This is a genomic window from Chromohalobacter canadensis, assembly GCF_034479555.1.
Lineage (GTDB): Bacteria > Pseudomonadota > Gammaproteobacteria > Pseudomonadales > Halomonadaceae > Chromohalobacter > Chromohalobacter canadensis.
This window is the reverse complement of record NZ_CP140151.1, coordinates 1642254-1757207: the sequence shown is the minus strand read 5'-3', so window position 1 is coordinate 1757207 and position 114954 is coordinate 1642254. Positions and strand designations below refer to the sequence as shown.

The 114954-nt window shown below is 62.6% G+C and carries 106 protein-coding genes and 1 tRNA gene (2 of these 107 running past the window's edge); 61 read left to right on the top strand and 46 right to left on the bottom strand.

Translation table 11 applies throughout. The annotated features are described in order from the left end of the window. The 13 genes from SR908_RS08385 to hemB form a co-directional block, all read left to right on the top strand. Positions 1-58, top strand: the end of a protein-coding gene (locus SR908_RS08385; protein WP_246923261.1) for an ATP synthase subunit I. 341 nt of this gene lie to the left of the window's left edge; the window shows 58 of its 399 coding nt (coding positions 342-399); its start codon lies beyond the left edge, outside the window; its stop codon occupies positions 56-58. A gap of 17 nt (positions 59-75) precedes the next feature. Then, positions 76-939: a F0F1 ATP synthase subunit A gene (gene atpB / locus SR908_RS08380; RefSeq protein ID WP_097021494.1), complete on the top strand. Its 864-nt coding sequence runs from the start codon at positions 76-78 to the stop codon at positions 937-939. A gap of 52 nt (positions 940-991) precedes the next feature. After that, the gene (gene atpE, locus SR908_RS08375) at positions 992-1240 is read left to right on the top strand and encodes a F0F1 ATP synthase subunit C (RefSeq protein ID WP_011508579.1); all 249 of its coding nucleotides are present in this window, start codon (positions 992-994) and stop codon (positions 1238-1240) included. A gap of 66 nt (positions 1241-1306) precedes the next feature. After that, positions 1307-1777, top strand: a complete 471-nt coding sequence (locus SR908_RS08370; RefSeq protein WP_040240267.1) for a F0F1 ATP synthase subunit B — start codon at positions 1307-1309, stop codon at positions 1775-1777. Positions 1778-1788: 11 nt separating this feature from the next. Then, the gene (locus tag SR908_RS08365) at positions 1789-2325 is read left to right on the top strand and encodes a F0F1 ATP synthase subunit delta (protein WP_040240270.1); all 537 of its coding nucleotides are present in this window, start codon (positions 1789-1791) and stop codon (positions 2323-2325) included. Positions 2326-2341: 16 nt separating this feature from the next. Further along, complete coding sequence (atpA, locus tag SR908_RS08360; RefSeq protein ID WP_040240271.1) at positions 2342-3886, top strand: F0F1 ATP synthase subunit alpha; 1545 nt, start codon at positions 2342-2344, stop codon at positions 3884-3886. 65 nt (positions 3887-3951) lie between these two features. Next, positions 3952-4830 carry a F0F1 ATP synthase subunit gamma gene (gene atpG / locus SR908_RS08355; RefSeq protein ID WP_040240273.1) on the top strand — a complete coding sequence of 293 codons (879 nt, stop codon included), beginning with the start codon at positions 3952-3954 and terminating at the stop codon, positions 4828-4830. A gap of 87 nt (positions 4831-4917) precedes the next feature. Then, positions 4918-6294, top strand: a complete 1377-nt coding sequence (gene atpD, locus SR908_RS08350; RefSeq protein ID WP_246923264.1) for a F0F1 ATP synthase subunit beta — start codon at positions 4918-4920, stop codon at positions 6292-6294. 78 nt (positions 6295-6372) lie between these two features. After that, complete coding sequence (locus SR908_RS08345; RefSeq protein WP_040240278.1) at positions 6373-6798, top strand: F0F1 ATP synthase subunit epsilon; 426 nt, start codon at positions 6373-6375, stop codon at positions 6796-6798. A 191-nt stretch (positions 6799-6989) separates the two neighbouring features. Then, positions 6990-8351, top strand: a complete 1362-nt coding sequence (gene glmU / locus SR908_RS08340; RefSeq protein ID WP_246923267.1) for a bifunctional UDP-N-acetylglucosamine diphosphorylase/glucosamine-1-phosphate N-acetyltransferase GlmU — start codon at positions 6990-6992, stop codon at positions 8349-8351. A 338-nt stretch (positions 8352-8689) separates the two neighbouring features. Then, a complete protein-coding gene (locus tag SR908_RS08335) occupies positions 8690-9475 on the top strand; it encodes a DeoR/GlpR family DNA-binding transcription regulator (RefSeq protein ID WP_246923269.1) in 786 nt (261 codons plus the stop codon). A gap of 16 nt (positions 9476-9491) precedes the next feature. Beyond that, positions 9492-11324 carry a glutamine--fructose-6-phosphate transaminase (isomerizing) gene (gene glmS / locus SR908_RS08330; RefSeq protein ID WP_246923272.1) on the top strand — a complete coding sequence of 611 codons (1833 nt, stop codon included), beginning with the start codon at positions 9492-9494 and terminating at the stop codon, positions 11322-11324. Between the two features lie 104 nt (positions 11325-11428). Continuing rightward, a complete protein-coding gene (gene hemB / locus SR908_RS08325; protein ID WP_246923274.1) occupies positions 11429-12403 on the top strand; it encodes a porphobilinogen synthase in 975 nt (324 codons plus the stop codon). Positions 12404-12416: 13 nt separating this feature from the next. Here hemB and SR908_RS08320 read toward each other — a convergent pair whose 3' ends face one another. The 3 genes from SR908_RS08320 to SR908_RS08310 form a co-directional block, all read right to left on the bottom strand. Then, entirely contained in the window at positions 12417-13337 is a 921-nt protein-coding gene (locus tag SR908_RS08320) for an oxidoreductase (protein WP_246923277.1), read from the bottom strand. 31 nt (positions 13338-13368) lie between these two features. After that, positions 13369-14487 (bottom strand): murein transglycosylase A, encoded by a 1119-nt coding sequence (gene mltA, locus SR908_RS08315; RefSeq protein ID WP_246923280.1) that lies wholly within the window; start codon positions 14485-14487, stop codon positions 13369-13371. Between the two features lie 109 nt (positions 14488-14596). Further along, positions 14597-15292: a YitT family protein gene (locus SR908_RS08310; protein ID WP_097021481.1), complete on the bottom strand. Its 696-nt coding sequence runs from the start codon at positions 15290-15292 to the stop codon at positions 14597-14599. A gap of 177 nt (positions 15293-15469) precedes the next feature. Between SR908_RS08310 and SR908_RS08305 the strand changes: the two genes are divergently transcribed. Both SR908_RS08305 and SR908_RS08300 read left to right on the top strand, forming a co-directional pair. Then, complete coding sequence (locus tag SR908_RS08305) at positions 15470-16339, top strand: DUF72 domain-containing protein (protein ID WP_246923282.1); 870 nt, start codon at positions 15470-15472, stop codon at positions 16337-16339. A 339-nt stretch (positions 16340-16678) separates the two neighbouring features. Beyond that, a complete protein-coding gene (locus SR908_RS08300; RefSeq protein WP_246923285.1) occupies positions 16679-18046 on the top strand; it encodes a sodium-dependent transporter in 1368 nt (455 codons plus the stop codon). Between the two features lie 98 nt (positions 18047-18144). On the opposite strand, the gene SR908_RS08295 is transcribed toward SR908_RS08300, so the two are convergent. Further along, on the bottom strand, positions 18145-18339 hold the full coding sequence (locus SR908_RS08295; protein WP_040240300.1) for a PA3496 family putative envelope integrity protein: 195 nt from the start codon (positions 18337-18339) through the stop codon (positions 18145-18147). Positions 18340-18538: 199 nt separating this feature from the next. On the opposite strand from SR908_RS08295, the gene hexR reads away from it, so the two are divergent. The 3 genes from hexR to SR908_RS08280 all read left to right on the top strand — a co-directional run bounded on the left by hexR (position 18539) and on the right by SR908_RS08280 (position 22224). Further along, the gene (hexR, locus tag SR908_RS08290) at positions 18539-19405 is read left to right on the top strand and encodes a transcriptional regulator HexR (RefSeq protein ID WP_097021478.1); all 867 of its coding nucleotides are present in this window, start codon (positions 18539-18541) and stop codon (positions 19403-19405) included. Between the two features lie 70 nt (positions 19406-19475). Then, on the top strand, positions 19476-21695 hold the full coding sequence (uvrD, locus tag SR908_RS08285) for a DNA helicase II (protein ID WP_097021477.1): 2220 nt from the start codon (positions 19476-19478) through the stop codon (positions 21693-21695). Positions 21696-21759: 64 nt separating this feature from the next. Then, complete coding sequence (locus SR908_RS08280; RefSeq protein ID WP_097021476.1) at positions 21760-22224, top strand: phosphate-starvation-inducible PsiE family protein; 465 nt, start codon at positions 21760-21762, stop codon at positions 22222-22224. On the opposite strand, the gene SR908_RS08275 is transcribed toward SR908_RS08280, so the two are convergent. Further along, positions 22221-22625, bottom strand: a complete 405-nt coding sequence (locus tag SR908_RS08275) for an acyl-CoA thioesterase (protein WP_097021475.1) — start codon at positions 22623-22625, stop codon at positions 22221-22223. The genes SR908_RS08280 and SR908_RS08275 overlap by 4 nt on opposite strands. 252 nt (positions 22626-22877) lie before the next feature. Here SR908_RS08275 and SR908_RS08270 point away from each other — a divergent pair, with 252 nt between their 5' ends. From SR908_RS08270 to phoU, 5 genes are all read left to right on the top strand, one after another. After that, positions 22878-23816: a PstS family phosphate ABC transporter substrate-binding protein gene (locus SR908_RS08270; protein ID WP_246923341.1), complete on the top strand. Its 939-nt coding sequence runs from the start codon at positions 22878-22880 to the stop codon at positions 23814-23816. Positions 23817-23872: 56 nt separating this feature from the next. Beyond that, positions 23873-25996, top strand: a complete 2124-nt coding sequence (locus tag SR908_RS08265) for an ABC transporter permease subunit (RefSeq protein WP_246923287.1) — start codon at positions 23873-23875, stop codon at positions 25994-25996. After that, complete coding sequence (gene pstA, locus SR908_RS08260) at positions 25993-27369, top strand: phosphate ABC transporter permease PstA (RefSeq protein WP_246923290.1); 1377 nt, start codon at positions 25993-25995, stop codon at positions 27367-27369. Before SR908_RS08265 ends, pstA begins: the two co-directional genes overlap by 4 nt. A gap of 65 nt (positions 27370-27434) precedes the next feature. Continuing rightward, a complete protein-coding gene (pstB, locus tag SR908_RS08255) occupies positions 27435-28208 on the top strand; it encodes a phosphate ABC transporter ATP-binding protein PstB (RefSeq protein WP_246923342.1) in 774 nt (257 codons plus the stop codon). Positions 28209-28240: 32 nt separating this feature from the next. Continuing rightward, a complete protein-coding gene (gene phoU, locus SR908_RS08250; RefSeq protein ID WP_075368469.1) occupies positions 28241-28960 on the top strand; it encodes a phosphate signaling complex protein PhoU in 720 nt (239 codons plus the stop codon). On the opposite strand, the gene SR908_RS08245 is transcribed toward phoU, so the two are convergent. Further along, the gene (locus tag SR908_RS08245) at positions 28918-30792 is read right to left on the bottom strand and encodes a bifunctional diguanylate cyclase/phosphodiesterase (protein ID WP_246923294.1); all 1875 of its coding nucleotides are present in this window, start codon (positions 30790-30792) and stop codon (positions 28918-28920) included. The two genes, phoU and SR908_RS08245, sit on opposite strands and share 43 nt — an antisense overlap. A gap of 300 nt (positions 30793-31092) precedes the next feature. Between SR908_RS08245 and cysZ the strand changes: the two genes are divergently transcribed. From cysZ to fhuF, 6 genes are all read left to right on the top strand, one after another. Further along, positions 31093-31821 carry a sulfate transporter CysZ gene (gene cysZ / locus SR908_RS08240; protein ID WP_097021471.1) on the top strand — a complete coding sequence of 243 codons (729 nt, stop codon included), beginning with the start codon at positions 31093-31095 and terminating at the stop codon, positions 31819-31821. A gap of 28 nt (positions 31822-31849) precedes the next feature. Then, the gene (locus SR908_RS08235) at positions 31850-32776 is read left to right on the top strand and encodes a ZIP family metal transporter (protein WP_097021470.1); all 927 of its coding nucleotides are present in this window, start codon (positions 31850-31852) and stop codon (positions 32774-32776) included. 127 nt (positions 32777-32903) lie between these two features. After that, the gene (locus SR908_RS08230) at positions 32904-33515 is read left to right on the top strand and encodes a superoxide dismutase (RefSeq protein WP_097021469.1); all 612 of its coding nucleotides are present in this window, start codon (positions 32904-32906) and stop codon (positions 33513-33515) included. A gap of 18 nt (positions 33516-33533) precedes the next feature. Continuing rightward, positions 33534-34556, top strand: coding sequence for a helix-turn-helix transcriptional regulator (locus SR908_RS08225; RefSeq protein WP_246923297.1), 1023 nt, complete (start codon positions 33534-33536; stop codon positions 34554-34556). A 217-nt stretch (positions 34557-34773) separates the two neighbouring features. Next, on the top strand, positions 34774-36834 hold the full coding sequence (locus tag SR908_RS08220; protein ID WP_246923345.1) for a TonB-dependent siderophore receptor: 2061 nt from the start codon (positions 34774-34776) through the stop codon (positions 36832-36834). Between the two features lie 93 nt (positions 36835-36927). Further along, the gene (fhuF, locus tag SR908_RS08215) at positions 36928-37686 is read left to right on the top strand and encodes a siderophore-iron reductase FhuF (RefSeq protein WP_246923300.1); all 759 of its coding nucleotides are present in this window, start codon (positions 36928-36930) and stop codon (positions 37684-37686) included. Between the two features lie 73 nt (positions 37687-37759). On the opposite strand, the gene phoR is transcribed toward fhuF, so the two are convergent. From phoR to SR908_RS08195, 4 genes are all read right to left on the bottom strand, one after another. Beyond that, on the bottom strand, positions 37760-39079 hold the full coding sequence (phoR, locus tag SR908_RS08210; RefSeq protein WP_246923303.1) for a phosphate regulon sensor histidine kinase PhoR: 1320 nt from the start codon (positions 39077-39079) through the stop codon (positions 37760-37762). Positions 39080-39084: 5 nt separating this feature from the next. Continuing rightward, positions 39085-39774 carry a phosphate regulon transcriptional regulator PhoB gene (gene phoB / locus SR908_RS08205; protein WP_097021466.1) on the bottom strand — a complete coding sequence of 230 codons (690 nt, stop codon included), beginning with the start codon at positions 39772-39774 and terminating at the stop codon, positions 39085-39087. Between the two features lie 101 nt (positions 39775-39875). Then, positions 39876-40772 carry a 4-hydroxybenzoate octaprenyltransferase gene (gene ubiA / locus SR908_RS08200; protein ID WP_246923305.1) on the bottom strand — a complete coding sequence of 299 codons (897 nt, stop codon included), beginning with the start codon at positions 40770-40772 and terminating at the stop codon, positions 39876-39878. A 64-nt stretch (positions 40773-40836) separates the two neighbouring features. After that, positions 40837-41385 (bottom strand): chorismate--pyruvate lyase family protein, encoded by a 549-nt coding sequence (locus tag SR908_RS08195; RefSeq protein ID WP_246923308.1) that lies wholly within the window; start codon positions 41383-41385, stop codon positions 40837-40839. Between the two features lie 133 nt (positions 41386-41518). Between SR908_RS08195 and SR908_RS08190 the strand changes: the two genes are divergently transcribed. From SR908_RS08190 to SR908_RS08170, 5 genes are all read left to right on the top strand, one after another. After that, on the top strand, positions 41519-42679 hold the full coding sequence (locus SR908_RS08190; protein ID WP_246923311.1) for an FAD-dependent oxidoreductase: 1161 nt from the start codon (positions 41519-41521) through the stop codon (positions 42677-42679). A gap of 150 nt (positions 42680-42829) precedes the next feature. Beyond that, positions 42830-43102: an HU family DNA-binding protein gene (locus SR908_RS08185; protein ID WP_040240342.1), complete on the top strand. Its 273-nt coding sequence runs from the start codon at positions 42830-42832 to the stop codon at positions 43100-43102. A gap of 91 nt (positions 43103-43193) precedes the next feature. Then, positions 43194-43553 carry a hypothetical protein gene (locus SR908_RS08180; RefSeq protein ID WP_097021462.1) on the top strand — a complete coding sequence of 120 codons (360 nt, stop codon included), beginning with the start codon at positions 43194-43196 and terminating at the stop codon, positions 43551-43553. 109 nt (positions 43554-43662) lie between these two features. Then, on the top strand, positions 43663-45849 hold the full coding sequence (gene yccS, locus SR908_RS08175; protein WP_246923315.1) for a YccS family putative transporter: 2187 nt from the start codon (positions 43663-43665) through the stop codon (positions 45847-45849). A gap of 91 nt (positions 45850-45940) precedes the next feature. Continuing rightward, complete coding sequence (locus SR908_RS08170; protein ID WP_245846285.1) at positions 45941-46417, top strand: XRE family transcriptional regulator; 477 nt, start codon at positions 45941-45943, stop codon at positions 46415-46417. 24 nt (positions 46418-46441) lie between these two features. On the opposite strand, the gene recG is transcribed toward SR908_RS08170, so the two are convergent. Together recG and SR908_RS08160 are read right to left on the bottom strand one after the other, a co-directional pair. Further along, positions 46442-48535, bottom strand: a complete 2094-nt coding sequence (gene recG / locus SR908_RS08165; protein ID WP_281504935.1) for an ATP-dependent DNA helicase RecG — start codon at positions 48533-48535, stop codon at positions 46442-46444. After that, complete coding sequence (locus tag SR908_RS08160; protein WP_097021460.1) at positions 48532-49452, bottom strand: hydrogen peroxide-inducible genes activator; 921 nt, start codon at positions 49450-49452, stop codon at positions 48532-48534. Before SR908_RS08160 ends, recG begins: the two co-directional genes overlap by 4 nt. 117 nt (positions 49453-49569) lie before the next feature. Here SR908_RS08160 and SR908_RS08155 point away from each other — a divergent pair, with 117 nt between their 5' ends. Next, entirely contained in the window at positions 49570-50448 is an 879-nt protein-coding gene (locus SR908_RS08155) for an SDR family oxidoreductase (protein ID WP_097021459.1), read from the top strand. 174 nt (positions 50449-50622) lie between these two features. Here SR908_RS08155 and thpR read toward each other — a convergent pair whose 3' ends face one another. The 3 genes from thpR to SR908_RS08140 form a co-directional block, all read right to left on the bottom strand. Then, positions 50623-51153: an RNA 2',3'-cyclic phosphodiesterase gene (gene thpR / locus SR908_RS08150; protein ID WP_179702977.1), complete on the bottom strand. Its 531-nt coding sequence runs from the start codon at positions 51151-51153 to the stop codon at positions 50623-50625. A gap of 87 nt (positions 51154-51240) precedes the next feature. Next, entirely contained in the window at positions 51241-54423 is a 3183-nt protein-coding gene (locus SR908_RS08145; protein ID WP_097021457.1) for an efflux RND transporter permease subunit, read from the bottom strand. 103 nt (positions 54424-54526) lie between these two features. Next, positions 54527-55711, bottom strand: a complete 1185-nt coding sequence (locus SR908_RS08140) for an efflux RND transporter periplasmic adaptor subunit (RefSeq protein WP_097021456.1) — start codon at positions 55709-55711, stop codon at positions 54527-54529. A 362-nt stretch (positions 55712-56073) separates the two neighbouring features. Here SR908_RS08140 and SR908_RS08135 point away from each other — a divergent pair, with 362 nt between their 5' ends. Continuing rightward, positions 56074-57033 carry an AraC family transcriptional regulator gene (locus SR908_RS08135; RefSeq protein ID WP_245846284.1) on the top strand — a complete coding sequence of 320 codons (960 nt, stop codon included), beginning with the start codon at positions 56074-56076 and terminating at the stop codon, positions 57031-57033. Between the two features lie 36 nt (positions 57034-57069). Here the strand turns inward: SR908_RS08135 and SR908_RS08130 are convergent, their stop codons facing one another. The 4 genes from SR908_RS08130 to gmk form a co-directional block, all read right to left on the bottom strand. After that, positions 57070-57459, bottom strand: a complete 390-nt coding sequence (locus SR908_RS08130; RefSeq protein WP_097021454.1) for a RidA family protein — start codon at positions 57457-57459, stop codon at positions 57070-57072. 150 nt (positions 57460-57609) lie between these two features. Continuing rightward, positions 57610-59745 carry a bifunctional GTP diphosphokinase/guanosine-3',5'-bis pyrophosphate 3'-pyrophosphohydrolase gene (gene spoT, locus SR908_RS08125; protein WP_097021453.1) on the bottom strand — a complete coding sequence of 712 codons (2136 nt, stop codon included), beginning with the start codon at positions 59743-59745 and terminating at the stop codon, positions 57610-57612. Positions 59746-59773: 28 nt separating this feature from the next. Continuing rightward, positions 59774-60025: a DNA-directed RNA polymerase subunit omega gene (gene rpoZ / locus SR908_RS08120; RefSeq protein WP_040240363.1), complete on the bottom strand. Its 252-nt coding sequence runs from the start codon at positions 60023-60025 to the stop codon at positions 59774-59776. Between the two features lie 64 nt (positions 60026-60089). Then, positions 60090-60737, bottom strand: coding sequence for a guanylate kinase (gene gmk / locus SR908_RS08115; RefSeq protein ID WP_097021452.1), 648 nt, complete (start codon positions 60735-60737; stop codon positions 60090-60092). A gap of 108 nt (positions 60738-60845) precedes the next feature. Here gmk and SR908_RS08110 point away from each other — a divergent pair, with 108 nt between their 5' ends. After that, positions 60846-62054 (top strand): MFS transporter, encoded by a 1209-nt coding sequence (locus SR908_RS08110; protein WP_246923317.1) that lies wholly within the window; start codon positions 60846-60848, stop codon positions 62052-62054. A 43-nt stretch (positions 62055-62097) separates the two neighbouring features. Beyond that, complete coding sequence (gene pyrC / locus SR908_RS08105) at positions 62098-63153, top strand: dihydroorotase (RefSeq protein ID WP_246923320.1); 1056 nt, start codon at positions 62098-62100, stop codon at positions 63151-63153. Between the two features lie 10 nt (positions 63154-63163). Here the strand turns inward: pyrC and SR908_RS08100 are convergent, their stop codons facing one another. Next, positions 63164-63748 carry a histidine phosphatase family protein gene (locus tag SR908_RS08100; RefSeq protein ID WP_097021450.1) on the bottom strand — a complete coding sequence of 195 codons (585 nt, stop codon included), beginning with the start codon at positions 63746-63748 and terminating at the stop codon, positions 63164-63166. Between the two features lie 232 nt (positions 63749-63980). Between SR908_RS08100 and SR908_RS08095 the strand changes: the two genes are divergently transcribed. Together SR908_RS08095 and SR908_RS08090 are read left to right on the top strand one after the other, a co-directional pair. Beyond that, positions 63981-65198 (top strand): MFS transporter, encoded by a 1218-nt coding sequence (locus tag SR908_RS08095; RefSeq protein WP_097021449.1) that lies wholly within the window; start codon positions 63981-63983, stop codon positions 65196-65198. A 230-nt stretch (positions 65199-65428) separates the two neighbouring features. Continuing rightward, entirely contained in the window at positions 65429-65752 is a 324-nt protein-coding gene (locus SR908_RS08090; protein WP_097021448.1) for a 50S ribosome-binding protein YggL, read from the top strand. 255 nt (positions 65753-66007) lie between these two features. Here SR908_RS08090 and SR908_RS08085 read toward each other — a convergent pair whose 3' ends face one another. The 6 genes from SR908_RS08085 to SR908_RS08060 form a co-directional block, all read right to left on the bottom strand. Next, positions 66008-66316, bottom strand: coding sequence for a transcriptional regulator (locus tag SR908_RS08085; RefSeq protein WP_097021447.1), 309 nt, complete (start codon positions 66314-66316; stop codon positions 66008-66010). After that, positions 66313-67659: a type II toxin-antitoxin system HipA family toxin gene (locus tag SR908_RS08080; RefSeq protein ID WP_097021802.1), complete on the bottom strand. Its 1347-nt coding sequence runs from the start codon at positions 67657-67659 to the stop codon at positions 66313-66315. Before SR908_RS08080 ends, SR908_RS08085 begins: the two co-directional genes overlap by 4 nt. A 231-nt stretch (positions 67660-67890) precedes the next feature. Next, positions 67891-69126 carry a CynX/NimT family MFS transporter gene (locus tag SR908_RS08075; RefSeq protein ID WP_097021446.1) on the bottom strand — a complete coding sequence of 412 codons (1236 nt, stop codon included), beginning with the start codon at positions 69124-69126 and terminating at the stop codon, positions 67891-67893. Between the two features lie 161 nt (positions 69127-69287). Then, complete coding sequence (locus tag SR908_RS08070) at positions 69288-70124, bottom strand: DUF3883 domain-containing protein (RefSeq protein ID WP_218839392.1); 837 nt, start codon at positions 70122-70124, stop codon at positions 69288-69290. 284 nt (positions 70125-70408) lie between these two features. Then, positions 70409-71968, bottom strand: coding sequence for a Na+/H+ antiporter NhaC family protein (locus SR908_RS08065; protein WP_246923323.1), 1560 nt, complete (start codon positions 71966-71968; stop codon positions 70409-70411). A 220-nt stretch (positions 71969-72188) separates the two neighbouring features. Beyond that, positions 72189-73052: a YicC/YloC family endoribonuclease gene (locus SR908_RS08060; RefSeq protein ID WP_246923326.1), complete on the bottom strand. Its 864-nt coding sequence runs from the start codon at positions 73050-73052 to the stop codon at positions 72189-72191. A 162-nt stretch (positions 73053-73214) separates the two neighbouring features. Here SR908_RS08060 and rph point away from each other — a divergent pair, with 162 nt between their 5' ends. Then, complete coding sequence (gene rph, locus SR908_RS08055) at positions 73215-73937, top strand: ribonuclease PH (protein ID WP_175575839.1); 723 nt, start codon at positions 73215-73217, stop codon at positions 73935-73937. A gap of 78 nt (positions 73938-74015) precedes the next feature. Here the strand turns inward: rph and SR908_RS08050 are convergent, their stop codons facing one another. Continuing rightward, positions 74016-74783, bottom strand: coding sequence for an exodeoxyribonuclease III (locus SR908_RS08050; protein ID WP_040240152.1), 768 nt, complete (start codon positions 74781-74783; stop codon positions 74016-74018). A gap of 93 nt (positions 74784-74876) precedes the next feature. Here SR908_RS08050 and pyrE point away from each other — a divergent pair, with 93 nt between their 5' ends. From pyrE to fhuE, 10 genes are all read left to right on the top strand, one after another. Further along, complete coding sequence (gene pyrE, locus SR908_RS08045) at positions 74877-75563, top strand: orotate phosphoribosyltransferase (protein WP_246923328.1); 687 nt, start codon at positions 74877-74879, stop codon at positions 75561-75563. A gap of 80 nt (positions 75564-75643) precedes the next feature. Next, positions 75644-76198, top strand: a complete 555-nt coding sequence (locus tag SR908_RS08040; RefSeq protein ID WP_040240145.1) for a YfaZ family outer membrane protein — start codon at positions 75644-75646, stop codon at positions 76196-76198. Between the two features lie 97 nt (positions 76199-76295). Continuing rightward, a complete protein-coding gene (gene trmL, locus SR908_RS08035) occupies positions 76296-76790 on the top strand; it encodes a tRNA (uridine(34)/cytosine(34)/5-carboxymethylaminomethyluridine(34)-2'-O)-methyltransferase TrmL (RefSeq protein WP_246923332.1) in 495 nt (164 codons plus the stop codon). Beyond that, a complete protein-coding gene (gene rep / locus SR908_RS08030) occupies positions 76787-78844 on the top strand; it encodes a DNA helicase Rep (RefSeq protein ID WP_246923334.1) in 2058 nt (685 codons plus the stop codon). Before trmL ends, rep begins: the two co-directional genes overlap by 4 nt. A 46-nt stretch (positions 78845-78890) precedes the next feature. Further along, entirely contained in the window at positions 78891-79736 is an 846-nt protein-coding gene (locus tag SR908_RS08025; RefSeq protein ID WP_246923335.1) for an HpcH/HpaI aldolase/citrate lyase family protein, read from the top strand. Positions 79737-79757: 21 nt separating this feature from the next. Further along, positions 79758-79834, top strand: a tRNA-Arg gene (locus SR908_RS08020). A 168-nt stretch (positions 79835-80002) separates the two neighbouring features. After that, entirely contained in the window at positions 80003-81400 is a 1398-nt protein-coding gene (gene dbpA / locus SR908_RS08015; RefSeq protein ID WP_097021437.1) for an ATP-dependent RNA helicase DbpA, read from the top strand. 123 nt (positions 81401-81523) lie between these two features. Beyond that, complete coding sequence (locus SR908_RS08010; protein ID WP_097021436.1) at positions 81524-82384, top strand: PA4780 family RIO1-like protein kinase; 861 nt, start codon at positions 81524-81526, stop codon at positions 82382-82384. 74 nt (positions 82385-82458) lie between these two features. Beyond that, the gene (locus tag SR908_RS08005) at positions 82459-83262 is read left to right on the top strand and encodes a pyrroline-5-carboxylate reductase family protein (protein WP_097021435.1); all 804 of its coding nucleotides are present in this window, start codon (positions 82459-82461) and stop codon (positions 83260-83262) included. A 298-nt stretch (positions 83263-83560) separates the two neighbouring features. Next, positions 83561-85768: a ferric-rhodotorulic acid/ferric-coprogen receptor FhuE gene (fhuE, locus tag SR908_RS08000; RefSeq protein WP_097021434.1), complete on the top strand. Its 2208-nt coding sequence runs from the start codon at positions 83561-83563 to the stop codon at positions 85766-85768. A 57-nt stretch (positions 85769-85825) separates the two neighbouring features. On the opposite strand, the gene otnI is transcribed toward fhuE, so the two are convergent. From otnI to SR908_RS07975, 5 genes are read right to left on the bottom strand one after another with little or no spacing between them, the layout of a single operon-like run. Further along, positions 85826-86614, bottom strand: coding sequence for a 2-oxo-tetronate isomerase (otnI, locus tag SR908_RS07995; protein ID WP_097021433.1), 789 nt, complete (start codon positions 86612-86614; stop codon positions 85826-85828). A gap of 24 nt (positions 86615-86638) precedes the next feature. Next, positions 86639-87298, bottom strand: coding sequence for a 3-oxo-tetronate 4-phosphate decarboxylase (otnC, locus tag SR908_RS07990; protein WP_097021432.1), 660 nt, complete (start codon positions 87296-87298; stop codon positions 86639-86641). After that, positions 87295-88560 (bottom strand): 3-oxo-tetronate kinase, encoded by a 1266-nt coding sequence (otnK, locus tag SR908_RS07985; protein WP_322527393.1) that lies wholly within the window; start codon positions 88558-88560, stop codon positions 87295-87297. Before otnK ends, otnC begins: the two co-directional genes overlap by 4 nt. Positions 88561-88562: 2 nt before the next feature. After that, positions 88563-89495, bottom strand: a complete 933-nt coding sequence (gene ltnD, locus SR908_RS07980) for an L-threonate dehydrogenase (RefSeq protein ID WP_097021430.1) — start codon at positions 89493-89495, stop codon at positions 88563-88565. A 37-nt stretch (positions 89496-89532) separates the two neighbouring features. Next, complete coding sequence (locus tag SR908_RS07975) at positions 89533-90291, bottom strand: FadR/GntR family transcriptional regulator (RefSeq protein ID WP_097021429.1); 759 nt, start codon at positions 90289-90291, stop codon at positions 89533-89535. A 211-nt stretch (positions 90292-90502) separates the two neighbouring features. Between SR908_RS07975 and denD the strand changes: the two genes are divergently transcribed. The 6 genes from denD to SR908_RS07945 all read left to right on the top strand — a co-directional run bounded on the left by denD (position 90503) and on the right by SR908_RS07945 (position 96710). After that, a complete protein-coding gene (denD, locus tag SR908_RS07970; protein ID WP_097021428.1) occupies positions 90503-91462 on the top strand; it encodes a D-erythronate dehydrogenase in 960 nt (319 codons plus the stop codon). 125 nt (positions 91463-91587) lie between these two features. Beyond that, on the top strand, positions 91588-92976 hold the full coding sequence (locus SR908_RS07965) for a GntP family permease (protein WP_097021427.1): 1389 nt from the start codon (positions 91588-91590) through the stop codon (positions 92974-92976). 34 nt (positions 92977-93010) lie between these two features. Then, positions 93011-94183 carry an L-rhamnonate dehydratase gene (locus SR908_RS07960; RefSeq protein WP_097021426.1) on the top strand — a complete coding sequence of 391 codons (1173 nt, stop codon included), beginning with the start codon at positions 93011-93013 and terminating at the stop codon, positions 94181-94183. Positions 94184-94336: 153 nt separating this feature from the next. After that, positions 94337-95218, top strand: a complete 882-nt coding sequence (locus SR908_RS07955) for a BKACE family enzyme (RefSeq protein ID WP_075368566.1) — start codon at positions 94337-94339, stop codon at positions 95216-95218. A gap of 17 nt (positions 95219-95235) precedes the next feature. Beyond that, the gene (locus SR908_RS07950) at positions 95236-96225 is read left to right on the top strand and encodes a 3-hydroxyacyl-CoA dehydrogenase NAD-binding domain-containing protein (protein ID WP_179702975.1); all 990 of its coding nucleotides are present in this window, start codon (positions 95236-95238) and stop codon (positions 96223-96225) included. Beyond that, complete coding sequence (locus SR908_RS07945; protein ID WP_097021425.1) at positions 96225-96710, top strand: thioesterase family protein; 486 nt, start codon at positions 96225-96227, stop codon at positions 96708-96710. The genes SR908_RS07950 and SR908_RS07945 overlap by 1 nt, the downstream gene beginning before the upstream one ends. 126 nt (positions 96711-96836) lie before the next feature. Here SR908_RS07945 and SR908_RS07940 read toward each other — a convergent pair whose 3' ends face one another. The 6 genes from SR908_RS07940 to SR908_RS07915 all read right to left on the bottom strand — a co-directional run bounded on the left by SR908_RS07940 (position 96837) and on the right by SR908_RS07915 (position 103542). Next, complete coding sequence (locus SR908_RS07940) at positions 96837-98108, bottom strand: TauD/TfdA family dioxygenase (RefSeq protein WP_179702999.1); 1272 nt, start codon at positions 98106-98108, stop codon at positions 96837-96839. Between the two features lie 92 nt (positions 98109-98200). Beyond that, positions 98201-99181: a GlxA family transcriptional regulator gene (locus SR908_RS07935; protein WP_097021423.1), complete on the bottom strand. Its 981-nt coding sequence runs from the start codon at positions 99179-99181 to the stop codon at positions 98201-98203. 157 nt (positions 99182-99338) lie between these two features. Then, positions 99339-100193, bottom strand: coding sequence for a glycine betaine ABC transporter substrate-binding protein (locus tag SR908_RS07930; RefSeq protein ID WP_097021422.1), 855 nt, complete (start codon positions 100191-100193; stop codon positions 99339-99341). Between the two features lie 59 nt (positions 100194-100252). After that, complete coding sequence (locus SR908_RS07925; protein WP_097021421.1) at positions 100253-101521, bottom strand: M24 family metallopeptidase; 1269 nt, start codon at positions 101519-101521, stop codon at positions 100253-100255. A 57-nt stretch (positions 101522-101578) separates the two neighbouring features. Next, positions 101579-102475, bottom strand: a complete 897-nt coding sequence (locus tag SR908_RS07920) for a HalD/BesD family halogenase (protein WP_097021420.1) — start codon at positions 102473-102475, stop codon at positions 101579-101581. 182 nt (positions 102476-102657) lie between these two features. Further along, positions 102658-103542 carry a LysR family transcriptional regulator gene (locus tag SR908_RS07915; RefSeq protein ID WP_097021419.1) on the bottom strand — a complete coding sequence of 295 codons (885 nt, stop codon included), beginning with the start codon at positions 103540-103542 and terminating at the stop codon, positions 102658-102660. Between the two features lie 85 nt (positions 103543-103627). On the opposite strand from SR908_RS07915, the gene SR908_RS07910 reads away from it, so the two are divergent. Further along, positions 103628-104149: an ankyrin repeat domain-containing protein gene (locus SR908_RS07910; RefSeq protein ID WP_097021418.1), complete on the top strand. Its 522-nt coding sequence runs from the start codon at positions 103628-103630 to the stop codon at positions 104147-104149. 88 nt (positions 104150-104237) lie between these two features. On the opposite strand, the gene glnK is transcribed toward SR908_RS07910, so the two are convergent. The 3 genes from glnK to SR908_RS07895 all read right to left on the bottom strand — a co-directional run bounded on the left by glnK (position 104238) and on the right by SR908_RS07895 (position 106353). Further along, positions 104238-104576 (bottom strand): P-II family nitrogen regulator, encoded by a 339-nt coding sequence (gene glnK, locus SR908_RS07905; RefSeq protein ID WP_011508453.1) that lies wholly within the window; start codon positions 104574-104576, stop codon positions 104238-104240. Between the two features lie 160 nt (positions 104577-104736). After that, positions 104737-105987 carry an ammonium transporter gene (locus tag SR908_RS07900; protein WP_097021417.1) on the bottom strand — a complete coding sequence of 417 codons (1251 nt, stop codon included), beginning with the start codon at positions 105985-105987 and terminating at the stop codon, positions 104737-104739. A gap of 27 nt (positions 105988-106014) precedes the next feature. Beyond that, a complete protein-coding gene (locus SR908_RS07895; RefSeq protein ID WP_011508451.1) occupies positions 106015-106353 on the bottom strand; it encodes a P-II family nitrogen regulator in 339 nt (112 codons plus the stop codon). 256 nt (positions 106354-106609) lie between these two features. Here SR908_RS07895 and SR908_RS07890 point away from each other — a divergent pair, with 256 nt between their 5' ends. Together SR908_RS07890 and SR908_RS07885 are read left to right on the top strand one after the other, a co-directional pair. Then, positions 106610-106963, top strand: coding sequence for an accessory factor UbiK family protein (locus tag SR908_RS07890; protein WP_097021415.1), 354 nt, complete (start codon positions 106610-106612; stop codon positions 106961-106963). A gap of 162 nt (positions 106964-107125) precedes the next feature. Then, entirely contained in the window at positions 107126-108640 is a 1515-nt protein-coding gene (locus SR908_RS07885; RefSeq protein WP_097021414.1) for a YifB family Mg chelatase-like AAA ATPase, read from the top strand. A gap of 258 nt (positions 108641-108898) precedes the next feature. Here the strand turns inward: SR908_RS07885 and SR908_RS07880 are convergent, their stop codons facing one another. The 5 genes from SR908_RS07880 to SR908_RS07860 form a co-directional block, all read right to left on the bottom strand. Continuing rightward, positions 108899-109402 (bottom strand): hypothetical protein, encoded by a 504-nt coding sequence (locus tag SR908_RS07880; RefSeq protein WP_218839391.1) that lies wholly within the window; start codon positions 109400-109402, stop codon positions 108899-108901. Positions 109403-109577: 175 nt separating this feature from the next. Then, positions 109578-110627, bottom strand: coding sequence for an Lnb N-terminal periplasmic domain-containing protein (locus tag SR908_RS07875; protein WP_097021412.1), 1050 nt, complete (start codon positions 110625-110627; stop codon positions 109578-109580). A gap of 2 nt (positions 110628-110629) precedes the next feature. Further along, positions 110630-111739: an aminotransferase class I/II-fold pyridoxal phosphate-dependent enzyme gene (locus tag SR908_RS07870; RefSeq protein WP_097021411.1), complete on the bottom strand. Its 1110-nt coding sequence runs from the start codon at positions 111737-111739 to the stop codon at positions 110630-110632. A gap of 93 nt (positions 111740-111832) precedes the next feature. After that, complete coding sequence (locus tag SR908_RS07865) at positions 111833-112324, bottom strand: hypothetical protein (RefSeq protein ID WP_040240092.1); 492 nt, start codon at positions 112322-112324, stop codon at positions 111833-111835. After that, positions 112321-113322, bottom strand: coding sequence for an alpha/beta hydrolase (locus SR908_RS07860; protein ID WP_097021410.1), 1002 nt, complete (start codon positions 113320-113322; stop codon positions 112321-112323). Before SR908_RS07860 ends, SR908_RS07865 begins: the two co-directional genes overlap by 4 nt. 232 nt (positions 113323-113554) lie before the next feature. Between SR908_RS07860 and SR908_RS07855 the strand changes: the two genes are divergently transcribed. Next, a protein-coding gene (locus SR908_RS07855; protein WP_097021409.1) for a malate synthase G crosses the window boundary here: on the top strand, positions 113555-114954 show its 5' portion. It continues 805 nt past the right edge of the window; 1400 of the gene's 2205 nt are visible here — the first part of the coding sequence; its start codon is at positions 113555-113557; its stop codon lies off the right edge, out of view.

The following is a 114954-nucleotide window of genomic DNA, read 5'->3' as shown; positions in this document are numbered from 1 at the left end:
GACGCAGTTGGCGCACTGGCTGGGACCCTGGCTGTTGCATCGACCGTCGCGCACTTGAACTCGAGGCTTAACTCAATGGCAGGCAACAACCCGACGTCTTCGGAGTACATCCAGCACCACCTGCAAAACATGACCTTCGGGTTGCACCCGGAGAATGGGTTGGGGCTGGCACATTCCGCGCAGGAAGCCCAGGAAATGGGTTTCTGGGCCATCCACCTGGATACCATGGGCTGGTCGATCGGCCTGGGGATCTTGTTTTTGTGGGTGTTCCGTATGGTCGCCAAGACCGCGACCACCGGCGTGCCGAGTGGCATGCAAAACTTCGTCGAAATGATGGTCGAGTTCGTCGATAACTCGGTGCGCGAGACATTTCACGGCAAGAGCAAATTGATTGCGCCATTGTCGTTGACGATCTTCTGCTGGATCTTCCTGATGAACCTCATGGACCTGGTGCCGGTGGACTTCCTGCCGATGCTGGCGCAGAAGATCGGTGCCTGGTTCGGGGCTGATCCCGCGCATGTCTACTTCAAGGTCGTGCCGACCACTGACGTCAACGCCACGCTGGGCATGTCGCTTTCGGTATTCGCCCTGATCATCTTCTACAGCATCCGCGAAAAGGGCTTCTCCGGTTTCGTGGCCGAGCTGACGCTGCACCCGTTCAACGCCTCCAATCCGTTCGTCCAGGCCTTGCTGATTCCCGCCAACTTCCTGCTGGAAGCGGTGACGCTGCTGGCCAAGCCCGTGTCGCTGGCACTGCGGCTGTTCGGCAACCTCTACGCGGGCGAGCTGATCTTCATCCTGATTGCCATGATCGGCTTGTGGCAGTTGCCCCTGCATTTCGCGTGGGCGACCTTCCACCTCCTGATCATCACGCTGCAGGCGTTCATCTTCATGATGCTGACGATCGTCTACCTGAGCATGGCGACGGAAAAGCATTAACCGGTTTTCTCAACCCCAACCCCTTAAACCTTGAAATAAACTGGAGTCAATCATGGAAGCACAAGTTCTGGGCATGACCGCTATCGCCGTCTCCCTGCTGATCGGTCTGGGTGCATTGGGCACCGCCATCGGCTTCGGCATTCTCGGCGGTAAGTTCCTCGAAGGTGCGGCACGCCAACCGGAAATGATTCCGCAGCTGCAGGTGAAAATGTTCATCGTTGCCGGTCTGCTCGACGCCGTGACCATGATCGGTGTGGGTATCGCGCTGTTCTTCACCTTCGCCAATCCGTTTGTCGGTTAACTTTGCCGTTTGGCCCATGGGCCACGGTGACATTAACCCCAAACTTGTGATGCGAGAGGTGCTGGCGTGAATCTGAACCTAACCCTGATCGGTCAGGCCATAGCCTTCGCGGTCTTCGTCTGGTTCTGCATGAAGTTTGTATGGCCGCCGGTCATGCAGGCGTTGCAGGAGCGGCAAAAGAAGATCGCCGATGGCCTGGATGCGGCCAGCCGTGCGACTCGCGACCTTGAGCTGGCTCAGGAGCAAGCAGCCGAGCAACTCAAGGAGAGCAAGGAGCAGGCGGCCGAGATCATCGAGCAGGCCCATAAACGGGCCAACCAGATGATCGAGGAAGCGCGTGATAACGCTCGTCTCGAAGGGGAGCGCATGATCGAAAGCGCTCGCGGCGAGATCGAGCAGGAGACGCAGCGTGCGAAGGAAGAGTTGCGGACCCAGGTGGCGACACTCGCCATTCAGGGGGCCGAGCGCATCCTCGACTCCTCCATTGATGAAGCCAAGCATCGTGAGCTGGTCGACAAGCTCGCGGCTGAGCTCTGAGGAGGTGAGGCATGGCTGAAACGTCTACCGTAGCTCGTCCGTACGCCAAGGCGGCGTTCGAATATGCGCGCGATCAAAAGGCGCTTGAAGCCTGGTCCGGACACCTGGCCTCGGCGGCGCAAGCGGTGGTTGACACCGATTTCAACGCCAAGGTGGTGGGCAACCCGAAACTGTCCCGAGGACAGAAGACCGAGTTGTTGCTCGAGGTTTGCGGAGAACTCGATGAGTCTCTTCGCAACTTCCTCCGTACCGTTGGCTCGCGGGGGCGGTTTGCCGCCCTCCCGGCGATCGCCGAGCAGTTCGAGGCATTGCGCGCTCGAGAAGAGAAGCGGGTGGATGTGACCATCGTCTCCGCCTTCGATCTGGATGCCGCACAGCAGGACAAGCTCGCGACTGCGCTGAAGAAGCGTCTCAACCGCGAAATCTCCATTACCACTCAGGTGGACCGTGCGCTGATGGGCGGCGTGATCCTGCGTGCCGGCGACACCGTCATCGACGGTTCGGTACGCGGTCGATTGAACCGTCTACGCGACGCACTTTCCGCTTGAGTTCGAGGGACATGGCATGCAGCAACTGAATCCTTCCGAGATCAGCGACATCATCAAACAGCGTATCGAAAAGCTGGATGTCGCATCCGAAGCCCGCAACGAAGGTACCGTGGTCAGCGTTTCCGACGGTATCGTGAAGATCCACGGTCTCGCCGACGCGATGTTCGGCGAAATGATCGAGTTCCCCGGCAGCATCTTCGGCATGGTGCTCAACCTCGAGCGTGACAGCGTCGGCGCCGTGGTGCTCGGCGACTATCTGCAGCTCGAAGAGGGCATGACCGCGCAGTGTACCGGTCGTATCCTCGAGGTGCCGGTGGGTCCGGAATTGATTGGCCGTGTGGTCGATGCGCTGGGTAACCCCATCGATGGCAAGGGCGAGCTCGACACCAAGATGACCGACGCGGTGGAAAAGGTCGCGCCGGGCGTCATTACCCGTCAGTCCGTCGACGAGCCGATCCAGACCGGTCTCAAGTCCATCGACGCCATGGTGCCGATCGGCCGCGGTCAGCGTGAGCTGATCATCGGTGACCGTCAGATCGGTAAGTCGGCGATCGCCATCGACACCATCATCAACCAGAAAGACAAGGGCGTTACCTGCGTCTACGTCGCCATCGGCCAGAAGCAGTCGACCATTGCCAACATGGTGCGCAAGCTCGAAGAGCATGGGGCCATGGAACACACCATCATCGTCGCTGCCGGCGCCGCTGACCCGGCACCGATGCAGTTCCTGGCGGCGTACTCCGGCTGCACCATGGGCGAGTATTTCCGCGACCGTGGCGAAGACGCTCTCATCGTCTACGACGATCTCTCCAAGCAAGCCGTAGCCTATCGTCAGGTCTCGCTGCTGCTGCGCCGTCCGCCGGGCCGCGAAGCCTATCCGGGCGACGTCTTCTACCTCCACTCGCGCCTCCTCGAGCGTGCCGCGCGTATCAACGCCGATCATGTCGAGAAGCTCACCAACGGTGAGGTCAAAGGCAAGACCGGCTCGCTGACCGCGCTGCCGATCATCGAGACCCAAGGCGGCGACGTCTCGGCGTTCGTGCCGACCAACGTGATCTCGATCACCGACGGTCAGATCTTCCTCGAGACGAACCTCTTCAACTCTGGGGTACGTCCGGCGATCAACGCGGGTCTTTCGGTATCGCGTGTGGGTGGCTCGGCGCAGACCAAGATCATCAAGAAACTGGGCGGGACCGTGCGTCTGGCCTTGGCGCAGTATCGTGAACTGGCTGCTTTCTCACAGTTCGCCTCGGATCTCGACGAAGCGACCCGTAAGCAGCTTGAGCATGGGCAGCGCGTCACCGAGCTGATGAAGCAGAATCAGTATTCGCCGATGTCGGTGGCCGAAATGGCGGTGACACTGTACGCCGCCAACGAAGGTTTCCTGGAAGATATCGAAGTCAACAAGGTGCTGGATTTCGAGAAAGCGCTGCAGGCGTACATGAAATCCGAGCATGCCGAGCTGATCGACAAGATCAATCAGACCGGTAATTACGACGACGATATCAAGCAGGGCCTCAAGTCCGGCCTCGAGACGTTCAAGTCCACTCAGACCTGGTGATGCAAGGCCCGGTGACACCGGGCCGGCAATCCTAGTTGAGCGGCTCGCAAGAGGGTGAGATCGAGATGGCAGCTGCAAAAGAGATTCGCACCCAGATCGGGAGCATCAAGAACACGCAGAAGATCACCAGTGCCATGGAAATGGTCGCTGCGTCGAAGATGCGCAAGGCCCAGGAACGCATGACGGCCAGCCAGCCGTACGCGAAGCTGATCCGTCGCGTGGTGAGTCACATTGCCAAGGCCAACCCCGAGTATCGTCATGAGTACATGATCGAGCGCGAAATCAAGCGCGTGGGGTATATCGTGGTCTCCAGTGACCGAGGCTTGGCCGGTGGCCTGAACGTCAACGTGTTCAAGGCCGTGACGCGCGAAGCCAAGTACTGGCATGAACAGGACGTCGAGGTCGATTACGCGGCTATCGGCTCCAAGGCCAATGTGTTCTTTCGCAACCATGGCGGCAACTTGGTGGCGGGCAAGAGCGGTCTGGGCGAAGCCCCGGCCGTCGAAGACCTGATCGGGAGCGTCAGTGTCATGCTGAAGGCCTTCGATGAGGGGCAACTGGATCGGCTTTACGTGGTGCATAACGAGTTCGTCAACACCATGACTCAGAAGCCGGTCGTACGTCAGTTGCTCCCCTTGGAAGCCGAGGCGGATGATGACGATGAAGAAGAGACACGTGCCAGCGGCAGCTGGGACTACCTGTATGAGCCGGACGCCAAGACCCTGCTCGATCATTTGCTAGTGCGCTATGTGGAATCCCAGGTGTACCAGGCAGTGGTCGAGAATGCGGCCTGCGAACAGGCGGCACGGATGATCGCGATGAAGAGCGCGACTGACAATGCCGGCAATCTGATCGATGACCTGGAGCTGGTCTATAACAAGGCCCGTCAGGCCGCGATCACCCAGGAGATTTCGGAGATCGTCGGCGGCGCCGCCGCCGTATGACGACGCAGGTCCCACCGAGGCTCCCGTATGGGTTGCCTCGGGGCCCAGGCGAAGCAGGTTTCATTTGCAGGTATTAGAGGAACCAACATGAGCGGACGTATCGTACAAATCATCGGCGCGGTGATTGACGTAGAGTTTCCGCGGGACGATGTTCCCAAGGTCTACGACGCGCTGAAGGTCTCCGACACCGAGACCATTCTGGAAGTACAGCAACAGCTGGGTGACGGCGTCGTGCGTGCCATCGCCATGGGCACCACCGAAGGCCTCAAGCGCGGCCTCGATGTCGCCAATACCGGGGCGGCGATTTCGGTGCCGGTGGGCAAGGCCACGCTGGGACGCATCATGGACGTCCTTGGTAATCCCATCGACGAAGCCGGCGACATCGGCGAAGACGAACGCATGCCGATCCACCGCAAGGCGCCGGGCTATGCGGATCAAGCAACGTCCAACGAACTCTTGGAAACCGGCATCAAGGTCATCGACCTGGTGTGCCCGTTCGCCAAGGGCGGCAAGGTTGGTCTGTTCGGCGGCGCCGGTGTCGGCAAGACCGTCAACATGATGGAGCTGATCCGCAACATCGCGACCGAGCACAGCGGTTATTCCGTCTTCGCCGGGGTGGGGGAGCGTACCCGTGAGGGTAACGACTTCTACCACGAGATGAAGGACTCCAACGTTCTCGACAAAGTGTCGCTGGTCTATGGCCAGATGAACGAACCGCCCGGGAACCGCCTGCGTGTGGCCCTGACCGGTCTGACCATCGCTGAGAAGTTCCGTGACGATGGGCGTGACGTGCTGCTGTTCGTCGACAACATCTACCGTTATACCCTGGCGGGCACCGAGGTCTCGGCGCTGCTGGGCCGCATGCCCTCTGCGGTGGGCTATCAGCCGACCCTGGCCGAGGAAATGGGCGTCTTGCAGGAGCGCATCACCTCGACCAAGACGGGCTCAATCACCTCCGTGCAGGCGGTTTACGTCCCGGCGGACGACTTGACCGACCCGTCACCGGCGACCACCTTCTCGCACCTGGACGCCACTGTGGTACTGGCGCGTTCCATTGCCGAGTTGGGCATCTACCCGGCCATCGATCCGCTGGACTCCACTTCGCGCCAGCTCGACCCGCTGACCGTCGGCGAAGAGCACTACAACACCGCACGCGGTGTGCAGGGTGTGTTGCAGCGCTACAAGGAGCTCAAGGACATCATCGCGATCTTGGGGATGGACGAGCTGGCCGACGAAGACAAACTGACCGTGGCACGTGCGCGCAAGATCCAGCGCTTCCTGTCACAGCCGTTCTTCGTTGCCGAGGTCTTTACCGGGGCACCCGGCAAGTACGTCTCCCTCAGGGAGACCATCCGTGGCTTCCAGGGCATCCTCGACGGGGAATACGACGAACTGCCCGAACAAGCCTTCTACATGGTTGGTACTATCGACGAAGCCGTCGAGAAAGCCAACAACATGAAGTAAGGCCATGCCCATTCGGGAGTGGTAGGCACGGCGCCGTTGCGCGCCGTGCCCGACGCTTCCATGAACGAGGAGATAGCGATGGCTAGCTTCCAATGCGACATCGTCAGCGCCGAGAAGGCCATCTTCTCCGGCAGCGCCGAGCAGCTAGTGGCGGCCGGCGTGTCGGGCGATCTGGGTATTCTGCGTGGTCACGCACCGCTGCTCACCGAGCTCAAGCCGGGACCGGTCCGTGTGACGCGTGAAGATGGCGAGGAAGAAGTGTACTTCGTCACTGGCGGCTTCCTGGAGGTCCAACCGGAGGTGGTCTCGGTGCTGGCCGATACGGCCACGCGGGCGCACGATCTCAATGAGGCTGCCGCCGAAGAGGCGCGTCAGGAGGCCTTGCGGTCCATGGGCGACAAGCAGTCCGATCTCGACTACACCCGTGCGGCCGCCGAACTGGCGGAAGCCGTGGCACAGTTGCGTACCATCCAGCAACTGCGTGAGAAGGGCAGCCGCCGCTAGGCGCCGCACGCGATGCCACTGTCCATGAAGGCGACCCACGGGTCGCCTTTTTTTCGTGAATGATATCCGCTAACCGCCTGTCACGGACGTTTACATATCGTGCCGAGACATGACGCATGTCGCTTGGTAGCGCCTTCCGCCCACCGTAGAATACGGCCATCTTCTTTAAGAGATGCATAGGGACGACAGCGATGACGTTAGACGTGGTGATACTCGCCGCCGGCCAGGGAACGCGGATGCGTTCGGCCAAGCCCAAGGTTTTGCATCCGTTGGCGGGTAAGCCGATGGTGACGCATGTGCTGGATACTGCCGAGCAACTGGGCGCGACGCGCACGCACGTGGTGATTGGCCACGGCGCCGAGCAGGTCGAGACCGAACTCGGCGGGCGCGAGGTGCGGTTCGCCTTGCAGGCCGAACAGAAAGGCACCGGCCATGCCGTGGCCCAGGCACTGGAGAACATGGGCGACGGCAAGGTGCTAATCCTTTACGGCGATGTCCCGCTGATCCGCGCCGAGACCTTGGCGGCATTGCTTGCCGAAGTGGATGAGACCCGCTTGGGGCTTCTGACCGTGGAACTGCCTGATCCCAGCGGTTATGGGCGGATCGTGCGTGATGCTGACGGCCGCGTTACGGGTATCGTCGAACATAAGGAGGCCAGCGAAGCCCAGCGCGCCATCACCGAATGCAACACTGGTATCGTTGCCGCCACCGGGGCGCAGCTCAAGCGTTGGTTACCCCGCCTCTCCGCCGAGAACGTTCAGGGCGAGTATTATTTGACCGACATCTTCGCCATGGCGGCGGCCGAGGGCATCGATATCGCCACGGCCGCGCCTGCCTCGGCGCTGGAAGTCGAAGGCGTCAACAATCGCTCGCAGATGGCGGCCCTCGAGCGCGCCTATCAGCGGGACCAGGCCGAGCGTCTGCTGACCGAGGGCGTGGCGCTTGCCGACCCCGCGCGTTTCGATGTGCGTGGCCGTCTCGATTGTGGGCATGACGTCTTCATCGATGTGGGCTGCGTATTCGAGGGCGAGGTGACGCTCGGTGATGGCGTCAGCGTGGGTCCCTATACGCTGATCCGCGACAGCCATATTGCGGCGGAGACGGTAATCGAGGCGCACAGCGTCATCGAAGGAGCCGAAGTGGCTGCGCGCGCGCACATCGGGCCCTTCGCACGTTTGCGTCCCGGCACGCGCCTGGCATGCGACAGCAAAGTGGGTAACTTCGTCGAGACCAAGAATGCCGAGGTTGGCGAAGGCAGCAAGATCAACCACTTGAGCTACGTCGGCGATGCTCGGCTGGGGCGTGGGGTCAATGTCGGCGCAGGGACCATCACCTGCAATTACGATGGCGCCAACAAGCATCTCACCGAGATCGGCAACGACGTCTTCGTGGGGTCCAACACGGCCTTGGTGGCGCCGGTATCGCTGGGCGATGGGGCGACGGTCGGAGCCGGCTCGACCATCAACAAGAATGTCGACGCCGGGGCGTTGGCGGTGGCGCGCCCCCGCCAGACCACGCGTGCGGGATGGCAGCGGCCTCGTAAGTCTTCGTGAATGGCAAAGGGCGGCCTAAGCGGTCGTCCTCTAGGCTTTGAACGAAAACTGCCTGTGCTCGGCCATACGGCGTTAAAAATCAGCTCGTGCGCGAGTCCGATCAAAGTACTCATTTACACCCCGTAAACTCCGTCTTTTCGCTGTTTTTTGCCTTGTCTGGCCATCGCTCGCCGACTTTTCGTGCATAGCCTAACGATCTCCCCCTACTATCGCTTGTGGGAATGAGATTTCTCCTCTCCCGTGCGCCATTTTTCTTCCGCCTGCCGGGTTGTGCTTGACCGGTGATGTCGAATCGCGTTTGATAAGCGTATTGTTTCGTTTCGGAAGATATATCTTTCGTGAAAAAGGATGATATGCCCAAACGCGATACCGCTCAGCGCCGCCATGCCATGCTGGCCTACGTGAATGAGCAGGGTGAAACCAGCGTCGATACGCTTGCCCGCCACTTCACGACTTCCGAAGTCACCGTACGCAAGGATCTCGCCACTCTGGAGAAAAGCGGTCTGCTGTTGCGCCGCTTCGGCGGTGCCGTGCCGCTGCCCAGTGAGATACTGGCGGAAGCCAACGCACCGCTTTCGCCACGAAAGCAAGCGATTGCGCAAGCGGCCAGTGCGCGTATCCGCGCTCACAACCGCATCATCATCGACAGCGGTACCACCACCTCGGCGATGATTCCCGAACTGGGTGGGCGCGAAGGGCTGGTGGTGATGACCAACGCCCTATCGGTAGCCAACGCCTTGCGCGAGGTGGAGCCCGAACCGGCGATCCTGATGACCGGTGGCACCTGGGACCCGCACTCGGAGTCCTTCCAGGGGCAGGTCGCCGAGCAGGTGTTGCGTTTCTACGATTTCGATCAATTGTTCATCGGTGCCGACGGCATCGACCTGGAGCGTGGGACCACTACCTACAACGAATTGCTGGGGCTATCGCGGGTGATGGCCGAGGTCGCGCGCGAAGTCGTGGTGCTCGCCGAATCCGACAAGATCGGTCGGCGCATCCCCAATCTGGAACTGCCGTGGGAACGGATCCATACCCTGATCACCGACGAGGGGCTCGATGCTGATGCCTGTCGGCGGATCGAGGCACAGGGCATCGCCGTCATCCGCGCCGCGGTCAACGAATGAAGACGAGGAGTTCAATATGTGTGGAATCGTAGGGGCTGTCGCCGAGCGTCACGTGCAGGAAATCCTTCTCGAAGGCTTACGCCGTCTCGAGTATCGCGGCTACGACTCGGCGGGCATGTCCGTGCTTTCCGACGATGCGCGACTCAATCGTCAGCGTGCGGCGGGCAAGGTGGCGGCACTGGAAAGCAAACTCGCCGACACGGCGCTCAAGGGCACCCTGGGTATCGCGCACACGCGTTGGGCCACGCACGGCCGCCCCAGCGAGCAGAACGCGCATCCGCACCAATCCGGCGATAGCCTGGCGGTGGTGCATAACGGCATCATCGAGAACCATGAGGCGCTCAAGGGCGAGCTCGAAGCCCAGGGCTACGTCTTCACCTCCGAAACCGATACCGAAGTGATCGCGCACTTGTTGTCGCGCGAGTTCACCCTTTCCCAAGACCTGCTCCAGGCCGTGCAACGCAGCGTGGCATTGCTGGAAGGCGCCTATGCCCTGGCGGTGGTGCACCGTGCGGAGCCCGATGCGATCATCGGTGCGCGCAAGGGTAGTCCACTGGTGGTAGGCGTGGGCATCGGTGAGGCGTTCCTGGCGTCCGACCCGCTGGCGCTATTGCAGGTCACCGACCGCTTCATCTACATGATGGAAGGCGATGTGGTACGCCTGTCCCGGGGCGGTGAAATCGAGCTCTTCGAGGCGAGCGGGGAGCGTGTCGAGCGTCCGGTGAGCATCTTCGAGCATGGCGACGGCGTGACCAGCAAGGGCGGCTATCGTCACTTCATGCTCAAGGAAATCCATGAGCAGTCCCAAGTGATCGCAGCTACGCTGGAAGGCCGTCTCGGCGATCATCAGGTGCTGGTCAACAGTTTTGGGGCCGATGCTGCGTCGCTTTTCGAGGGCGTGCGTCAGGTGCATATCATCGCCTGTGGCACCAGCTACCATGCGGGCATGGTAGCGCGTTACTGGATCGAGAAACTGGCCGGCGTGCCCACACAGGTCGAGGTGGCTTCGGAATATCGCTACCGCGAAGTAGTCGTGCCCGAGGGCACTTTGTTCGTGACGCTATCGCAGTCTGGCGAGACCGCCGATACGCTGGCGGCGCTGCGCTTCGCCAAGCAGCGCGACTATCTTGGCAGCCTGGCAATCTGCAACGTGCCGGGCAGCTCGCTGGTGCGTGAATCGGATCTGACCTTGATGACGCAGGCCGGCCCCGAAATCGGCGTCGCTTCGACCAAGGCGTTCACCACCCAACTGGTGGCGCTGCTGCTGCTGGCCCTGGCGCTGGGTCGCGTGCGGGGCGCCAATGGCGAGCATGCGCCGCTTGTTCAGGGACTCAGGGAGTTGCCCGGGGTCATCAACCAGGTGCTGGCCCTGGATGGCGAGATCGAGCAGTTGTCGATGGCGTTTGCCGAGAAGCATCATGCCTTGTTCCTGGGGCGTGGTGCGCACTTTCCGATCGCCCTGGAAGGGGCGCTCAAGCTCAAGGAAATCTCCTATATCCATGCCGAGGCCTATCCGGCGGGCGAGCTGAAGCACGGGCCCCTGGCGCTGGTCGACAGCGAGATGCCGGTGATCGCCGTGGCACCCAACGACGAATTGCTCGAGAAGCTGAAATCCAATCTTCAGGAAGTGCGTGCCCGCGGTGGCGAGTTGTTCGTGTTCGCCGACGAGAGCATTCGCATGGAGACCAACGAGCACCTGCACGTGTTGCGTGTGCCGGCGGTCAGCGAGGCGTTGGCGCCCATCGTCTACACCATTCCGCTGCAATTGCTGGCCTATCATGTCGCCGTGCTCAAGGGCACCGATGTCGACCAGCCGCGCAACCTGGCCAAGTCGGTGACCGTGGAATGATGCGACATTTTGTCGGCTGGGTTATTTTGTTAGCGTGCTATAAAATACATTCCGGTTCTTAACGCCGGGCGCCGCCGCGCCCGGCGGCGATCAAGGAGTCCTACATGCCTGCTCAGTTTCCCCAGGCCCGCCTGCGGCGCCTGCGGCGCACATCATCGCTGCGTGACATCGTGCGTGAAACCTCGCTGCGTCCGGAGCACTTGGTGTATCCGATCTTCGTGGAAGAAGACGCGGACGATTTTGTCCCCATCGAGGGGATGCCGGGGCAGTATCGCGTGCCGGAAAGCCAACTGGCGGAGGAAGTGAAACGCCTCAGCGCGCTGGGCCTCAGAGGCATCATGCCGTTCGGGATTTCGCATCACAAAGATGCCGACGGCAGCGATGCCATGGACGACAACGGCCTGGTGTCGCGCATGGTGCGCATCATCAAGGCGGCCGATCCCGAGATGGTGGTGATTCCGGATATCTGTTTCTGCGAGTACACCACGCACGGGCACTGCGGCATCCTCAAGGGAGATACCGTCGACAATGACCTGACCATTCGTAATCTCGGCGTCCAGGCGGTCGCGGCTGCCAAGGCGGGGGCCGACATCATCGCGCCCTCGGCGGCACAGGATGGTCAGGTGGCGACGATTCGTGCGGCCTTGGACGAGGCCGGTTTCGAGGATATCCCCATCATGGCGTATTCCACCAAGCTGGCGTCGGCGCTGTATGGCCCCTTCCGCGAAGCGGCGGGTACTGAACTCCAGGGCGATCGCAAGACCTATCAGATGGACCCCATGAACCGGCGCGAGGCGCTGCGTGAGTCGCTGGCAGACGAAGCCGAGGGCGCCGATTTCCTGATGGTCAAGCCGGCGCTGGCGTATCTGGACATCATGGCGGACATCCGTCGCAACAGCCTGTTGCCGCTGGTGGCGTACCAGGTCAGCGGCGAGTACGCGATGATTCGCCTGGCGGCGCAACAGGGTGTAATCGATGAAGCGGCGGTGATCCGTGAAACACTGGGCTCGATGCGTCGTGCCGGTGCCGATCTGATCATGACCTACTTCGCCCCGCAATTGCTCGAGGAAGGCCTGTAGAGGCTGGTAGTGCCTACGCGGGGTGTGTCGTTTCCCAGCGCGCCCCCGTGAGTTCGCACGAAACCTCCCACAGGCGTGCCTCGACCGCCGGGTCGCGCGTGTTACGGGCGCGGTGGGCCCGCTTGGGTGCGCCACGTGTCTCGCCGAGACCATCAGGCCCGATGTAATCGCCGGGATCGACGTGATCGCTGAGCGCGGCATGCAGCGTGGGGCGGGCGCCCTCGGCAGCGGACTGGCTGATCAGCGGTAGGGTCAGCTTGAAGACACTACCGATGACCGGGCGGCTTTTCACCCCGGCGTCGAACAGCGCGGTACGCGACAATCCGGGATGGGCGGCGAGGCTCTTAAGCCCCCAACCCTGGGCATCACTTTGTTTCTGCAGCGCCTGGGCGAACAACAGCATGGCGAGTTTGGATTGCCGGTAGGCTCGCCAGGGATCGTAGTGTGTCTCGCCGTTAAGGTCGTCGAAGGCGATGCGGCCGCCCCGATGGGCGAGGCTCGAGAGTTGTACTACGCGGGGCGCCGTCGCGGCGGTGAGCAGTGGCAGCAACTCGCTGGTGAGCAGGAAATGCCCGAGGTAGTTGACGCCCAGTTGACGCTCGAAGCCATTCCGGGTGCGCTCGAGGCGCGGCAGGGCCATGATCCCGGCGTTGTTGATCAGCCGTTCCAGCGAGGGCTCATCCCGTTTCAAGCGTGCGGCGAAGTCGCGTACCGATTCGAGACTGTCGAGGTCGAGCGCTTCGTGACGGACCGTGGCGCGCGGTGTATGGGCGCGAATGGCATGGCAGGCAAGCTCGCCTCTTTCCACGTTGCGTGCGGTGATGATGACGCGATAACCCTGCGCGGCCAGGCCCTTGGCGGTCTCGAGACCGAGCCCGGCGGTGGCGCCGGTGACCACGGCCAATGGGGCCGTGGCGTGGCGATCCTCACTCATGCGTCTCTTCCCTCTTTGCCCGATGATTGGCTCATTTCGGCATCAGTACCCACAGGCGACCGTCCTGCTTCATACGCCCGGCGCGCTTGCCAGCGGTGTCGCCGTGTCCCCAGTAGAAATCCGCGCGCACGGTTCCCTTGATGGCATTGCCGGTGTCCTGAGCGACCATCAGGCGCTGCAAGGGTTCTTTCGAGAGCGGCTGCGTGGTCGACAGAAAGATCGGTGCGCCCAGCGGAATGCGCGAGGGATCCACGGCCAGGCTGCGTTCCGCGGTCAGGGGCACGCCGAGGGCACCGATCGGTCCTTGGGTAGCGCTGTGATCGCTATCCAACTCACGGAAGAACACCATGCGCGGATTGACGGTGAGCATTTCCTTGACCCGCCCGGGATGGCGCTTGGCCCAGGCGCGCACGCCGGGAAGCGTGGCCTCGGAGGCATCGATCTCGCCACGCTCGATCAGGGCACGATTGAACGAGCGGAAGGGCTGATTGTTGGACCCCGCGAAGGCCACGCGCATGGTATCGCCGTCGTCCAGCCGGACACGCCCCGAGCCTTGGATCTGCAGGAAGGCGGCCTCGACGGGGTCATCGACCCAGACCAGTTCCTGGCCGCGCAGGGCTCCGCTTTCCAATAACGTGCGCTGCTCGGCACGCACACGCTGCGGTGCTGCTTGCCAGGCGTTTGGGAAGCGGTAGAGCGGCGTCTGGTACGGCCCGTGGCGGTCACGCGAGCCATTCAGAATGGGCTCGTAATAGCCAGTGATCGTGCCCGTGGTGGAGCCATCGTCGTTGGTGAGGCGGTAAGGCTGAAAGCGCATCTCGAAAAAGCGCGTGATATCGCTTTCATCGAGCGGGTCGACATGCTCGGCATCATCGCAGACCGATGTCCAGCGGGGTTTTTTGGCAAGCTGCGGACAACTGGCGAGAAACGCGCTCCAGGCGGCGATGACGTGATCGTCACGCCAGCCGGGCAGTGCCTGCCATTCCATGGGCTGCATGTGCTCGGACTCTGCCGGCGATGGCGTGCTCGGGGCGGGGGGCTGAGAACTGCAAGCCCCCAGCACCAGCAACGGCAACAACCACGCCGTGCGTGCCAGTTGGCGCAGGGTGCGGGCGGCGTCGATGATCGGTCGCGGCAATGGAATGAACAAGCAAGGCACCTCGGCGGTCGACTCCCGGAATGAGTATCGCCAGCGATGATGCCTTGCCGGGGCGAGTCGTGCCAGTGGCATCTCGCCTACGGCGCTTTTCAGACGAGGCCTAGCCTTCCTCGTTGAGAGGCCGCAAGCGCGTGATCGAAGCGCGATGGGGTGACAGGGCGCCCTTGCGACGCGGAATGCGCGCCGTCTCGTCATCGTCGTCAATGGGTTGGTGACGCTGGCCACTGGCCTTGCGATGATAACGGCCGAGCACCGCGCTCAAGGTGAGAAATGCCAAGGCCGAGCCCGCCACCTGCGTCCATGGGTAGACGATGACGGCCAGCAGCAACAACAGCAGGTCGCAGCACAGTGTGGTGCGACCGGCATGCCATCCCACACGGCGTTCCAGATAAAGAGCGAGAATGTTGAGGCCGCCCAGTGAGGCGTTGGCGCGAAACAGCAACGCAAGCCCGAGGCCGATCAACAGCCCTGCCGCGATGGCGCATACCACAGGGTGGGTGTCGCCCAGGGGAAGTGTGGCGGTGAGAGTGTCGCTGAGCACCGAAAGCAAGGTCACGCTCAGCAGTGTGCGTAGCGTGAAATCGCGCCCCAATTGCTTGAACGCCAGCCCGTAAAAGGGCAGGTTGATGACGAAGAAAGTGATGCCGAAGCTCACCGGCAGCAGATCGCTGATCAGCAAACTCAACCCTGCGGTACCGCTGACCAGTAGGTCGGCGGATTGCAGAAGCCGCACGCCAAGTGCCACCAACAGGCAGCCTTCGAACAGCGTCAGCCAGGAACGCCAGGAAACCTTCATGTTGTCTCTCCCGTGGGTGTGGAAGATGAATCGATGCCGAGGATGGTCGGCGAACCGCTTCAGGCTTGTGGCCGGAAGTCGGGAGCATGACACGATGCAAAAAGCGTACCCGGTGAGGCGGCTTCGTGCAGCGCATCATAGCCGCGGGATACCCGCGATACAATTGCGAGGCGCGTCATGACGGGGGATCACCCACGTCTTTTCCTGGGTTTGCCGATGTGGGCCAATAGCGAATGGCGCGGTAGTCTCTACGCTCGACACGCGCCGCAAGAAGGCATGCTGCACGATTACGGTGCCGTGTTCGGTAGCGTGGAGGGCAACACGACCTTCTACAGCGGGCCGCCCAAGGCGGCGACCATCGCCCACTGGGCGCGCCAGGCGCCGGCGAATTTTCGCTTTTGCTTCAAGTTGCCGTCGCGGCTCACGCATGAAAAGCGCCTGGTGGGCATTGCGGATGAGCTCGAAACGTTCTTCGAGGCGTTGACGCCGTTACATGAACGACTAGGGCCAATCATGGTGCAGTTGCCGCGTGATTTCGGAGCTCAGGAACTGCCAGCGTTAGATGCGTTGTTGAGACAATGGCCGTCGACAATACCCTGCGCCGTGGAGGTGCGTCATAGTGAATTTTTCCACAAAGGGGCTGCGGAACAGCAATTGAACCGCTTGTTGATAACTTTGGGGATGGACCGGGTCATGCTGGATGTCAGGCCGCTTTTTGCGACCCCCGCGGGAGACGACGCGCGCTTGATCAAGGCGCAGGGCGAAAAGCCGAAACGCCCGTTACACGTGATTTCCACGGCAAATATGCCTATCGTGCGTTTCATCGGGCATTGTGATATGGACATCAACGATCGACTTTTCACTCCTTGGTGTGAGCGCCTGGCTCTGTGGATAAAACAGGGGAAAACCCCTTTTTTGTTTGTGCATACGCCGGATAACCGGCAAGCGCCACAATTGGCGCGACGCTTCTATGCACGCCTGGCCAAACGCGTCGAATTACCGCCTCTCGAGGCCTTTCCCGGCGAGCGCCAGAGTGCGCTTTTCTGACTGCGGTGATAACGCCATGGCCTCGTATGACTCGGTGTTGATGGCTTGACGCTATAACGCGAATGGTTTTGGCTAAAACTTGTCGCTAAAATGGCGCTTCTCTGTGGGCGACGTCGAGGACAGTCGTCTCCTCAACCGGTGTTTATCGACACCCATACGGTGACTGACATCGCTGCGAGCGGTGCGGTCTCCTTGCTGATCGGTGGCTAGATCCCAGCGCTCGCAAGGACCTGTCATGCTCCATGTCGCGGTGTGCAATCCATGCCCAGGGGACGTGGCAACAACAATACAACGCCATCATTTACATGCTCGATGGCGCCACGCAACTCAGGTGAAGCAATGTCTTACAAGTCTCATTCGCACGCGCAGTGGTCCTCCCGGATGGCTTTCGTGCTGGCCGCCGTCGGTTCGTCGGTCGGTCTGGGCAATATCTGGAAATTCCCCTACATGACCGGCGAAAGCGGTGGCGGTGCTTTCGTTCTGGTGTATCTGATCTGCATCTTCCTGGTCGGTTTGCCGATGTTGATGTCCGAATGGTTGCTCGGGCGTCTGGGCCAGAAGAACCCCATCTCGACGATGGGTGACATCACGCGGCGCCTCAAGCGCAGCCGAGCTTGGGTGTTGATCGGCGTGGCCGGGATTCTCGGCGCCTATTTGATCCTCTCTTTCTATAGCGTGATCGGTGGCTGGGCGCTGGCGTACATTCAAATGGCGGTGGTCGACACCTTCAGTGGGCTGGATAACGATAGCGTTGGCACCTTGTTCGGCAATCTGCTGGCAAGTCCCGTGGAATTGCTGCTCTGGCATAGCCTATTCATGATCATGACGATCGGTGTCGTGGTAGGTGGCGTTGCCGGTGGCCTGGAGCGTGCGGCGAAGACCCTGATGCCGGCCTTGGCTATGCTGCTGGTGTTGCTCGTGGGTTACGCTGCGACCACTGGTGCTTTCGCCGAAGGGGCGGCTTACCTGTTTACGCCGGATTTCTCCAAGATCACCCGTGACGGCATTCTCGCCGCGCTGGGGCATGCCTTCTTCACCCTGAGTCTGGGTATGGGCATCATGATGGCGTATGGCTCGTATCTCTCCGATGACGTCAACATCGGTCGCTCGGCGCTCATCGTCGTGGTCATGGATACTGTCATCGCCCTGCTCGCCGGACTGGCTATTTTCCCCATCGTGTTCGCCAATGGGCTGGATGCGGCCGCGGGTCCAGGCCTGATCTTCCAGACCCTACCGCTGGCGTTCGGCAACATGGCCGGTGGTTGGCTGTTCGGGTTGCTGTTCTTCGTATTGCTGGTGTTCGCGGCGTGGACCTCTGCGATCTCACTACTGGAGCCGCTGGTGGAATGGATCGAGGAGCGCTCGCCGCTGTCGCGCGTGGGCTCGACCATCGTCGCGGGGCTGGCGACCTGGGCCCTGGGGCTGGCCACGGTGCTGTCGTTCAATATCTGGGGTGATTTCGCGCCGCTGGGCATGTTCGACAAGTTCGCCGGCATGACCCTCTTCGACCTGCTCGATTACGTCACCAGCAAGCTGCTGCTGCCGCTGACCGGTTTGGCTACCGTGCTGTTCGTGGGCTGGTTCATGGGGCGTGACGAACTGCGCTCGCAGCTCAATATGAGCGATGGTGCCTTCGCGCTATGGCGTGTGGCGGTACGTTTCATCGCGCCCATCGGCGTGGTGATCGTCTTCGTCAGCAGCCTCTGAGCGTTACCCGGCGTGGGCGTATATTGCCCGCGCCGGGCCTGGAACGCCCGGCTAGGCACTCGATGAACGGGGAGACCTCTCCGTTCACCGAGTCCTGTTTATTGCCAGTCGTCGTAATCGACGATGTCGCGCTCTAGACGTTTGAATTCCTGATGCAGCTCAATACCGCGCCGCGCCCGCAGATAGCGTGTCGCAGCACTCTTTTTGCGTTGCTCATGTTCGAGCATTTCCAGGCTCATATGAATGTCTAGAAGCTCGCTTTTCAAGGATTGAAGATGTGCGGCATCGCGCATATCAAATCTCCCAATCGTCCTTATAACGGTTTTATTGCCACTTCACTGCGTTCCGCTTGACATTCTTACTATAACGCACTTGACAGAATTGTGACGTCAAGCCTTAAACGTGCGTTTTTTCTCCTCTTCAACGCCTGCGGCATACTAGAATCGAATCTGTTTTCACGCCGTTGTTGGTCAGCCAAGGAGTCGCGCCATCATGAGCAGTGCCCTGTTCGACGAGATGAGACGCCGCATGGAGCACTTTCGGCGCTCTGAGCAGAAGGTGGCGCGCTTCGTTTTGCGTCACCCTGAGGATGTCATTCACATGCGCATCGTCGATCTGGCCACCGAAGCCAAGGTCAGCGAGCCCACCGTGGTGCGTTTTTGCCGTGCGCTAGGGTGTAACGGTTTCCAGGACTTCAAGCTCAAGCTGGCGCAGATGCTGGCCACGGGCAGCCAGTTCGCGCAGTTCTCGATGAACGATAGTGACAGCGTCGCTGAATTTGCCCACAACATTTTCGACTCCACCGTAGGCACGCTGCTCTCGGTGCGCGATCGGCTCGATCACGCCGCGTTGGGCAAGGCGGTCAATGCCCTGGCCATGGCCAATCGTGTGGAGTTCTACGGTTTCGGCGCCTCGGGCGCGGTGGCGTTCGATGCTCAGCACAAGTTCTTCCGCCTGCAGATATCCACCGCGGCTTATTCCGACCCGCACATGCAGAATATGTCGGCGGTAACGCTGACGCCTCGCGATGTGGTAGTCGCCATTTCCCAGACCGGACGCACCCGGGCGCTGGTGGCCAGCGTGCGCCTGGCCCGTGAAACAGGCGCCACGGTGATCGGCTTATGTCCCAGCGATTCGCCGCTGGCAAGCGAAGTCACTCTGCCGCTTTATATCGATGTGCACGAGGACACCGAAATCTATACGCCGATGAGCTCGCGCGTGGCGCATCTAGTGATCGTCGACGTGCTCGCCGTGGGCGTCGCCAAGACGCGCGGCCCCAAGCTGGCAGAGCAACTCCAGTCGGTGAAGAAAAGCCTGGTCCCGCTGCGCTATCCCGACGACGAGGAAGACGAGACATAGCCGGCGACCGAAGCGCGGGCCGGCTATGCTAAGCTAGTCGCTCATTTCGCAACGCCAAGATACGTGATCCATGGACGACGTTTCGCCGGGCGACGTTTCGCCGCTACTCGACTCGCTGAACACGGCCCAGCGCGAGGCTGTGAGCCATCCGCAGGGCAATTTGCTGGTACTGGCCGGCGCCGGCTCGGGCAAGACGCGTGTCCTGGTGCATCGTATCGCCTGGTTATTGCAGGTCGAGGGGCTATCGCCCTACGCGATTCTCGCCGTGACCTTCACCAACAAGGCGGCGCGCGAGATGCGCACGCGCCTCGAGGCGTTGCTGGGCCTGTCGTTACGCAATATGTGGGTGGGGACTTTCCACTCCATCGCGCACCGCCTGCTACGCACCCATTGGCACGACGCGCGCCTGCCCCAGCATTTCCAGATCATCGATAGCGACGATCAACTGCGCCTGGTCAAGCGCTTGCTCAAGGACCATCGCATCGACGCTGAGCGCTTCCCGCCCAAGCAGGTGCAATACTTCATCGGCGGCTGCAAAGAAGAGGGGCTGCGCGCCCATCAGGTCCAGACCCATGGCGATGCCTACATGGGCCAGATGGTCGATCTCTACGAGCGCTATCAGCTGGCTTGCGAACGCGCCGGTCTGGTCGACTTCGGAGAATTGCTGCTGCGTGGCCTGGAACTGCTGCGCGACAATCCGGCGTTGCTGGCGCATTATCGCGAGCGCTTCGGCCATCTGCTGGTCGACGAGTTCCAGGATACCAACACCCTGCAGTACGCCTGGCTCAAGCTGCTCGCCGGCGACCGCGCGGGCATGACCGTGGTCGGCGACGACGATCAGTCGATCTACGGCTGGCGTGGGGCCAAGGTTGAGAACATCCGGCGCTTCACCGAAGAATTCCCCGCGACCACGACGGTGCGCCTGGAGCAGAACTACCGCTCGACGAGTGCCATTCTCGAGGCCGCAAACACGCTGATCAGCCATAACGCCGGGCGCATGGGCAAGGAGTTGTGGACCGACGGCGTTCACGGTGAGCCGATCTCGGTCTACGCCGGCTTCAACGATCTCGACGAGGCCCGCTTCATCGTCGATACCCTCAACGAGGAAGTGAACAAGGGCAGCGCGCGGCAGGACATCGCGATTCTCTATCGCTCCAACGCCCAGTCACGGGTGCTTGAGGAGGCTCTGATCCGCAGTGGCGTGCCGTATCGTATCTACGGTGGCCAACGCTTCTACGAGCGTCTCGAGATCAAGAACGCCCTGGCCTATCTCCGTTTGACGTTAGCGCGCGACGACGATGCCTCTCTGGAGCGCGTGATCAACGTACCGGCGCGCGGCATCGGCACGCGCACCGTGGAAATACTGCGTGAGCGGGCTCGTACGCAGTCAGTTTCATTATGGCAAGCCTTGCACGATAGCCTCAGTGAGGGGGTGTTAAAGGGGCGCGCGGCAAGTGCGCTCTCGGCGTTCTCGGAACTGATCGAGCGTCTCGACAACGATACCGCCGGTATGGCGCTGCATGAGCTGATCGAGCATGTGCTCCACACGACCGGGCTGCTCGAACATCACCGCAACGAAAAGGGCGAGAAGGGTCAGGCGCGTGTCGAGAACCTCGAGGAACTGATCAATGCCGCGCGCAATTTCGCCCAGGGCGATCCCTTCTCGTTGCAGGAAGTTGGCGAGGGCGCGGCGGCACTGGAGCCATTCCTAGCCGAGGCCGCCCTCAACGCCGGCGATCACGAAGCCGACGATTTCGAGGACAGCGTGCAACTGATGACGCTGCACTCGGCAAAAGGCTTGGAGTTCCCGGTGGTATTCGTCGCCGGTGTCGAGGAGGGCTTGTTCCCGCACAAGATGTCGCTGGAGGAGCCGGGGCGCCTCGAGGAAGAACGGCGTCTGTGCTATGTCGGGGTGACCCGCGCCATGCGCAAGTTGTATCTGACCCACGCCGAGATCCGCCGCCTGCATGGCAAGGAAACCTTCTCGCGGCCGTCGCGCTTTTTGCATGAGTTGCCCGAGTCGTTGCTCGAGGAGGTGCGTCTGCGTGGCCAGGTCTCGCGGCCGGTTTCCACGCGACCGAACCGCGGGCTCTCCCAGCAGCAGAGCGTATCGAGCGACGACGATCAGCCCTCGTTGAGCCTGGGGCAGCGGGTTAGCCATCCAGTCTTCGGTGAAGGGGTAATCCTCAATGCCGAGGGCGAAGGCGCCAGGGCGCGTGTCCACGTCAGTTTCGAGGACGAAGGCGACAAATGGCTGGTCCTGGGATTCGCCAAGCTCACGCCGTTATGAAGCGACACGTGTCGAGCGGTACGGCCGGGGTAATAGCCGGGTACAAGGAAAGCGAGGTGCAACGATGAAGAAATGGTTTCCCGAATTGATGGATCAGTGGCCGCAGCTCTCCGGCTATCAACGCTTCGAGCGGCTGGTGTCACTGGTGCTCACGGTGGCGATCGGCTGTGTGGTGCTGGTGGCGCTGTATTACCTGATCATGCACGTGATTGAGCTGCTGTTCGTTCAGACCCGCGATCCGTTCGATTACCGCGTCTTCCAGGCGGTGTTCGACATGATCCTCACGGTGCTGATCGCCATGGAGTTCAACAATTCCATCGTGCGCACCATGGAAGGACGCGGCGGCTTCATTCAGGTCGAGATCGTGGTACTGATCGCGATCATGGCGTTGGTCCGCAAGTTCATGGTCATGGACATGGAAACCATCGATCCCTTGATGATCATGGCGTTGGCCACTGCGGTACTCGCCTTGGGGCTGAGTTATTGGCTGGTGCGGCGCGGTAGCCAGCATCCTGACGAGAAGCGTTAAACGTCGGGAACGGGGCGGATGCGGCCATTGTCATCCAGTGCCACCATCACGAAACGCGCCTCGGTGACCTTGTAGCGTTCTTCGGGGTCGCGTTCGTGGGGTGGACGGATCCACACCTCGACATCGACCTTGATCGAGCTGCGCCCGACCTCACTGATTTTAGTGAAGATATTGACCATCGCGCCGATTCGTACCGGGCACAAGAAATCCATGCTCTCGGTGGCCACCGTGGCGGTTCGGCCGCTTGCCAGGCGTCCCGCGGCGAGCTCGGCGGCCTGGTCCATCTGCGCGATGAGCCAGCCGCCGGGGATGTCGCCGTAGAGGTTGGTATCCTGGCGCCGGGTGACGAGCTTGAGCGTGAGTTCGCCCTGCGGGGTCGGAATATCGTCGAGTTCATGCATGGTGTGGGTCCTGGCGATTGTTGTTGTCGAGCACTGTTGTTGTCGAACATTGTTGTTATCGAGCGTAGCGCGCCGTTGCAGTCATCTCATGCCGTTGAGATCGTCTCATAGTAAACGCCGCTGGGCCTCGACGACCAGTCGCTCGGCAAGGTGTTTTGCGCCGGGGCAGGCGTGACAACGGGGGCGAGAGCGTTGATCAGGAAAAAACGAACAGGGCGGTGCGCCACAGTGACCTGGCGATGTCGCGTGGCGATGACGCTAGGTGCATTGCTGTTGCCGATAATGGCGATGGCGGCGCCGTTGAACGGCACACTGGGCTCGGTTGGCTCGGATACGCTGGGTGGTTTGATGACGCAATGGGGCGAACGGCTCAGCGCTCGCCATCCCGAGGTACGCTTGCAGGTACAGGCCTCGGGTTCGGGGACTGCGCCGCCGGCGCTGGCCGAAGGGGCGACGCGCATTGGTGCCATGTCACGCCCCATGACCGAGGCCGAACGCGCCGACTTCATCGCCCGCCAGGGCCATCCACCGGTGGCGGTGCCGGTGGCACTGGACGCGCTGACGCTGTTCGTGCACCGCGACAATCCGTTGACCTCGCTGACATTGGCACAGGTCGAGGCGCTGTTCGCCGACACTCGCTTCTGCGATCAAGCGCCCGCTATCCGGCGCTGGGGCGCGCTAGGGCTCGACGGCGACTGGGCCTCACGGCCGGTGGCGCGTTTCGGTCGCAACACAGCCTCCGGGTCGCATGCACTGTTCAAGCGGGAGGCCTTGTGCGGCGGTAATTTCCGCCGCGACGTCAACGAACTGCCGGGCTCCTCGGCGGTGGTGGCGGCGGTCGGCCGTTCGCGCGAGGCGATCGGCTATGCTGGCCTTGGCTATCCCACCGCGATGGTCAAGGTCCTGGCGTTGCGCGATGACGAGGGCACGCCGCGTCTACCTACGCACGACAACGTCGTCAGTGGACGCTATCCCCTCACGCGGCCTTTGTATCTCTACGTCAATCTGGCGCCGGGCGAGTCCTTGCCGCCCCTGGAACGCGCCTTCTTCGACCTGGTGTTGTCGCCCGAGGGCCAGGCCGTGGTCGCTCGCCAAGGGTTCGTGCCCCTGCCAGAATCGCGCCTGGCCACTGCCAGGCGGGCGTTGCGGCTGCCACCCCTTGCCGATGTCACGCAATCGTCATCAAACTGACGTAATCTGATGGTCTCACTTCATTGCAAGGCAACGCTTCGCCGCCGGGCTCGCCGATGACTGAACCTTCCACCGCCCCGCCTCGCTCGAATCGCCGCCTGCGCCAGCGTCTCGATCGTCTGGCGACTGGCGTGATTGCCGCCAGCGGTATCGGTGTGGTCGTGGCGGTGCTGGCGATCGGCGTGTATCTGATGCTGGCCGTGCTACCGCTTTTCGACGACGCCGAGGTGAATGTCGACGCCGCCTCTTCGGTCGCCGACGAGGGCGCGATTCACGCCGTCTGGTTGGCCGATGATGGCGCGCGCTGGTTGACCCGAGACGGGCAGTTGCGCGACGCCGAGGGCGAGGTCGCGATGCTGTCCACAAGCGCCACCATCGCGGCAGTGGCCGAGGCGGGCGATAGGCAGCCGCTGGCCCTGGGATTGAGCAACGGCGAGGTGCGTCTGGTGCCCCGCGATGACCGGGGGCGATTGCGATGGGCCCAGGCCTCTACCATGCGCCTGTTCGAGACCCGTGGTGTGGCGGCGCTGACACTGCGTCATGCGGCTCAGGACTGGGTGCTGGCGGGGCGCGATACCCAGGGTGAGGTGGCGGCCCTGTGGCATACCGGTGAGGCCACGCGGCGTATTGCGGTACCGGAGACGGCCGAGCATATCGCGCTGGGCCACGCGGGCCGCCTGGCCATGACCCAAGGCACGCAATTGACGCTGTGGGAGCTGTCTCCCGATGACGGTGGCACGGCATTGGCGCGTACCGACACCCAGGCGCCGGTGACGGCGTTGAGCTTCCTGCAGGGCGGGCGCACGCTGATCGTCGGCGATGCCGAAGGTGGCCTGCACCGTTGGCGACTCTCTCCCGACGATACGAGCTGGCAAGCGGCCGAGACGTCTTATACGGCCCTGGGCGATGTTGCCATTCGACGCTTGATTGCTCTGCCCCAGCAGCGCCTGTGGCTGGCGCTGGACGACAGTGGCCGCTTGGGGCTCTATCAATCCCTGAGTGGCCAGCGCTGGCAGGGTCAGGCACCCGCGACCACGCCGCCGACGGCCGTGTCGATTAATGCGCAAGGCACGCAGGTGATGTGGCTAGATGAGACGGGTACGCCCCAACGGCTGGCGATCGAGGCACCGCATGCCGCAGTGAGTCCGGCGACGCTGTGGATGCCGCAGACCTACGAAGGCCACACTGATGCCCAGTGGCGCTGGGCGGCGGCCGTCACGGGTGATGAAGAGCCGCAGTACAGCCTGGTGCCGCTGGCCTGGGGGACGCTCAAGGCGGCGGCTTGGGCCATGGTGTTCGCCGTGCCACTGGCGCTGGGAGCGGCAGTGCATAGCGCTTGTTACATGTCACGGCGGCAGCGCGCGCGTCTCAAGCCCGCCATCGAGTTGATGGAGGCGTTGCCCGGCGTGGTCATCGGCTTCGTCGCGGGGCTGTTCGTGGCGCCCTTCGTCGAGCGTCATCTTGCCGGAACGCTGGCGCTTTTCGTGTGCGTGCCGCTGGGCAGCGTGGCGTGCGGCTGGCTGTGGCGGATTCTGTCCCGACGCTGGGGACTGCATCTACCCCCGATCAGTGCCGGAATAGGACTGATGGTGCCCTTGGCGCTGCTGTGCTGGGCGGCGCTGAGTCTCTCGCCGTGGCTCGAAGCGTGGTGGTTCGGCGGCGACCTGCGTGCCTGGATGCACCAGCAGTGGGGCTGGGATTACGCGCAACGCAATGCGCTGATTGTCGGCATGGCCATGGGGCTGGCGATCATTCCCACGCTGTACTCACTGGCCGAGGAAGCGCTTTCCGGCGTGCCCCGTCCCCTGGCGGAAGGCTCTCTGGCACTGGGCGCGACACGGGCGCAAACGCTGTGGCGAGTCCAGTTGCCCGCGGCTGCGCCGGGAATTCTCTCTGCGGTCATGATCGGCGCGGGACGTGCAGTGGGGGAAACTATGATCGTGCTGATGGTGACCGGCAATACGCCGCTGATGTCGCCGAGCCTCTTTGAGGGCTTGCGCTCGCTGGCCGCCAACCTGGCTATTGAATTACCCGAGGCGGCGGTGGGCGGTACGCAATATCGCCTGCTGTTGCTCGGGGCGCTCCTGCTGTTCGTGTTCACCTTCGTCGTCAACACTCTGGCGGAAATGGTGCGCTGGCGGCTCAAGCGGCGGTATCGATCCTATGGGGGTGACGCATGAGGATGCCTCGGTTGGGCGGTGACGGTGTCTGGCGATGGCTGAGCGGGGCCTGCGTCGCGTTATCTCTGTTGGCCGTGCTGGCACTGCTGGCACTGGTCGTGACGCGCGGGCTGGCGCACTTCTGGCCCGCCGATATCGAGCAACTGACCCTCGACGACGGCCAGCGGATTGCCGGTATCGTGCGTGGCAGCGAAGCCGGTGAGCAGCGCTATTTCACCGCCAATCGTGACCTCGATGGTGAGGTATGGCGATGGGTCGAGACGCAGGCCATCGAGAGGCGCGAGACGCCGCCGGAGCTGCTGTACGCCGAGCGTCGCGATTGGGGGCCCTTCATCGGTCGCCTGACGGCGCTGGAGACGCCCGCCGGCGAACGCCTGCAAGGTGCCGAGGCCGAGCGCCGCCTGCGTCGGGCCCTGGCGGGGGACGCCGAGGTCACGACGCTGCACGTGCGCAACGTCGAGGGGCGCGCGCTCGAGGTGGAATTTGCGCAGGTAGCGTCGCTTTCCTGGCCCAATCGCATGGATATCGGCGACAAGCTCGCGGCCTGGGGGCACGGTGTGTGGCGCTTTCTCAGCGAGGCGCCGAGCGATGGCAATACCGGGGGCGGCGTATGGCCGGCTATTTTCGGCACATTATTGATGGTGATACTGATGTCGCTGGTGGTCACACCATTCGGCGTGCTGGCGGCGTTGTATCTCAACGAGGTGGCACGCCAGGGGCCGTTGACGCGCCTGGTACGCATCGCGGTGCGCAATCTAGCCGGGGTGCCATCGATCGTCTACGGCGTGTTCGGGCTGGGTGTGTTCGTCTACGGATTGGGCGGTCACCTCGATAGCTGGTTCTTCGCCGAGCGCCTGCCATCGCCGACCTTCGGTACCGGCGGGTTGCTGTGGGCCTCGCTGACGTTGGCACTTTTGACCCTGCCGGTGGTGATCGTGGCCACCGAAGAGGGCCTGGCGAGAGTTCCCGTGGCGTTGCGAGAAGGCTCGCTGGCGCTGGGGGCGACGCGTTTCGAGACATTGCGCCGTGTGGTGGTGCCCATGGCGCTGCCGTCGATGCTGACCGGGGTGATTCTGGCCGTGGCCCGTGCCGCCGGCGAGGTGGCGCCGCTGATGCTGGTGGGCGTGGCCAAGCTGGCGCCGGAAATCCCCGTGAATGGTGAGTTTCCTTACCTGCATCTCGACAGCAAGTTCATGCATCTGGGCTATCACTTGTTCGATCTTGGCTTCGCCAGTCGTGATGCCGAGGCGGCGATGCCGCTGGTGTTCGCCACGGCGACGTTGTTGGTCGTCGTCATCGTGGTGCTTAACCTAACTGCAATAATCTTGCGCCATCATCTCAGGGCACGTCACCGTGCACTGGAGCATTCGTAGGAGGTTCGTCTCTCTTGTCAGCCGCGTCTTTTTCCGCCGCCGAGACCCAGCGTTTCTCGTCGGCGGTGGTCGATTTTCCCTCGACGTCGAGCTGTTTCGACATCGAGGCCCTGTCGCTCGCCTATGAGGGGAAGCCGGCGCTGTGCGACTTGACGCTGCGCGTGCCGCGTCACCGTGTAACGGCGTTCATCGGACCCTCGGGATGCGGCAAGTCGACGCTACTGCGCGGCCTCAATCGATTGCACGACCTCAACGACCAGGTCACGCGGAACGGACGCATTCGCCTCGAGGGCCAGGACATTCATGGCCGCGATGTGGATGTGGCCGAGCTGCGTCGTCGGGTGGGGATGGTGTTTCAGACCCCCAATCCGTTTCCCATGTCGATCTATGAGAACGTCGCCTACGGGGTGCGTCTGCAAGGCGTCAAACGTAAGCGCGAGCTGGACGAGATCGTCGAGTGGGCGTTGCAGTCGGCGGCGCTTTGGGAGGAGGTCAAGGCGGATCTGCACGCCTCGGCGTGGACGTTGTCAGGTGGGCAGCAGCAGCGTTTGGTCATCGCGCGCACTCTGGCAGTGCGCCCGGACGTGTTGCTGCTCGACGAGCCGGCTTCGGCGCTGGATCCGATCTCGACCCTCAAGATCGAGGAGCTGATTCGTGGCTTGAAGTCGCAACTGACGCTGATTCTGGTCACCCACAACATGCAGCAGGCGGCGCGCGTGTCCGACTACACCGCGTTTCTGCACGCTGGCGAGCTGGTCGAGTACGCCCCGACCGATACGTTGTTTACCAATCCGCGCTTACGGCGCACCGAAGATTACATCACCGGCCGCGTGGGTTGAGTCGCGGCGATTCCGACAAGCGGAGCAGTGTCATGGACATTACCAACGAGACGCATAGCCAGCACATTTCCCGTCAGTTCAACCAGGAACTGGAGCAACTCAAGACCCAGTTGATGGCCATGGGCGGGCTGGTCGAGAAGCAGGTACAGGATGCCGTCGAGGCGTTGCTCGAGGGCGATAGCCGAACCGCCGAGCGTGTACGCGATAGCGATAACGCCGTCAACGACATGCAAATCCAGATCGATGAGGAATGCACCCGGGTGCTGGCACGCCGGCAGCCGGCGGCCTCCGATCTACGCTTGGTGCTGGCGGTCATCCGGGCTACCTCTGATCTTGAGCGTGTCGGTGACGAGGCCAACAAGATCGCACGCAATGCGTTGACGCTCATCGAATCGGACCGCCATTCGCGGGGCATGGTCGAGATTCGCCACCTGAGCGAGCACGTGCGCAAGATGTTGCGCGACGCGCTGACCTCGTTCGCGCGCTTCGATACGCGCCTAGCGTTGCAGGTGCTCCACGAGGATGAGTCGGTCGACAACGAATACACAACGGCCACGCGCTCGCTGGTGACCTTCATGATGGAAGATCCGCGTGCGATTACCTCCATTCTCAGCGTGATGACGATCCTGCGGGCCTTGGAGCGGGTTGGCGATCATGCCGACAACCTGGCCGAACACGTCATTTATCTGGTCAAGGGGCTCGACGTGCGTCACACCGATCCCGGTGAGCTGGACGAGTCGCTCGGGAAGTGACGCCGTTTTCTGGCAGTGGCCGTCAACAACGCTTCGGCATGGGGCGGGGTTAAGGCGATGGAAAAGACATGGCCCTGAATGCTGTGGCAGTGGAAGTCGCGCAGTAGCGTGACCTGGGCGACGCTTTCCACGCCCTCGGCGACGACCTGCATGCCGGCATCGCGCCCCAGCGAGACGATCGAGTGCACCAACGAGGCTACTCGTGGCTCGTCGCATATACGGTCGATGAAGCTCTTGTCGATCTTGAGTGTGTCGAATGGGATCCGCATGAGGTAGGAAAGCGACGAGTAGCCGGTGCCGAAGTCATCGATGGCAAACCCCACACCACGGCGCTTGAGACGCTGCATGCTGTCGATGATGGCCTCGGGGTCGTCTATCAACGAACGCTCCAGCACTTCCAGATTGAGCAATCGCCCGGGTAGGCGGTGGCGCGTGAGCAGTGAGTCGATCAAGTCGGCGAAGGCGGGCTGCGCGAGCTGCTCCTGGGAAACGTTGACGGATACTGGTAGCAAGGCGTGGCCTCGGTCGCGCCACGTGGCCAGTTGCCGGGTGACGGTTTGCAGGACCCAGGTATCGAGTTGCTCTCCGAGATCGATTTCCTCGCTGATATCGACGATATCCTGGGGACTGACTTGTCCCATTTCGCTGTCATACCAACGCAGCAAAGCCTCGAAGCCTTTCACTCGGTAGCCGTGTATGGCGACCTGTGGCTGATAGTGGAGCTGAAAGCGGTCTTCGGCCAGTGCCGAGGCCGTGCGGCGGCGCAGCAAGTTGCGCCGTGTCAGGCGTGGCAGTGACGCTGGCGTATCGAGTTGGAGGAGGACGTCACCGCGCTCGTTGTGGAGACGTCGGCAGGTATGCTGCAGGGCGGAGAGGATGTCATCGGCATGACCGAGTTGGGTGGCGTCCTGTGCCCAGACCACGCGCGCGGCGGCGGTAACGGTCTTGCCGGCGGCGATATAGGGTGCCCGCAAGGTCTCGGCCAGCGTTGCCATGGTGTCGGCCATGCGTGCAGGGTTCCCTTGGTAGAGCAGCACCCCGAGGCGTTGGTCGTCGATGCGTGCCAAGTCGAAGACAAAACCATCGAGGGCTTTCTCGACCCGCGCGATACCGTGCATGAGGACTTCGTTGCTGGCCTGTAACGAAAAACGCGTCCGTACCGCGCGCATGCCGTAAAGATCGATGGCGGCGACGCCACAAAACGCCGTGGTTTCCGGTAATGCCGCCAGGCGCGCCTGAATGAGTTGTTGAAAGCGCTGTTGCGTGGCTAGCCGGGTTTGCGGGTCAAACTGGGTGCCGGTCTCGGCACGGGCGCGCTCAAGGCGCGTGATGACGTCGTCGCCGATCTCGTTTTCCACCAGGCGTGCCAAATCGAGCAATATCTCGCGTTGGTGGACGTCGAAACGCCTTGGGTGACGGTCGATCACGCACAGCGTGCCCAGCGGCAGGCCCGAGGCCATACGAATGACGGCGCCGGCGTAAAAGCGGATGTAGGGCGTGTCGGTGACCAGGGGATGATCGCGAAAGCGTGGATCGCTGGCGGTGTCCTCGATCACCAGCATCTGGCGCTCGAGCAGGGCGTGGGCGCAAAAGGCATTGTCGCGGGAGGTCTCGCAGGCATCGAGGCCGAAGCGCGACTTGAACCACTGGCGGTGGCGGTCGATCAACGTGATCAGCACAATGGGCACGTCGAAGACCCGCGCGGTCAGCCGGGTGATATCGTCGAAACGCTTCTCGGGCGGTGTATCCATCAGGCCAAGACGTTGGAGTTCGTCGAGGCGGCGCGTTTCATCATCATGATCGGGGGCGCCGGCCCCAGGGGCGTTTACCATGAGGTGTTCTCTTGTCGCGATGCCGGGCCGCGTCATGTACAGGCTGGGGGCGCGTCAACGCTGCCATGCAGGCATCCCGGTGGCAGCAACGTTAGCACACCGCTGTGCCGCGCCTGGCCGCTATTCGCCGGGTTGCGCCGAAAGGCCGAGTGGGTCATGCGTTTTACTGAGCACGAAGTCTGAGAGCGCCTCATACTAGTATTAAATTTCTCATCCATCGCGGGAGATGGGCGCTGGGGCCGCCGCATGGCATGCTGTTGCTCAGGGCCCGCGCTATCGTCTATCAAGGAATAAACTTCGATGCTGCACGCGTTTACAGCCATCGGTCAGGGCACACGGCTGGTTCTGTCGCCGGGGATGCGCCGCTTCGTCATTGCGCCGGTGGCGATCAATCTGCTGATCTACGCCGCCACGCTAGGCTATTTGTTCTCGCATTTCGGTGGCTGGCTCGACTACTGGATGCTCAAGGTGCCGTCCTGGCTCGAGTGGCTGGAATGGTTGATCTGGCCGCTGCTGGTGGTGAGTCTGCTGTTGGTGGTGTTCTTTTCCTTCACGCTGGTGACCAACCTGATCGCCGCGCCGTTTTATGGCTTTCTCGCCGAAAAGGTAGAATGGCGCCTGAGCGGGGCGCCGCCCAGCGATACGCGGGGGCTTTTCCGCGCCGGGGTCGACGCGCTGGGCCGGGAATGCGTCAAGCTGGGGTACATGCTGCCGCGCATGGCGCTGTTGTTCGCGTTCGGCTTCGTGCCCGGCGTGAACATATTCATGCCATTCTTGTGGGCTGCTTTTTCGGCGTGGATGCTGGCGATTCAATACCTGGACTATCCGATGGATAACAACCAGGTGAGCTTTGGTGATATGCGGCGACGTTTGCGGACGCGTTGGTGGCCGACGTTAACCTTCGGGTTTGGCATGTCGCTGGCGACGTGGATACCCGTGCTCAATCTGGTGTTGTTGCCGGGCGGCGTGGCGGGTGCGGTGATACTCTGGCAGCAGTATTACCGTCATCTACCGGCTGTGACACGCTGAACGCTCTCGACGACGCAGGAGATCCCGCATGCAAGATACGCAAGCGCCCTCGCAAGCGCCTTCCATAGCGCCCGGTGGCTTTATTCGACGCCGCTGGGCGCTGGGTATCCTTCTCGCGGCAGCCGTGGGTGCGTTCTTAATATGGTGGCTGGGCGCCCAGATGCGCGATTGGCTGGGGACGTTGAGCACGCTTCAGGCGGGCATGTTGGCGAGCCTGGTGGCCGGGCTTTTCACGCCGCTGGGGGCGCTACCGATCATGGTGTTGCGCCACATCAGTCAGCGTCTCGAGGATGCCCTTATGGGCTTCGGCGCTGGCGTGATGTTGGCCGCTACGGCCTATTCTCTAGCCATGCCGGCCTACGAGGATTCGTTGGCGCTCACCGGCACCATCGGCTGGGCCCTGATGATCGTTTGCGGGGGGATCGTGTGTGGCGGCATTCTGGTCTGGGGCATGGACCGTTTCGTGCCCCACGAGCACTTCGCGCTGGGCAAGCAGGGTGGCGCGGATGCTTTGCAGATCCGGCGTATCTGGCTGTTCATCTTTGCCATCACTATTCACAACTTTCCCGAAGGGTTGGCGGTTGGCGTGGGCTACGCGCGTGGCGACATGGCCGCCGGGGTAGCGCTGACGCTGGGTATCGGTCTCCAGAATCTGCCCGAGGGGCTGATCGTCTCCCTGGGCCTGCTGGCTATCGGCTATTCGCGCCTAACTGCATTGGGTGCGGCGTTATTGAGCGGTCTGGTGGAACCCATCGGTGGGGTCATCGGGGCCTTGGCGGTGCACGTCGTGGATGCCTTGCTGCCTTTTGGTCTGGCCTTTGCCGCCGGCGCGATGTTGTTCGTGATCAGCCACGAGATTATTCCCGAATCGCATCGCAAGGGACACGAACGCGATGCGACCTTCGGAGTGCTGGGAGGATTCATGCTGATGTTCGTGCTCGACAAGGTGTTCTGACCCCACGAAGCGGCTAAGTAATTGACAAACCTGCAATGAAAACTATTATTGTTAGGTACAACGTGCCGTTGGTGCCATGTTGCACCAAGGCTCGACATTCGACGATAGATTGACAAGGAGGTATGTCGTGGCGCATCAACTACCGACGTTACCCTATGCTTATGATGCCTTGGAACCGCATATCGATGCGCTCACCATGGAGATCCATCACAGCCGTCACCATCAGACCTACGTCAATAATCTGAACGCCGCTCTGGAAGGCACGGATCTCGAATCGCTGCCGGTCGAGACCCTGATGGGCGAAATCGAGCGCGTTCCTGAAGCCAAGCGTCAGGCAGTGATCAACAATGGTGGCGGACATGCCAACCATTCTCTGTTCTGGACGGTCATGTCGCCGCAGGGCGGAGGCAAGGCCAAGGGCGATCTGGCCTCAGCCATCGAAAGCGAGCTGGGCGGTGACGAAGCGTTCCGTGAAGCCTTCACGCAAGCTGCCGTCAAGCGCTTTGGCAGTGGCTGGGCTTGGCTGTCCGTCACGCCTGCCAAGCGTCTGGTCGTGGAAAACACGCTCAACCAGGATAGCCCGCTGATGCACGGCAACACGCCGATTCTGGGGCTGGACGTGTGGGAACACGCCTATTACCTCAAGTATCAGAACAAGCGTCCCGAGTACATCAAGGCCTTCTTCGAGGTCGTCGATTGGGACGAAGTGGCGCGTCGTTACGCCGAAGCCACTGCGTAAGCCTATCGGGAGTATGTCATGGGCCCGGCGACAGGCATGGCAAACGATGTCTCAGAGCCGGCCCAGTGCCTGACCATGGCAGATTTCGGCGCTTTCGAGCGCCGTTATCGTTTGTATCACCGCTTTCCCTCCTTGACCCGCAACGACGCCGCGTCCACTCCCGTGGCCGAGGGTTGGGTCGACGAATGTCGTCCAGATCTGGGCATCAGCCTCGTCGGCTCGCGACTCACGATTCATCACACCTATGAAACCCACGCGTTGGCGGATGCACCGGCGCATGTGTCGATCATCGTCATGCTCGAAGGACAGGCCGAGCTGATGCATGGCGAGAAGCGCATCACGCTGTCGCCACGCGAAGGTGTGATGTTGTCCAATGACGGTAGCTGTCCGTTGAGTGCGCGTCACATGGGCGGCCAGCGGCTGCGCGCGATCAATTTGACGCTGCTCGACGATGCACGCACCGCCCAGAGCCGACTGGCCGAGCCTCTTACCGAATTGCTGACCTCGGCGACGGGTGGTGCCTGGCGGTTGGCGCTTCCCGAGGGCCTGCTGTCATCGCTCGAACAGTGGCTGAACGCCCCGGGGGCGGGCACCTCGCACACGTTGCTCGGCGAGGGGCTGGGGCTGCAATTGATGGCGCATGGGCTGGCGGCCAAGGAAAACGCCCCGACTGGGCAGATGGATCACTTGGGCGTACGTGACCGCCATCACCTGGCACGCGTGCGTGAGTGCCTGCACGATCATCCCGACGTCTCGCATGGCCTCGACTCCCTGGCGCAACTGGCCTGCATGAGCCCCAGCGTATTACGTGAAAAGTTCCGTCAGGCGTACGGCCAGTCGGTCTTCGAGTACTTGCGTCAACGCCGCCTCGAGATGGCACATGACCTGCTCCGGGAAGGCTACAGCGTGCAGTACGTGGCAACGCGCGTCGGCTATCGGCATGCCAGCAACTTCGCCACCGCCTTCAAGCAGCGTTATGGCCTATCACCGCGTGCGTTACACCAGCGTCTCTCCTTGACGGGTGTCGTGCATACTCCTTGATGAGGAAAGAAGTTCCTTCGCGAGATCGCTTGCAGCGTCGTGCATAGGTTTTTCGGCGTTGATCATAAGCAGAACGACTCTTAAAAGTTAATAATTCTCACTCTCCATAAGAAACGGGTCGACCTCGACCCGAAGACGAGAGCGAGGAGCCGTTTTCATGAGTCGCACATTGCATCCCCACTGGTTTTCCTGCGCGTTCCTGGCGGGCGTCTTGTTCATGCCCACGACGACGTGGGCGCAATCCGAAAGCGATGACGACAGTGCTGTGGATCTGTCCACGGTCACAGTGTCGGGCGAGGCCGCCACCAAGACACAGACGCCGGTCATCGAAACGCCGCAGTCCATTTCCAACATCGATCGCGAGGAGATGGATGAGCGTGACTCCCGCACGCTCAGGGACGCCGTGCAGTATACGCCGGGGGTTTACACCAACCAGGTCGGCGCCTCCAATCGCTATGACTACATGGTCATGCGGGGCTTCTCTGACGGGAGTCTTAGTAATACCTATCTCGATGGATTGAAGGTGATGGGGGACACCAATGGCTACAGCTCGATGGTGATAGATCCCTATTTCCTGGAGAACGTCGAGGTCGTCAAGGGGCCGGCCTCGGTGCTTTACGGACGTTCGTCTCCCGGGGGCCTGGTGGCGCTGACCAGCAAGCAACCGCAATTCGAGACACACCGGCAGCTGCGTTTTGGCGTGGGTAACAATAGCCAGCGCAGCGCGGCGTTCGATGTCACGGGGCCGCTGGATGATGAGCGGCGTGCCGCCTATCGCGTGGTGGGCTTGGCAAGTGGCGCGGATACCCAGTTCGACGCGGTCGAGGAGGAGCGCTACGCCATCGCACCCTCGGTGACCTGGGATGTCAGCGACGATACGACGCTGTCGTTCATGGCCTATCTGCAAAAGGATCCGGAAGGCGGCTATCACTCCGGCGTGCCCTATGAGGGGGCGGTGGAAAGCCACAATGGCCGCAAGATCAGTAATAATTTCTTCGATGGCGAAGAGGATTACGACAAGTTCGAACGCACCCAGCGTATGTTCGGTTACAGGCTCGAGCACCGTTTCAATGACGCCTGGACCGCGCGTCAGAAAGTGCGCTACCTGAACTCGGATACTACCTTGAACCAGGTCTATGGCTACGGATGGACATCACCCGATTCCAACGAGCTGGTGCGCTATTACTCCGGCGGTCGCGAGTCGCTCGAGGCCTGGACGATCGATAACCAACTCGAGGGCGAATTCTCCAGCGGCTTTATCGATCATACCCTGCTGGTCGGTGTCGATTACCAGAATCGCGAGAACGACGTGGTGTGGACATCGGGTGCCTTCCCGTCTCTCGATGCCTTCGATCCGCAGTATGGGGCCGACCCTGTAGGGGATATTGCGGTGACCAACGACGAGCGTCACGAGTTGACCCAGACCGGGGCATATCTACAGGATCAGATGGCTTTCGATCGCTGGCGTCTCACGCTCGGGGGCCGCTACGACTGGGTTTCGATCACCAACGAGCAAAAGCTGGCTGGCCATGAGGATACGCTCGACGAAACCTATTTCAGCGGTCGCGCGGGGCTTTTATACCTCTTTGACAACGGCGTCGCGCCCTACGTCAGCTACAACACGGCCTTCACGCCGACCAGCTTCGTGGATACCGATGGCGATGTGCTCGAGCCCATGGAAGGCGAGCAGTGGGAAACCGGCCTCAAATACCAGCCCCCGGGGACCGAGGACCGCTACAGTCTCTCGCTGTTCCGCATCACCCAGGAAAATGTCGCCACCAAGGAGCAGCCAACCGACCCTTACCGCTCCATCGGCGAGATCGAGTCCCAAGGTCTGGAGCTGGAAGCTCGCAAGCAATTGACCGAAGGACTGCGCTTGCAGGCCGCCTATAGCTACACCGACATTACCTACGCCAAGAGCGACGTAGACAGCGAAGAAGGCAGCCACGCCATTTACGCCCCGCGCCATCAAGCCAGCCTATGGGGCCACTATGCCTTCCAGGGCGATACCTTCGCGGGGCTGGATGCCGGTCTCGGGGTGCGCTACTACGCTGATATCTATGCGGATCGTGCCAATACCGAGAAAGTCCCCGACTACACGCTGGTCGATGCCATGCTGGGTTATGACATGAGCCAAATGGGCATGCCGGGCATGCAGGTACGTCTCAACGTGGGTAACTTGCTCGACAAGGAATACGTGGCCTCGTGTAACTCGCTTGATTACTGCTACTTCGGTGCGGAGCGTAATGTGCGTGCGAGCCTGACGTACGATTTTTAGCGCGATTGAGTCGCGAGTGGTTTTCATTTACGCTTTCAGGCGTGGGCATCAGGCCCACGCCTTCCACTTGGCCTCGCCACAGGAAAGCCTTCGATGTCAGTGTTGCTTGATCGGTTCTATGCCGGTCCCTTGAAGGGAATGGAGCGCAAACTACTTACTTGGGACCAGGCACCCAAGACGGCCTGGCGGGCGACGGATCTGTTTTCCCGTCGCGGTATGGCGCACGTGATCCAGCACTATGGTGCCGAGCACCAGCATGGCGACTGTCGTGCCGTCATGTCGCTCTGGTCGAAGTATTTCCTGGCCCTGACGACGTACACGGGCGTGGCGCATAACTTGCTGGCGGATCGGCAGTTGCCACTTGATCTTTCGCGTCTGGGAGTGGTGCTCGGCGAAGACATGCTTATCGACGCCCTGGTGGTCGAGGACACGTCCACGCCTCTGGCCGACACTCGAGCAGAAGCGCGTTTTTTGCCGCTGATACACGACACCTGGGGGCCCGCCATCACGTGCATGGCGCATAACAGCGGCATCGCGCCGCGTGCCCTGTGGAGTAACCTGGGGCAATACGTCGATTATCTCGTGGGCCAGTTGCACACCTTGCCGGCGGCCCAACACGCGGCGGAAGCCGGTGAGCAGCTGATGACGTTACGTAAATTGGCTGATGGCCAGCGCAATCCGCTTTTCCAGCCCGTTCGTCACTGCAAGAACGCCGAGGGCGATATCGAGCCCATCCGGCGCGTCTGTTGTATCCGCTACCTCCTCCCCGGCCTGGGCTATTGCGGTAACTGCCCGTTGGCGTGCCGCGAGAAGCCCGAAACACAGTCGCCGCGTCGCGTGGTCAACGGCTAATCCTTGCCCGCGTCCCCTGGTGGCAACATCGACTTGTCCACATGGGGATCGGCACTTCGCTTATCCACAGAACCTAGCTATTGCCCACGGCACGCCGTTCTTCGGGGGCTGCGCGCACGCGTGTGGCGGGGAAAACACAGCGGAACAGCGCACCTTGGCCGGGGTGGCTGTCGATGTCGAGATGCGCGTCGTGGCGTAGCAACACATGCTTGACGATCGCCAGGCCCAGGCCGGTGCCGCCGTTGGCGGCGCTGCGCCCCTTGTCGACGCGGTAGAAACGTTCGGTGAGGCGCGGCAGGTGCACGGGGTCGATGCCTTCGCCGTCGTCCTCGACCTCGACCGCAGCGCCCTCCTTCCAGGCCTTCCAGCGCAGCGTGACGGTGCTGCCCGCCGGTGTGTAACGCACGGCATTGAAGACCAGGTTGGAGATGGCACTACGCATCTCGCCTTCGTCACCCAGCAGGCAGTGGCCGGTGTGGATATCCAGAGCTATCTCGTGACTGCCCGCGCAGAGGTTGGCGGCATCGTCGCGAATGTTTTCCAGCAGCGTGGCCATGTCCAGCGGGGCCGGGTCATCGCGGGTCTGATCGGTTTCCAGCTTCGACAGCAGCAGCAGGTCCTCGACCAGGTTCTGCATGCGCTGGGTCTGTTCCTGCATCTGGCCGAGGCCGCGCTGCCAGCGTGATGGCAATTGGTCGGCCTGATCGAGATAGGTCTCGAGATAACCGGTCAACACGGTGAGCGGGGTGCGCAGTTCGTGGGAGACGTTGGCGACGAAATCGCGGCGCATTTCTTCCAGGCGATGCAGCCGCGAGATGTCACGAGCCATGACCAGGCGCTCGTTGTCGCCGAACAGTGTCACTTGGTATTGCAGGGTCACGTCATCGCGCAGGGGCGAGGCCAGAGTCAGCGGTTCGCGGTAATCGCGGGCGTTGAAATAAGCCACGAAGCGCGGGTCGCGCAGGAAATTGGTGATGTGCTGGCCGCGGTCGTGGGGAGACTGAAAGCCGAGCATCTGGGTCGCGGCGCTGTTCCACCACTCCAGGTCACCGTGACTGTCGAGCATGACGACAGCATCGCGCATTGCCTCGCAGGAGTCCTGCACGCGGCGGATGATATCGCGCAGGCGGGCCTGCGATTGCCGCTGAATCTTCTGATACTTGTAGAGGCGGTCGAACAGATCGCCCCAGACGCCAGCGCCGACCGGTGGCGCATGATGCGGATGATGGGTCAGCCAGACATACAGGGCGCGCAAATGGCGTAGATGTAGATAGACATAGAGGCCCAGACCGGCGGCCAGCCCCCAGCCGGGTGCGCCGAAGAGCCACCCGAGGACACCGAGACCGATGACGAGATACGCCAGACGCCACAGCTCATTGGTCCAATAGTACATGTGCGCTACTCCTTGGTGGAGAAGCGATAACCGGTGCCACGTACCGTCTGTATGAGGTGTTGGTGATCATCGCCGAGCGCCTTGCGCAGGCGGCGTATATGCACATCGACGGTGCGCTCCTCGACGTAGACATTGCCACCCCAGACCTGGTCGAGCAACTGGCTGCGGGTATAAGCGCGCTCTTGGTGCGTCATGAAGAACTGCAGAAGCCGATATTCGGTGGGGCCCACGTCCAGCGCCTCGCCATTGGCGCTGACCCGGTGACTGACAGGGTCGAGACGCAAGCCGTCGATCTCCACCGTATCCTCGACCCCAGTGGGCGTGGCGCGTCTCAGAACGGCCTTGAGGCGTGCCACTAGTTCCCGCGGCGAGAACGGCTTGGTGATGTAGTCATCGGCGCCGGCTTCCAGCCCCTGAATCTTGTTGTCTTCCTCGCTCTTGGCGGTGAGCAGGATGATCGGTAGCTCGGCGGTGACAGTATCGCGCTTGAGACGCCGCGCCAGTTCGATGCCGCTGGTGCCGGGCATCATCCAGTCCAGCAGCAACAGATCGGGCTGGTCGTCGACCACCATGGCGTGCGCCGTCTGGGCGTTGTCGGCTTCCAGCACGCGGTAGTCGGCCATTTCCAGCGCCACCGCGATCATTTCGCGGATGGACGCCTCGTCATCGACGATGAGCACGGTCTTGGCGGTCATGGGAATGGGCCTCTTGCGGATCGCGATGAAGCGAATTACTCATGAATGACATCGGCATGACGATTACAACGCGCTAATGTGACAACTTCATGACACATGACCTATAGCATAGGCCATAGCGACAGGGCTATGCCCGCGAAGGTCACCAGCCCGGCCCAGTGGTTGTTGAGGAAGGCGCGGAAGCAAGGATCGCGCTCGCGATGACGAATCAAATGGTGCTGAAAGACGAAGATCGCCCCCATCGCGGCCAGCCCCAGCCAGAAGAAACCGCCCAGCGCCAGACGCAAGCCGACCCAGGCGAGTAGCACCATGGTCAGGGCCTGCAACAGTCCGATCATCAGGCGATCGGCGTGGCCGAACAGTACTGCCGTGGACTTGATGCCGACCTTCAGGTCGTCATCGCGATCGACGATGGCGTATTCGGTGTCGTAGGCCACCGTCCAGGCGACATTGGCGGCAAGTAGCAACCACGCTTCGAGCGGTACCTGGCGTTGAATGGCCATGAAGGCCATGGGGATACCCCACGAGAAAGCCGCCCCCAGCACCACCTGTGGGAAATGTGTATAGCGCTTCATGAACGGATAGGTGGCCGCCAGCGCCAGCGCCGCGAACGACAGCAGCACGGTCGGCAGATTGGTCAGGCAGACCAGGCCGAAGGCAATCACCACCAGCACTGCGAATGTGGCCTTGGCTTCCTTCTCGGAGATGTGTCCGGTAGCCAATGGCCGGTCACGCGTACGCTTGACGTGGCCGTCGAAATGTCGGTCGGCGTAGTCGTTGACCACACAACCGGCGGCACGCATCACGTACACGCCGACGACGAAGATCAACAGCGTGCCACGCTCGGGCACGCCCTCGGCGGCCAGCCACAGTGCCCATAGCGTCGGCCACATCAGAAGCCAAGTACCGATGGGCCGGTCCAGGCGCGTCAGGCGCAGGAAATCCGGCACGCGGGCCAGGCCGGTGGGGCGCGCGGCGTCGGATGAATCGGCGGACATCGGGCTCTCCTGTAACAACGTGCCTGTGAAAAGCAACGTGCCTGTGAAAACGTGAGCGGCCAGCTTAGCGCGATGGCAACGCGAGGTCAGCGGCCATGGCGTCGAGAAAGAATTCCTGGACGAGAATCGACGTACGTCCCAGGCGCAGAATCGAACGACGTCCCCAGGGCGCGGCGCGACCGTGTGCCGTAATGAACGTGGGAGTCGGCGATCGAATGATCTCGATAGGGTCGCGTTCGAGGCCGGGTTGGCGAAACAGCCAGCTACCCAGCGAACGTGTTCCTAGCGACTGCAGTCGTGCGCCGTGAAGCGACGCCAGTGGGGCCACCGAGCGTGCCGCGACCCACGGTGTGTCGCCCAGCATCAGCATTACCTCGCGCCGCCAGATACGGGCTCGGGGGTCGAGCCCCAGCGCTTGGGCCTCGTCGAGACGTGGCCGCGCCATGCCCTGGGCAAGCAAGCGTACCGTGAACGACTGCGGATTGGCGGCGCGCAGGCGCGCGGTCAGCGAGTCGCGCGAGGCCAACCAGCGCCACCAAGCGGGGCTCATGTGGGGGCGCTGGGCGTCGGCCGGTAGCCAGTGTGGGCCTGCGCTGAAACGGTCGTGTGTCATGCGTAAAATCAGGCTCAAAGTACATGAGTGTATCATGCGTGTACGATGCGCTATTGCAGCGTCCGCGCTTGCGGCGCTTGAGCTGTCACATCGCCGCGTCATCATTTTCTGTCATGCGTAGCACGAGGCGCCAATGAGCGACCCTTTGATCATCGTCGGCAGCGGCATGGCCGGCCTGGGCCTGGCCCGGCAGGTACGTGCTCGCGATGCGCGACGCGCCATCACCCTGATCACTGCCGATAGTGGCGCCGACTATTCGAAACCGCTTTTGTCCACTGGTTTTGCCAAGGGGATGCCGCCCGAGCGTTTGGCGATGCGTTCCCCCATCGACGTGGCCGATGCGTTCCAGATGACGATGCGCACGCACACGCGGGTCGATGGTATCGACCCGCGAACGCAGACGCTTTCCATCGGTGCGGAACGCCTGCCCTACGGCGAACTGGTATTAGCTACCGGTGCCGCGCCCAGTCCGCCCTTCACGGTGGCGGACGAGGTACGCGATCGCGTCTGCACCATCAATGATTTAGACGACTATCGTGACTTTTACGCTGCGTTGTCGCGTCGGCCACAGGGAGCGCGCGTGGCGATCGTCGGCGCCGGCCTGGTCGGTTGCGAGTTCGCCGACGACCTGCTTGCCGGGGGGCACCGCGTTGCCTTGGTCGCGCCCGAAGCGGCGCCGCTGGCGCGCTTGTTGCCGCCGGCCTTGGGCCGAGTGCTGGGCGAGGCGATGCATGACGCTGGCATCGACATGCGCCTGGGGCGCACCGTTGCGAGCTTGCAGCGCGACGGCGAGACGGTGGCGCTGGCGCTCGATGACGGCGAAACCTTGCCCGCCGATCTCGTGCTGATTGCCACCGGCCTCGCGCCGCGTACCGCGCTGGCCGACACCGCTGGCCTCGCGGTTTCCGAGGCTGGTATCCAGACCGACCGCTACCTGGCGACCGCGCAGCCCGATATTCATGCACTGGGCGACTGCGCCTGCGTGGCGGGGCTCAACGCCATGTACGTTCAGCCGCTCCAGGCCAGTGCCAAGGCACTGGCGGCGACCCTGACCGGGACACCGACGCCGGTCGCTTACGGCGCCTGGCCCGTACTGGTCAAGACCCCGTCATGCCCGGTGGTGGCCCTACCGCCGCGCCAGACACCGGCGCGCTGGAGGATCGAGGGCGAGGGCGACGATCTCAGTGCACTTGCCGAGGATGAAAACGGCCATTTGCTGGGGTTTGCATTGACAGGCGCTTGCGTACGTCGGAAAGTCGAGCTGGCGCGGGCCGCCCCGCCGTTGCTACCCTAGCTTAGGTCGTCATGCCGGTGGGTACCGGTCTGGCGCAGTAGGTGGGTAGTGTCAGCGCTGCGTCGATGGCGTGGCGCTTGTTTCGCTCATTGAAAAACAACAAGCGATATCAAAGAGATGTCGCATTCGTTGCCAAACCAGGAGGGCTTTATGCGCAAGCCAGAACTCGCCGCGGCGATCGCCGATCGCGCCGATCTTTCCAAGGACAAGGCCAGTCAGGTCCTTAATGTCATTCTCGATGAGATCACAGGTACCGTCTCCAAGGGCCAAGATGTCTCGCTGATCGGGTTCGGTGCCTTCACCGTCCGCGAGCGTGCCGCGCGTACCGGCAAGAATCCGCAGACGGGTAAGCCGCTGACCATTCCGGCGAGCAAGACCGTGGCGTTCAAGCCCGGCAAGGCGCTCAAGGACGCCGTGAAGTGAGTGATGGCACGGAGTGTTCGGGCTATCTATCCACCGGCGCTCCGTGCAATTTCTTCTCCTTTTCCTTCTTTTTCTATGTGGCGAGGCGCGCATGAAACTGCGTCTGATGCTGTGGCTTTTGGGTGTCATGCTCAAGCGTGCTAGACGCCGCAACCCGCGTTTTCAACAAGCCCTGTCGGACATGCAACGCTTCGACTGGGGCGTCGCTACCGAGGATCTCAGCCTCGCGCGCCATTACCGTATGCGCCCCGAGGCCATCGAGGACGCGCCGGGTCTACCCATCGATCTCGATCTGGAATTGCGCTTTCGCGATGCCCGTGCCGGCGTGGCGTTTCTCAAGCGCCCCACGCCGCGTGCGTTCTTCGACGGTTTGCAAAGCGGTCGTCTGCGTCTGGTCGGCGATTCGCGCGACCTGGAGCGGCTACAGGGATTGCTCAAGCACCTGCGGTAGCATCCGCCACACGACGGACATCGCTTTGGCTCGGTCGGATTCGTTATACTAACGTCGTAGTGTCGTGCATGGCGCGACTTCCTGGCTTGTTACCGTCCGACCGAGATATATGCTGCCGACGTCGCTGACCCAACCGCTCAGACGCCTCTGGACTCTGGAGTCCTTCGCCTACAGCTTGCGTGTGTTCATCGCTCTGGCCGGCGTCATGGCGCTTTGCTGGTATCTCGACGACATGGGCAAGCTGATCCCGCTGTTCCTGGGCATCATCGCCAGTGCCCTGGCGGAGACCGACGATACTTGGCAGGGGCGTCTGCAGGCGTTGCTGGTGACGCTGGTATGTTTCGCCGTTGCCGCGTTGTCGGTGGAATTGACGTTTGCGCATCCCGTGATCTTCGCGGTGGGTCTTGGGGTGTCGAGTTTCGGCATGACCATGCTCGGTGCGGTGGGGCAGCGCTATGCGACCATCGCCACCGCGACCCTGATTCTTGCCATCTACACCATGATCAGTCTCGAGCAGCACGGCGGTGCGGCACTGGACGGGCTGTGGGGCGAGCCGTTGCTGCTGGTCTCGGGCGCGGCCTGGTACGGGGCGATCTCGGTGGTGTGGTGCGCCTTGTTCTCGCGTCATCCGCTCAAGTTGAGCCTGGCGCACGTCTTTCGCGAGCTGGGCGTGTACTTGCGCCTCAAGTCGGCGCTTTTCGAGCCGCTCAGAGGGATGGATATCGAGCAGCAGCGTCTGGCGCTGGCCCAGCAGAATGGTCGCGTGGTGGCAGCGCTCAACCAGAGCAAGGAAATGATTTTCCGGCGCCTTGAAGGCCAGCGAGGTGGGCGCAAACTCAATCGCTACCTGCGGCTCTACTTCATTGCACAGGACATCCACGAGCGAGCGAGTTCCTCGCATTATCCGTATGGCGCGTTGGCCGAGACGTTCTTCCATCACGACATCCTCTTTCGTGCCCAGCGTCTGCTCGATCAGCAAGGGCGTGCCTGCAAGGCCTTGAGTCGTGCGTTGCTTCTCGATCGTCCTTTCGATCACGGCCCCAGTGCCCAGGCGCTGGAGGATTTCAACGCATCCCTGAACAACCTGTATGCCCAGGGACGCGACGAATGGCGCGACCTGCTGAGCTCGTTGTCGGCGCTGGCCGATAACCTCGCCACGCTGGAAGACAAGCTGGCCGGTGCCGACAATCCCGACGCGCGGGCCGATCACGAGGACAGCAGTCTGTTCGACCGCTCGCCACGTGGGCTGAGCGACGTTGCCGAACGTCTCCAGGCGCATCTCAGCTTGGCATCACCGGTGTTTCGCCATGCGCTACGCTTGAGCGTGACGCTGGTAGTGGGCTATGGCTTGCTTCACTGGATTCATCCCACCCAGGGGTACTGGATCCTGCTCACCAGCGTATTCGTGTGCCGGCCCAATTTCGGGGCTACGCGGCGTTTTCTGCGTCAGCGTATACAAGGCACGGTGATGGGGTTGGTCGCCGGTTGGGCGCTGATCACGCTATTTCCCACCGAGCCTGTCCAGGCGTTGATCACGGTGGCCGCCGGCGTCGCCTTCTTCGCTACCCGTGCGCATCACTACACACTGGCGACGGCTTCCATCACGCTGATGGTGCTGTGCTGTTTCAATCAAGTCGGCGACGGCTTCGGGCTGATCTGGCCGCGTCTGTTCGATACCCTACTGGGCGCCGCCATCGCGGGCCTGGCGGTGCTGGTGATCCTGCCCGATTGGCAAGGGCGCGGGCTGCACCGTCAAGCGGCGACGACACTCGAAGCCAGTGCGGCTTATCTGCGCGCGATCCTTGATCAGTACGCGCGAGGCAAGCGCGACGACCTTGCCTATCGGTTGGCACGGCGCAACGCTCATAATGCCGACGCGGCGCTTTCCACGACGCTGGGCAATGTTCTGCTGGAGCCGGGGCACTTTCGCAAGGATGCCGATGCCGGGCTACGTTTTCTGGTGCATTCGCACACCCTGTTGAGTTATCTCTCGGCGCTGGGGGCCCATCGAGGGACGGCCGGCGCCGCGGGGGAAGACAACACCGCGGTGACGGCGGCGGCCGATGACGTGGCCGAGACGCTGGCGCGCGTGGCGCGCCAGCTCGCTGCGGGCGAAACGGTCACGCCGTGCAAGGACTCCCTGATGCGGCATGCCGGCTTGCTGGAGGCGTCCGCCGCCGAGGAAACGTGTGATGAACGCCGCTTGCTGCAGAACCAACTGGCGTTGATCAGTCGTCAACTGGTCGCGTTGAGCGAGGCGGCGGGGCGGTTGTCGATCCAGGCCTCGCGTGAATGACGGCGTCACGGGTAAGTCACTGCTATCTCGGGATAATCGACGTCACGCAACGTAACCGGTAGTGTTGCCCGATCTTCAAAAAAGCAACGGAATGGTTACGTCGCATGGGGGCGAGACGCCTTACTGTGCAGGCATGGAAGACGCCAAGACCCAATTCGCCCAACGCCTGCGCGAGGCCATGCAACAGGCCGGCTATGCGCCCAAGCCCGCCGTGCTGGAGCGCGAGTTCAACCTGCGCAATCCGGGACGCCCAGTGACGCTGCACGGCGTGCGCCGTTGGCTGCGCGGCGAAACTCTGCCCACTCAGGAAAAGCTCGTGGTTCTCGCCGAGTGGCTGAAAGTGCCGCCAGCCGCCTTGCGCTTCGGTGCGCCGGTGCAGCACCGCGTCCACGAGAGCGATCATCTGTGGGAAGCGCTGAGTTATCGCGAGCGCGAGACACTGGAAGCCTTCGCTGGCTTGCCGCCGAGTCAGCGTGCCATTGCCCGCGAGGTCATCATGGCACTGGCCAAGGCGGGCAAGTGGGAGCGCCAGGCCGGGCAGGCCGAGGATGACTCCACGCCATCATGACGGCCGGGCGGTGCCCGCCTGGGTTTACACCTGCCCGTAATGTCCGGCGTCTTCGCCCAGCCAACGGCGGATCAAGGGCGTGGCGGCCTCCGGCGCCTCGTCGAGCAGCGCACGCGCCAGGGGGCTGATGGTGTCGAGCAGATCACGATCGCGCTCCAGGTCGGCGATCTTCATCTGCGCCAGGCCTGTCTGGCGAGTGCCGAGTACTTCGCCAGGACCGCGCAGCTCCAGGTCCTTCTCGGCGATACGAAAACCGTCGGTGGTATCGCGCATCACCCCCAACCGTTCCCGCGAGTGCTGCGACAGCGGCGGATGATACAGCAGCACGCAGAAGCTCTCGGTGGCGCCGCGCCCCACGCGGCCACGCAGCTGATGCAACTGCGAGAGCCCCAAACGCTCGGGGTTTTCGATGATCATCAAGCTGGCATTGGGCACATCGACGCCGACCTCGATCACCGTGGTGGCGATGAGAAGATCCAGCTCGCCCGTCTTGAATGCCTCCATTACCTCGGCTTTTTCTGCCGCCTTCATGCGCCCATGCACCAGGCCGATGGCCAGGTCGGGCAGCGCTTCGCTGAGGTGTTCATGGGTCGCCTCGGCGGCCTGGCAGGTCAAGGCTTCGGATTCTTCGATGAGCGTGCACACCCAGTAGGCCTGATGGCCCTCGGCGCAGGCGCGACGAATGCGCTCGATCACTTCGGGACGACGCTCGTCGGGAACTGCCACCGTTTTGACCGGCGTGCGGCCGGGCGGTAGCTCGTCGATCATCGACAGGTCGAGATCGGCGTAGGCGCTCATCGCCAGCGTGCGCGGAATCGGTGTGGCGGTCATGATCAACTGGTGTGGCGTGAGGCCGCCGGCTTCGCCCTTCTGGCGCAGCGCCAGTCGCTGGTGAACGCCAAAGCGGTGCTGTTCGTCGATGATCGCCAGACCCAGGCGGTGAAAGTGCACGTCGTCCTGAAACAGCGCGTGCGTGCCCACCGCGACCTGAATGCGGCCATCGGCGATTGCCGCCTTGGTGTCCAGGCGCGCCTTGCCCTTGAGCTTGCCCGCCAGCCAGCCGACCTCGATGCCCAGCGGCGTAAACCAATCGCGGAAGTTGCGATAATGCTGCTCGGCGAGGATTTCGGTAGGCGCCATGATGGCCGCCTGACAGTCACCGGCGATGGCCGCCAGTGCCGCCATGGCGGCCACCACGGTCTTGCCTGAGCCGACGTCGCCCTGGACCAGGCGCAGCATGGGGGTGGCGCGTTCCAGATCGTGGCCGATTTCGTCGAGGACGCGGCGCTGCGCGCCGGTCAACGAAAACGGCAACTGAGTCAGGAAACGTGCCTGCAGGCTACGCCCACCGCCCAGTGCGGGCGCGCTGTCGGTCTGGATGCGCAGACGCACCTGTCGCAGGCTGAGTTGATGGGCGAGCAGTTCTTCCAACGCCAGGCGTCGCTGGGCGGGATGGCGCCCTTCGGCGAGCCGTTCCACCGGCGCTTCGGGGGGCGGCTCGTGCAGGTAACGCAGCGACTCGAGCAGCCCCGGTAGGCGAAAGCGCTGGCGCAGAGCGTCGGGAATCCAATCCGGCAAGGCGTCGGGCGCGGCGTCGAGTTGCTTGAGTGCCTGCTGGATCAGGCCGCGCAGGCGTGGTTGGGTCAAGCCCTCGGTGGTGGGGTAGATCGGCGTCAGGTGTTCCTCGACCGGGGCGTCCTCCTGATTCAGCAAGCGGTACTCGGGATGATAGATCTCGAGGCCCGTAGCGCCGGCGCGGGCCTCGCCGAAGGCACGCACGCGCAAGCCACGCGTGAACTGCTGTTGCTGCGCGGGCGAAAAGTGGAAGAAGCGCAGGCTGAGGATGCCTGAACCATCCTTGAGGCGCACCAGCAAGCTGCGTCGCCGTCCCTTGACGATATCAGCAGCGGCGATGTCGCCCTCGACCACGGCTTCGGTACCGGCGCGCAGCGTGCCGATCGGCGTGATGCGCGTCCGGTCCTGATAGCGCAACGGCAGATGAAAGAGCATATCGGCGATGCTGGCGATACCCAGCCGGGCGAGCTTGGCGGCCAGCGCCTCGCCCACGCCGGTGAGTTCGCTGACCGGCGCATCCATAGCCTTTATGTCAGTGCTCATGCCGCCTGGATACGCTGCTGTTGGCATGTCTCGATGGCCGTGGTCAGGGCATCGATGGCTTTGGGCCTGGGGAAGCTGGCACGCCAGGCGATGGCCACCGTGCGGCTGGGGACGCTATTGGCGAAGGGCCGGCTTTCGAGCAATCCCGATTCATAATGGCCGGTGCCGATGGCCGACTTGGGTAGCACCGTGATGCCCAGCCCCGAGGCCACCATGTGGCGAATGGTTTCCAGCGAGCCGCCCTCGGCGATCAGAGTGTTGCCCGGATTGTTGAGTTGATTGTTGATGGCGGGGCAAGCCTCGAGAATCTGGTCACGAAAACAGTGTCCCTCGCCCAACAGCAGCAGCTTTTCCTGGAGCAAGTCTTCCTTGGCGATCGCGGTTTTGTGTGTCCATGGATGGCCGGCGGGTAACAGCACTTCGAAAGGCTCTTCGTAGATCGCCTTGGTCAGCACATCCGGCTCGTTGAACGGCAGGGCGACGATCACGGCGTCCAGTTCACCGCTGCGCAGTTTGCGGCGTAGATCCCCCGTCATGCCTTCTTCGATGTACAGTGGCATCTGCGGGGCGTGATGCGCCAGCTCGGGAATCAGATGCGGAAACAGGTAAGGCCCGATGGTGTAGATTGCCCCGATGCGCAGTGGGCTTGCCAACTGGTCCTTGCCTTCGGTGGCCATTTCCTTGATGAGACCGGCTTGTTCCAGTACCCGATGCGCCTGAGCGACGATTTTCTCGCCCAGGGGTGTGACCTGTACGGTGGATTTGGAACGCTCGAACAAGGCGATGCCCAGTTCGTCTTCCAGCTTCTTGACGGCCACCGAAAGAGTGGGCTGGGAGACGTAGCAACGCTCGGCAGCGCGCCCGAAGTGATGCTCTTGAGCCAAGGTTACGATATAACGAAGTTCTGTTAGGGTCATGGGCTGGGCCTTTTCGGGCCTCCTAGGCTACGCGATGGATTCACTAAGGTATTCGATGCAAGGGACTTTTTGCCAAGTACTTTTTATCAAGGACTTTTACCAAGAGGCTAGGGAAAGGTGAAGAAAACGACTCTGATTATTGGTTGCGGCGACATTGGTATCCAGCTAGGTAAGCGGTTGATCGACGACGGCCAGCGAGTGATCGGCGTGCGTCGCCAGGTTGCGCCGCTCGCGGAAACCGGCATCGAGGCCCTGGCACTAGACGTCACGGACCCTGATGCGCTGACACGCTTGCCCGACGCGGATACTGTCGTCTATATCCTAAGCGCTGCGCGCTTCGACGAAAACGCCTATGCCGAAGCGTATCCCAAGGGGCTAAAGGCCGTGCTCGGCGAACTCGAGACGCGTGCCATGCCGCCGAAGCGAGTGTTTTTCGTCTCATCGACCGGCGTCTATGCCCAGCAAGCGGGCGAAGTGGTCGACGAAACCTCGGAGACGGCGCCCACCGGGTTCTCGGGACTCTTGATGCGTGAGGCCGAGCAGGCGCTGCTCGATCATCCGCTGCCTGGCACCGTGGTACGCTTTTCCGGCATTTACGGCCCGGGGCGCGATCGGTTGATCCGCCAGGTCAAGGAAGGCCGTGTCGCGGCCGCGAACCCGCCGATGTATTCCAACCGTATTCATCGCGACGATTGCGCGGGTGTGCTGGCACATTTGATCGCCTTGACCCTCGACGACAAGCCGGTGGAGTCGCTCTACCTGGCCAGCGACTGCGAACCGACGCCATTGAATGAAGTGATGACGTGGATGGCGGGCAAGCTCAAGGTCGAACTCACCGAGACCATTCAATCACCGTTGCGGCGCCGGTCCAGCAAGCGCTGTGACAACTCACGCGTGCGCGATAGCGGTTACCGCTTTCAGTATCCCACTTTTCGCGAGGGTTACGAGGACGTTCTCAAACAGGGCGGTTTCCTGACCGCCACGGAAAGCGCCTGACTCGCGACGGGGGACCGTCACCAACCTACTGACATCCATTACAAAGCGCCTGCGGGCGCTTTTCTGTTGTCTTCCGGGAGTGCGAGGCAGTTCTTGTTCGGGGCGACATGGCACTGTGCGCGAGGGCCATGAGTGAGGATGTCAGCGGCGTATGCATGGTGGCTGGTCATGGTCTCAATGTCGGTCGTGGTTGCACGCCAGCGTCCGATAGCGTGAACCGCCGTCGCCGAGCTGCGATTCCACCATGGCGAGATGGTCGAAGCGCCAGAGGAGCGGGGTGGATAGCCGTGACTCTGGTGCCGCGCGGTCGGCCTGGCGAACCAGGCTGACGTGCGGGGTGAATTCACGCTGCGGCGCGGTGAATCCGTGATGGGACAGCGCCTGCCAGAGCTCGGTGTCGAGCGCCAGGAGCGCAGCACTCGGCGCCTGGCTGCCTGCCCAGACGATGCGGGGCTTGGGAAAATGCCCGAGCCGATCCAGCGCCCACTCGCCCTGCAGCGCCGGCCACGCTCGGGTCAGATCGACGAGCGCCTCCAGCCGCGAGGCATCGACATTGCCCAGAAACGCTAGCGTGATATGCATGTTCTCCGCGGGCAGCGGATAACCGCCGCAGTGCGGTGCCAGGCGTTCGGCCTCGGCGGCGAGGGCCCGGCGACTGGCGTCGTCGGGCCACAGGGCGAAGAAGAGTCGGCGAGAAGCGGTCACGATGTCGGCTCCCGGTGGCGTTGCCAGCAGGGTGGCGCATCGTATCCCTCCTTGCCAACGGTTGGCTGGTGTGGCTCTGCCCCTCGATCACTCAGGGTCGTTTTTCGGCCGATGATCTTCGCCTTCCATCGTCGAGCCGTGATCCTGGCTGAGTGGGCCGGCCAGCTTGCGCAGCGCGACGTAGAAGACTGGCGTCAGGAACAGGCCGAACAGGGTCACACCAAGCATGCCGGCGAAGACCGCGATCCCCAGGGCCTGTCGCACCTCGGCCCCGGCACCGTGACCCAGCGCCAGCGGTATCACCGCTGCGGTGAAGGTGATCGAGGTCATGATGATCGGGCGCAGTCGCAACCGGCAAGCCTCCAGCGCCGCTTCCACCACGCCGCGCCCCTGGAACTCGAGTTCGCGGGCGAATTCGACGATCAGGATGGCGTTCTTGCAGGCTAGTCCGATCAGTACCACCAGGCCCACCTGGACGAAGACGTTGGTATCGCCACCGGAAATCCTGACGCCGACGAGTGCCGAAAGCAGACACATCGGCACGATCAGGATTACCGCCAGTGGCAGTGTCCAGCTCTCGTAGAGCGCCGCCAGCACCAGGAACACCAGCAGTACCGCCAGCGGGAATACCACCAGTGCGGCATTGCCCTGGGTGGATTGCTGATAGCTTAGGTCGGTCCATTCGAAGTCGATGCCATCCGGCAGTACCCGTGCGCCGATATCGGTCAAGACGCTCATTGCCTGGGGCGAGGAGAGCACCCGCGGGTCGGCTTCGCCGGCCAGGTCCGCCGCCGGGTAGCCGTTGAAGCGCAGCACCGGATCGGGGCCGAAGCTCTGGTGGATATCGATCATCGAGCCGATCGGCACCATTTCGCCCTGGGCGTTGCGGGTACGCAGCCTGGCGATATCCTCGACGCTGTCGCGATAGGGGGCGTCGGCCTGGGCGATCACCTGCCAGGTGCGGCCGAAATTGTTGAAATCGTTGACGTAGGTGGAGCCCAGATAGGTCTGCAGGGTATCGAACAGGTCGCTCACCGCCACGCCCTGGGTCTTCGCCTTGAGTCGGTCTACCTCGGCATCGAGCTGGGGCACGTTGGCCTGATAACTGGTGATCGGATAGCTCATCCCCGGCGTCTGCACTACCGCCCCCTGGAAGGCGGTCACCGCCTCCTGCAGCGGGCCGTAGCCGAGCCCGCCGCGGTCCTCGATGAACAGCTGATAGCCGGAGCCGTTGCCCAGCCCGAGGATTGGCGGCGGCATGAACGAGAACGCGATGCCGTCCTTGAGACCACTGATCTTGCCGGCGATCTCGGCGTTGATCTCCGCCGCGGTACGGGTGCGCTGATCGAACGGCTTCAGGGTCAGAAACGCCAGCCCGGTATTGGCGGTGTTGGTGAACTGCAGCGCGTTGAGACCGGGGAACGAGATGGCGTGTTCGACGCCGTCGGTCTCCATGGCGATATCCACCACCTGGCGCAGCAGGTCATCGGTGCGCTCCAGCGAAGCTCCCTCCGGCAGCTTCACGCCGGCGATCAGGTACATCTTGTCCTGGACCGGAATGAACCCCGGCGGCACCAGCTTGAACAGGTAACCGGTGGTGCCCAGCAGTATCAGGTAGATCACGAATACCGCGCCACGACGGCGCAGGCTACCCGAGACCACGCCCTGGTAGCGGTTCGAACTGGCGTTGAAGAAGCGGTTGAACGGCCGGAACAGCCAGCCGAACAGGAAGTCGATCACCCGTGTCAGGCGGTCCTTCGGGGCGTCGTGGGGCCTGAGCAGCATGGCCGCCAGGGCCGGTGATAGCGTCAGCGAGTTGATCGTCGAGATCACCGTGGAGATGGCGATGGTGACCGCGAACTGGCGGTAGAACTGGCCGGTCACGCCGGAGAGGAACGCCATCGGCACGAACACCGCGCACAGCACCAGGCCGATGGCGACGATCGGGCCGGACACTTCGCGCATCGCCTGATGGGCGGCGGCGCGCGGCGCTAGCCCCTGGCCGATATTGCGCTCCACGTTCTCCACTACCACGATGGCGTCGTCGACGACGATGCCGATTGCCAGCACCAGCCCGAACAGCGTCAGGGTATTGATCGAATATCCCAGCAGTAACAGCACCGAGAACGTGCCCACCACCGAGACCGGCACCGCCAGCAGTGGAATGAGCGACGCGCGCCAGGTCTGCAGGAACAGCGTCACCACCAGCACTACCAGCAGTATCGCCTCCAGCAGCGTCTGGATCACCGAGCGGATCGAGTCGCTGACGAACAGCGTGGTGTCGTAGACGGTGCGATATTCGACCCCCGGCGGGAACTGAGTGGCCAGTTCGTCCATGGTCTGGACCACCTGGTCGCGGATCTCCAGGGCATTGGCACCGGGTGACTGGAAGATGCCGATCGCCACCGCGTCCTTGCCATCCAGCCGAGAGCGTAGGGTGTAGTCGCCCGCGCCCATCTCGAGACGAGCGACGTCCCGCAGCCTCAGAACCTCGCCATCCTCGCCGACCTTGAGCACGATATTGCCGAACTCCTGCTCGGTGGATAGGCGGCCCTTGGCGTTGATCAGGGTGAGAAAATCGCTGTCCGGCATCGGCTCGGCGCCTATCTGCCCGGCGGAGACCTGGACGTTCTGTTCGCGCATGGCCTCGACTACATCGCCGGCGGTCAGGCTATGGGAGGCGATGCGATCGGGATCCAGCCAGGCGCGCATGGCGTAATCGCCACCGCCGAACAGCTGCGCCTCGCCGACACCGGAAATCTTCGCCAGCTGGTCACGCACGTGCAGTCGCGCGTAGTTGCGCAGGTAGAGGGTATCGTAGCTGTCATCCGGCGAGACCAGGTGCACCACCATCAGGAAGGTGGGGGACTGCTTCTGGGTGGTCACGCCCTGTCGCCTCACCGCTTCCGGCAAGCGCGCGAGGGCCTGGCTGACCCGGTTCTGGACGCGCACGGTGGCCTGTTCGGCATCCGTCCCGGGCTGGAAGGTGATGGTCATCTGCAGCACGCCATCGGAACCGGCCACGGACTTGAAGTACATCATGTTCTCGACGCCGGTGATCGCCTCCTCCAGCGGCGTGGCCACGGTCTCCGCGATCTCCTTGGGGTTGGCGCCGGGATAGGTCGTGCGGACCAGCACCGAGGGCGGCACCACCTCCGGATACTCCCCGATCGGCAGATTGGGGATGGAAATCGCGCCCACCGCGAAGATGACGATGGAGAGCACCGCGGCGAAGATCGGCCGGTCCACGAAAAAGCGGGAAAAATTCATGACAGCAGGCTCCTGGGCGGCGGATGCGATGTCCGCTGCGTCTTGTCATTCCGGGGAGGGACGTTGGGGCGAGACGTGTTCGAGATTGAAACGCCGGCGCGCGCTAGGGCTGATTGATGGCAACATCCTGGCCGGTCGTCGGCTCGCGCATGGCAACCGGATTCGGCGCGACCGGCATCCCCGGCGCGAGGACCTTCTGGGTGCCGTTGACGATCACGCGCTCACCGGCTTTCAGGCCGTCGCGGACCACCACCAGATCTCCCACCTCGCGACCGATCTGCACTTGGCGCGGCGTCACGGTATTGTCGTCGCCGACCACGTAGACGAAGCGCCGGTCCTGATTGGCGAGCACCGCCTTGCGATTGATCAGCATCGCCTCACTGAGGTTGGCCACAGGCATCTCCACGCGCGCGAACTGGCCGGGCCGAAATGCGCCATCCGGGTTGGGCAGAACCGCGCGATAGCGCAGCGTGCCGGTATCCGCGTTGATCTGGTTATCGACGAAATCCAACTGACCCTGGTGGGGGAAGCCCGTCTCGCCGGTCAGGCCGATATGTAGCGTCATGGTCTCGCTCTGGGCTATCAGCGTCTGCGCCCCCTGGGCCTCGGTTTCGTTGCTGTCGAAGTAGACGTACAAGGGATCCACCGACACCAGCGTGGTCAGCATCGACTGGTCAGCGCTGGCGAGATTGCCTTTCGTCACCATGGCGCGTCCGGTACGGCCTGCCACCGGCGCGGTGACCCGGGTGTACTGCAGTTCCAATTCGGCACTGGTCAGCGTGGCCTCGGCCTCGGCTTCCTGCGCCCGGGCATTGAGCGCCGCCGCCTGGCGCTGATCGTGCTGCTCCCGGGAAATGGCCTGCCGTCCGACCAAGGTCCTGGCCCGTTCGGCCTCGACCTCGGCGAGCTGACGCTGGCTGCGTGCCTGTGCCAATGATGCCTTGGCGGCCTGGACGCGAGCCTCGTAGGGGCGGGGGTCGATACGGAACAGCAGATCGCCCGCTTCGACCAGTTCTCCTTCCTCGAAGGCAACCTCATCGATATAGCCACTCACCCGTGGCCGGACTTGTACGGTCTGCGGGGACGCCACGCGACCCGTGAAGGTCTCCCTCAGAGTTACCGGCTCTCTCAGGACCGTGGCCACATCCACTTCCGGGGGCGGTGGAGCATTGGTGGCATCTGCTTCGCCACGGGCGTCGCAGCCGATGAGCAGCGCGATGACGAGCATGACGCCCAGGCTGTGAGTCAGCCCTGCTTTCGGCATACGCTTCTGGTCGAACTTCTTCATTGCCTGACCCCCTTGGTCGTTCCCGGTCGTCGATCCCGTGTTCCGTTCCCGGCGGAGCGCCCTGAAGGGCGATGACGACCGGCATGGGATCATGGACGATCAATGTACGGTTCCAGGAAGGATGCGCGTTATCGGGTTACTCGTGGTTAATTGCCTAATCCTGTACAAATCGTTCATCGCTAGTCATAGAGACGTTGGCCATCGAGCGGGTCAGGAGGGCGCTTGCCCGTTTCTTCAAAGATCTTGCCCAATCCTGCAGGGATCGGTTTTTGTCATCAAAATGCCGGTTAACTGGCCTATACTCGCGCTTTATCGAAAAACGATAACCAGTCGGCTAACGAGAGGGCGGAGTCGTGAGTGTCATGCAGCCTGTTTTCGAAACACTGGATGATGAGATCGACCAATTGGCGAATACTCTGTCTCGACAGATTCAGAAATGGGCACCGGAAGAGGGGCTGACCCCGACGGCGGTGCCGGGGCTTGAACTGGTGCGCGCCAATTCCTCGTTGACCAACTGTATCGGCTCGACGGTCTACGACCCTTCGCTCTGTCTTATCGCGCAGGGAAGCAAACGCGTATGGCTGGGGGATCGGGAAATCGATTATGGACCGCTGAGCTGCATGGTGTCGGCGGTGCATCTGCCGGTCTTGGGCAAGGTCACCGAAGCCTCAGCGGAGCGACCCTACCTGGGGCTGAAACTCGCCGTCGACGCTCAGGAAATCACCGATCTGGTACTGGAGTTGGGTGAAGGGGTGAGCGAGATGGAGGAGTGGGAGTGCGCCGAGAGTGCTTGCGGCCTCGGGCGCGTACAGGCCGAGAAGGGGCTGGTGGAAGCCTTGCTGCGACTGGTGAGCCTGCTCGATGCCCCCCAGGACATTCGCATTCTCGCGCCGCTGGTGCGACGCGAGATCTTCTATCGTGCGCTGGTTGGCGAGATCGGCCTGCATATGCGCAAGTTCGCGGTGGCCGATACCCAGACCCATCGCATCTCGAAGGTGATCGCGGTACTCAAGGATCGCTTCACCGAGCCGCTGCGCGTTCGCGAGCTGGCGGACATGGTGAACATGAGCGAGTCGTCGCTGTTCCACAGCTTTAAGCAGGTCACGCGAATGTCGCCGGTGCAGTTTCAGAAAAAGCTGCGACTGCACGAAGCGCGAAGGCTGATGCTGGCCGAGGGGATGGAGGCGGCTACCGCCAGTTTCCGCGTAGGGTACGGAAGTCCATCCCATTTCAGCCGCGAGTACAGCCGCCTTTTCGGCGTGCCGCCCCGCACGGACGTGAGCAAGTTGCGCGGCGAGCTGCCGCAGACCGCTCGCGCCTGACCGTTTACCTCAGTCGTCGGGGACGGCTGGCGGATTTCAGTCCCCGATGACCATGACGGCTTCGGCTTCCACCTGGCTGCCCTTGGGCAGTTCCTTGACGCCGACCGCCGCGCGGGCCGGGTAAGGGGCCTGGAAGTACTCTTCCATGATCTGGTTGACCACGGCAAAGTTGCTCAGGTCGGTCAGGTAGAGGTTGAGCTTGACGATGTCCTGTAGCGAGCCAGCGGCTTCATGGCAGACGGCCTGCAAATTGGTGAAGACCTGGCGCGCTTGGGTTTCGATATCCTCGGCGACGAGTTCCATGGTGCTGGGGTCCAGCGGGATCTGCCCGGACATGTACACCGTGTTGCCGGCCTTGATGGCCTGCGAGTAGGGGCCGATGGCGGCCGGCGCCTGCTCGGTATTAATGACGGCTTTGTTACTCATGGCATGGCTCCTTGTCGTTATGCGATGTGCGCATTGCGATGGACAAAAATAACGACACCGCCGCGTCCGCGTTAGCGGGCGCGCCGGGTATCGTAAAAACGAAACGACCGACCCGCCGCTCCTGTTGGCGGCGGGTCGGTCGCCATGGTGTCAACTGCGAACGCGAGTGATCTTGCCGACGTGGGGCAGGTTGCGCAGTCGTTTCATTATACTGGCTAGATGCACGCGGTCGTGGACGGCCAGCGTCAGGTTGACGATCGACAGGCGTGCATCGCGTTCTTCGATGCCGATACGTTCGATGTTGGCATCGGCGTCGGTCGCCAGGCCAGCCAGTTCGGCGACCAGGCCGCGCCGTGTCTCGACATGCAGGCGCAGCGCCACCGGGAAATCTTGATCGATCTGCTGTGACCACGCCAGGGCGAACAGCTTGTCGGGGTCGTCACGCAGTTCCCGCAGGTTACCACAATCGTGGCGGTGTACCACGATTCCCTTGCCGACCGAAAGATGGCCGACGATGGGGTCGCCGGGCAGCGGATAGCAGCAGCGTGCGAAGCTGATGATCATGCCCTCGGCGCCATTGATCACGATCGGCATTCCGGAGCGCGACGCTGTGGCGACTTCCTCGGCCGTTTCCGGCGTGTTGCACTCCATTAGACGGCGCGCGATGGCGTAGGCCATGCGTGTGCCGAGCCCGATCGATTCGAGCAGATCGTCCTCGTGTTTGATATCGAGCTCTTCGAGTACTGCCGCCAGGCGATGTTCGGGCAGTTCCTCGAGGCTGGTCTCGAAAGCGCTCAGCGCGCGATTGAGCAAGCGGCGCCCCAGTTGCACGGATTCGGTGCGCTGCTGATGCTTGAGGGCGTGACGGATCGCCGAGCGCGCCTTGGCAGTGACCACGAAGTTGAGCCAGGCCAGATTGGGTCGGGCGCCGGGCGCGGTAATGATCTCCAGCGTCTGGCCGCTTTCCAGGGTCGAGGACAGCGGCGCCAAGTGGCGGTCGATGCGGCAGGCGATGCAGCTGTTGCCGATGTCGGTGTGCACGCTGTACGCGAAATCCACCGCCGTGGCGCCGCCGGGGAGCTCCATGATATCGCCCTTGGGCGTGAACACGTAGATATCGTCGGGGAACAGGTCGTTCTTGACGTGCTCGATGAACTCCAGGGAGTTACCGGCGTGTCGCTGCATCTCAAGCAGTCCGCGGACCCATTCGCGGGCGCGAGCATGGCTACCGGCGCCGATGGGGCGCTCGGTCTGACCGGCCTTGTACAGCCAGTGTGCGGCGATACCGTTGTTGGCCATCGCTTCCATCTCGCGGGTGCGAATCTGCACCTCAACGGGCATCCCGCTGGGACCGAACAGCGTGGTGTGCAGGCTCTGGTAGCCGTTGGCCTTGGGGATGGCGATGTAGTCCTTGAAGCGCCCGGGCACCGGCTTGTAGAGATTGTGCACCGCGCCGAGGATGCGGTAACAGGTGTCGACGTCATCGGTGATGATGCGAAACCCGAACACGTCCATGATCTCGGCGAAGGGTTTGCGCTGATCGCGCATCTTGCGATAGATCGACAATAGATGCTTCTGGCGACCCACTACGCTGCCGCCCAGCGCATCGTCATCGAGGCACTTCTGCAGGCTGTCCTGAATCTGGCGCATCATCGAACGGCGATTGCCGCGCGCCTTGGTGACCGCACGCTTGATGCGCTCGGCGCGCATCGGGTGGATCGCCTGAAACGACAGATCCTCGAGTTCGACGCGAATGGTATTGATACCCAGACGCCCGGCGATACGCGCGTAGATTTCCAGCGTCTCACGGGCAATGCGGCGCTTCTTGTCGGGACGCAGTGCCCCGAGGGTACGCATGTTGTGCAAGCGGTCGGCAAGCTTGACGATGATGACGCGGATGTCCTGGGACATCGCCAGGACCATCTTCTGGAAGTTTTCCGCCTGGGCGACCGCCTTGTCCTCGAAGGTGATCTGGGTCAGCTTGGAGACGCCATCGACCAGTTCAGCCACGGGCTCGCCGAATTGCTGGGTCAACGCCTCCTTGGTGATGCCGGTATCTTCGATGACGTCGTGCAGCATGGCGGCCATCAGGCTTTGATGGTCCATGTGCATATTGGCGAGGATGTTGGCGACCGCCAGCGGGTGGGTGACGTAGGGCTCGCCGGAGCGCCGCCGCTGGCCGTCATGGGCCTGCTCGGCATAGTAGAAGGCGCGCTTGACGTGCAGAATCTCCTCGGGGGGTAAGTAGCCGCCGAGTCGGTCCGCGAGATCGTCGATGGTGAACATAGCGCGCGCCTTCGAGAATGGAGAGAACTTAGTCGTTGTACTCTCGCTCAGGACGCGGCTTGGGAGCGGGCGGGTCGACGACTTCGTCGAGGACGTTGACATCGACCAGGCCGGCTGCGATTTCGCGCAATGCCATGACCGTGGGCTTGTCGTTTTCCCACGCCAATTGGGCATCGCGCGAGCCGCGGGCGAGCTGACGTGAACGCTGTGTGGCGATCATCACCAACTGAAAACGGTTATCGACGTTGTCGAGGCAATCTTCTACGGTAACGCGTGCCATGAGTTTGAACCCTGATCGAGAAATAAAAACGGCGTAAGCCGGACCTGCGGAAGGACCTTCGAGTCTACTCGACGTCTTCCACGCGTGACAAGAGCGCCGCCAGCAGTGGCGCGTGTGCGGCCCGGACGCGTGTCACGCGGGTGCGTTCGGCATGCACCAGAAAACTCAGCTCGTCGAGCGCATGCGCGAAGGTGTCGTTGATGATGATGTGTTCGTATTCGGCGTAGTGTGACATCTCGTCGACCGCATCGCGCATGCGCCGGGCGATAGTTGCCTCGTCATCGGTGCCGCGCCCGGCAAGCCGCGCGTGGAGCGCCTCACGCGAAGGCGGCAGAATGAACACCGAGACCGCCTCGTCGAAGGCCGCACGCACTTGGCGAGCTCCTTGCCAGTCGATTTCCAGAATCACGTCTTGTCCGGCGTCGAGCAGGGCCTGCACGGCGGCACGTGAGGTGCCGTAGTAGTTGTCGAAGACCTGCGCATATTCGATGAAATCGCCGCTGTCGATCAGGTGTTCGAAGGACTCGACGTCGACGAAGTGGTAGTTGACGCCGTTGCGCTCGCCGGGGCGCATGGCGCGCGTAGTGTGCGAGACGCTGACCTGGATACCTTCGATGCGTTCGAGCAGGGCGCGTACCAGGCTGGTCTTGCCCGCGCCGGAAGGCGCCGAGACGATGTAGAGTGTCCCTTTTGACGGAAGCTGAGTGGGCATAGGGCGTGTCCGATTGAGCCGCTTCTGGGGAAACGAGCATTATCGCATACACTTTGTGTCCTGCCGACATCGCGCAGGATGCGCGCCACCTGAAAAGGAAACTTCTGCATGTCCCACACGGGTATGTCCTCAAGTGATTCGACGGCGCGGCTGGGCTTTGCCGGGGTCGCCTTCGCGTTTCTCGTGACCATGCTTGGCACGACGTTGCCGACACCGCTCTACCCAGGCTATCAGACGGCCTTCGACTTCTCGCAGCTCGTCATCACGGTGATATTCGCCGCCTATGCCGTGGGCGTCATCGCCGCGCTGTTGATCACCGGGCGCTGGTCGGATCAGTTGGGGCGTCGTCCGCTACTGTTTGCGGGTTTGGTGGCAGCGGCGCTTAGCGATGTCGTCTTCCTTGCGGCCGATGGTCTTTCCACGTTGCTGGCTGGGCGCGTGCTGTCGGGGATCTCGGCCGGTATTTTCACCGGCACGGCGACGGTGGCCGTGGTCGAGTCGGCACCGGCGGCCTGGAAGCGCACGGCGACCTTCGTGGCTACCGCCGCCAACATGGGCGGCCTGGGTTTGGGGCCGGTGGTTGCGGGCGCCTTGGGTGAATACGCCGCGTGGCCGCTACACCTGGCGTACGTTGTTCACCTGGGGCTGCTGACCATCGCCGTGCTGGGGGTTGCCGTGGCATCGGAAACCGTGACGCGGCCACCCCGGGTTCGCCTGCGCATACAGCGTCTTAAGGTGCCCGCCGAAGTGCGTGGCGTGTTCGTGCCGGCGGTGATTGCCGGGTTCGCCGGTTTCGCGGTGCTGGGGTTCTTTACCGCCACTGCACCGGCGTTCATGAGCCAGGTGCTGGGGCATTCGAACCTGCTGGCGATCGGCCTGGTGGCCGGCTGCGTTTTTTTCGCCTCGACACTGGGACAGCTCGTGCAGGGGCGTCTGCCCGAGGCGCATCGCTTGCCGCTAGGGTGCGCCGTGGTGATTGTCGGCGCATTGATCGTTGGGGCGGGATTGGCGTCGACGATGCTTTGGGTTTTCCTGCTGGGGGCGCTGGTCGTTGGCCTGGGCCAGGGGGTTGCCTTTCGCGCCGGGCTGGGCGCCGTGGCGGCGGCATGCCCGCTGAATCAGCGTGGCGCGGTGACGTCGACCTTCTTCGTGATCGCCTATGTGGCGATTTCGATTCCCGTGGTGGGCATCGGCCTGGTGGCGCGGCTCATCGGCCTGCAAGCCACCGGCGTGGGATTCGCCATCGGCGTCGCCGCACTGGCGGGCGTTGCTTTGGTATCATTGCAGCGTCAGCGTGCCGCCACGGTGGTGCGTTAAACGTTTTTCGTCAGCTTTTCCGTCAGTGCCCAGGAGCCTGAGAATGTCCGAGTCCCCCACCCGTCTTCGCCTCCGCCGCCCCGACGACTGGCACCTTCACCTGCGCGATGGTGACGTGATGCGCCTGGTGCTGCCTGCTACCAGTCGGGTCTATGGGCGCGCCATCGTGATGCCCAATCTGATGCCGCCGATCACTACGCTGGAGGCGGCCGAGGCTTACCGCGCACGGATCCTCGAGGCGGTGCCGGCCGGTCATGACTTCACGCCGCTGATGACTTGCTACCTCAACGAGAGTGTCAGTGCCGAGACGCTGGAGGCGGGGCATGCCAGTGGATTGCTGACGGCGGCCAAGCTGTACCCGGCCAATGCCACCACCAACTCGCAGCATGGCGTCAAACGTATCGCGGACATCTACCCGCTGCTCGAGACGATGCAGCGCATCGGCATGCCGCTGCTGGTGCATGGCGAAGTCACGCGTGGCGAGATCGATATCTTCGATCGCGAGAAGACCTTCATTGACGAGGTGATGATCCCGCTGCGCCAGCGTTTCCCGGCACTCAAGGTGGTGTTCGAGCACATTACTACCGGCGATGCTGCGCAGTATGTCCTGGAGGGCGATGCCAACCTGGCCGCGACATTGACGCCGCAGCATCTGGCGCACAACCGCAACGACATGCTGGTCGGCGGCATTCGTCCGCATCTGTATTGCCTGCCGATCCTCAAGCGGGCCGAACATCAGCGGGCGTTGCGCGCGGCGGTGGCCAGCGGTCATCCGCGGTTCTTCCTGGGCACCGACTCGGCGCCGCACGTGGTCGCCGCCAAGGAAACGGCCTGCGGCTGCGCCGGGGTGTTCAACGCCCAGGCGTCGTTGTCGGTATACGCGGAGGTGTTCGAGGAAGAGGGCGCACTCGAGCACTTCGCGGCATTCTGCTCGGAGAACGGCCCGCGCTTCTATGGCCTGCCGCTCAACGATGAGGAAATCGAGCTCGAACGTCGCCCTTGGACGATGCCCGAGCGTACCGAAGGTCACGGCGAGACATTGAAGCCCTTCAAGGCCGGTGAAACCCTGGCCTGGACGGCTAACGCCGGACGCGATTGATACGCCGGGGTCAGGTCGTCTTCGATAGGCGCGGCAGGTGCGCCACGTCTGACTCGCGTAGTGGGCGGATCTCCCAGCCGCGTGTTCCGTATGGCGCCACCCATTGCGGTATGGCGTTATCGGTGCGCGGGCCTTCCGGCGAACCGCTGTCGAGATAACGGATCACCCGGATCAGTCCGGAATGGCCGACGATCAGCGGCGTCTCGTGCTCGACGAGCAGGGCATTGAGCGTAGCGACGATGCGAGTGACGAAATCCGCCCAGCTTTCTCCGCCCTCGGGCGAGAGCAGATAAGGCATCGTCTCGGGGATGGGGTGTTCTTCATGCTCGCCCCAATGGCGTTCCTTGAGCCCACCGATCAAGCAGTGCGGGGCACGTCCGGTGGCGAGTTCGGCCGTACGTCGAGCGCGTTCCAGGGGGCTGGCGACGATCAATGGCCAGGCGACGTCGCCGAGCAATAACGATGCTTGGTGCGCTTCTCGTTCGCCTTGCGCAGTGAGGGGGACATCGCGCTGGCCGGCGATCCGACGGTTCAGGTTACTGGTGCTCTGGCCGTGGCGCAGAAAGGCAAAGGGGCGACGAATCAGCTCGGGCATGGCGATGGCTCCATGGGAATCCTACTGTAATCCTATCAGGCCAAGCGTGGCGGAGCGCGTATCCTGTGGCATTGCCGTCAATAATCAGCTGATAGCGCGCTTATGTTTTAGACTTAAGTCTAAATCTGAGAGAATTGATCGTTTCGACCCATGGGTCGCGACACGTTGTCTTCGGGACACGTTCTTCTCGATACGTTCCTCAAGATCAGGACCTCAAGACAGGAAAATGCCCATGAGCGCATCCACAGAAGCGTCGACGCCTTCCGGCAGCGCCGCGCACCCACGCCTGGCGGAGTTGGCCCTGGCGCTGGGCGGCTTCGGTATCGGTACCGGCGAATTCGTCATCATGGGATTGATGAGCCGCGTCGCCGACGATCTTCAGGTGGCAGTTCCCGATGTCGGCTACGCCATCAGCAGTTACGCGCTCGGCGTCGTCGTCGGCGCGCCGATCATCTCGGCTCTGGCGGCACGACTGCCCAAGCGGGCGTTGCTGATCGGGCTGATGCTGCTGTTCGCCCTCGGCAACTTCGCCAGCATCATGGCGCCGCATTTCGGCACCTTCGTCGGGCTGCGTTTCATCGCCGGCCTGCCGCATGGCGCCTACTTCGGCGTCGCGGCGCTAGTGGCCGCGGCGGCGGTACCCGTCGATCAACGCGCCCGGGCGGTGGCGCGTGTCATGACCGGGCTGACCGTGGCGATTCTGGTCGGCGCACCGCTGGCCACCTGGGTAGGCAATATAATCGGCTGGCAGGCGGCCTTCGCCGGCGTGGGCGGCATCGCATTGCTGACGGCGCTGATGGTGCGTCTGTGGGTGCCGTATCAGCCCGCCGACCGTCAGGCCAGTCCCAAGCGCGAGCTGAGCGCGATGATCAAGCCGCGCGTGTTGTTCACGCTGGGCGTGGCCTGTTTCGGGTGCGGCGGCATGTTCGCAGTCTTCAGTTATGTCATGCCCACGCTTACCGAGCAGGCCGGCATGGCTGAATCGCTGGGGCCGTTGGTGCTGGCGATTTTCGGGGTGGGCACCATCCTGGGTAATTTCGCCGGTGCGCGTATCGCCGACTGGAACCTCCTGCGCGGCATTCCGATCATTCTGCTGTGGGTGGCGTGCGTACAAGGTGGCTTTTACTTCGCCGCCAACTCGGTGTGGACAGGGTTTTTGTTCGTGGCGCTGGTCGGAACCAGTATGGCCGTCGCCCCTGCCATGCAGACCCGCTTGATGGATGTCGCCGAGGATGCCCAGACCATGGCCGCCTCGCTCAATCACGCTGCCTTCAACATGGCCAACGCGCTCGGCGCCTGGCTGGCCGGCGTGACCATCAAGGCGGGTCTGGCGTGGTCATCCACCGGCCTGGTGGGCACCTCGCTTGCCTTGTTGGGCATCGCCATCTTCGCCACCGGCCGCTGGCTGGAAAAGCGCGAGGCGTTGCAGCAGCCCGCCACTTCGCCATAAGGTAACAAGCCGCCAGTGACGTGTATGTACGTCGCTGGCGGTCGCCACACTCCTCGCATCGCCACTCTATCGAGCGCCTCATTTTTCGGGTAATTTAAGTTTTTCCTTATTTTGCCGATAAGTTTTTAGGGGCTGTGTCACCCAGCCGCATCGCAAGATAAATATTCTCGCGATACTGCGCAGGGCTAGGCCATTGAAACCACCAGGATGGACGTCGTGGAGCAAACGCTATGTCGGGGATGGAAGATGGGGGCGTAGTACGGGAACAGGGGAAAGTCGCGGTGCTCGGGTTTGCGCTGTCATGCCGCTTGGAGGAAGCGGGAAAAGAGGGTGCGACGCGGCTGCTAGACGCTCTAGACGCAGCACTCGAATCGCGTGGCCTGGTCATGGGTGGCGGGGTCGACGCGGCTCGGCTCGATGTCTTCGTGTTGCCGCGCAAGGGGGCCAATACCTCGCAGGACGACCGCCTCGCGCTAGCTGAGTGGCTCGAGCAACAGCCATCGTGCACGGAAGTCGCGGTGAGCGACTGGGTGGATGCCTACGAGGTGGAGTGACAAACGCAGGGTATTCATAGATCTGTTTCAATCGCGATTCAAGCGTCTCTGCTTACGGCCGAATATCGGTTCGAGTGTTGTGTCGGATCACATTGTAACGGCCCAAGCTATCTTTCGATGCTTCGGGCCGTCGAATCTCGCCCGGGAGTTGGGCGGTGGCGTGTTGGTAATGTCTAAGTACTGGTACTCACACTTCGACGTTCAGCGTCACGTCGATGTTGCCGCGTGTGGCGTTGGCTTGGACACTGACAGTGATCATGAAGAGGATCGCGTTAGCAGACGCTGGCGCGTCGATCGATCACGGGGGAGCAGGCCCACGCTAAGCCCGAAAGGGCGAAAGGCACGATTGAGAGAACCCAGCGATTGGGTCCCACTGTCGTTCTCGATGGCCGAGAGTGTCCGGCGGCTGACCGACGCCAGTGCGGCATAGCGGGTCTGGTTCATCTCCAGAACCTCCCGGCGCAGTCTTTTCAGTAGCGCTCCCGTGGTGATTTTCTCATCGAACAGCTGGTCGAGCAGGTCGAACAACAACGCTTCGCGCTCCTGGGGAGAAAGACGACTCATGTCAGCCCCCAGTCATCGAGTTTGTCGTCGAGATAATCGAACCCCATTGCGGGCATATCGAGGATCGATTTCGGAACACTGCGCTGCCGCAGGCGGGCTTTCAGACCCTTCAGTCGTCTTCCCAGCTGCCGAAGCTCGGCGAGCAGATCGTCGGCGGGCACCAGCGGATCGAGCCGCTGAGCGATCCCTTGCCAATCGAAACGGCCGCCTTCTTCGTAGGGCGCCCCCCATTGCGTGGTGCGCATGATGCCTTCAGGGTCCGCCTTCATGGGCGCGAAGTCATAGACTGGCGCTAACCACAGGCCATCGGGACGCTTGATCATCGCGGTGTTGCGACCATGATTGTCAGAGTTGCCGAAAGCGACGTTGAGTAGATCCCGCTTGACCCACTCCACGACGAAACGGGCAACGTCGAAGGGTTCGCCCATTTCTCTGACGCGATATTGCCGCTGACACTTGGCAACCAGCGTGTCGATCGCTTCGAAATGATTGAGGAAAGTGCCCGGGGCCTTCTCCAGCAGCGAATAGAGCGACTCCAGACCGTAGAGCGTACGCTCGCCTTCGATGAAATCGACATCGAATCGAGGTAGCCAGAGGCTGGGATAGCGTGCCCCTTCGATGAGTTCCATACCGCGGATATCGATGGTATCGACGCCCAGCGCATGCAGCTCGTGATAGTAGTGGTACTCCGCGCGCAGAATGTCGCAATCCATGTCCGAGCGGCGGCCGCGAGGAAATTTCACCAGGTAATGCGCATCGGTATTCTGGGGATCGTCCTGCCAGGTATCGATCCAGATCTCATCTTGCGGGCCGCGACGCAACAGCAGTTTGGGTGCTTCACCGCCCGCGCCAGTCGCCCCCCCGCCGGCAGCGCCCACCTGCTGGGCATATTCCAGGAAATCGGTATGGCGTTCTACGACGTCGTTCAGCGTGAACCGATGGTGTTTCAGCTGGCTACCCGTCGGCAGCTGGGGCAACGCCTGCTTGATTCGCAGATTGCCGACGGGCGCTATCGTACCTTGAGCCAGCAAGGCGTAGTCCTGCTCGTGCGGGGGCAGTGACTGAAGTCCCAGTCGATGGACCCAGTAACGTCGGCTGGCCCCCGACGGCATGATGTCGTCGAGCAAGGCGAACCAGTTAGTCTGGCGATACAGGTGCATCAGTTCGACCGGTAAGTTCAGGCTACAGGCATGCTCGTCATCCCGGCCCATCCAGTCGACGGCGTAATGGGTCGAGTAACCGAGCGCGATAGTGCCTCGCCGGCCTGCCTTCGGATCATCGATTTGGAGTTCTGCCGCATCGTGCCATTGGCCATGATGGAACAGCTGTATCGTCAGTGACATAGCGATCATATTGGGCAAATTTATACTCAAATCTAGCATGTCTGCCAGGATTTGAGTCATTTTTTGCTCATTAGATGTTATTTTTCGGTTCTGTGAAAAATAAATTGCTCAATAGAGCCGCTTATCTGGTCGCCAGCGGCTGGGCCATCACGCCTCGGCTTGCAAGGGAACCGGCCGGCCGTTCGTGTTCTCCTATTCGGTTCCTGCGCTGAGGGCCTTTTCGCCGACCCGTCACTCCGTACCCTGTGTCGAGGCCACCTGACGGTTGCGCCCGGCGCCCAACGCCATGACCAGCGCGCCCAGCCCCAGCACACTCACCAGAATGCCCACCACGTTCCAGCCGCCGCTCCAGTCGTGCAGCACGCCGACCAGCAGCGGCCCGAGTGCGGCCAGGGTGTAGCCAATGCCCTGGGCCATTGCCGAGAGGCTGGCTGCGGTCGTCGCATCCGGCGCGCGCAGGGCCAGCAGCGTTAACGCCATACTGAAAGTACCGCCTTGACCCAGGCCCAGCACCACGATCCACAGCCATACGCTGTCAATCGGGGCGTAGAGACAACCCAGCAGTCCGGTCAGAGTGAGTGTCATCACGCCAATCAATACCGTTCGCTGATCGCGCATACGGCTGCCGATCCACGGCGCCAGGATCGCGGTGGTCACCTGCAGCAGGATCGACACCGACAGCGCCAGCCCCGCAGTGACGGCCGCCAGCCCGCGATCCTGAAGGATCGTCGGCAGCCAGCCGAACACGATGTACGCCAGCGACGACTGCAGCCCCATGAACAACGACACTTGCCACGCCAGCGAATCGTGACGCAGCCGCGCGCCGCGCCGCGCGGGAACGCGAGAAGGTTTGGTGGCCTTGAGCTGTGGCAGCCACAACAGCGCCGCGATCACCGCCGGCAGCAACCAGAATGCCAGCGCGCCCTGCCAGGGGCTGTATGAAGCCCCCTGTGAAGCGCCTTGCCACGCGCCGTCCAATAGCTGACGCAGCGGCTCCGTGGTGCCGGCAGCGGCGGAAGCGCCGAGGTTGAGCGCCACGGTGTAGAGGCCGGTCATGATGCTGACGCGCCGGGGGAAGTCGCGCTTGACGATGCCCGGCAGCAACACCCCGATGATCCCGATGCAGCCGCCGGCGACCGCCGTGCCCAGGAAGAGCCCCAGTGTGCCGATATAGGGCCGCGTGAGCAGCGCCACCGCCAGTACCACGAGAGCGGTAAACACACTGCGCTCAGGGCCTATCCGGCGGACCAGGCGTGGCGCCAGCGGCGCCGCGAGCCCCAGAAACAGTACCGGTAGCGTGGTCAGAATGCCCTGCCAACTGGGAGAGAGCGCCAGCGCCTCCCCGATGCTGCCGAGAACCGGCGACACGCTGGTCAGCGCCGGGCGAAGGTTGAGCGCCACCAGCAGCAGCGCGACGAGAGTCAAAACGCCCCGGCGGGGCATCGCGGAAGTCGACAAGAGAGCCATCCTTGGAAATCGAAAGGTAATGCAGTACGGCGGCAAGCCGAGGACGCAAGGGTAGCCGATTACGACCAAAGCTGGGATGGTTCTACGCCAATGGTCGAGGGCTGGTAGTGGTTTCGACTACATGGATGGCGGTTGGCGACTGTCCCTTGAATTCGATTGTGTCAGCGAACCCCGGCGCGGTAGCTATCGGGCTCCAGCCACAGGTGGTCGCGGAGATCGCCTCGCAGGCAGAACATTCTCGGCTGGTCGCGGAAGTTGAAGAGCCGGTAAAGGTAATAGCGAGCGGCGTTGTTACCTGAACAATCCAGCTCGTTGGGCGAGAGAAAGAAGGCGCACTCCTTGGCGAAGGCGGTGGTCTTGACCTCGATCAGGCGTTCGCTGCCATCGGAAGAGAACGAACGAACATCGAAGCCCATGCCGTCGCCCTGGGTGGCTGCGACATGTTCCACCGCTTCGGCGAGCTTTTGCGTTCCCTCGGCCATCAGCCGTTGGCGTTCGTAGGCAAGTACGAAGCACTCGCCTGCATGCCCTAGCTCACGGTTGCGGGCTTCGCGAGCGAGATAGTCGCGTTTCACGACATAGCCGCCCTGTCTTTCTCTTACCTGAGGAGTCGTTTGGGGTGGATCAACGACTACGCCTTCGAGCGTTTCGGGTGTGTTGTCGATGACGGGACGTTCTGCCGCCGATAGGGCCGCTCGATCAAAAACCTCACTGCGTAATAAGCGCTGTTCGACGCATTCTGCCAAGATTGCCTGATAGTTACTTCGTGGCTTGTACCCTGCCACATAGGGACAGCCGGCATCGCGAAGTACTGCGCTAATGTTGCAGTGTTTGAATTCGATAGAGCCTGAGCTTCGTCTGGGTAAACGCTCCGCCAACTGACGATTGAGCGCTGCTTTGTTGTAGCGCTGATGGCTCAACTCCGCGATCAACATCTTGCGGTAGGTGTCGACGATGGATGCGATTTCATCGACGGACCATGAATCTTCACGGGGCATTTAATTCACCCGATACTCTTTATTTAAAATAAACCGTTTTTATCACAACTTACTATCGGGAGTGGCCAGCCAGGTCACCAAGACTTCACCCTTCCTGATTTTGAATACATCCGAAGTGGAAGTCGTATTTCGTCACGCCATCTCCGAGCGTCGCATGATACCAGGTTATCGTCGTGGCAATAGGTTTGCCAGGTCTGGAGGCAGGAAAACGCCGGTACGGATCCGTACCGGCGTTTCAGAGTTCAATGATATGCGAGGCGGGGGTAAGGCCCCCGCCCGCCGGGTCATGGTCTGCTAACCGAGTCGTACTGTGCAGATGCTTTCGGGCCCCATGCCCAACGCAATACAAACACCACCGTAAACAGTGCGGCCACCCCGCTGAGTCCCCCTATCCAGGCTGAGTCCGTCAGCCCGGCGACGAAGAAGGCGATGATGCCGGATGTTCCTGCGCTCATTGCATAGGGTAATTGGGTCCGTACGTGGTCGATGTGGTCACACGAAGAGCCGGCCGAGGAGAGGATAGTGGTATCCGAAATCGGCGAGCAATGATCGCCGAAGATACCGCCGCTGAGCACCGCGGCAATGGCCAACGATAACGACATGTCCATTGCAGCAGCCACCGGCATGGCGATGGGGATCATGATCGCGAAGGTGCCATAGGAGGTGCCGGTGGTGAAGGCGACGAGCGAGCCGATCAAGAACAGCAAGACGGGAATCAGGCTCGGCGCGATGCCGGCCTGGGCCAGCGTGACCAGGTAATCTGCAGTGCCCAGTTGCGAGGTCACACTACCGATCGACCAGGCCAGGGTGAGAATGATGTAAACCAGCGTCATGCTCTTGATGCCGGTGACTACCAGGTCCATCGCTTCACGAAAATCGAACAGCCGCTGTTGTAGTCCCATCCCCAACGCTACGCTAACCGCCAGGAAGGTCGCGATCAGGATCGACAGGCCACCCTCGGCTTCTCCCATCGCCGTGATCAGGTCGTTCTCGGGGAAGTTGCCGGTCCACAGGAACAGGGGCGGAATCATCCCTACCAGCACCACGATCGGCACGAGCATGTTGCGCTTGCGTGAGCTTTCTTCGGCAACGCCCAGCATCTCGGTCGCTTCGCGATCGGAAGGCGGCTGAGCGCCATCCGCCAACAACTTGCCACTTACCCGTGCGCGCTGTTCGGCCTTTGCCATGGGACCGAAATCCGATTGGGTGATGACGATCACCAGAATCAATAACAGCGCCAGCCAGGCATAGAAATTGAGCGGAATCGACGAAAGGTATATCAGATACTCAGAGCCCGTCATGCCCATCTCACCAAGCTGGGTGCCGATCAGCCCCATCACGAACACGACCCAGGTGGATACGGGCCCCAACAGGCACATGGGCGCCGAGGTCGAATCGACAATGTAGGCGAGCTTTTCGCGTGAGACGCGCATGCGGTCGGTAATTGGCCGCATGACACTTCCCACCGTCAATGCATTGAAATAGTCCTCGAAGAAGATCAGCACCCCGAATCCCAGGGTGGCGCCTTGGGCTCCACGCGGAGAGGCCACCTTGGAGGAAATGGCTCGGGCGATGGCATGGGCGCCGCCGGTTCGCTGCAGCACGGTGATCAATACCCCGAACAGGCCGCAGTAGATAAGGACAGTGGCGCTCCACTCATCGCCTACGCTGGGGATGATGAAATCCGCGAAGCTATCGTAGAGTCCGGCCGCCGGGTTGCCGCCACTGAGCATCGTTGCCCCCAGCCACACCCCACAGAACAACGCGGGAATCACGTTGCGAGTCACCAGTGCCAGTATGATCGCGAGCAACGGAGGGAACAGGGAATACAGACCAAAGGACATAAAGTGTCTCCATCATGTAATTGTTGTGAGTCGTATCAAGGACAGGGCGGTAGGCCCAACCGTCGGAAGGGTGTCCCCAGTCCACGTTAGATCGCCACGGCTATACCCGGCGGCCGTTTGCGGCGATCCCAGGCATGGTCAACGGCTTGGGAGATACCCCTGAAGAAACGTCATCAGGAATTATCTTCCCCATACATGGGCTTGCAGGTTTGCGTGGACTTCACTCCAAATTCTGGATCTGCTCGCGCATCTGTTCGATCAACACCTTCAGCTCCACCGCGCAGCGGGTGGTGTCGGCGACGATGGATTTCGAGGAGAGGGTGTTGGCTTCGCGGTTGAGTTCCTGCATCAGGAAGTCGAGGCGACGGCCGACGGGGCCTTTTTGCGTGAGCTGATGCTCGACCTCGGCCACGTGGGTCTCGAGGCGGTCGAGCTCCTCGGCGACGTCGGCCTTCTGGGCGAGCAGGGCGATTTCGGTCTCGATACGCTGTGGGTCGAGTTCTGCCTTGAAGGCATTCAGGCGGTCGGTCAACTGTTGGCGCTGGTTGTCCAGAATGGCGGGCAGATGCGCGCGGACCTCGGCCACCAGGTCGCGAATGCCGGCCAGCCGCTCGCGGATCAAGGCTGCGAGACGCTCGCCTTCTCGAGCGCGGCCGGCGATCAGGTCGTCCAGTGCGGCATCGAAAAGTGCGTGCGCGGCATGCTGGACACGCTCGAGGTCGAGCCCGTCGCTTTCCAGTACGCCGGGGTGATCGAGTAGCGCCAAGGCATCGGGCATGGCGGCGTCGGGCACCTGTGCGCGTACTGTTTCCAGCGCCTGGGCCAGGGTGGCTAGGCGTGTCTCGTTGACGTGAAGCGTGGTGTTACCTTGAGCCGGTTCGAATCGCAGCGTGCATTCGACCTTGCCGCGTGAGAGGTGCTTGCGCAACGCATCGCGATAATGCGGCTCGAGATCGCGCAGGCTATCCGGCAGGCGGAAATGCGGTTCCAGGTAGCGCTGATTTACCGAGCGCAACTCGAGTTGCAAGCTGCCCCAATCGGCGTCCTGTGTCTGCCGGGTGAAGGCGGTCATGCTGTAAGCCATGCGATTCTCCTGCGCTGCGAAGCCAGTCTTGAATCTTGCAGTCTAACCGATTCACGGTCCGCTTGAGGCTCGCTTGAGTGTAGAATGCGCGGATTGCTGCGGTATGCCCGCAACTTGATTGTTCCGAATTTGGTTTTTCGATCGACGATGCAGAGAGGTGGTATGCGCCCGAGTGGACGACAGCCCGATCAACCCCGCGAGATTACGCTCGAGCGGGGCTATACGCGCCATGCGGAAGGTTCCGTATTGGTGAGCTTCGGTGATACCAAGGTGCTGTGCAATGCCAGCGTTGAAGCTGGCGTGCCGCGTTGGCTGCGCGGTAAGCATCAGGGGTGGATCACTGCGGAATACGGCATGCTGCCGCGCGCGACCCACACCCGTGGCGGACGCGAGGCCACGCGTGGCAAACAAGGCGGACGCACGCTGGAGATTCAGCGCCTGATCGGCCGTTCGCTACGTACGGTGGTGGATCTCAAGAAGCTGGGTGAATTCACTATCACGGTGGATTGCGACGTGATCCAGGCCGATGGCGGCACACGCACGGCGTCGATCACCGGTGGCTGTGTGGCGCTGGTGGATGCGATCCATCACTTGCAACGCGAGAAGCTGATCAAGAAGGATCCCTTCAAGCAGCTTGTGAGCTCGGTGTCGGTGGGCATCTTCAAGGGCCAGCCAGTGGTCGATCTCGACTATCCCGAGGACAGCACGGCGGGCACCGACATGAACGTGGTCATGGCCGAGGATGGCGGCTTGATCGAGGTGCAGGGCACCGCCGAAACGGCGACGTTCACCCGCCAGGAGCTTAATGCGATGCTCGATCTGGCCGAGGGTGCCGGGCGTCAGTTGTTCGATCATCAGCGCGAGGCGCTGGGCTTTCGCGACTGATCGCGGACGATAGCATACGCCAAGAACGCACGACGCCGGCCTAGGGCCGGCGTCGTCGTTTGCGCGGGACCGGCGACGTTACAGCTCGAGATCGTACTCGACGATGAGCGGCGCGAATTCGGAGAAGGTCGCGTCGCGGTCGATCCAGGCATCCACCACGTGGCGGCGGAATTCGGGGCCGACGATCTGATAGTCGAGACGCCAGCCTTCCTGACGCATGCGAGGCACGTCCTGATCGAGCTTGGGCCACCAGGTGTACTGGCTGGCATCGCGATTGATTTCGCGGAAGGTGTCGATATAGCCCATCGGCCCGAAGACTTGGTCCATCCACGCGCGCTCTTCGGGGCGAAACCCGGGGGTGGTCTGGTTATCGGCCCAGTTGGCAAGATCGATGGTCTTGTGCGCGATGTGCCAGGTGCCGCAGATGATGTACTCGCGGCGCTTTTTCACCATCTTGCTGAGATATTCCTGGTACTGATTCATGAAGGACTGCTTAGCCTCCATGTCGCTACCGTCGGGCATCAGGAAGCTGGCGATGCTGAAGCGATCGTAATCGGCCTGCAGGAAGCGCGCTTCGTTATCGCACTGGGGAAAGCCCAGCCCGTACATGATGGCCTTGGGAATCTTGCGGCAATAGAGCCCTACACCCGAGAAGCCGTCTTCTTCGGCGTCCAGGAAATAGCCCTCATATCCCTCGGGGAAAAGAATGCTGTCGTCGAGTTCGAAGCTTTTGGCCTTGAGGTTCTGGACGCAGATGACGTCGGCGTCCTGATTGGCCAGCCAGTCGAGAAACCCCCTCCCGACCGCTTCGCGGATTCCGTTGACATTGATGCTGGCGATTTTCATACATGGTCCCTTTTTCGTCGCGCGTGTATGATACCTGAGCTTTCGACGTTTAGGTAAATGTGTAATAGCGATCAGGGTGATAGGGAGTCCGGCGTGACCGCGCAACTGCAATCATATCAGCAGGAGTTCATCGAATTCGCCATCGAAGAAGGTGTGCTCAAATTCGGTGAATTCACCCTCAAGTCTGGGCGGGTCAGCCCCTATTTCTTCAACGCCGGTCTATTCAAGAGCGGCCGCGCCCTGGCGCGTCTGGGCCGCTTCTATGCGCAGGCCATCGCGCATAGCGGGCTCGAGGCGGACGTGCTGTTCGGCCCGGCCTACAAGGGCATCCCGCTTGCCACCACCACAGCCGTGGCACTCGCCGATCATCATGACCGCGACTTGCCGTTCGCGTTCAACCGCAAGGAAGCCAAGGCCCACGGCGAAGGTGGCAACATCGTCGGCGCGGCGCTCGCCGGGCGGGTGCTGATCATCGACGACGTCATCACTGCGGGCACCGCGATCCGCGAGGTCATGGAGCTGATCGATGCCGCCGATGCCCAGGCGGCGGGCGTGGTCATCGCTCTCGATCGTCAGGAGTGCGGCCAGGCCGAAGATGGCGCCCAGCGCCGCAGCGCTATTCAGGAGGTCGAGGCACGCTACGCTATGCCGGTCGTGAGTATCGTCACGCTCGACCAGGTGCTGACCTATCTCGAAACCCATGCCGACAACGACCTCAAGCCCCATGCCGAGGCCATTCGTGCGTATCGTGATCGTTACGGCGTGCGGCTCGACGGATAAGGTTTGAAAACGGCGTTTCTAAACTGATGCGATTATGCCATAGTGGTGGCAGTGTTCACCATCTTTTGCGGGAGTCCCCCATGATCAAGTCACTCGGTTTCGCGCTCACCTCCGCCGGCCTCCTGCTGGCCAGCCAGCAGGCCATGGCGCTCAGCGTTTCCGCCAACGCGGGTGCCGACTCGCATGGGATCGAAGCGAGCCAAAGCATCTTTCCCACGTTGCGGGCCAGTGCCGGTTACTTCACCTCGGACGACAGCGGTCACGACGCTGATACCTACTCCGGGTCGTTGATGTTCTCGCCCTACCTGCCGCTGGTCGATCTCTCGGTGGGTGCGCGCTATCAGTACCAGGACACGCACTTCGGCGACGGTGGTGGCGTCGGTCTCGGCGGCTCGGCCTACGTCGATACGCCGATTCCGCTGACCTCGGTGGGCGGCTACGGCTTTTATACGCCGGATGGCCTGAGCCATGGCGACATCGAGAAGAGCTATGAGTACGGCGCCCAGGCGCGAGTCAATGTCGTCTCGCAGACTTATCTCTATGGCGGCTATCGTTATTATCGCACCGACTTCGACGAGAGCGGTGAGCATACCCTCGACAGTGGACCGGTAGTCGGCGTCAGCGTCGGCTTCTGACGGCGCCGGGCGCTGTAGAAAGCAATGATCGGCGTCCCATTCGGGGCGCCGATTGCGTATCATGGGGGCTCATCGCCGCCATGGCACAGTGATCCTCATGCTCGATATCGTACTCTTTGAGCCCGAAATTCCGCCCAACACGGGCAATCTCATCCGTTTGTGCGCCAATACCGGCTTCCGCCTGCATCTGATCGAGCCATTGGGCTTCGCGTTCGACGACAAGCGTCTGCGTCGCGCGGGCCTCGACTACCACGAGTGGGCGCGGGTGAAGGTACACGCCGACTGGGATGCTTTCGTGGATAATGTGCAACCAGCGCGCGTGCTGGCGGTGTCCACGCGCGGCCGCACCGGCTATCACGAGGTCGCCTACCGGGAAGGCGATGCCCTGGTCTTCGGTCCCGAGACTCGCGGGCTTCCACAGACCATGCTCGACGCCTTGCCGCCGGCGCAGCGGCTGCGCATTCCCATGCTGCCCGACAGCCGCAGCCTGAATCTATCCAATGCCTGCGCGATCCTGGTCTTCGAAGCCTGGCGTCAGCTCGAGTTCGCCGGGGCGGGGATCGCCGATGCGAGTATGGCACCCACGTCATGAGCACTACGCCCTCGATTCGCCAGCGCCTCGCCAAGCTCAACCCCCGTCAGCAGGAAGCCGCGCGCTATATCGACGGCCCTTGCCTGGTGCTGGCCGGTGCCGGGTCCGGCAAGACCAGCGTGATCACCACCAAGATCGCCTACCTGATCCAGGAATGCGGGATGAGCGCGCGCAAGATCGCGGCGGTGACCTTCACTAACAAGGCGGCGCGCGAGATGAAGGAGCGCGTGGGGGAGATGCTCCAAGGGCGCGAGGGCCACGGCCTGACGGTCTCGACCTTCCATACCCTGGGGCTCAACATCATTCGCGGCGAGCTGAAGACGCTGGGCTACAAGCCGGGCTTCTCGCTGTTCGACCCCGAGGACGCCAAGGCACTGCTGCGCGACTTGATGCAGAAGGAAGCGGATACCGACGCTGAGCAGATCAACGCGGTGCAGGGGCAGATTTCCCAGTGGAAGAACGATCTGGTGCTGCCGGGGCAGGCGATCTCGCACGCCGCGGATGAAGACACCCAATACGCGGCGCGGGTGTACGAAGCCTATAGCCGGCATCTCAAGGCCTACAACGCGGTCGACTTCGACGACCTGATCCTGCTGCCGGTGGTGCTGCTGCGCGATAATCCCGACGCCTTGGCCCGCTGGCAGCGCAAGATTCAGTACATGTTGGTCGACGAGTATCAGGACACCAACGTTAGCCAGTATCAGCTGGTCAAGCTGCTGATGGCCGAGCGCGCCACCTTCACCGTGGTCGGCGACGACGATCAGTCGATCTATGCCTGGCGCGGCGCGCGCCCCGAGAACCTGGTCACCTTGGGCGAGGACTTCCCGCGCCTGAACGTCATCAAGCTCGAACAGAACTACCGCTCCACCGGTACCATTCTGCGTGCGGCCAATACCCTGATCGGCAACAATCCCCACGTCTACGAGAAGACCCTGTGGTCGGAGATGGGCCAGGGCGATGCCATTCGTGTCATCGTCAACCGCCACGAAGAGGCCGAGGCCGAGCGCGTGGCCAGCGAGATCCTGACCCGACGCATCAAGGAGCGTGCCGAATGGCGCGATTTCGCGGTCCTTTACCGGGGCAACTTCCAGGCGCGGTTATTGGAGCTCAAGCTTCAGCATTACCAGATTCCCTACAAGCTCTCTGGCGGCACGTCGTTCTTCTCGCGCAATGAAATCAAGGACGCCATGGCGTACCTGCGCCTGTTGATCAATCCCGGCGACGACAACGCCTTCCTGCGCATCGTCAACGTGCCGCGTCGCGAAATCGGCCCGGGGACGCTGGAGAAGCTCGCCAACTACGCTACTGAGCGCAGTATCTCGTTGTTCGCCGCGTGCCACGAAATCGGCCTCGAACAGGTGCTGCCCACGCGTGCGGTGGAGCGCCTGTCGCGCTTCACGCACTTCATCGACGGCGTGCGTCGGCGTATGGATCAGGGCGATGCCATCGCGGCGATTCGCGACATGCTGCGCGAGATGGATTACGAGGCCTGGCTGTTCCAGAACGCCAGCGCCCCGACCATCGCCGAGCGGCGCATGGCCAATGTGTGGACACTGGTCGACCAGCTCGAGAAATCGATGCACCGTGACGACGAAGATGGCGATGCATCCGAGGAGACCGATGACGTACAGTCGGCGATATCGCGTCTGGTGCTGCGTGACATCCTTGAGCAACAGGCCGAGGAAGACGACTCCGACCGGGTGCAACTGCTCACCATGCATGCCTCGAAGGGATTGGAGTTCCCGCACGTCTACCTGATGGGGTTGGAGGAAGAACTGCTGCCACACCGCAACGCAGTCGAAGCCGGTACCATCGAGGAGGAAAGGCGTCTTGCTTACGTCGGCATTACCCGGGCGCGGCGCACGCTGACGCTGACCCTAGCTCGCCAGCGCAAGGCCTACGGCGAGCTGCTGGACTGCACGCCCAGTCGCTTCCTTGAGGAGCTCCCGCCCGACGACCTCGAATGGGAAGGGCGCGCCGACAAGGAAGACCCCGAGAAGAAGCAGGCGCGCGGCAAGGACGCCATCGCCGGGCTGCGCTCGTTACTGGGGTAGCGTGCCATTGCCTGAATGCTAACCGCGTCATTCGACGGAGCCTTTTATGAACCCGCTCGCCCTGCGTTCTCTTTTATTCGTGCCGGCCACGCGGCCGGACCGCATCGCCAAGGCCCTGGCCAGCCCGGCGGATGCCGTGATCGTCGACCTGGAAGATGCCGTGGCCGACGGTGACAAGGCCGCGGCCCGGGAGGCTCTGGCGGCCTTTCTGGCGGACAACCCGCAGGCCTCGCTCGTGGTGCGCGTGAACGCGCCCGAATCCCCGCATCATGCGCTCGACCTGGCGCTGTGCGCATGCCATGCGGCCGTCACGCACCTGCTCGTGCCCAAGGCCGAAGCCGTCCCAGCGCTGGAGCAGGCCGCCGCCTGCGGCAAACCGCTATGGCTGCAGATCGAAACCGCGACAGGGCTGCTGGCGTTGCCCGGCCTGGCGGGCATGGCCGGCGTCGAGCGGCTGAGTTTCGGGGCCCTGGATCTGATCACCGAGCTGGGACTGACGCCCGAGACGCCGGGTGCGCGCCAAATGCTAGATCAGGGGCGCTACCAACTGGTAGTTCACTCGCGCGCGGCGAGCCTGGCCGCGCCGTTCGAAAGCCCGCATCCGGCCATCGACGACACGGACGCCGTGGCACGGGCGGCCGCTCACGCCAAGGAAATGGGCTTCGCCGGTATGCTATGCATTCACCCCCGGCAGTTGCCCGCCATCAACCAGGCTTTTTCTCCCAGCGAGGCCGACGTAGCCTGGGCCAAGCAAGTGATCGACGGCGCGAACCATCAGACAGGCGCGTTCAGCGTCGAGGGTCAGATGGTCGATGCGCCGGTCATCAGCCGCGCCCAAGGCATTCTCGCCCAGCACGAGGCGGGCCATCACGGTGGACAACCCCCGCCCTGACGCAGTAGGATATGCCGCGTTCCGCCCTTAGCTCAGCTGGATAGAGCGTTGCCCTCCGGAGGCAAAGGTCGAAGGTTCGAATCCTTCAGGGCGGGCCAAGAATTGATGCTAAGCCCGCGAGTTCTCTCGCGGGCTTTTTCTTGTGCGCACGCCCCGAGCGCGATTCTGTTATCCTGCCGCCATTCCATCCTTGGCCATCCACCCGCTATCACGCGCCGCCTATTCGTGCGTATGGCGTGGCCAGCTTCACGACAGGATTTGCCGCCGTGTCCGATTCGCCATCCCCATCCGATTTCGCCACTTTGCCGCTGGCGCCTGCGTTGCTCGCCAACCTTGAGTCGCTGGGCTATCACACCATGACGCCGATCCAGGCCGAGAGCCTGCCGGCGATTCTCGCCGGGCGCGACGTGATCGGCCAGGGCCAGACCGGCTCGGGCAAGACGGCGGCGTTCGGCCTGGGCGTGCTCTCGCAGCTTGAAGTGAAAGCGTTTCGCGTGCAGTCGTTGGTGCTGTGTCCGACCCGTGAGCTGGCCGACCAGGTCGCCGGAGAGGTGCGTCGGCTGGCGCGCGAGCTTGGCAACGTCAAGGTACTGACGCTGTGCGGCGGGGCGCCGCTCAAGGCGCAGCGGGACTCGTTGGCGCATGGCGCGCATGTGGTGGTGGGCACACCGGGGCGGATCGAGGAGCATCTGCGCAAGGGCTCGTTGACACTCGACGCGCTGACCACGCTGGTGCTTGATGAAGCCGACCGCATGCTCGACATGGGCTTCCAGGCGGCCATCGAGGCGATCGTCGGCCAGGCGCCAGCCTCGCGTCAGACGCTGTTGTTCAGCGCTACCTACGGCGCGGGCATCCGGCCCATCGCCGAGCGCATGATGCGCGAACCGCTGAACGTCGAGGTCGCCTCGACTCATGACGACACCAGCATTCGCCAGCACTTTTATCGGGTTGCCGACGAGGATGCCCGTGTGCCGGCGTTACAGCGCCTGCTGCTCAGCCAGCGCCCGGCCTCCAGCGTGGTGTTCTGTAACACCAAGCGCGAGACCCTGCAGGTCGCTGATGCCCTGAACGCGGTGGGTTTCAGCGCGCTGGCACTCAACGGTGACCTGGAGCAGCCCGATCGCGATCGCATCCTGGCGATGTTCGCCAACAAGAGCGTGTCGATTCTGGTCGCCACCGACGTGGCGGCGCGCGGATTGGATATCGACGCACTGGATGCGGTGTTCAATTATCAGATCGCCCGCGAGCTCGAGGTTCACGTGCACCGCATCGGGCGTACCGGCCGGGCTGGTGAGCAGGGTGTGGCTTGTACGTTGGTCGCCGACAATGAGCGCTATCGGCTCGAAAAGCTTAGCGACTTCCTCGGCGAGTCGCTTGTCTTCGAACCGCTGCCGACGCTGCGCGGCAACCCGCAGCCGTTCACGCCGCGCATGGCGACGCTACAGCTCGGTGCCGGCAAGAAACACAAGGTGCGCCCGGGCGACATCCTCGGCGCGTTGACCGGCGAGGGCGGTATCGCCGGCGATCAGGTCGGCAAGATCCAAGTCACCGAGCGCAGCGCCTTCGTCGCCGTCGAGCGCGAGGTGGCCCGCGCCGCGCTTGATCAGCTCGCCAATGGGCGGATCAAGGGGCGGTCGTTCCGGGCGCGCCGTGTCACTCGCTAGTCATGTTTTCGTGGGAGCGAATTTATTCGCGATGCCGGTGTGCCGCGAATCTCGCTGGCTTGGGAAATCAGGCGGCCCTGCGATGCATTGCCGATTATTGGCTCATATTATAAATAAGGTGATATGAAAGTACCCAAGAGACTCCAGCCCTTGGTCGACGACGGTTTGATCGATGAGGTCGTCAGCCAGTTGATGAGTGGCAAGGAAGCCCAGGTTTACGTCGTGCGCTGCGGCGCCGAGTTGCGTTGCGCCAAGGTGTTCAAGGAAGCCAGTCAGCGCAGCTTCAAGCAGGCCGTGCAGTATCAAGAGGGCCGCAAGGGGCGCAATAGCCGGCGCGCCCGGGCGATGGCCAAGAAGACCCGCTACGGCCAGAAGGAACAGGAAACGGCCTGGCTAACCTCCGAGGTCGATGCGCTGTATCGGCTGGCGGCGGCAGATGTGCGCGCGCCACGGCCGCACGGTTTCGTCGATGGCGTGCTGCTGATGGATCTGATCAGCGACGGTGAGGACGGCGTTGCCCCGCGGCTTGGCGAGGTGACGCTGAGCCCGCAGCAGGCGCGTGATTATCACGACCGAGTAATCGCCGACGTGGTGCGCATGCTGTGCGCCGGGCTAGTGCACGGCGATCTCTCCGAGTTCAACGTGTTGGTCGACCAAGACGGGCCGGTGATCATCGACCTGCCCCAGGCGGTCGATGCAGCGGGCAACAACAGTGCGCCGATGCTGCTGGTGCGCGACGTCGACAACATGCGTGCCTGGTTCGGGCGCTTCGAGCCGGCGCTGCTTAATACCGACTACGGCAAGGAGATCTGGGCGCTCTATGAAGCTGGCGAGTTGCACCCGGATAGCCCGCTCACCGGACACTTCGAACCCGACACCCTCGACGTCGACGTGATGGAGCTGATGGCAGTGATCGACGATGCCCGCGAAGAAGCCGAAGAGCGCCGCGAACGCGCGCGTGACGATCTTGAGGACGATGACTGATTCATCGGCTAGCGCTTTACGAGGCTTCATTTACTCCGTGGATGCATGGCCTGCCGCTCAACAGGAGATGATTCATGAAGCAGACACCGACGCTCGGCATCCTCGGCGGTAATGGTTGGCTGGGTAGCGCGCTGGGCCGCGCGGCACTGACCAGCGGTTTGATTGGCCCCGAACAACTTGTCGTGACGGCTAGCCGCTCGGGTTATCACTACGACGAGTGGCCGAAGGTCACCTGCGTCGACAGCGCCGAGGCGCTCCTTGCGTTAGCCGATGTCGTCGTCATATCGGTAAGGCCCGAACAGTTTGCCGAGATGAATCTCTCGCTCGAGAAGCGGCTGGTGATTTCGTTGATGGCCAAAGTCTCGGTCGCCACGCTGAGCCAGGCCACCGGCAGCCAGCGTATCGTGCGTGCCATGCCCAATGCCGCTGCCGCTATCGGGCACTCCTATACGCCCTGGTGTGCTACACCTGACATCAGCGAGGCCGAGCGTCGCTGGGTCCACCGGCTGCTTTCGAGCTGCGGGCCATGCGATGAGCTCGACGATGAATCCCAGATAGATTATCTGACGGCCCTGACCGGCAGCGGCCCGGCTTTTCCGGCACTCCTGGCCGACGCCCTGATCAGCCATGCCGTGGCTCAGGGAATCACGGAAGCCACTGCCCGTCGCAGCGTGCTGCATACGCTATCGGGCGCCAGCCAACTGATGCTGGATAACGCCGCCCCTCCCAGTGAACTGGTCAAGCGATTTCTCGATTACGGTGGCACGACCACCGAAGGCTTGAATGCCATGCTTCAAGGTGGTTTTCGACAGGCCGTTCATCATGGGCTGGATGCAGCCCATGACGCTGCCCTGAATGAAGGCTCCGACGCTAGCTGATTAGCTAATACGGCCCGACCTGTACGGCAACTCCACTCGCCTTGGTAAGTGGGCTGGAGATGAAGGGGCTGCCGATCATGGTCGGCGAGATGCCATAAACATAGGTATAGCAAGAGGATAGATACATGACGAAGGCGGCAAAGGTCATGCCGCTGTGAGCCTATAGTTGCATACCAGGATAATTTGCGAATACGAATATTTATCATAATCGTTGACTATTGTGTTGGGGCTTTCCATACTTCGGCATTTGGAAAAGCTCATGAAAGCGACGCCCATGACGCGTCCTCAAGGGAACACAATGAACAAACTATCCTCTCGGTCGTGCGATTTGGGCCTGATGCGCGGCCAAGACTGCGCGCATTCTCTTTGCAGCCGCACGTTACCGATTGCGCTTTTCTCCTCCGTCGCCGCGTTACTCTCTCCATCAGCCCTGGCCCAGTCCAACGATGCCGATGAGCTGGAGACGGTCACCATTACTGCCCAGAATCTCTATGAGAACGTCGGCTACACGCGCCGCAGCACGACGGCGGGTACGCGTTTCGAGCTGAGTACCAAGGAGGTGCCGCAGTCGCTCAGCATCATCACCGAGCAGCGCATCGAGGATCAGGATCTACAGGACATCGAGGAGGTCCTTACCAACACCACAGGTGTCTCCGCCAGTCGTATCGACAGCAACCGCGTGTCGTTCTACTCGCGCGGTTTTCGCATCAATAGCTATCAATACGACGGTATTCCCACGCTCAACATGGACAGCCGCTGGTACTTCGGCGAGGGAGCCCAGAACACGGCGATCTATGATCGGGTTGAGGTGGTGCGCGGCGCCAACGGCCTGATGACGGGCGCGGGGAATCCCGGTGCCTCGGTCAATTTTGTGCGTAAGCACGCCGACAGCCGCGAGCTGACGGGGTCGGTATCCGGCACGCTGGGTAGCTGGGACCAGCGCCGCGGCGTGGTCGATGTCACCACGCCGCTGACGCCGTCCGGCGATGTGCGGGCGCGTTTCGTCGGCGGCTACGACGCCGGCGATTCCTATCTGGACCGCTACTCCGAGCGTGAGAAGTTCGGCTACGCGGTAATCGATGCGGACGTGACCGATAACACCACCCTGTCGGTGGGTTACGACTACCAGAACACGCATGCCTCGTCGCCGACCTGGGGCGGCCTGCCGCTCTGGTACAGCGATGGCAGCGAGACCGATTACAGCCGCTCGTTCAGCGTGGCGCCGGACTGGTCCTACAGCGATTACGAATCGAAGAAAGTATTCGCGCAGATCGATCACCGCTTCGGCAATGGCTGGGAACTGCGCGGCACGGCGACGCATGAAGAGTCGGATCTGGATTCGCGACTGATGTCGCCCTACTACGAGCCCTATTTTTCTTCACCAGATCCGATAACGGGACAAGGGCCTGCCTTTTATACTGGCTGGAATCGAGGCGAGCGTGACATGGACTCCGCCGATGCTTACGTGAGAGGCCCATTCGAGCTATTTGGTCGTGAGCATGAGCTCGTATTTGGTGGAAGCTACAGCGATCAAAGTAACGATTACGAAAACAGTTTTACGTCCGCCGCTATCGACGTCGGCGACTTCGACAACTGGGACGGCTCGACGGGGGAGCTTGATTGGCCGGCGTTTTCTCCGTCGGAAAGCGCGAGTACTCGCCAGCAGGCCGTTTACGGCGTCGCGCGGTTCTCGCTGGCCGATCCGCTGACGCTGATCGTCGGCGCACGCTATACCGACTGGCATGGAAGTACCTGGTCGAGCAGCCTGGGCAACCATTCGCAGGGCGAAGACGATATTACCCCGTATGGCGGCCTGATCTATGACATCAACGATGTCTGGTCCACTTACTTAAGCTATAGCGAGATTTTCCAGCCCCAAAGCTATCGCCTGGCAGGCGGCAACGGTTACCTGGAGCCTCTTGTAGGCAAGAACTACGAAACCGGCGTCAAGGCCGCTTGGTTCGACGGATTGCTCAATGCCTCCTTCTCGGTGTTCAGGCTCGAGCAGGACAACGTGGCCGATATCGTCAGTACGCCCGGCTCGCTCATCACCACCGCGACCCCGGTCAGTGACGTGGTCAGCGAAGGCTTCGAGGCCGAGCTGACCGGTGCGGTGACCGACGATCTCGATATGACGGTCGGCTTTACCCACTACACGGCGACATCCGCGGAAGGCTCGTTCAACACCGACCGCCCGCGTACCCAAGCTAACCTGTTCGCCAGCTACCGTGTACCTCAGTGGCGTCAGCTGACGATCGGTGGGGGCGCTAGATGGCAGAGCGACACCTTCATCGACGACCAGGCCGCGCCCGGCGGAACCCGCGACTACGAGCAGAGCAGCTACGCGGTCGCGAATGTCTTTGGCCGTTACCAGTTCACGCCTCAGTTGGCGCTACAGGTCAACGTGAAGAACCTGTTCGACGAGAAGTACTACAGCTATTTCGACACCTACGGTGTCTATGGCGAACCACGACGAGTGACCTCGACCCTGACCTACTCATTCTGAGTGTTCTGGCAGGCCCCGGCTTGGGAAAGCACCGGGGCCTTCTAACGCCCTCGACACCTATCCGGCTTGCCGCTTCCACGCCTCGAACCATCCCAGCCCCGGCCGCGTGCCGGCGCGTGGCTTGTACTCGCAGCCGATCCAACCCTCGAACCCGTCTGCATCCAACTGCTGGAAAAGCCACGGATAATTCACTTCGCCGGTATCGGGTTCGTGGCGCTCGGGAACGCCGGCGATCTGAATATGGCCGACCCCCGCGCGATGACGCTGATAGGTCTTCCAGATATCTCCATCCATGATCTGGGTGTGGTAGAAATCCATCTGCACCTTGACGTTGGGTTCACCCAATTCGGCCACGATGTCGTGCCCCTCGGCTTGATGGTTGAGGCAGTACCCCGGCATGTCGCGGGTATTGATGGGCTCGAGCAGCAATTCGAGGTCGTGCTCGGCGAGGCGGCGGGCGGCATGGCGCAGGTTGTCCAGGTACACCGCGCGCCATGTTTCCCGTGAAACACCCTCAGGTGCCAGCCCTGCCATGGCATGCAGACGCGGACAGTTCAGCGCCCGGGCATAACGAATCGCGGTCTCGACGCTGTCGCGGAATTCCGCCTCGCGCCCCGGCAGGGCCGCAATGCCGCGCTCGCCGGCTTCCCAGTCGCCCGGCGGCAGATTGAACAGCGCCTGCTGCAAGCCATGACGCTTCAATTCGTCAGCGATGTCATCGGCCTCGAATGCATAGGGGAACAGGAACTCGACCCCTTCGAAGCCGCAGGCGGCGGCCTCGGCGAAGCGCTCCATGAAGGGCACCTCGTTGAACATCATGGACAGGTTGGCGGCAAAGCGGGGCATGTGGAGACTCCTTTCAGAAAATGCTTACCAGTGGGCGCCGAAGGCCTGACGAAGCTCGTCGATTTCCGCTTCGCCCAAGGTGCGCACGTCGTGCTGGCGTAGCAGGAGATACAGCTTGGCGGTTTCTTCCAGTTCCTCGATGGCGTTGCGTGCCGCTTCCAGGGTCTTGCCCGCCACCACGGGGCCGTGATTGGCCAGCAACACCGCGCCATGGGTCTTGGCATGCTCGCGTATCGCGTCGCCGAGGGCGGGATCGCCGGGGCGATAGTAAGGAATCAGCGGCAAACGCCCCACGCGCATGACGAAATACGGTGTGATGGGAGGCAGACAGGAGCGTTCATCGAGGCCGTTGAGACACGAGACCGCCGCCGAGTGCGTGGCATGCAGGTGAATGATGCCGCCGGTATCGGGCCGCTGATCGTAGAAGGCGCGATGCAGGAACGACTCCTTGGTCGGTGGCTCACCGGCGAGCAGGTTGCCGTCCCAGTCAAGCTTGGAAATCGCGGCGGGATCGAGGGCGCCGAGGCTGGCGTTGGTCGGCGTCATCAGCCAGCCGTCATCGAGCTTGGCGCTGATGTTGCCGGAGGTGCCGGGCGCCATGCCCAATAGTCGGAAGGCGCGGCCGATCTCGGCGATCTCTTCGCGCAGGCGGTTTTCGGTGGTCGTGGTGCTGATGTGGCTCATGGCAACATCCCCCATGCCTTGGTCATGAAGTCCCGGGCGCCGAAGTTGCCCGACTTGAGAGTCAGGGCGAGCGGAGCCGGGGTGCCAAAGGTGGTGGTCCAGGGCACGCCGGGGTCGATGCTCGGGCCGATGCGCAAGCCCTGCACGCCAAGGGCGTTGACCACCGCGCCAGAGGTTTCGCCTCCCGCCACGAGCAAGCGCCGCACGCCATGGTGCTCGACGAGGGACTGGGCGATCTCGGCCATGGCGCGTTCGACTAGGGCCCCTGCCTCCGCGACGCCGAGGGCCTCCTGAGCCCGCCGAACGTCTTCCGGCGAGGCGCTGGCATACAGCAGCACCGGGCCGCGGTCGAGATGCTCTTCGGCCAGCTCGAGTGCTGCCGCGATGACGCCTTCGAAATCATCGGCCAAGGCCAGGGCGTCGAGGTGATAGCTCGGGTAGTGCTCGCGGGCATGTTCAAGCTGCGCCAGGGTGGCGCGCGAACAGCTGCCGCTGAGGATCGCCTCTCGCCCGGCGATGGCGGGTAATGCATCGGCCTGTCCTGCCGCAGGCAATCGATCAGCCAGGTTGGCGGGCAGCCCCAGGGCCAGCCCGGAGCCGGCGGTCACCAGGGGCAGATGGCGGCAGGCGCGTGCCAGCGTATGCAAATGCTGGGTGTCGATAGCGTCGCAAATGGCGATGCCCACGCCCGCCGAGCGCAGCGCCTGGATGCGGGCCTCGACGGCCTCGCTCCCTTCGCTGAGTGTGGCGTAGTCGATCAGATCGACCCGCTGGTGCGTCTGGGCGCCGAGAACGCGCACCAGATTGGCATCCGTCATGGGCGTCAGGGGATGATCCTGCATGCCGCTTTCGTTGAGCGGCACGCCACCCGCGAACAGGTAGCCGTTGTAGACGGTGCGCTGGTTGGCGGGCAGTGCCGGGCAGGCCACGGTGAAGTCGGTGCCCAGCGCCGTCATCAGCGCGTCGGTCACCGGCCCGATATTGCCTGCGGGCGTGGAATCGAAGGTCGAGCAGTACTTGAAGTAGAACTGCTCGCAGCCTTGGGCCTGCAACCACGCCAGCGCTTCGAGTGACTGCGTTACGGCCTCGTCGGCGGGCAAGGTGCGCGATTTGAGGGCGACGACCACGGCCTCGACGTCGTCGTCCAGTGACGTTGTAGGGACGCCGATGGTCTGCAGCGTGCGCATGCCGGCGCTGACCAGCATGCTCGCTACGTCCGTGGCGCCGGTGAAGTCGTCGGCAATGCATCCGATGATGGGCATCGTCATTCCTCCTCCCCTGTATCGGCATCGTTGGCCGCGTGAGACGGCAACCCGAAGCCCGGAAATGTCTTGATCACGGCAGCGTCATCGTCGCCGCCATGGCCCTGTGCCGAGGCTTGGGTAAACATGGTGAGTGCTTGACTGGTCAGCGGCAGGGGAAACTTGTCGCGATGGGCGGTGTCGTGGACCAGGCCCAGATCCTTGACGAAGATATCCACTGCCGAACGCGGTGTGTAATCGTCTTCGAGAATGTGTGGGACGCGGTTCTCGAACATCCATGAATTGCCGGCGCTCTGGGTGATGACCTCATAAAGCACCTGTGGATCGCAGCCGCCGCGTATGCCATAGGCCATGGCCTCGGCGGCAGCGGCGATGTGCACGCCTGCCAACAGCTGGTTGACCAGTTTGACCTGTGAACCCTGTCCCATCGCGTCGCCAAGGCGGAAGACCTTGGCGGCGAGGGCGTCGAGGACGTCCTCGACGCTATCGAAGACATCGGCCGGCCCCGAGGCCATGATCGTCAGCGCGCCTTGTGCGGCCTTGGCGGCGCCACCGGAAATCGGTGCGTCGAGCAGACGCAGGCCCCGGGTGGCGAGCTCGTCGCCCAGGGCGACCACGGCATCCGGCGCGCAGGTGGCGCACGAGATGACCACGCTGCCGGGCGCCAGGCCGTCGGCGATGCCCTGCGGCCCGAACAGGACCTCGCGGGTCTGTTCGGCGTTGACGACCACGCTGACGACGATGTCGACGTGGGTGGCCATCTCGGCGGGCGTGGCGACCGCCTGACCGCCGTGGGCCTCGAACGCCTGCCGGGCATCGGGCCGCAGGTCGCATCCCCAGGTAGTGAAGCCAGCATCGACCAATGACGTCGCCATGCCCATTCCCATCGACCCCAGGCCGATGATTCCCACGCGTGCACGTTGTGCTTGTGTCATCTCGCGTTCCCCTGTCGTTAGTTAGAACGGCCGTTGGTTAGACCGGCGTGTCGGTTTCGGTGTCCTCGAGACGTTCCAGCAGATCCGTCGGTGCCTGGCGCAGCCGCCATTCGGCATGTTCAAGATGGCGCGCGGCGGCCTGGGCGGCGGCGTCTTCATCGCCCTGGTCGATGGCATCCACGATCGCTTGATGCTCCTCGATGACCTGCGCCATGAACGTTTCGCGTAGCGACTCATTGGTTCGCGTCACGGTAATGGCGTGATGCAAAAAGCGGTTATAGAAGTCGATGACGGCGGTGAAGTGCGTGTTGTTCGAGGCCTCGGCGATGGCGCGGTGAAAGGCCATGTCCTGATCGACGCCATCGGCACCGATTTCGACGGCCTCATCGATATCGGCCATGGCATTGCGAAGGCGGCGCAATTGGGACGGCGTACGACGCTGGGCCGCCAGCCGTGCCGCCTCGACTTCCAGGGCCCGGCGCAGTTCGAGCAGGCGGATGATCGATTGCAACGATGGGTCGGGAATCGCCAAGCGTAACGCCACGGTGGGTACCTCGGCGACGAAGCTGCCGCTGCCGCGACGTGACGTGACCAGGCCGGCGTTACGCAGCATGGAGATGGCCTCGCGTACCACCGAACGGCTGATGCCATAGCGTTCGCCCAGCGCGGCCTCGGTGGGCAGACGCTCGCCGGGACGCATCTCGCCGGTATGGATGGCATGCGTCAACTGCCGTGCGACCTGCTCCGAGAGTTGCGCGCCACGGGTCGGTTTTTGGGTCTCTTGGTTGGTGATCACCGCAGTTCCTTCGTTTATCGCTGCGAGGCGTGGTGCGGCCTCGCCAGTGATAGCGCTGGGGCGTCTCCGACTAATGGCGGTGTTGCCCCAATGGATTTGTCAGACAACATTATAAATAGCGCGGTGGCGACACAATACGTCTTTGGACCAACGTCGCACTGCCAGTGGAGATTCATGCGAAGCGCCGCTTCGCTCGACCGAGGAGAAGTGCATGCAAGTCATCGTGACCGGAGGTGCTGGCTTTCTCGGCGCGCGCTTGATCCAGACGCTGCTCGAGGAAGGACAGCGTATCGAGGGAGAGACGATTACGCGGGTGACGTCGATCGATCTCGCGCCCTGTCCTCTCGACGATCCACGCGTCGAGTCATGGGTCGGGGATGTCGCCGACAAAGCGCTGATCGAGCGCGCCATGGGCGACGATACTCTCGCCGTGTGCCATTTGGCGGCCGTGGTCAGCTCCCAGGCGGAGGCCGATTTCGAGTTGGGAATGCGCGTCAACCTCGAGGCGACGCAGGCTCTGCTCGATGCCTGTCGTGCTCATCCGCGCCGCTTGCGTTTTTTATTTGCCAGCTCGCTGGCCGTATTCGGTCCGGGACTGGAACAGCCGGTGCCGGAAGTGGTCGGGCCTCAGCCGCGCTCTTCCTATGGCGCGCAAAAAGCCATCGGCGAGCTGTTGGTCAACGACTACAGCCGACGGGGCTTCATCGACGGGCGCGTCTGCCGGCTACCGACCATCGTGGCGCGACCCGGCAAGCCCAATCAGGCGGCCTCTTCGTTCGCCAGCTCGATCATTCGCGAACCGCTGGCGGGGCAGCGTGCCGTGTGCCCCGTGGATCCCGACCTGCCGCTTTGGTTGTCCTCGCCGCGCGCGATGGTCGGCAATCTACGCCATGCCTTGCAGCTCGACGGCGATGCACTGGGCGAGTGGCGCACGCTCAACTTGCCGGGCATCACCGTGACGGTGACGCAACTGCTGGATGCATTGGAGCGCCAGGCAGGGGCCGAGACGCGGGCGCTGGTGGACTTCGAGCCGGATGCCGCCATCGACAAGATCGTCGCGAGCTGGCCGGGAGGTCTGGATATCGAGCGTCCGCTATCGCTGGGCTTCCAGGCCGACGCCGATGTCGACACCGTAATTCATGCCTATCGCGAGGATTACCTGAACACTTGACGCCCGCCGAGGTCCGGCGGCTTTAGTGGCCGCCCGTGGCGTCGGCGACATTCCATGCACGCTTGCATCCTTGGATACAACAACGCTGCTCAGACAGTCACAACAATGCACAGGAGTACGCCACCATGACGGAAACCGCCGCAGGTCCACAGGTCATCATCGGCCTGGGTATCGCTATCTTCGTAATGATCGCGCTGGTATTGAAAACCCGCGTGCATGCCTTGCTTGCGCTCATTATCGCCGCCTCGATCGCTGGTTTGATCGGCGGCATGCCGCCCAATGCGGTGATCGGAGCGATCACCGACGGCTTCGGGAGCACGCTGTCGACCATTGGCCTGGTCATCGGTTTCGGGGTGATGATGGGACGTATCCTCGAAGTCTCGGGCGCCGGTCAGCGCATGGCCTACTCCATCCTCAAGATGCTCGGCAAGGAGCGTGAGGACTGGGCGATGGCGCTGACCGGGTACATCGTGTCGATTCCGATTTTCTGCGATTCCGCTTACGTGATTCTGAACCCGTTGGTCAGGGCGCTGGCGCGCAACAGCGGTCGTTCGGTCCTGGCGTTGGGCATCGCTCTGGCGTCGGGGCTGGCCATCACCCACAGTGCGGTGCCACCGACGCCGGGGCCGCTCGGGGTAGCGGGGATCTTTGGCGTCGATGTCGGCCTGATGATCGCCTGGGGGGTCGTCTTCACGATACCCGCCTTGATCGTCATGGTGCTTTACGCACGGTTCATGGGGCCGCGTATCGAGGCGATGATCGAACGTGACGTGCCCGATACGTTGCGCCGCGATGAAGACGAAGAAGACCCTCTCGCCGGCCAGCGTCCCATGGAAGAGCTGCCTACGTTGTTGAAGTCGGTACTGCCCATCGCGTTGCCGATTGCCTTGATTTTCTGCAATACGCTGGTCACCGCGCTGGTGGGCGAGAGCGACAATCCTGCTCTGGCGGTGCAAATCATCCAGTTCGTCGGTCACCCGGTGATTGCCGTGGGCATCGGCGTCCTGGTGGCAGTGTACGGACTGGTACCCAAGATGCCGCGCGACCAGGTGTTGTCGCATCTCGAAAAAGGCGTCGAAAGCGCCGGCATCATTTTGCTGGTGACCGGTGCCGGGGGCGCTCTGGGGGCAGTATTGCGTGCCAGTGGGGCCGGCGATTACATCGGCGAGAGCGTCGCGTCGCTGGCCATGCCGGCCTTCTTGATTCCCTTCATCATCGCCACGCTGGTGCGTTTCGTACAGGGTAGCGGCACTGTCTCGATGATTACCGGGGCGTCGATTTCCGCCCCGATCCTGTCGTCCATGCCGGATGTCAATCTAGTGCTGGCGGCCCAAGCGGCGTGCCTGGGTGGGCTGTTCTTCAGCTACTTCAATGACAGTTACTTCTGGGTCGTCAATCGCATGCTCGGCGTGAGAACCGCCAAACACCAGCTGCTGGTGCTATCGGTGCCCACGACGCTGGGGTGGGCGGCTGCGCTGGTCGCCTTGTTCGTTGCCAACGCCTTCGTGGGTTGAATGCTATTCGCTGTGCCTGGAAGAGGGAAACACTATGCAAATCACGCAGGTCAGAGCTCGTGTATTCGAGTGGAAAGGCGACACAGTACCGCCGCAACCGCATTTTTGCACCAACGCCATGGACGTATTGTGGGATCGTGGCGATGCGATGGGCAGCTTCCGGTTCCATGGCTGGACGGTGGTCGAAATCGAAACGGACGAGGGCATCGTCGGGCTCGGCAACGTGGCATTGGCGCCACGTGTCGCCAAGACGATCATCGATCAGCACCTCGCTCCCTTGATCATCGGCCAGGACCTATTCGACTACGAGTATCTATGGCAGCGGATGTATCGCGCGACGCTGGCCTGGGGGCGGCGCGGCATCGGCATGGCGGCGATATCGGGGGTCGACATCGCGATTTGGGACGCGATGGGCAAGGCGCTCGGCAAGCCGGTATTCAAGCTGCTGGGCGGGCGGACCAAGGAGAAGATCCCGTGCTATGCCTCCAAGCTCTACCACACTGATCGCGAGACGATGCAGCGCGAGGCGCAAGCCTATCTCGATCAGGGCTTTGCGGCGATGAAGATGCGCTTCGGTTACGGGCCCAAGGACGGGCCCCGCGGCATGCGCGAGAACCTCAAAAGCGTGGCCGCGGTGCGCGAGGTGATCGGCGAAGACATCGACCTGATGGCCGATTGTTACATGGGGTGGAACCTCGACTACACGCGACGCATGCTGCCAAAACTGGAGCCCTTTGAGCTGCGTTGGTTGGAGGAGCCGGTGATCGCCGATGACATCGACGGTTACGCCGAGCTCAATCGCATGGCACCGATGCCGATCTCCGGCGGCGAGCATGAATTCACCGTGCATGGCTTTCGCCAACTGCTGGAGAAGAAGGCCGTGTCGGTGATTCAGTACGATACCAACCGGGTCGGCGGCATCAGCGTAGCGCGCAAGATCAACGCCATGGCCGAGGCGTTCGAGGTGCCGGTGATTCCTCATGCGGGCCAGATGCATAACTACCATCTGACCATGGCATCGCTCGCCTCGCCGATGTCGGAGTTCTTCCCGGTGCATGACGTCGAGATCGGCAACGAACTCTTCTATTACTTGTTCGAAGGCGATCCTGAACCGGTCGATGGATGCCTGGATCTGGATGACGCGACGCCCGGCCTGGGCTTGACGCTCAACACGCGCCATCTCGACCGCTTCCACATCATCGAGTGACAACGCGCGGCGTCGCCTTGCACAGAGAAAGCGACGCCGCGACGTAACACGCCAATCGAATGACGTTTCATGGCAATCCCTTTTCCGCCGGACTGCCGACAATGAGGGGGTTCGACGGCATCGTGCCGCCATTTAGACGCTCAGGAAGACATCATGAATCGAAACGTCATTCTTACCTGCGCCATCACCGGTGCCGGTGACACGGCCGATAAGCATCCCGACCTGCCCATCACGCCCAAGCAGATCGCCGACAGCGCCATCGAGGCCACGCGCGCCGGGGCGAGCATCGTGCACTTGCACGTGCGTGACCCGGAAACCGGTGGGGTGAGCCATTCCACCGAGTATTTCCGCGAGGCGGTGGGGCGCATCCGCGAGGCGGACGTCGACGCGGTCATCAATATCACCGCGGGCGGCGGGGGCGATCTTTTCCCTGAGGTTCGTGACGGCGCCATCCATGGCCTCGAAGGCACCGATCTGCAGACACCGGCGGAGCGCCATGCGCCGGTCGGCGAGCTGTTGCCGGAAATCTGCACCCTGGATTGCGGCAGTCTCAACTTCGGCGACATGGTTTACCTCAATACCGCCGACTGGCTGCGTGAGCATGCCCGCCTGGTCAAAGACGCAGGGGTGAAACCCGAACTGGAATGCTTCGATCTGGGCCACGTGTGGTTCGCGCGCCAGTTGATCGAGGAAGGCCTGATCGAGGGCGATCCGCTGTTTCAACTGTGCCTGGGGATTCCCTGGGGCGCCGAGGCGGACACCGAGACCATGCTCGCGATGCGCAACAAGCTGCCCGCCAACGCTCATTGGTCGGCGTTCGGCATCGGGCGCAGCGAGATGCCGATGGTCGCGCAATCGATGCTGCTCGGCGGTCACGTACGGGTCGGCCTCGAGGACAATCTTTACCTCAGCCGCGGCGTGTTCGCCACCAATGCCCAACTGGTGGAACGCGCCGCGACGATTGCCGAGAACCTGGGAGGCCGCGTGCAGACGCCGGCCGAAACACGTCAGACGCTGGGGCTGCGCCAGCCGTGAGCGACAAGGAGAACACGATGTCTCGACAAGACACGGCCGCGGCGGCCGATGTGCCCGCGCGGGTCGCCGTCATCGGCACCGGCGTGATCGGCAATGGCTGGATCGTGCGAGCCCTGGCGGCGGGCTGCGATGTGGTGGCCTTCGACCCGGCCCCCGGTGCCGAGGCGACGACGCGCGCCTTCGTGGAACGGGTCTGGGCGTCGGTGGCGACGATGGGCCTCGCCGACACGGCGGACCCGAGCCGGCTGCGTTTCGCGGCCTCGGCTAGCGAGGCCGTCGAGAACGCCGACCTGGTCCAGGAAAACGTGCCGGAGCGGCTCGAGATCAAGCATCGCGTCCTGGCGGAGCTGGATGCACATGCTCCCGAGGGCGTGGTGATCGGCTCCTCGACGTCCGGCATCAAGCCCAGCGAGCTGCAATCGGCCTGCACGCGCGACCCCGGTCGCGTCATCGTCGCGCACCCCTTCAACCCGGTGTACCTGCTGCCGCTGGTCGAGCTGGTGGGTGGCGAGCACACCGCGCCGGTTGTCACCGAGCGCGCCCGGGCTCAATATGCCGCGCTGGGCATGCGGCCGCTGGTGGTGCGTCGCGAAATCGAGGGCCATGTAGCCGACCGCCTGATGGAGGCGCTGTGGCGCGAGGCGCTGCACCTGGTCAACGACGGTGTCGCCACTACCGAGGAAATCGATGCCGCCGTGGTCTATGGTTGCGGCTTGCGCTGGTCGCTGATGGGCACCTTCCTGACCTTCCACCTGGCCGGGGGAGAGGGTGGCATGCGTCACATGCTGCACCAGTTCGGGCCGGCACTGAAGTTGCCGTGGACCAAGCTCGAGGCACCGGAACTGACCGACGAGCTGATCGAGAAGGTCGCCGACGGTTGCGAGCATCAGGCCGCCGGGCGCAGCGTCGCCGAACTGGAGACGCGGCGTGACGCCTTCCTCACCGAGCTGCTGGCATTGACCCGCAAGTACTGGCCGGAAGCCGAAGGGCTCGAGGGGCGTATCTGATGAGTCAAACACCAGACAGCTCGACGTTCGGCCCCTTGCTGGAAACCCGGGTGGCTGACGCCTGGGTCGACTACAACGGCCACATGAACGATGCCGAGTACGCGCGGGTCTTCTCGCTGGCCATCGAGGCGCTGATGGAGCGTATCGGTCTCGATGTGGCGGGGCGAGCCGAGCATGGTTACACGCTCTATACCCTGGAGACGCATCTCTGCTACCGCCAACAAGCGCATCGCAGCGAGGCACTGGTGGTCGATCTGACACTGCTCGATCATGATGCCAAGCGGTTGCATGTCTTCTTCACTCTGCGCAACGCCGACGGCGACCCACTGGCGACCAGCGAGCAGATGCTGATGGGCATCGATGTCGCTAGCGGCCGGCCGGGGCCGTTCCCCGAACCGGTCGCGGCGGTTATCGAGACATTGCCGCCCGCTGGAGACGAGTGGCCGAGCGCCGCAGGGCGGCGTATCGGAATCGTACGCCGCTAAGGAAGCGCTGAATAAATCGGCGAGCGTCAAAACGCTCCAGTACGTCTTTCCTTGCTGCAAGGAACCCGCCCATGGCACGCCATGGGCGGGTTTTTTCGTGTTTGCAGGGGTTACTGCGTGCCTGGATCAGCCCTGGCCGAGGGCGTCGACACGTTGCTGGCGGTGAGCACGACGTAACATGCGCAGCCGTGAGCGAGCCTCATCGCGTTCCAGGTAGCAGCCCTGAAGCCAGCGGCGCCCGCCCTGGCCGACATCGAAGGCATCGCGGGCATGCAACAAGCGGCGGTTGTCGAAGATCACCATGTCGCCGGGCGTGTAGGTGAAACGCAGCGCAAACTCGGGCTCCCGCAGCAGGCGCTGCAGTGCCATCAAGGCGGCATAGGCGGGCTCCACGTCCTCGAACGGTGCCATCAGCGGGCCGCGCAGGAAATCGGCGATGCGCACCTCGTCGAAATTGCCGTCGTCATCGAGCTTGATCATCGGTGCGTACCACACATGATCGGTGGTGCGGGCCGTATTGGCGTAGCACCAGCGTACACGCGTGAGCGTCGCGAAGTGCTCGGGATGACGCTCGCGCAGGGCCTCGGCCACGGCGAAACCGTCCATCATCACCGCTTCACCACCAACGGTGTCGTTTTCCAGGCAGTGCAGCAACTGCAGACCGGGCTGATACTCGCGGGTCGGCAGATCGACGTGCGGTGGCAGGGCGATCGAGGTGTAAGCATTGGAATCGGGATCGGGCTTGGCACGCACGTCGAACAGCGTGCCGAAGTTGGTGGCGCGCGGCGGGCCGATGCGCCGGGCGATGGCATCCAGGCTGCCGGGCTCGGTGGGCAGGTTGCGTAGCCGCACCAGGCCTTCGCCGATGACGGCCTCGAGGGCGCTTTCGAGGCAGGCATCCGGTGCCAGAGGGTCATCGTCGGTGGCCAGCCAGTCACGCGCATCGAGGGTCGTGGGCGCGTCGCGCTCGCTGCCTTTCCATAACGTGGCAGGAGGCAGCGGGGCATCGAGTTCCGCCAAGTGGGTATAGTCGTGGGCGCGTAGCCAGCCGGGGTGGAAGCGCAAGCGGCGTTGCTCCGGGGCGAAGACGATCTCCAGCGCACCGGCGTCGTCGAGGCGCGCCTCGCTGACGGTGGGCCACGCCCCGAGGCGTGACAGGTCGAGGATGCGCTCGCGCGTGGCCGGATTGACGGTGCTGTCGTCGGCGGCGTTTTCGCGCAGCCAGATGCTGTGGTACTGGCTGACACGACCGTCTTCCCAGCGCACTTCAACCTGGCGGGGAGTGTGGCTCACGTTGTGGATGGCGACTTCGACCGGCCAGGCGTCGTAATCCGGGGTCGCGGGGAGCGCGTCGCTGGGCGTATTGGCAGACGTGGCAGCAGGCGTGGAGAGAGTCATGGCGGCATCCTTGGCTACAAAACGTAGTCCCAGCATGGCTTGACTCGGCATTCATATTTACACCCCAAGCGACGGCTTCTTGCCGTCAGTCGTCATGTTGTGTCGTCAGAGTGCGGGTGGCGTGCCTGGCGCGGGCTGGCGCCGAAATGCTGCTTGTAGGCTCGCGAGAAGCTGGACGCGGAGGTGAAGCCACAGGCCAGGCCGATGCTAAGAATATCGCGATCGGTTTCTCGCAATAGCTGGCGGGCATGCTGCAAGCGTAGACGCAGATAATGATCGCGTGGCCGCTCGCCGAGCTCTTGCTCGAAGAGGCGCTGAAGTTGGCGCAGGGAAATACCGATGCGTGCGGCGAGTCGCGCGAGCGACAGCGGTGTCTCGAGGTAGCGCTCCATCAAGGCGACGGCTTCGATCACGCTGTGCTTGTGGGTCCCCAGACGCTGGGTCAGATCATGACGCTGGTGGTCGTGGCGAGGCCGCATGCGGGCGTGAATCAACTGCTCGGAAACGTCAGCGGCCAGCGCATCGCCATGGCGGCGGGCGATCAGGTCTAGTGTCATGTCCATCGCGGCGGTGCCGCCGGCACAGGAGAAGCCGCGTGGGCCGACTTCGAACAGCGACTCGACGGCGTCGATCTCGGGGAAGCGCTCGCGAAACGCCGGTAAGCTTTCCCAGTGCAGGGTGACACGCTGCCCCTCGAGCAAGCCGGCGCGGGCGAGGATCAGGCTGCCGGTGTCGATGCCGCCCAGCACGCAGTCGCCTTGATGGCGCTGATGCAACCAATGCAGCAAGTGGCGGGTCAAACGCTCCTCGGGCTCGAAGCTGGCACAGATGGCGATGCTGGGCAGTGCCGGCGCTGAGGCGAGGGTGTCGTCGGCGAGCAGCGTCATGTCGTTGCTGGCGGTGACCGAGGCGCCGTCCAGACCGATCACGCGCCAGGTGAACAGGCGCTCTCCGGCGATGCGGTTGGCAATGCGCAGCGGCTCGATAGCAGAGAAGAACGCCATCATCGAGAAGCGTGGTAGCAGCAAGAAGCCGATGGGTTCGGGCAATGGGCCAGCATAGTGTAAGCGCATCAGTCTTCCCCACGGCGATACATCGGGCGACGGTCGCCGCGACGTGGCTACCATAGCAAATTCCCAGTGCATGGGGGGAGGCGTTGGGAGAGGAAGCCCCGGCTGGAGTGGGGATAAGGCGGCGAGGGCCGGTCCTGACGACCGGCCCGGAGTGGGATCAGTCTTCGACGAGCCAGCCGTCGATGAGGTCGCGATGTTCCTCGATCCACTGTTTGGCGCCTTGGGTGGGGTCGCCGACGTTTTCGATGGTCAGCATGAGATCGGCCAACTGGGCGTGACTCATGTGCCAGGTGTCGAGCATCTCGGTGACCTCGGGGTGGTCCTCGCCAAAGCCCTTGGGCGACATCCACATGATGTCGTCACCACCGCCATAGCTCTTCTTGGGATCCTCGAGCGCTTTGAGGTCGTACTGCGCGTAGGCCCAGTGCGGCTGCCAGAGCGTGACGGCGATGGGCTCTTCGTTGGCGTAGGCTTCCTCGAGGGCCGCGAGCATGGCCGGGCCGGAGCTGTTCAACTGACGGAACGGCAGGTCGTAACTCTTGATGGCGTTTTCGGTCTCGCCGGAGATGGCCGAGCCCGACTCGATGCCGATGATGGTGGGCTGATCCTGATAGACGAAGCGCTCAGCGTTGTCCTTGAGGTCACTGATGCTGTCGATGTCTTCCATGTAAGCGGGCACCACCAGTTCGTCCTGGGCGCCGTCGAACCAGGCATCGTGAACGTCGATCTTGTCCTCGTAGGGCTTGATGTACTGGGCGTCGCCATGCGGGAGCCAGACTTCCAGCGAGATATCCAGATCGCCCTGCGCCAGCCCGCTGAAGAGCACGCTCTTGCCGGTGGTCGTCAGATTGACGTCGTAGCCTTGCTCTTCGAGCAATTGCTGCCACATGTGTGAGACGGCGATGTTTTCCGACCAGTTGTTGGTGCCGATGGTCAGCGTGTCATCGGCCGAGGCGGTCATCGAGAGACCGGCCAGGCCACAGGCGACGAAAAGGGGAGTCAACGGTTTCATACGCGTCCTTTTTGTGTTGGTGAATCGAAAGGGATGAGAAAGAGTGATGCGCTATGGCGTCATTCTGCCATCAGCGTGTCGGAATAGCCGTAGGTCGAGAGGCGTTCGATGCCATCTTCGGTGATCAGCACCTGTTCTTCCAGTTTGACGCCCTCGGTGCCATCGCGGTGGCCGATATAAGCCTCGACGCAGAGCGTCATACCGGGCTCGATGGCGCCGTCGTAGCCGACGTCGTCCCAATCCATGTCGTGGGCGATCAGCGGCCATTCGCCGGTCATGCCGCAGCCATGGACGATGTCCAGGTAACGGTTCTCGCGATAGCCGTCGGGTATCGGCCACGCTTGTTGCGAGTAGTCGCGAAAGCTCATGCCGGGACGCAGCAGGGCGATATTGCGCTCGAGCTGGTCGGCGGCCATGCGATATAGCTCTTTCTGCTCGGCATTGGGCGCGCCTGCGCCGGGCACGTGGAAGGTCCGCGAGAAATCGGTGTAGTAGCCGAAGCAGCCCACGATATCGGTATCGAAGGCGACCAGCTCACCCGGGGCGATGATCTTGTCCGAGCATTCCTGGAACCATGGATTGGTGCGCGCGCCGGAGCTGAGAAGCCGAGTCTCGGCGTATTCGCCACCGGTCGCCAGCACATGCTGGTTGAAGATCGACCACAGCTCGTTTTCGCTCATGCCGGGGCGAATGGCGGCTTCCATACGCGTCATCGCGGCTTCGGTCAGGGTCACGGAGCGATGGATGAGCGCCAGCTCGTCGACACTCTTGATCGACTTGGCGCCCTCGACCACGGTGGCGGCATCGGTCAGTTGGAAGCCAGCCTGGCCCAGTGCCTCGATGGCGCCGGTGGGCGCGGACTCGATGCCCAGACGTTGCCCTTGGGTATGTGAACGCTCGAACAGGCCGCGGATGTCATCGACAAAGGCCTGGGTATGCGCCGCACAGCGCGGACCGCTGTACTGCGGCATTACCGCCCGGGCGGGATGGACCTCGTCGAGCAGTTCGGCGTTGGCTGCCAAATGCAGGCAGGCACTGAATTCAAACAGCACCACTGGGCCGTCCGCCGCCACGTAGAGGTAGCGCGCCGGGTTGCGCTGCGAGTACACCTGCATGTTGCGCACGCCGCAGGCATAGCGAATGTTGATGGGGTCGAACAGGATCACCGCGTCCAGCTCGTGGTGACGCATCTGCTGACGCAGTCGCTGAAGCCGATAGCGCTCGACGCGCGAGAGTAAGGCTGCATCGAGCGTGGCGTGACGAAAGCTGCCATCGGTATACGGGCCGCCCGTGGGGACGGACCCGGCGAGTGATACGATATCGCCCATTGAAAGGCATCCTTGTAAAGAGTGAACGAGACGCTTGGTGACGTACGCGAGGCGGTGTTAGCCCATGAGCGCGTCGTGACGGCGCTGGTTATCGGCGTCGATGTGTTGCTGCGTAACGCGACCGTAAATTCGCTTGGTGTGCTCCAGGCTGCCCATCATGTCGGGCGTCTTGGCGTAGCCGAGCAGGGTGCACAGACGCTGTCCCTTGGCGGCGTCGACACGGTGCATGGAGTAGCGTCCCTTGAAGAGCTGCAGGTCGCCGGTGTTGAGCGTCAACGACTCGACCTCGGTGTGATCGCCTTCGAGCACGCGCTGAACGGCCGCGAAGTTCTCGTCGCCCGGACGACGGATGTTGGGTGCGTACTGGAATTCACCGCCTTCGTTGGGACGCCGCGTCATCAGGCTGACGATGAATTCGTTGGTATCGAAGTGCCAGGGCAGCTCGGTGTCGTCGGGCATCACGTTGATGACCAGCCCCGCGATGGGGTCGGCGAACTCGTAAATCACCGGCTCTTCGAGGCAATCGGCGACGAAGCGTTGAAAGTCGGGGTCACGATAGAGCTGCTGGACGATGGCGTCCTCGGGGATCAGGTCGCGCGCCACGAAGCCGTTGGTGTAGTGCTGAAAGAAGCGAGCGGGGTGATCCTCGGGCAGCGACGGGTCATCCGGCGTGACGTAGGGATTGACGTTGTTGTCCGAGTAGAACGCTTGCGGTGCCAGGGCCTCGCTTTCCTTGCGCAGCGGCTCGATGAGGTCCTCGCGAATGAATTTCGACAACAGGGCGCAGCCATCGGTGCGCAGTTGTTGGCGAACACCCTCGACCGCTGCTTGGTAGGCGTCGCTATCGCGCTCCAGGATCGGATAGCGTTCAAGATCGATGAACCGTGCCAGGGGATGGCGGTCGGTGGTGACGTCTTGCTCGGTGGCTTGTGTTGCGAGTGTTGCCTGTGACATGAGATCGCCCCTCCTGATGGGTTGTGACTAATCGATCGCTAACTGATCGTGGCTAGCCGGTTGTGGCTAGGGAGTGGCGATACGATAAAAGCCCGGGGGGCGGGGAACTAATGAGAATGTCCGGCCATCTGCGACGAGATTCTTATCGTTCGGCTTCAAGCCCATGGCGGCGCGCCTCGCCGTTACTCATCCGCGCGATAAAGGTGACGTAGCGTGTCCGCCAGGGAGTCGGCGACGGCGGCGATGTGGGGCATTTGCGTATAGGCCAGGTACCAGGGAATGAGCGGAAGGTCGCCGGCCAAGGGACGCATGACGACGTGTCCGGCCTGGTGAGCATCCCGCGCGGCCCAGCGCGAAAGAATGCTCACCCCCTTGCCGGCGGCGACGAGCTCGAGGATCAAGGTGACCGACTCGATCTGCACCATGTGCGAGGGATAGACGCCCGCCGGTTGAAAGAAATGCTCGAACTCGTGCCCGGATTCGGGGGTGATGCTGTAGGTGAAGTGCCGGCCCTGATCGAACACCTCGGCGGGCACTGCGTCGCTTTGCGCGTAAGGATGCCCGGGCGGCAACACCGCCACCAGCGGCTCCTCGAACAGCAACTGGTGGGCGATACCGCGCTGTGAGGGCACTTCGATCATGCAGATCATGTCGACCCGGTTGGCGAGTAAGGCCGTGGTCATGTCCGCCATGGGCAAACGCACCAGATCGATGTCGTGTTCATGCTGATCGTAGAGATGCGGAATCGCCCGCGAGAAGGTGTCGTAGGGGCCGATGCCCAGGCGCAAGGCGGGTTCGGCACGGCGTGCCAGTTGCCATGCCTCGAGCTCGGCGCGGCGTAGCTGGGGAAGCACTGCGTGGGCGGTGTCGAGTAGGCGCTCGCCCGAGGCGGACAGCGTCAGCCGGCGTCCTTCGCGATGGAACAATGCGACGCCCAGGCGGCGTTCCATTTCACGAATGCGATGCGTCGCCGCAGGCTGGGTAATGCCGATGGCGGCGGCGGCATCGTGCACCGTGCCGTGGGTAGCGATGGCGTCGATCAATACGTAATACTTGATATCCAGCATGGACTCACGGGTCTCTTGAAGGGTGGCGCGTCGCGTCAAGTGACATGCTACGCTCGATGCTAGATGCCACAAGGAGCAAAACACGATGTCGGACGATCACGACACCGCCAATGCTGAGTTGGACGAGGCAACGATCCAACTGGCCACGAAGATCTTCAATAGTGCGCGCAATGGCGAGACGGAAAAACTGCGCGGCTGGTTGGTCCAGGGGCTGCCGCCGAACATGTGCAACGACAAGGGCGACAGCCTGTTGATGCTGGCCAGTTACCATGACCATCTCGAGGCCACGCAACTACTGCTCGAACAAGGCGCCGATCCCGAGTTGTACAACGATAATGGCCATCATCCGCTCTCCGGCGCGGCCTTCAAGGGGCATTTGGCCATGGCCGAGCTGCTGGTGTCACATGGCGCCTCGGTCAACGCGCGCTCCCCAGACGACAAGACGGCATTGATGTTCGCGGCGATGTTCGACAATGCCGAGATCGTCGAATACCTGCTTGCCCAAGGAGCCGATCCTCGCGCTACCGACAGTCGCGGCATGACAGCGAGCGAACTCGCCTCGGCGATGGGCGCGACACGTACGCCCGCGATACTGGACGCCCTTTAAGCGCTTCTTGGTCACGCTCGCCCGGAAACGACAATGCCCCTCGAGGTGAGGGGCATTGTCGGATCATCGTGCTGGCAGGCGATGCGGCCTAGACCGCGTCCTTGCCGGTTTCACCGGTACGGATACGGATAACCTGCTCGAGCGGCGAGACGAAGATCTTGCCGTCGCCGATCTTGCCGGTATTGGCCACCTGCGTGATGGCGTCGATCACTTTCTCGATCATGTCGTCGTCGACGGCGACCTCGAGCTTGACCTTGGGAAGGAAGTCGACCACGTATTCGGCCCCGCGATACAGCTCGGTATGACCCTTCTGACGGCCGAAGCCCTTCACTTCCGTGACGGTAATCCCCTGAACGCCGATCTCGGACAACGACTCACGGACGTCGTCGAGCTTGAACGGCTTGATGATGGCGGTCACCAGTTTCATCTTCTTTCTCCTCGCATCGTATATGCGGGTGGCGCATACCACCCTCGATTATGCCCAACGATCATGCTTTCAAGCATACACCGCTGGTCGCGGGATTAAAAAAAGGCCCCCCGAAGGGGGCCAGGGGAGCACGCCAGCTCACTCGGTACTCCAACAAGGTTTACGTCTTGTTGGAGGCAAACTCGGGGTAGGCTTCCAGGCCACATTCGGCCAGGTCGACCCCTTCGTATTCTTCCTCTTCGCTGACCCGGACACCCATCGCAGCCTTGATGATCAGCCATACGATCAAGCTGGCGATGAAGCACCACAGGAAGATGGCGAGGGCGCCGATGATCTGTACACCGAAGGAGGCACTGGCATTGGTGATAGGCACTGCCAATACACCCCACAGACCCACCACGCCGTGCGCGGAGATGGCACCGACCGGGTCGTCGATCTTCAGTTTATCCAGCGCCACGATGGAGAGGACGACCAGCAACCCGCCGACAGCACCGATGAGGGTGGCGCCCAAGCCGCTGGGCGACAGCGGATCGGCGGTGATCGCGACGAGACCAGCGATTGCGCCGTTGAGCGCCATGGTCAGATCAGCCTTGCGGAACCAGATCTTGGCGAGAATCAGCGCGGCGATTACGCCCCCGGCAGCCGCGGCATTGGTATTGACCAGCACCTGCGCCATGTTATTGGCGGAGTCGATGTTGGAGACCATCAACTCGCTGCCGCCATTGAAGCCGAACCAGCCCATCCACAGAATGAAGGTACCTAGCGTCGCCAGCGGCAGATTGGCACCGGGAATGGCATAGATCGCGCCGTTCTTGCCGTACTTGCCCTTGCGCGGCCCGAGTACCAGCACCCCAGCCAATGCGGCCGATGCCCCCGCCATATGCACGATGCCGGAACCGGCATAGTCGGAGAAGCCCAGCTCGGAGAGCCAGCCGCCGCCCCAGGTCCAATAGCCGGACGTCGGATAGATGATCCCGGTCATCACCACGGCAAAAGCCAGAAACGCCCAGAGTTTCATGCGTTCAGCCACGGCCCCGGAGACGATCGACATGGCGGTTGCGACGAATACCACCTGGAAGAAGAAGTCGGCACGGTTGGAATAATAGATATCCCCGTTGCTGCCCATTACCTGATCGACGGAGTTCTCGCCGCCCAGCAGGAAGCCCAGACTCGGCAGGAAGCCGCCAGCGCCACTGGAATACATCAAGTGGTAGCTGAACAGCAGATACATGGTGCAAGAGATGGCGAACAACACCACGTTCTTGGTCAGGATTTCCGCCGTGTTCTTGGAGCGGACCAGGCCCGCTTCGAGCATGGCGAAGCCGGCGGCCATCCACATGACCAGCACACCGGCGATCAAGAAATAGAAGGTGTCGAGCGCGTACGATAGCTGCGTAATATCTTCAGTCATTTATTGTGTCTCCCTTCAGCCCTTGCCTTAAACGGCGTCGGCTCCGCGTTCACCGGTACGGATACGAATGACGTCTTCGAGTGGCGTGACGAATAGTTTGCCGTCGCCGATCTTGCCGCTGTTCGCGGCATTGCTGATCGCCTCCAGCACGCTTTCCAGTCGGTCTTCCTCCACAGCGATTTCTATTTTTACCTTGGGAAGGAAGTCCACGACGTATTCGGCGCCGCGGTAGAGTTCCGTGTGACCCTTTTGGCGCCCAAAGCCTTTCACTTCTGTGACGGTGATACCTTGGACACCGTTATCGGCCAGCGCCTCGCGGACATCGTCCAGCTTGAAAGGTTTGATGATGGCGGTAATGAGCTTCATGCCAGTTCTCCCGTTGTCGGCTTTCGCCTCTCGGGACGTACGCAGAAGCCATGCCATATTGGCTGTGTGCCATTAAAAACAGCTGGTTACGGGAAGGTGTGAAAACGTCGCTGCGTGTAGTGCCCAAATGTGGATCGCCCTTCGCCATATCTTGGTGCGTGGCGCTATCGGGGCTGCACCAACATGGCGCATGCGTATTTCATCGGCCTTGCGTATGCTGTGTCGAGATGGAAACGTTCAATCCGAGGGAACTCTCATGGCGACACAAGACCTCTTCTCACGTCTCGCTCAGCAAGTCGGCGACCGGCTCCAGGATGCCTCGCACGCGCCGGAAGACATCCAGCGCAGCGTTCAGGGTGTGATGCGCGGCGCCTTCGACCGCATGGAACTGGTCTCGCGTGAAGACTTCGACATCTTGATGGAAGTGCTGCAGCGCACGCGCTCGCGTGTCGAATCTCTCGAGGCGCAGGTCGCGGCATTGGAAGCGGCACTGGACGTGGGCCAGAGCACCCCGGTGGCCGCCGCCGAAGGCGCCGAGCCGGTGACCGAGAACGATGCCAAGGACGACGCCGACGAGTCGAGCGCGTCCGACACCTCCCGCAAGAACTGAGCGCCGCTCGATAACGGATGCCGTCTCGGCCGGTCGAGACGGCATCGCGCCTGTGCCTCTTGCTTGCCGATAGTTCCTGTCGCCGCCTTCCACGGCGCGTGCGTTACCGCAGTCAATCAATTAGTGTATACGCATATATTGATATGACCGGGAGGAGGCTGCATGGCGCTTGCCATCATCAACACGCGTGCCGGCTTGGGGCTGGAGGCGCCGAATGTGCTGGTCGAAGTGCATCTCACCAACGGCCTTCCGGGATTGGCGATCGTCGGACTGCCCGAGGCGGCCGTCAAAGAGAGCCGCGAGCGGGTGCGCAGCGCCCTGATCAACGCCGGTTTCGATTTCCCTACGCGGCGCATCACGCTCAATCTCGCCCCGGCGGATCTCCCCAAGGAGGGCGGACGCTTCGACCTGCCCATTGCGCTGGGCATCCTGGTGGCCTCGGGGCAGATTCCCGGCGAGGCCGTGGCAGGGCTTGAGTGTCTGGGGGAGTTGGCGCTGGATGGCAAGTTGCGCCCCGTGCGCGGGGTATTGCCGGCGGCCCTGGAAGCGCGCCGTGCCGGGCGTGCCTTACTCCTGCCCGAGAGCAACGCCGATGAAGCGGCGTTGGCCGGTGATCTGGCCGTTCTTCCTGCCGCCGATCTACCGCAGGTCGTTGCGCACTTGCTCAAGCAAGCGCCGATCACTCCGCACCAACTTGGTGAGCGGCCTGCACCGCGCTTGGCCGAGCCCGATCTCGCCGAGGTGCGTGGCCAGCACCAAGCCCGGCGGGCGTTGGAAGTCGCCGCCAGCGGTGGCCATAATCTTTTGTTCGCTGGACCGCCCGGCACGGGCAAGACCATGCTCGCCAGTCGATTACCCGGGATTTTGCCGCCACTCCAAGAAGATGAAGCGTTGGAAGTGGCCGCCGTACGCTCGGTATGCGGCCTGCCGATTCTCGAACGCTGGGGGCAGCGGCCGTTTCGTACCCCGCACCATACCGCCAGCGGCGTGGCGCTGGTCGGTGGTGGCGGCAAGCCGCGCCCAGGAGAAATTTCACTGGCGCATCACGGGGTGCTGTTTCTGGATGAATTGCCGGAGTTCGACCGGCGTGTGCTGGAGGTGCTACGCGAACCGCTGGAATCGGGCCAGATCGTCGTCTCGCGGGCATTGATGCAGAGCTGCTTTCCCGCTCGCTTTCAACTCGTGGCGGCAATGAATCCATGCCCATGCGGACATCTCGGCGACCCGCGCAAAGCCTGTGTGTGCACGCCGGCCCAGGTGCAACGCTACCAGGCGCGTATCTCGGGCCCCCTGCTCGACCGTATCGACCTGCAGGTAGAAGTCCCCGCGCTGCCCGCTGCGCAACTTACCGAACAACGCAGCGGCGAAAGCTCCGACGTTGTCCGCCGGCGTGTCCTCGCCGCCCGCCAGCGCCAAGCCCAGCGCGGCGCGCTCAACGCTTATTTACCCAGCAGCACGCTGGAGGATCTCTGCGCACTGGATGGCCAGGAGCGCACTTGGCTGGCCGACGTGCTCAATCGCCTCAATCTCTCCGCCCGCGCCTATCACCGCGTGCTGCGCGTCGCCCTCACGCTTGCCGACCTTGCCGAGGAACCCCGCCCCCGCCAGCCCCAACTGATGGAAGCCATCGGCTATCGCCAGTTGGATCGGCTGATCGGCGGCAATGGGGGTGTTTAGATGTCGAGGGCCTGGGTTATGAAGTCAGCCTGAGAAGTTATTTTCTGCTGAAATTGCGGCTATTTTCCGCGCCTGGCATAGGCTCGGGGGTTTGCTCATATTGACGGAGTCATCGGTATGAGCCATCCTTATTGCAAAGGAAGCGCAGACCGGTGTAAGCGCCCGCCCGCCATGAAAGTGGTTCGCACCCAAGAGTGGAATACTCAAGAGGCTCCGGATTAAGGAAACGCCCCGCCTACGCGGGGCGTTTTCATGTGCCTACCGAGGTACCTTGATCGGTTTTCCCTGGTAGCGGTTCATCAGAATTACATGGAAACGAATCGGCTTCTTGTATCTAAGGGCGTTATAACGTTCATGTGCGCTGATGACGAACAAATTGAGATCAGCACCCGATTTTCCCCCTTTCGTGACCAGAAAGAACACCGCATAGTCGAATTGGCGCCCATCCACGACTACCTCAATAGTGATGAATTCTTCTCGGCCGGTGTGGAGGCATTTTCGACTGTCTAGGGTTTCGATAATCCCTGGCAGCATCTTCGAGAGCTTCCAACGCTCATGGCAGAAAGCTCGTCGTTCGCGGTTGTCGGCATACCAGCCATCATCAGGCACTGCTGCTACATCGTCTGACGTCTTTGTAAAGCAATGGAGGCCAAAGCTCACGCTGACCTTGAAGCGGCGTTCGGGATTGCTGCCTTTGGCAGGCACCACATACTCTGTTTCATATGGATGTAGGTGGCTGAGATCGAAGACCTCCCCCGCCATTTCGTGTGGTCTCCACTGAACTCCCGCTTTTGGCTTTCCCATGCCCCCTCACAATGCCATTTATATTAGGTAAGCCTATTATAAAGAATAGTAGGAAGTAAGATCGCCGGCCTCACCTAATGGAAGCCATCGGCTATCGCCAATTGGATCGGCTGATCGGCGGTAGTGCAGGGGCTTAGTTGTCCGCGTCGTAAGAGGGCTCGTCCGCACCGGGGATGCCCTCGCGGATGCGGGCGGAGAAATCCTCGGCGTCATCTGCTTTTAGGGCGCGGGCGTTGATGTGGCCCTTGTCCTTGAGCGCGGCGAAGGGAACGCCGGGTGCCAACGCGCCGACGCTGTGCACGTACTCGGGCAGGTAGCCGGATAGCAGCAGTCGGTAGTCGAAGGGCAAGCCGGGGACGATGCGTTTCATCATGGCGTAGACCAGCGTGGTGCAGTTGGAGGTCAGCGTGTTGTAGTAGCGTGGCTCGCGTTGCAACTGGTGGGCCTCATCGAGGTAGGCGCGAAACAGGTCTTGCATGACGGGTTTGGGCATCTGCACACGATAGAGATAGACGTCCTCGCCGCGCGTGTTGGTGCGCACGCGCACGATATCGCGCTCGTCGGCGGCGATGATGCTGACTTCGTATTCCTTGAAGAAGCCGCCCAGGGTGGAGAAGGCCTCACCGCGCTCCTTGCGTATTTCCACCGAGAACGTCAGGTAACGCCCGTCGTCGAAACCGAAGCTGACCAGCGTGTGGGCGATGGCCGGCCCCATCCAGTAGGACACCAGCAGATCGACCGAACGCAGCTGGTCCAGGTCGTAGTGGCGGGTTTCCCAGCGCTCATCGAAATCCTGCGGGGTGCGCCATTGGAAGTTGCGCACGTTGTTCACGGTGACGCGATTGTCGCCTTCCTGCGTGCCGCCGACGATATGCGCAACGTCCGGTGCCCAGTCGCGCTCGGTGGCGGGTTGGATCGTCCACCACCAGGCGCCGAGCACGAGGTACATGGCCAGGTAGCCGAGCAGGGCACGCGCCGGCCAGCCCTTGAGGAATAACCCCACGCAGCATGCCAACGCAGCGATGATCCACAGCCCCGCCAAGCCGTAACGCAGCACAGAAGGGCCGGGAAGGCGGTACCACAACGCCAGCACCGCCCAGCCGCTGCTGGCGACGATGAGCAGCGCCAGCCCACCGGCGATGAGCCAGTGCCATAGTGAGGCAAGCCAGCCGGTGCGTGCCATGATCAGTGCTGTGCCTCGAGCACGCGTTCCAGCGCGGCCAGCCGGCCAGGCTCGAGGGCATCCTCGAGCGTACTGATACGTAGCACGTGGCCCAACGCAGGATGCGCGGGGCGATGCACGAGCGTGCCGGCGTCGAGCAGTTCGCGATGGATGCGGGCGGCGAGCTCCGCCTCCGGCAGCCGTACGGCGATGAAGTTGGTAGCGCTGGGCGGCACGTCAGCGCCGAGAACTCGTAGGTGGCCGGCCAGTGCTTCGCGGCGGGCGATCACGTCGCGTACGTGCTGCGTGGTTTCCTCCGGGTGGTCGAGCACAGTCTCGGCGGCGGCCAGTGCCAGCGATGAGACCGCGTAATGAATACGCACCTTGTGCATCACCTCGATCAGCGCCGGTTCGGCGATGGCATAGCCGATCCGCAAGCCGGCCAAGCCGTGTGCCTTGGAGAAGGTGCGTAGGCGCACTACGCCGGGCCAGACCTCGCCTGCAGCGGGAGCGTCGGCATCGTCACGGAAGTCGTGATAGGCCTCGTCGAGCAACAGCGTGCAGTCCTCGGGCAGAGCATCGCGCAGCGTGAGGATATCGGCGTCGCTGTGCAGGTGGCCGCTGGGGTTGTCGGGATTGGCCAGGTAGACCACGCGGGCGTTATCGCGCACCGCGCGGTCGGCCAGGGCGTCGAGGTCCGGCGCCAGCACGCTGGGCGCGTCGTGATAGTCAACCTCGACCAGCCGACAGCCCTGACCCTCGGCGAAGTAACGAAAGGTGGGATAGGTACCCGCGCTGGCGATGACCGTGCTGTCGGGATCGCACAGCGTGCGCAGGGCGAGCGCCATCAGGCTGTCGGCGCCGGCATCGATGATCAGCGCCTCCAGTGGCGTGCCGAGCAGGGCATTCAGGCGTTGGCGTACATCCATGGCCTCGGCGTCGCCGTAGGCGCGGGCCAGGGTGGCGACCTCATCGCCAAAACGCGCCTTGAGCGCCTGGTGGGGCATGTCCAATCCTTCGTTGGAGCCCAGGCGATGCGGCACCTCACGGCCTAGCTTGCGTTCCAGCGCTTTGAGGCCGGGGAACGGATTGGACGGCCCGGAACGATCAAGGTGGCGAGCGTGACGCGACATGCGAGACTCCTGAAACGCAAAAGGCTCATTGTGCGACCGAGACGCGCTGGGCACAACGTGACACGCATACGTCCGATGCCTCGCACGCACGCATTACAACGCGCTGGCGTCCAGGGCTCCGGAGAGCGTGGCGCGCCAGCTGGGGGCGTCTTGGCCGGGACGGCGCAAGGTGATTTCCCACTGATAGGGACGCAACTCTCGATCGGAGAGGCGCAGTACGCCGTTGCCTTGGAGCCGACTCTCGAGTACCCAGTGATTGTCCGGCGCATCGTCGGCCAGCATGCCCGGCGTCCAATCGAGGACTTGGGGGCCCTCTGCCTGTGCCAGTAGGGCGCGGCCCAAGGTTTCGGTGAGTCGTCCCGGTGCGATACCCAGCGCTGGTGATACCGTCGGTGGTGCCAGCATCACCACCATATCCTGCGCTTCACCCGACCAGGGCGGCGATTCGAGCAGGGCCTCGGCGGCCTGGCTACTCATGCCATATACCGCCTGGCGCATGTCCTCGGGCGGGGCGTCGCCGAGCCCAGCGCATCCCGCCAAAAGCAGGCAGAGTGCGATGATGCCAGCGGCGTGGGCATGCTTCATGGTGTTTCCTGCGGGCAAGGGTCGGCACTGGATAGCGCGTCGTGCGGGTCGAGCCGGCGCTCGTAACCCGCCAGGAAACCACTCAGTTCATGGAAGAGAGGGGTGCGAATCGGCTTGGCCTCGTTGACCAGATGATGGCGAGCTTCCGGATGCCGATGGACATCGGCATTGGGGAATTTGTCCGTCAGCGTTTCCAGGTTCCACTGCCAGTCCACGGTGAAGTCTTGTTCGCCCTGGAGGATCAGCACCGGCAATTCGCTGGGCGGCATGGACATCAGCAGGGGGATCCAGTCGCGCATGGCGCTGACCCAGGTCAAGGCCAGGCGGTCGGGCTGCAAGGGGTCGCCGCGGCGCAGGAAATCGGCGAAGCCAAGATCGGTGGTGTTGGGGCGAAACCGGCGCGGCACTGAGCGCACGAAAGGACTGACCACACGGTGCAGCCAGCTGGATTGCTGCCAGCCCCAGGGGCGCACCAGCGGTGCCAGTAGCGCCAGGCCGTCCCAGCGTGTCTGATGGCCGTGGGTCAGGGCGTCGGTGGCGAGAATCGACGCGCCGGTGCTTTGGCCGATGCCGATCCAGGGGCCATCGGCCAGGCCGAGACGCGTGACCTCCTCAGTCAGCGCGCTCAGGCAGCCGACATAGTCGCCGAAGTCGTCGATGGAAGCGCGCGCGCCGCTGGAGAGCCCGTGCCCCGGGAGATCCCACATCACCACGCGCCAGCCACGCGCCAGCAGCAGTTTGAGAAGATGGCGGTAGAGCCCTAGGTGATCGAAGTAGCCGTGCACGACGAACGCCGTGCCTTGCGGTTTGGGCGGGCTCCATACCTGAGCCCACAACTGAAACCCCCGAGCCTCGAAGAAGCCGGCATGTAGATCGGTATTCTCTGTCAACAGCGACGCTAAGCGATAGTGCTCGAGATAGGCATTCATAGCCGGCGACACGGGGCGTGCCATCGGCGTCAGCAGGCCTAGCTGTTTCAAGGGGGTAAAGTCGGTCATTCAATTCTCCCGGTGCGTTCCATGCTAGCGTCCGCGCGGTCCCCGAGGCTATAGGGAAGTGATTGCCGGGCCCATTTTTTCAGGTCTTGCACGGCATTTGTCAGCATTTGCATCGCTTTCTTCTGTGCCGAAAAACGACGCTCAGACCAATGGTGGAGATGACAGCGCGAGGATTTACGTCTAATTTGTGGAATTATTTTCCACGTTTGAGGCGACACCCGAGGAGAGCCGCATGACAGACCGTACGACACGCCATCGTTTGCAGGTGGCCAGCCAGCTCGATCGTTTCATCAACGACGAAGCTTTGCCCGGTACGGGTGTCGACTCCGAGGCCTTCTGGGCCGGGTTCGATGCCTTGGTCCACGACCTTACGCCCACCAATCAGACGCTACTGGCCGAACGCGAGCGGTTACAGGCTGAGCTGGATGCGTGGCACAAGGCTCACCCTGGCCCGGTGCAAGACATGGACGCCTATCGCGCCTTCTTGAAAGACATCGGCTATTTGGTCGAGGCGCCGGCGAAGGTGCAGGCGACGACCGCCCATGTCGACGACGAGATCGCTATCCAGGCCGGGCCACAACTGGTGGTGCCGGTGAGCAATGCGCGCTACGCGCTCAACGCCGCTAACGCGCGCTGGGGCAGCCTGTACGACGCGCTCTACGGCACCGATGTGATTCCCGAGACCGATGGCGCCGAGAAGGGTCAGGACTACAACCCCAAGCGTGGTGAAGCGGTCGTCGCCTATGCGCGTGGCGTGCTCGATCAGGCCGCGCCGCTGGCCGAGGGCTCGCACGCCGAGTCGAGTGGCTACAGCATCCGCGACGGTAAGCTGGTGGTGCAGTTGCAGGGGGGCAGCGAGACGACGCTGGCGCGTCCCGCCCAACTGGTGGGCTATCAAGGCGAGACGGAAGCACCCACCGCGGTACTGCTGGCCAACCACGGTCTGCATCTGGAAGTGCAGTTCGACGCGACGCATCCCATTGGCAAGACCGATCCGGCGCACGTCAAGGACGTCCTGGTCGAAGCGGCGGTGAGTACGATCATGGACTGCGAGGACTCCGTGGCCGCAGTGGACGCCGAGGACAAGACGCTGCTCTATCGCAACTGGCTGGGGCTGATGAAGGGCGATCTCGCCGAGTCGTTCGACAAGGGCGGCAAGACCGTGACGCGGCGTCTCAACCCGGATCGCGACTACACGGCACCACAGGGCGGCCAGGTGCGCTTGCCTGGACGCTCGCTGCTATTCGTGCGCAACGTCGGCCATCTGATGACGACCCCGGCGGTGCTCGACGGCGAGGGCAACGAGATCCCCGAGGGCATACTGGATGGTGTAATTACCAGCCTGCTGGCGATACATGACCTCAAAAAGCGCGAAGGTGAGGCAAGTAACTCGAGGACGGGCTCGGTGTATATCGTCAAGCCGAAGATGCACGGGCCCAAGGAAGTCGCCTTCTCCAACAGCCTGTTCATGCGCATCGAGGACATGCTGGGTCTATCCCGCGATACGCTCAAGATGGGCATCATGGATGAGGAGCGCCGTACCTCGGTCAATCTCAAGGCGTGCATCAATGAAGCCGCCTCGCGCGTGGCATTCATCAATACGGGCTTTCTGGATCGCACCGGCGATGAGAT

What these genes read in the sequence shown, in the direction of transcription:
- phoU (WP_075368469.1), top strand. Translation starts at nt 28,241, where the DNA reads ATGGACATTACCAACGAGACGCATAGCCAGCACATTTCCCGTCAGTTC.
- SR908_RS08220 (WP_246923345.1), top strand. Translation starts at nt 34,774, where the DNA reads ATGCCCACGACGACGTGGGCGCAATCCGAAAGCGATGACGACAGTGCT.
- SR908_RS08345 (WP_040240278.1), top strand. Translation starts at nt 6,373, where the DNA reads ATGGCTAGCTTCCAATGCGACATCGTCAGCGCCGAGAAGGCCATCTTC.
- SR908_RS07935 (WP_097021423.1), bottom strand. Translation starts at nt 99,181, where the DNA reads ATGCGCTTACACTATGCTGGCCCATTGCCCGAACCCATCGGCTTCTTG.
- SR908_RS08040 (WP_040240145.1), top strand. Translation starts at nt 75,644, where the DNA reads ATGATCAAGTCACTCGGTTTCGCGCTCACCTCCGCCGGCCTCCTGCTG.
- SR908_RS08160 (WP_097021460.1), bottom strand. Translation starts at nt 49,452, where the DNA reads ATGACCCTAACAGAACTTCGTTATATCGTAACCTTGGCTCAAGAGCAT.
- SR908_RS08295 (WP_040240300.1), bottom strand. Translation starts at nt 18,339, where the DNA reads ATGCGCGATGCCGCACATCTTCAATCCTTGAAAAGCGAGCTTCTAGAC.
- SR908_RS07925 (WP_097021421.1), bottom strand. Translation starts at nt 101,521, where the DNA reads ATGGGCGATATCGTATCACTCGCCGGGTCCGTCCCCACGGGCGGCCCG.
- fhuE (WP_097021434.1), top strand. Translation starts at nt 83,561, where the DNA reads ATGAACAAACTATCCTCTCGGTCGTGCGATTTGGGCCTGATGCGCGGC.
- fhuF (WP_246923300.1), top strand. Translation starts at nt 36,928, where the DNA reads ATGTCAGTGTTGCTTGATCGGTTCTATGCCGGTCCCTTGAAGGGAATG.
- SR908_RS08135 (WP_245846284.1), top strand. Translation starts at nt 56,074, where the DNA reads ATGCAGCCTGTTTTCGAAACACTGGATGATGAGATCGACCAATTGGCG.
- rpoZ (WP_040240363.1), bottom strand. Translation starts at nt 60,025, where the DNA reads ATGGCACGCGTTACCGTAGAAGATTGCCTCGACAACGTCGATAACCGT.
- uvrD (WP_097021477.1), top strand. Translation starts at nt 19,476, where the DNA reads ATGGACGACGTTTCGCCGGGCGACGTTTCGCCGCTACTCGACTCGCTG.
- otnI (WP_097021433.1), bottom strand. Translation starts at nt 86,614, where the DNA reads ATGCCCCGCTTTGCCGCCAACCTGTCCATGATGTTCAACGAGGTGCCC.
- SR908_RS08365 (WP_040240270.1), top strand. Translation starts at nt 1,789, where the DNA reads ATGGCTGAAACGTCTACCGTAGCTCGTCCGTACGCCAAGGCGGCGTTC.
- otnK (WP_322527393.1), bottom strand. Translation starts at nt 88,560, where the DNA reads ATGCCCATCATCGGATGCATTGCCGACGACTTCACCGGCGCCACGGAC.
- rep (WP_246923334.1), top strand. Translation starts at nt 76,787, where the DNA reads ATGAGCACTACGCCCTCGATTCGCCAGCGCCTCGCCAAGCTCAACCCC.
- atpB (WP_097021494.1), top strand. Translation starts at nt 76, where the DNA reads ATGGCAGGCAACAACCCGACGTCTTCGGAGTACATCCAGCACCACCTG.
- gmk (WP_097021452.1), bottom strand. Translation starts at nt 60,737, where the DNA reads ATGCCCACTCAGCTTCCGTCAAAAGGGACACTCTACATCGTCTCGGCG.
- SR908_RS08140 (WP_097021456.1), bottom strand. Translation starts at nt 55,711, where the DNA reads ATGAAGAAGTTCGACCAGAAGCGTATGCCGAAAGCAGGGCTGACTCAC.
- SR908_RS08100 (WP_097021450.1), bottom strand. Translation starts at nt 63,748, where the DNA reads ATGCCCGAGCTGATTCGTCGCCCCTTTGCCTTTCTGCGCCACGGCCAG.
- recG (WP_281504935.1), bottom strand. Translation starts at nt 48,535, where the DNA reads ATGAGCACTGACATAAAGGCTATGGATGCGCCGGTCAGCGAACTCACC.
- SR908_RS07895 (WP_011508451.1), bottom strand. Translation starts at nt 106,353, where the DNA reads ATGAAGCTCATTACCGCCATCATCAAACCTTTCAAGCTGGACGATGTC.
- SR908_RS08085 (WP_097021447.1), bottom strand. Translation starts at nt 66,316, where the DNA reads ATGAGTCGTCTTTCTCCCCAGGAGCGCGAAGCGTTGTTGTTCGACCTG.
- SR908_RS08075 (WP_097021446.1), bottom strand. Translation starts at nt 69,126, where the DNA reads ATGGCTCTCTTGTCGACTTCCGCGATGCCCCGCCGGGGCGTTTTGACT.
- SR908_RS08145 (WP_097021457.1), bottom strand. Translation starts at nt 54,423, where the DNA reads ATGAATTTTTCCCGCTTTTTCGTGGACCGGCCGATCTTCGCCGCGGTG.
- pstA (WP_246923290.1), top strand. Translation starts at nt 25,993, where the DNA reads ATGAGGATGCCTCGGTTGGGCGGTGACGGTGTCTGGCGATGGCTGAGC.
- SR908_RS07900 (WP_097021417.1), bottom strand. Translation starts at nt 105,987, where the DNA reads ATGACTGAAGATATTACGCAGCTATCGTACGCGCTCGACACCTTCTAT.
- SR908_RS08010 (WP_097021436.1), top strand. Translation starts at nt 81,524, where the DNA reads ATGAAAGTACCCAAGAGACTCCAGCCCTTGGTCGACGACGGTTTGATC.
- SR908_RS07870 (WP_097021411.1), bottom strand. Translation starts at nt 111,739, where the DNA reads ATGTCGCGTCACGCTCGCCACCTTGATCGTTCCGGGCCGTCCAATCCG.
- SR908_RS08235 (WP_097021470.1), top strand. Translation starts at nt 31,850, where the DNA reads ATGCAAGATACGCAAGCGCCCTCGCAAGCGCCTTCCATAGCGCCCGGT.
- phoR (WP_246923303.1), bottom strand. Translation starts at nt 39,079, where the DNA reads ATGTACTATTGGACCAATGAGCTGTGGCGTCTGGCGTATCTCGTCATC.
- SR908_RS07930 (WP_097021422.1), bottom strand. Translation starts at nt 100,193, where the DNA reads ATGAAACCGTTGACTCCCCTTTTCGTCGCCTGTGGCCTGGCCGGTCTC.
- SR908_RS08060 (WP_246923326.1), bottom strand. Translation starts at nt 73,052, where the DNA reads ATGGCTTACAGCATGACCGCCTTCACCCGGCAGACACAGGACGCCGAT.
- SR908_RS07950 (WP_179702975.1), top strand. Translation starts at nt 95,236, where the DNA reads ATGTCTCGACAAGACACGGCCGCGGCGGCCGATGTGCCCGCGCGGGTC.
- SR908_RS08025 (WP_246923335.1), top strand. Translation starts at nt 78,891, where the DNA reads ATGAACCCGCTCGCCCTGCGTTCTCTTTTATTCGTGCCGGCCACGCGG.
- SR908_RS08070 (WP_218839392.1), bottom strand. Translation starts at nt 70,124, where the DNA reads ATGCCCCGTGAAGATTCATGGTCCGTCGATGAAATCGCATCCATCGTC.
- atpD (WP_246923264.1), top strand. Translation starts at nt 4,918, where the DNA reads ATGAGCGGACGTATCGTACAAATCATCGGCGCGGTGATTGACGTAGAG.
- SR908_RS08170 (WP_245846285.1), top strand. Translation starts at nt 45,941, where the DNA reads ATGGTTACGTCGCATGGGGGCGAGACGCCTTACTGTGCAGGCATGGAA.
- rph (WP_175575839.1), top strand. Translation starts at nt 73,215, where the DNA reads ATGCGCCCGAGTGGACGACAGCCCGATCAACCCCGCGAGATTACGCTC.
- SR908_RS07865 (WP_040240092.1), bottom strand. Translation starts at nt 112,324, where the DNA reads ATGAAGCATGCCCACGCCGCTGGCATCATCGCACTCTGCCTGCTTTTG.
- SR908_RS08180 (WP_097021462.1), top strand. Translation starts at nt 43,194, where the DNA reads ATGAAACTGCGTCTGATGCTGTGGCTTTTGGGTGTCATGCTCAAGCGT.
- SR908_RS08190 (WP_246923311.1), top strand. Translation starts at nt 41,519, where the DNA reads ATGAGCGACCCTTTGATCATCGTCGGCAGCGGCATGGCCGGCCTGGGC.
- SR908_RS07920 (WP_097021420.1), bottom strand. Translation starts at nt 102,475, where the DNA reads ATGTCACAGGCAACACTCGCAACACAAGCCACCGAGCAAGACGTCACC.
- SR908_RS07960 (WP_097021426.1), top strand. Translation starts at nt 93,011, where the DNA reads ATGCAAATCACGCAGGTCAGAGCTCGTGTATTCGAGTGGAAAGGCGAC.
- SR908_RS08265 (WP_246923287.1), top strand. Translation starts at nt 23,873, where the DNA reads ATGACTGAACCTTCCACCGCCCCGCCTCGCTCGAATCGCCGCCTGCGC.
- glmS (WP_246923272.1), top strand. Translation starts at nt 9,492, where the DNA reads ATGTGTGGAATCGTAGGGGCTGTCGCCGAGCGTCACGTGCAGGAAATC.
- atpE (WP_011508579.1), top strand. Translation starts at nt 992, where the DNA reads ATGGAAGCACAAGTTCTGGGCATGACCGCTATCGCCGTCTCCCTGCTG.
- trmL (WP_246923332.1), top strand. Translation starts at nt 76,296, where the DNA reads ATGCTCGATATCGTACTCTTTGAGCCCGAAATTCCGCCCAACACGGGC.
- SR908_RS07940 (WP_179702999.1), bottom strand. Translation starts at nt 98,108, where the DNA reads ATGACTCTCTCCACGCCTGCTGCCACGTCTGCCAATACGCCCAGCGAC.
- atpG (WP_040240273.1), top strand. Translation starts at nt 3,952, where the DNA reads ATGGCAGCTGCAAAAGAGATTCGCACCCAGATCGGGAGCATCAAGAAC.
- SR908_RS07875 (WP_097021412.1), bottom strand. Translation starts at nt 110,627, where the DNA reads ATGGCACGCACCGGCTGGCTTGCCTCACTATGGCACTGGCTCATCGCC.
- SR908_RS08195 (WP_246923308.1), bottom strand. Translation starts at nt 41,385, where the DNA reads ATGACACACGACCGTTTCAGCGCAGGCCCACACTGGCTACCGGCCGAC.
- SR908_RS07945 (WP_097021425.1), top strand. Translation starts at nt 96,225, where the DNA reads ATGAGTCAAACACCAGACAGCTCGACGTTCGGCCCCTTGCTGGAAACC.
- SR908_RS07965 (WP_097021427.1), top strand. Translation starts at nt 91,588, where the DNA reads ATGACGGAAACCGCCGCAGGTCCACAGGTCATCATCGGCCTGGGTATC.
- SR908_RS08095 (WP_097021449.1), top strand. Translation starts at nt 63,981, where the DNA reads ATGAGCGCATCCACAGAAGCGTCGACGCCTTCCGGCAGCGCCGCGCAC.
- ltnD (WP_097021430.1), bottom strand. Translation starts at nt 89,495, where the DNA reads ATGACACAAGCACAACGTGCACGCGTGGGAATCATCGGCCTGGGGTCG.
- glnK (WP_011508453.1), bottom strand. Translation starts at nt 104,576, where the DNA reads ATGAAACTGGTGACCGCCATCATCAAGCCGTTCAAGCTCGACGACGTC.
- SR908_RS08130 (WP_097021454.1), bottom strand. Translation starts at nt 57,459, where the DNA reads ATGAGTAACAAAGCCGTCATTAATACCGAGCAGGCGCCGGCCGCCATC.
- SR908_RS08270 (WP_246923341.1), top strand. Translation starts at nt 22,878, where the DNA reads ATGACGCTAGGTGCATTGCTGTTGCCGATAATGGCGATGGCGGCGCCG.
- glmU (WP_246923267.1), top strand. Translation starts at nt 6,990, where the DNA reads ATGACGTTAGACGTGGTGATACTCGCCGCCGGCCAGGGAACGCGGATG.
- SR908_RS07880 (WP_218839391.1), bottom strand. Translation starts at nt 109,402, where the DNA reads ATGGCGGGGGAGGTCTTCGATCTCAGCCACCTACATCCATATGAAACA.
- SR908_RS08320 (WP_246923277.1), bottom strand. Translation starts at nt 13,337, where the DNA reads ATGAGTGAGGATCGCCACGCCACGGCCCCATTGGCCGTGGTCACCGGC.
- denD (WP_097021428.1), top strand. Translation starts at nt 90,503, where the DNA reads ATGCAAGTCATCGTGACCGGAGGTGCTGGCTTTCTCGGCGCGCGCTTG.
- hemB (WP_246923274.1), top strand. Translation starts at nt 11,429, where the DNA reads ATGCCTGCTCAGTTTCCCCAGGCCCGCCTGCGGCGCCTGCGGCGCACA.
- SR908_RS07910 (WP_097021418.1), top strand. Translation starts at nt 103,628, where the DNA reads ATGTCGGACGATCACGACACCGCCAATGCTGAGTTGGACGAGGCAACG.
- SR908_RS07915 (WP_097021419.1), bottom strand. Translation starts at nt 103,542, where the DNA reads ATGCTGGATATCAAGTATTACGTATTGATCGACGCCATCGCTACCCAC.
- SR908_RS08300 (WP_246923285.1), top strand. Translation starts at nt 16,679, where the DNA reads ATGTCTTACAAGTCTCATTCGCACGCGCAGTGGTCCTCCCGGATGGCT.
- SR908_RS07955 (WP_075368566.1), top strand. Translation starts at nt 94,337, where the DNA reads ATGAATCGAAACGTCATTCTTACCTGCGCCATCACCGGTGCCGGTGAC.
- SR908_RS07860 (WP_097021410.1), bottom strand. Translation starts at nt 113,322, where the DNA reads ATGACCGACTTTACCCCCTTGAAACAGCTAGGCCTGCTGACGCCGATG.
- SR908_RS08245 (WP_246923294.1), bottom strand. Translation starts at nt 30,792, where the DNA reads ATGGTAAACGCCCCTGGGGCCGGCGCCCCCGATCATGATGATGAAACG.
- SR908_RS08090 (WP_097021448.1), top strand. Translation starts at nt 65,429, where the DNA reads ATGTCGGGGATGGAAGATGGGGGCGTAGTACGGGAACAGGGGAAAGTC.
- SR908_RS08050 (WP_040240152.1), bottom strand. Translation starts at nt 74,783, where the DNA reads ATGAAAATCGCCAGCATCAATGTCAACGGAATCCGCGAAGCGGTCGGG.
- atpA (WP_040240271.1), top strand. Translation starts at nt 2,342, where the DNA reads ATGCAGCAACTGAATCCTTCCGAGATCAGCGACATCATCAAACAGCGT.
- pyrC (WP_246923320.1), top strand. Translation starts at nt 62,098, where the DNA reads ATGTCCGAGTCCCCCACCCGTCTTCGCCTCCGCCGCCCCGACGACTGG.
- SR908_RS08305 (WP_246923282.1), top strand. Translation starts at nt 15,470, where the DNA reads ATGACGGGGGATCACCCACGTCTTTTCCTGGGTTTGCCGATGTGGGCC.
- SR908_RS08225 (WP_246923297.1), top strand. Translation starts at nt 33,534, where the DNA reads ATGGGCCCGGCGACAGGCATGGCAAACGATGTCTCAGAGCCGGCCCAG.
- otnC (WP_097021432.1), bottom strand. Translation starts at nt 87,298, where the DNA reads ATGAGCCACATCAGCACCACGACCACCGAAAACCGCCTGCGCGAAGAG.
- cysZ (WP_097021471.1), top strand. Translation starts at nt 31,093, where the DNA reads ATGCTGCACGCGTTTACAGCCATCGGTCAGGGCACACGGCTGGTTCTG.
- SR908_RS08280 (WP_097021476.1), top strand. Translation starts at nt 21,760, where the DNA reads ATGAAGAAATGGTTTCCCGAATTGATGGATCAGTGGCCGCAGCTCTCC.
- SR908_RS08110 (WP_246923317.1), top strand. Translation starts at nt 60,846, where the DNA reads ATGTCCCACACGGGTATGTCCTCAAGTGATTCGACGGCGCGGCTGGGC.
- phoB (WP_097021466.1), bottom strand. Translation starts at nt 39,774, where the DNA reads ATGACCGCCAAGACCGTGCTCATCGTCGATGACGAGGCGTCCATCCGC.
- SR908_RS08065 (WP_246923323.1), bottom strand. Translation starts at nt 71,968, where the DNA reads ATGTCCTTTGGTCTGTATTCCCTGTTCCCTCCGTTGCTCGCGATCATA.
- SR908_RS08310 (WP_097021481.1), bottom strand. Translation starts at nt 15,292, where the DNA reads ATGAAGGTTTCCTGGCGTTCCTGGCTGACGCTGTTCGAAGGCTGCCTG.
- ubiA (WP_246923305.1), bottom strand. Translation starts at nt 40,772, where the DNA reads ATGTCCGCCGATTCATCCGACGCCGCGCGCCCCACCGGCCTGGCCCGC.
- yccS (WP_246923315.1), top strand. Translation starts at nt 43,663, where the DNA reads ATGCTGCCGACGTCGCTGACCCAACCGCTCAGACGCCTCTGGACTCTG.
- SR908_RS08005 (WP_097021435.1), top strand. Translation starts at nt 82,459, where the DNA reads ATGAAGCAGACACCGACGCTCGGCATCCTCGGCGGTAATGGTTGGCTG.
- SR908_RS07890 (WP_097021415.1), top strand. Translation starts at nt 106,610, where the DNA reads ATGGCGACACAAGACCTCTTCTCACGTCTCGCTCAGCAAGTCGGCGAC.
- SR908_RS08185 (WP_040240342.1), top strand. Translation starts at nt 42,830, where the DNA reads ATGCGCAAGCCAGAACTCGCCGCGGCGATCGCCGATCGCGCCGATCTT.
- hexR (WP_097021478.1), top strand. Translation starts at nt 18,539, where the DNA reads ATGAGCAGTGCCCTGTTCGACGAGATGAGACGCCGCATGGAGCACTTT.
- spoT (WP_097021453.1), bottom strand. Translation starts at nt 59,745, where the DNA reads ATGTTCACCATCGACGATCTCGCGGACCGACTCGGCGGCTACTTACCC.
- SR908_RS08080 (WP_097021802.1), bottom strand. Translation starts at nt 67,659, where the DNA reads ATGTCACTGACGATACAGCTGTTCCATCATGGCCAATGGCACGATGCG.
- SR908_RS07885 (WP_097021414.1), top strand. Translation starts at nt 107,126, where the DNA reads ATGGCGCTTGCCATCATCAACACGCGTGCCGGCTTGGGGCTGGAGGCG.
- SR908_RS08275 (WP_097021475.1), bottom strand. Translation starts at nt 22,625, where the DNA reads ATGCATGAACTCGACGATATTCCGACCCCGCAGGGCGAACTCACGCTC.